The sequence below is a fragment of the Acidimicrobiales bacterium genome, assembly GCA_034521975.1.
Taxonomy (GTDB): domain Bacteria; phylum Actinomycetota; class Acidimicrobiia; order Acidimicrobiales; family SKKL01; genus SKKL01.
This window is the reverse complement of sequence record JAXHLR010000010.1, coordinates 111212-224947: the sequence shown is the minus strand read 5'-3', so window position 1 is coordinate 224947 and position 113736 is coordinate 111212. Positions and strand designations below refer to the sequence as shown.

At 69.9% G+C, this 113736-nt stretch carries 109 protein-coding genes and 1 pseudogene (2 of these 110 only partly in view); 60 read left to right on the top strand and 50 right to left on the bottom strand.

Annotated features, from left to right (window positions below; genetic code table 11):
* Together glgX and U5K29_16165 are read left to right on the top strand one after the other, a co-directional pair.
* Positions 1-106, top strand: partial view of a glycogen debranching protein GlgX gene (gene glgX, locus U5K29_16170; GenBank protein MDZ7680077.1) — the 3' portion only. Its footprint begins 2018 nt before the window's first position; the window shows 106 of its 2124 coding nt (coding positions 2019-2124); its start codon lies off the left edge, out of view; its stop codon occupies positions 104-106.
* Positions 103-1263, top strand: a complete 1161-nt coding sequence (locus U5K29_16165) for a pyridoxal phosphate-dependent aminotransferase (GenBank protein MDZ7680076.1) — start codon at positions 103-105, stop codon at positions 1261-1263. Before glgX ends, U5K29_16165 begins: the two co-directional genes overlap by 4 nt.
* Positions 1264-1465: 202 nt before the next feature.
* Here U5K29_16165 and U5K29_16160 read toward each other — a convergent pair whose 3' ends face one another.
* The 7 genes from U5K29_16160 to U5K29_16130 form a co-directional block, all read right to left on the bottom strand.
* Positions 1466-1678, bottom strand: a complete 213-nt coding sequence (locus tag U5K29_16160) for a hypothetical protein (GenBank protein MDZ7680075.1) — start codon at positions 1676-1678, stop codon at positions 1466-1468.
* Positions 1672-2109, bottom strand: coding sequence for a hypothetical protein (locus U5K29_16155; protein ID MDZ7680074.1), 438 nt, complete (start codon positions 2107-2109; stop codon positions 1672-1674). The genes U5K29_16160 and U5K29_16155 overlap by 7 nt, the downstream gene beginning before the upstream one ends.
* The gene (locus tag U5K29_16150; protein ID MDZ7680073.1) at positions 2109-2699 is read right to left on the bottom strand and encodes a DUF1269 domain-containing protein; all 591 of its coding nucleotides are present in this window, start codon (positions 2697-2699) and stop codon (positions 2109-2111) included. The genes U5K29_16155 and U5K29_16150 overlap by 1 nt, the downstream gene beginning before the upstream one ends.
* A 72-nt stretch (positions 2700-2771) precedes the next feature.
* Entirely contained in the window at positions 2772-4784 is a 2013-nt protein-coding gene (glgB, locus tag U5K29_16145; protein ID MDZ7680072.1) for a 1,4-alpha-glucan branching protein GlgB, read from the bottom strand.
* Positions 4781-6916: a 4-alpha-glucanotransferase gene (gene malQ / locus U5K29_16140; protein ID MDZ7680071.1), complete on the bottom strand. Its 2136-nt coding sequence runs from the start codon at positions 6914-6916 to the stop codon at positions 4781-4783. The genes glgB and malQ overlap by 4 nt, the downstream gene beginning before the upstream one ends.
* Positions 6913-10266, bottom strand: a complete 3354-nt coding sequence (gene treS, locus U5K29_16135) for a maltose alpha-D-glucosyltransferase (GenBank protein ID MDZ7680070.1) — start codon at positions 10264-10266, stop codon at positions 6913-6915. Before treS ends, malQ begins: the two co-directional genes overlap by 4 nt.
* A gap of 43 nt (positions 10267-10309) precedes the next feature.
* Positions 10310-12307 (bottom strand): alpha-1,4-glucan--maltose-1-phosphate maltosyltransferase, encoded by a 1998-nt coding sequence (locus U5K29_16130; protein MDZ7680069.1) that lies wholly within the window; start codon positions 12305-12307, stop codon positions 10310-10312.
* Positions 12308-12401: 94 nt separating this feature from the next.
* Between U5K29_16130 and U5K29_16125 the strand changes: the two genes are divergently transcribed.
* Both U5K29_16125 and U5K29_16120 read left to right on the top strand, forming a co-directional pair.
* The gene (locus U5K29_16125) at positions 12402-13451 is read left to right on the top strand and encodes a fasciclin domain-containing protein (protein ID MDZ7680068.1); all 1050 of its coding nucleotides are present in this window, start codon (positions 12402-12404) and stop codon (positions 13449-13451) included.
* A gap of 7 nt (positions 13452-13458) precedes the next feature.
* Positions 13459-13902, top strand: a complete 444-nt coding sequence (locus tag U5K29_16120; GenBank protein ID MDZ7680067.1) for an SRPBCC family protein — start codon at positions 13459-13461, stop codon at positions 13900-13902.
* Between the two features lie 37 nt (positions 13903-13939).
* Here the strand turns inward: U5K29_16120 and U5K29_16115 are convergent, their stop codons facing one another.
* The 7 genes from U5K29_16115 to U5K29_16085 form a co-directional block, all read right to left on the bottom strand.
* Positions 13940-14767: a cytochrome c oxidase assembly protein gene (locus tag U5K29_16115; protein MDZ7680066.1), complete on the bottom strand. Its 828-nt coding sequence runs from the start codon at positions 14765-14767 to the stop codon at positions 13940-13942.
* Between the two features lie 51 nt (positions 14768-14818).
* Positions 14819-15154, bottom strand: coding sequence for a c-type cytochrome (locus U5K29_16110; GenBank protein MDZ7680065.1), 336 nt, complete (start codon positions 15152-15154; stop codon positions 14819-14821).
* Positions 15155-15188: 34 nt separating this feature from the next.
* Positions 15189-15662 (bottom strand): copper chaperone PCu(A)C, encoded by a 474-nt coding sequence (locus U5K29_16105; protein MDZ7680064.1) that lies wholly within the window; start codon positions 15660-15662, stop codon positions 15189-15191.
* Complete coding sequence (locus U5K29_16100) at positions 15649-16293, bottom strand: SCO family protein (protein MDZ7680063.1); 645 nt, start codon at positions 16291-16293, stop codon at positions 15649-15651. The genes U5K29_16105 and U5K29_16100 overlap by 14 nt, the downstream gene beginning before the upstream one ends.
* A 113-nt stretch (positions 16294-16406) precedes the next feature.
* A complete protein-coding gene (locus U5K29_16095; protein MDZ7680062.1) occupies positions 16407-16934 on the bottom strand; it encodes an NUDIX domain-containing protein in 528 nt (175 codons plus the stop codon).
* A 48-nt stretch (positions 16935-16982) separates the two neighbouring features.
* On the bottom strand, positions 16983-17999 hold the full coding sequence (ltaE, locus tag U5K29_16090) for a low-specificity L-threonine aldolase (GenBank protein ID MDZ7680061.1): 1017 nt from the start codon (positions 17997-17999) through the stop codon (positions 16983-16985).
* Positions 17996-18415 carry a LysM domain-containing protein gene (locus tag U5K29_16085; GenBank protein ID MDZ7680060.1) on the bottom strand — a complete coding sequence of 140 codons (420 nt, stop codon included), beginning with the start codon at positions 18413-18415 and terminating at the stop codon, positions 17996-17998. Before U5K29_16085 ends, ltaE begins: the two co-directional genes overlap by 4 nt.
* A gap of 77 nt (positions 18416-18492) precedes the next feature.
* Here U5K29_16085 and U5K29_16080 point away from each other — a divergent pair, with 77 nt between their 5' ends.
* On the top strand, positions 18493-19419 hold the full coding sequence (locus U5K29_16080; GenBank protein MDZ7680059.1) for an MBL fold metallo-hydrolase: 927 nt from the start codon (positions 18493-18495) through the stop codon (positions 19417-19419).
* Positions 19416-21053, top strand: coding sequence for a Ppx/GppA phosphatase family protein (locus tag U5K29_16075; protein ID MDZ7680058.1), 1638 nt, complete (start codon positions 19416-19418; stop codon positions 21051-21053). Before U5K29_16080 ends, U5K29_16075 begins: the two co-directional genes overlap by 4 nt.
* A 36-nt stretch (positions 21054-21089) precedes the next feature.
* Here U5K29_16075 and U5K29_16070 read toward each other — a convergent pair whose 3' ends face one another.
* From U5K29_16070 to U5K29_16060, 3 genes are read right to left on the bottom strand one after another with little or no spacing between them, the layout of a single operon-like run.
* Positions 21090-21518 (bottom strand): pyridoxamine 5'-phosphate oxidase family protein, encoded by a 429-nt coding sequence (locus U5K29_16070; protein MDZ7680057.1) that lies wholly within the window; start codon positions 21516-21518, stop codon positions 21090-21092.
* A 38-nt stretch (positions 21519-21556) separates the two neighbouring features.
* Positions 21557-22375 (bottom strand): universal stress protein, encoded by an 819-nt coding sequence (locus U5K29_16065; protein MDZ7680056.1) that lies wholly within the window; start codon positions 22373-22375, stop codon positions 21557-21559.
* A 58-nt stretch (positions 22376-22433) separates the two neighbouring features.
* Positions 22434-23873, bottom strand: a complete 1440-nt coding sequence (locus U5K29_16060; protein MDZ7680055.1) for an AMP-binding protein — start codon at positions 23871-23873, stop codon at positions 22434-22436.
* 115 nt (positions 23874-23988) lie between these two features.
* On the opposite strand from U5K29_16060, the gene U5K29_16055 reads away from it, so the two are divergent.
* Positions 23989-24408, top strand: coding sequence for a DUF983 domain-containing protein (locus U5K29_16055; protein MDZ7680054.1), 420 nt, complete (start codon positions 23989-23991; stop codon positions 24406-24408).
* Positions 24409-24433: 25 nt separating this feature from the next.
* On the opposite strand, the gene U5K29_16050 is transcribed toward U5K29_16055, so the two are convergent.
* Together U5K29_16050 and U5K29_16045 are read right to left on the bottom strand one after the other, a co-directional pair.
* A complete protein-coding gene (locus U5K29_16050) occupies positions 24434-26065 on the bottom strand; it encodes an AMP-binding protein (GenBank protein ID MDZ7680053.1) in 1632 nt (543 codons plus the stop codon).
* An 88-nt stretch (positions 26066-26153) separates the two neighbouring features.
* Positions 26154-26765: a nitroreductase gene (locus U5K29_16045; protein MDZ7680052.1), complete on the bottom strand. Its 612-nt coding sequence runs from the start codon at positions 26763-26765 to the stop codon at positions 26154-26156.
* A 41-nt stretch (positions 26766-26806) separates the two neighbouring features.
* On the opposite strand from U5K29_16045, the gene lhgO reads away from it, so the two are divergent.
* Positions 26807-28030 carry an L-2-hydroxyglutarate oxidase gene (gene lhgO / locus U5K29_16040; protein MDZ7680051.1) on the top strand — a complete coding sequence of 408 codons (1224 nt, stop codon included), beginning with the start codon at positions 26807-26809 and terminating at the stop codon, positions 28028-28030.
* Between the two features lie 132 nt (positions 28031-28162).
* Positions 28163-28798, top strand: coding sequence for a peroxiredoxin (locus tag U5K29_16035; protein ID MDZ7680050.1), 636 nt, complete (start codon positions 28163-28165; stop codon positions 28796-28798).
* A gap of 12 nt (positions 28799-28810) precedes the next feature.
* Here the strand turns inward: U5K29_16035 and U5K29_16030 are convergent, their stop codons facing one another.
* Positions 28811-32386 (bottom strand): adenylate/guanylate cyclase domain-containing protein, encoded by a 3576-nt coding sequence (locus tag U5K29_16030; GenBank protein ID MDZ7680049.1) that lies wholly within the window; start codon positions 32384-32386, stop codon positions 28811-28813.
* 151 nt (positions 32387-32537) lie between these two features.
* Between U5K29_16030 and U5K29_16025 the strand changes: the two genes are divergently transcribed.
* The 4 genes from U5K29_16025 to U5K29_16010 all read left to right on the top strand — a co-directional run bounded on the left by U5K29_16025 (position 32538) and on the right by U5K29_16010 (position 38813).
* Entirely contained in the window at positions 32538-33305 is a 768-nt protein-coding gene (locus U5K29_16025) for an ABC transporter ATP-binding protein (GenBank protein MDZ7680048.1), read from the top strand.
* Between the two features lie 3 nt (positions 33306-33308).
* Positions 33309-35873 carry an FtsX-like permease family protein gene (locus tag U5K29_16020; GenBank protein ID MDZ7680047.1) on the top strand — a complete coding sequence of 855 codons (2565 nt, stop codon included), beginning with the start codon at positions 33309-33311 and terminating at the stop codon, positions 35871-35873.
* A 34-nt stretch (positions 35874-35907) separates the two neighbouring features.
* Positions 35908-36495 (top strand): hypothetical protein, encoded by a 588-nt coding sequence (locus U5K29_16015; protein ID MDZ7680046.1) that lies wholly within the window; start codon positions 35908-35910, stop codon positions 36493-36495.
* Between the two features lie 104 nt (positions 36496-36599).
* Positions 36600-38813, top strand: coding sequence for a SpoIIE family protein phosphatase (locus tag U5K29_16010; protein MDZ7680045.1), 2214 nt, complete (start codon positions 36600-36602; stop codon positions 38811-38813).
* On the opposite strand, the gene U5K29_16005 is transcribed toward U5K29_16010, so the two are convergent.
* Complete coding sequence (locus U5K29_16005) at positions 38795-39436, bottom strand: hypothetical protein (protein MDZ7680044.1); 642 nt, start codon at positions 39434-39436, stop codon at positions 38795-38797. The genes U5K29_16010 and U5K29_16005 overlap by 19 nt on opposite strands.
* Positions 39437-40053: 617 nt before the next feature.
* Positions 40054-40686: a peptide deformylase gene (def, locus tag U5K29_16000; GenBank protein MDZ7680043.1), complete on the bottom strand. Its 633-nt coding sequence runs from the start codon at positions 40684-40686 to the stop codon at positions 40054-40056.
* Between def and U5K29_15995 the strand changes: the two genes are divergently transcribed.
* The gene (locus U5K29_15995) at positions 40654-40911 is read left to right on the top strand and encodes a hypothetical protein (protein MDZ7680042.1); all 258 of its coding nucleotides are present in this window, start codon (positions 40654-40656) and stop codon (positions 40909-40911) included. The two genes, def and U5K29_15995, sit on opposite strands and share 33 nt — an antisense overlap.
* Positions 40912-40989: 78 nt before the next feature.
* Here U5K29_15995 and U5K29_15990 read toward each other — a convergent pair whose 3' ends face one another.
* Positions 40990-41631 carry an HNH endonuclease signature motif containing protein gene (locus U5K29_15990; GenBank protein MDZ7680041.1) on the bottom strand — a complete coding sequence of 214 codons (642 nt, stop codon included), beginning with the start codon at positions 41629-41631 and terminating at the stop codon, positions 40990-40992.
* 4 nt (positions 41632-41635) lie between these two features.
* Entirely contained in the window at positions 41636-41923 is a 288-nt protein-coding gene (locus U5K29_15985; protein MDZ7680040.1) for a hypothetical protein, read from the bottom strand.
* A gap of 47 nt (positions 41924-41970) precedes the next feature.
* On the opposite strand from U5K29_15985, the gene U5K29_15980 reads away from it, so the two are divergent.
* Positions 41971-43272 (top strand): NAD(P)/FAD-dependent oxidoreductase, encoded by a 1302-nt coding sequence (locus U5K29_15980; GenBank protein ID MDZ7680039.1) that lies wholly within the window; start codon positions 41971-41973, stop codon positions 43270-43272.
* Here the strand turns inward: U5K29_15980 and U5K29_15975 are convergent.
* Together U5K29_15975 and U5K29_15970 are read right to left on the bottom strand one after the other, a co-directional pair.
* Positions 43223-44209 (bottom strand): Gfo/Idh/MocA family oxidoreductase, encoded by a 987-nt coding sequence (locus U5K29_15975; protein MDZ7680038.1) that lies wholly within the window; start codon positions 44207-44209, stop codon positions 43223-43225. The two genes, U5K29_15980 and U5K29_15975, sit on opposite strands and share 50 nt — an antisense overlap.
* A 9-nt stretch (positions 44210-44218) precedes the next feature.
* Positions 44219-44776: a nitroreductase/quinone reductase family protein gene (locus U5K29_15970; protein MDZ7680037.1), complete on the bottom strand. Its 558-nt coding sequence runs from the start codon at positions 44774-44776 to the stop codon at positions 44219-44221.
* 87 nt (positions 44777-44863) lie between these two features.
* Here U5K29_15970 and U5K29_15965 point away from each other — a divergent pair, with 87 nt between their 5' ends.
* Complete coding sequence (locus U5K29_15965; GenBank protein MDZ7680036.1) at positions 44864-45943, top strand: helix-turn-helix transcriptional regulator; 1080 nt, start codon at positions 44864-44866, stop codon at positions 45941-45943.
* A gap of 644 nt (positions 45944-46587) precedes the next feature.
* Here the strand turns inward: U5K29_15965 and U5K29_15960 are convergent.
* On the bottom strand, positions 46588-46728 hold the full coding sequence (locus U5K29_15960; GenBank protein ID MDZ7680035.1) for a hypothetical protein: 141 nt from the start codon (positions 46726-46728) through the stop codon (positions 46588-46590).
* Positions 46729-46837: 109 nt separating this feature from the next.
* Here U5K29_15960 and U5K29_15955 point away from each other — a divergent pair, with 109 nt between their 5' ends.
* Positions 46838-46984 (top strand): hypothetical protein, encoded by a 147-nt coding sequence (locus tag U5K29_15955; protein ID MDZ7680034.1) that lies wholly within the window; start codon positions 46838-46840, stop codon positions 46982-46984.
* Between the two features lie 73 nt (positions 46985-47057).
* On the opposite strand, the gene U5K29_15950 is transcribed toward U5K29_15955, so the two are convergent.
* Positions 47058-47267, bottom strand: a complete 210-nt coding sequence (locus U5K29_15950; protein ID MDZ7680033.1) for a dodecin family protein — start codon at positions 47265-47267, stop codon at positions 47058-47060.
* A gap of 110 nt (positions 47268-47377) precedes the next feature.
* On the opposite strand from U5K29_15950, the gene U5K29_15945 reads away from it, so the two are divergent.
* Positions 47378-48157 carry an ion transporter gene (locus U5K29_15945; GenBank protein MDZ7680032.1) on the top strand — a complete coding sequence of 260 codons (780 nt, stop codon included), beginning with the start codon at positions 47378-47380 and terminating at the stop codon, positions 48155-48157.
* 18 nt (positions 48158-48175) lie between these two features.
* On the opposite strand, the gene U5K29_15940 is transcribed toward U5K29_15945, so the two are convergent.
* On the bottom strand, positions 48176-49576 hold the full coding sequence (locus U5K29_15940; protein ID MDZ7680031.1) for an alpha/beta fold hydrolase: 1401 nt from the start codon (positions 49574-49576) through the stop codon (positions 48176-48178).
* 72 nt (positions 49577-49648) lie between these two features.
* Between U5K29_15940 and U5K29_15935 the strand changes: the two genes are divergently transcribed.
* On the top strand, positions 49649-50458 hold the full coding sequence (locus tag U5K29_15935) for an enoyl-CoA hydratase (GenBank protein ID MDZ7680030.1): 810 nt from the start codon (positions 49649-49651) through the stop codon (positions 50456-50458).
* Positions 50455-51207 carry a VOC family protein gene (locus U5K29_15930; GenBank protein MDZ7680029.1) on the top strand — a complete coding sequence of 251 codons (753 nt, stop codon included), beginning with the start codon at positions 50455-50457 and terminating at the stop codon, positions 51205-51207. The genes U5K29_15935 and U5K29_15930 overlap by 4 nt, the downstream gene beginning before the upstream one ends.
* A gap of 1065 nt (positions 51208-52272) precedes the next feature.
* On the opposite strand, the gene U5K29_15925 is transcribed toward U5K29_15930, so the two are convergent.
* Positions 52273-55866, bottom strand: coding sequence for a DEAD/DEAH box helicase (locus tag U5K29_15925; protein MDZ7680028.1), 3594 nt, complete (start codon positions 55864-55866; stop codon positions 52273-52275).
* An 80-nt stretch (positions 55867-55946) separates the two neighbouring features.
* On the opposite strand from U5K29_15925, the gene U5K29_15920 reads away from it, so the two are divergent.
* Entirely contained in the window at positions 55947-57479 is a 1533-nt protein-coding gene (locus U5K29_15920) for a DGQHR domain-containing protein (GenBank protein MDZ7680027.1), read from the top strand.
* A gap of 5 nt (positions 57480-57484) precedes the next feature.
* A complete protein-coding gene (locus tag U5K29_15915; GenBank protein MDZ7680026.1) occupies positions 57485-58828 on the top strand; it encodes a hypothetical protein in 1344 nt (447 codons plus the stop codon).
* 1229 nt (positions 58829-60057) lie between these two features.
* Here U5K29_15915 and U5K29_15910 read toward each other — a convergent pair.
* Positions 60058-61845 carry a DEAD/DEAH box helicase gene (locus U5K29_15910; protein MDZ7680025.1) on the bottom strand — a complete coding sequence of 596 codons (1788 nt, stop codon included), beginning with the start codon at positions 61843-61845 and terminating at the stop codon, positions 60058-60060.
* Positions 61846-61888: 43 nt separating this feature from the next.
* Positions 61889-62833 (bottom strand): annotated as a pseudogene (locus U5K29_15905) (DEAD/DEAH box helicase family protein).
* Positions 62834-63246: 413 nt separating this feature from the next.
* Here U5K29_15905 and U5K29_15900 point away from each other — a divergent pair.
* The 8 genes from U5K29_15900 to U5K29_15865 all read left to right on the top strand — a co-directional run bounded on the left by U5K29_15900 (position 63247) and on the right by U5K29_15865 (position 67331).
* Positions 63247-63555 carry a nucleotidyltransferase family protein gene (locus U5K29_15900; GenBank protein ID MDZ7680024.1) on the top strand — a complete coding sequence of 103 codons (309 nt, stop codon included), beginning with the start codon at positions 63247-63249 and terminating at the stop codon, positions 63553-63555.
* Between the two features lie 159 nt (positions 63556-63714).
* On the top strand, positions 63715-63945 hold the full coding sequence (locus U5K29_15895; protein ID MDZ7680023.1) for a DUF433 domain-containing protein: 231 nt from the start codon (positions 63715-63717) through the stop codon (positions 63943-63945).
* The gene (locus U5K29_15890) at positions 63942-64310 is read left to right on the top strand and encodes a DUF5615 family PIN-like protein (protein ID MDZ7680022.1); all 369 of its coding nucleotides are present in this window, start codon (positions 63942-63944) and stop codon (positions 64308-64310) included. The genes U5K29_15895 and U5K29_15890 overlap by 4 nt, the downstream gene beginning before the upstream one ends.
* A gap of 75 nt (positions 64311-64385) precedes the next feature.
* Complete coding sequence (locus U5K29_15885) at positions 64386-64769, top strand: hypothetical protein (GenBank protein ID MDZ7680021.1); 384 nt, start codon at positions 64386-64388, stop codon at positions 64767-64769.
* A 22-nt stretch (positions 64770-64791) separates the two neighbouring features.
* Entirely contained in the window at positions 64792-64986 is a 195-nt protein-coding gene (locus U5K29_15880) for a hypothetical protein (GenBank protein MDZ7680020.1), read from the top strand.
* A complete protein-coding gene (locus U5K29_15875; protein ID MDZ7680019.1) occupies positions 64970-65311 on the top strand; it encodes a type II toxin-antitoxin system PemK/MazF family toxin in 342 nt (113 codons plus the stop codon). Before U5K29_15880 ends, U5K29_15875 begins: the two co-directional genes overlap by 17 nt.
* Positions 65312-65454: 143 nt before the next feature.
* On the top strand, positions 65455-66300 hold the full coding sequence (locus tag U5K29_15870) for an alpha/beta hydrolase (protein MDZ7680018.1): 846 nt from the start codon (positions 65455-65457) through the stop codon (positions 66298-66300).
* Positions 66301-66527: 227 nt separating this feature from the next.
* Positions 66528-67331, top strand: a complete 804-nt coding sequence (locus U5K29_15865; protein ID MDZ7680017.1) for a DUF427 domain-containing protein — start codon at positions 66528-66530, stop codon at positions 67329-67331.
* Between the two features lie 12 nt (positions 67332-67343).
* Here the strand turns inward: U5K29_15865 and U5K29_15860 are convergent, their stop codons facing one another.
* Positions 67344-68411: a hypothetical protein gene (locus U5K29_15860; protein ID MDZ7680016.1), complete on the bottom strand. Its 1068-nt coding sequence runs from the start codon at positions 68409-68411 to the stop codon at positions 67344-67346.
* A 139-nt stretch (positions 68412-68550) separates the two neighbouring features.
* Here U5K29_15860 and U5K29_15855 point away from each other — a divergent pair, with 139 nt between their 5' ends.
* Both U5K29_15855 and U5K29_15850 read left to right on the top strand, forming a co-directional pair.
* A complete protein-coding gene (locus U5K29_15855; GenBank protein ID MDZ7680015.1) occupies positions 68551-69009 on the top strand; it encodes an SRPBCC family protein in 459 nt (152 codons plus the stop codon).
* A 5-nt stretch (positions 69010-69014) separates the two neighbouring features.
* Positions 69015-69878 carry a TauD/TfdA family dioxygenase gene (locus U5K29_15850; GenBank protein MDZ7680014.1) on the top strand — a complete coding sequence of 288 codons (864 nt, stop codon included), beginning with the start codon at positions 69015-69017 and terminating at the stop codon, positions 69876-69878.
* Here U5K29_15850 and U5K29_15845 read toward each other — a convergent pair.
* Complete coding sequence (locus U5K29_15845; protein ID MDZ7680013.1) at positions 69872-72001, bottom strand: MMPL family transporter; 2130 nt, start codon at positions 71999-72001, stop codon at positions 69872-69874. The two genes, U5K29_15850 and U5K29_15845, sit on opposite strands and share 7 nt — an antisense overlap.
* A 118-nt stretch (positions 72002-72119) precedes the next feature.
* Between U5K29_15845 and U5K29_15840 the strand changes: the two genes are divergently transcribed.
* Together U5K29_15840 and U5K29_15835 are read left to right on the top strand one after the other, a co-directional pair.
* The gene (locus tag U5K29_15840) at positions 72120-72725 is read left to right on the top strand and encodes a TetR/AcrR family transcriptional regulator (protein ID MDZ7680012.1); all 606 of its coding nucleotides are present in this window, start codon (positions 72120-72122) and stop codon (positions 72723-72725) included.
* A gap of 41 nt (positions 72726-72766) precedes the next feature.
* On the top strand, positions 72767-73717 hold the full coding sequence (locus U5K29_15835) for a carbon-nitrogen hydrolase family protein (GenBank protein ID MDZ7680011.1): 951 nt from the start codon (positions 72767-72769) through the stop codon (positions 73715-73717).
* 12 nt (positions 73718-73729) lie between these two features.
* On the opposite strand, the gene U5K29_15830 is transcribed toward U5K29_15835, so the two are convergent.
* The 5 genes from U5K29_15830 to U5K29_15810 all read right to left on the bottom strand — a co-directional run bounded on the left by U5K29_15830 (position 73730) and on the right by U5K29_15810 (position 77684).
* A complete protein-coding gene (locus tag U5K29_15830) occupies positions 73730-74800 on the bottom strand; it encodes a haloalkane dehalogenase (GenBank protein MDZ7680010.1) in 1071 nt (356 codons plus the stop codon).
* The gene (locus U5K29_15825) at positions 74797-75708 is read right to left on the bottom strand and encodes a haloalkane dehalogenase (protein ID MDZ7680009.1); all 912 of its coding nucleotides are present in this window, start codon (positions 75706-75708) and stop codon (positions 74797-74799) included. The genes U5K29_15830 and U5K29_15825 overlap by 4 nt, the downstream gene beginning before the upstream one ends.
* A gap of 112 nt (positions 75709-75820) precedes the next feature.
* Complete coding sequence (locus U5K29_15820) at positions 75821-76312, bottom strand: GyrI-like domain-containing protein (protein ID MDZ7680008.1); 492 nt, start codon at positions 76310-76312, stop codon at positions 75821-75823.
* 385 nt (positions 76313-76697) lie between these two features.
* Complete coding sequence (locus U5K29_15815) at positions 76698-77081, bottom strand: hypothetical protein (protein MDZ7680007.1); 384 nt, start codon at positions 77079-77081, stop codon at positions 76698-76700.
* Between the two features lie 45 nt (positions 77082-77126).
* A complete protein-coding gene (locus U5K29_15810; protein ID MDZ7680006.1) occupies positions 77127-77684 on the bottom strand; it encodes a TIGR03086 family metal-binding protein in 558 nt (185 codons plus the stop codon).
* A gap of 128 nt (positions 77685-77812) precedes the next feature.
* On the opposite strand from U5K29_15810, the gene U5K29_15805 reads away from it, so the two are divergent.
* The 4 genes from U5K29_15805 (at position 77813) to U5K29_15790 (ending at position 82777) form a co-directional block, all read left to right on the top strand.
* Positions 77813-79879, top strand: coding sequence for a hypothetical protein (locus U5K29_15805; GenBank protein MDZ7680005.1), 2067 nt, complete (start codon positions 77813-77815; stop codon positions 79877-79879).
* A 49-nt stretch (positions 79880-79928) separates the two neighbouring features.
* A complete protein-coding gene (locus tag U5K29_15800; GenBank protein ID MDZ7680004.1) occupies positions 79929-80612 on the top strand; it encodes an SDR family oxidoreductase in 684 nt (227 codons plus the stop codon).
* A gap of 75 nt (positions 80613-80687) precedes the next feature.
* Positions 80688-82364 (top strand): methylmalonyl-CoA mutase family protein, encoded by a 1677-nt coding sequence (locus U5K29_15795; GenBank protein MDZ7680003.1) that lies wholly within the window; start codon positions 80688-80690, stop codon positions 82362-82364.
* On the top strand, positions 82364-82777 hold the full coding sequence (locus tag U5K29_15790; GenBank protein ID MDZ7680002.1) for a cobalamin B12-binding domain-containing protein: 414 nt from the start codon (positions 82364-82366) through the stop codon (positions 82775-82777). The genes U5K29_15795 and U5K29_15790 overlap by 1 nt, the downstream gene beginning before the upstream one ends.
* Before the next feature lie 52 nt (positions 82778-82829).
* Here the strand turns inward: U5K29_15790 and U5K29_15785 are convergent, their stop codons facing one another.
* Complete coding sequence (locus U5K29_15785; GenBank protein ID MDZ7680001.1) at positions 82830-83432, bottom strand: class I SAM-dependent methyltransferase; 603 nt, start codon at positions 83430-83432, stop codon at positions 82830-82832.
* A gap of 133 nt (positions 83433-83565) precedes the next feature.
* Here U5K29_15785 and U5K29_15780 point away from each other — a divergent pair, with 133 nt between their 5' ends.
* From U5K29_15780 to fetB, 3 genes are read left to right on the top strand one after another with little or no spacing between them, the layout of a single operon-like run.
* Positions 83566-84948 (top strand): aminotransferase class V-fold PLP-dependent enzyme, encoded by a 1383-nt coding sequence (locus tag U5K29_15780; GenBank protein MDZ7680000.1) that lies wholly within the window; start codon positions 83566-83568, stop codon positions 84946-84948.
* A 56-nt stretch (positions 84949-85004) separates the two neighbouring features.
* Positions 85005-85661, top strand: a complete 657-nt coding sequence (locus U5K29_15775) for an ATP-binding cassette domain-containing protein (protein MDZ7679999.1) — start codon at positions 85005-85007, stop codon at positions 85659-85661.
* A complete protein-coding gene (fetB, locus tag U5K29_15770) occupies positions 85658-86437 on the top strand; it encodes an iron export ABC transporter permease subunit FetB (GenBank protein MDZ7679998.1) in 780 nt (259 codons plus the stop codon). The genes U5K29_15775 and fetB overlap by 4 nt, the downstream gene beginning before the upstream one ends.
* 13 nt (positions 86438-86450) lie before the next feature.
* Here the strand turns inward: fetB and U5K29_15765 are convergent, their stop codons facing one another.
* Positions 86451-87254, bottom strand: a complete 804-nt coding sequence (locus U5K29_15765) for an endonuclease V (protein ID MDZ7679997.1) — start codon at positions 87252-87254, stop codon at positions 86451-86453.
* A gap of 88 nt (positions 87255-87342) precedes the next feature.
* On the opposite strand from U5K29_15765, the gene U5K29_15760 reads away from it, so the two are divergent.
* From U5K29_15760 to U5K29_15730, 7 genes are all read left to right on the top strand, one after another.
* On the top strand, positions 87343-88041 hold the full coding sequence (locus U5K29_15760; protein MDZ7679996.1) for a hypothetical protein: 699 nt from the start codon (positions 87343-87345) through the stop codon (positions 88039-88041).
* Between the two features lie 97 nt (positions 88042-88138).
* The gene (locus U5K29_15755; protein ID MDZ7679995.1) at positions 88139-88567 is read left to right on the top strand and encodes a hypothetical protein; all 429 of its coding nucleotides are present in this window, start codon (positions 88139-88141) and stop codon (positions 88565-88567) included.
* Positions 88568-88723: 156 nt separating this feature from the next.
* On the top strand, positions 88724-89413 hold the full coding sequence (locus U5K29_15750) for a response regulator transcription factor (GenBank protein ID MDZ7679994.1): 690 nt from the start codon (positions 88724-88726) through the stop codon (positions 89411-89413).
* Complete coding sequence (locus U5K29_15745) at positions 89413-90816, top strand: HAMP domain-containing sensor histidine kinase (GenBank protein MDZ7679993.1); 1404 nt, start codon at positions 89413-89415, stop codon at positions 90814-90816. Before U5K29_15750 ends, U5K29_15745 begins: the two co-directional genes overlap by 1 nt.
* Positions 90817-90900: 84 nt before the next feature.
* Positions 90901-92079: a trypsin-like peptidase domain-containing protein gene (locus tag U5K29_15740; GenBank protein MDZ7679992.1), complete on the top strand. Its 1179-nt coding sequence runs from the start codon at positions 90901-90903 to the stop codon at positions 92077-92079.
* Between the two features lie 115 nt (positions 92080-92194).
* Positions 92195-93460, top strand: a complete 1266-nt coding sequence (locus tag U5K29_15735; GenBank protein ID MDZ7679991.1) for a cytochrome P450 — start codon at positions 92195-92197, stop codon at positions 93458-93460.
* A gap of 111 nt (positions 93461-93571) precedes the next feature.
* Positions 93572-93934, top strand: coding sequence for a hypothetical protein (locus tag U5K29_15730; GenBank protein MDZ7679990.1), 363 nt, complete (start codon positions 93572-93574; stop codon positions 93932-93934).
* Positions 93935-93959: 25 nt separating this feature from the next.
* Here U5K29_15730 and U5K29_15725 read toward each other — a convergent pair whose 3' ends face one another.
* Together U5K29_15725 and U5K29_15720 are read right to left on the bottom strand one after the other, a co-directional pair.
* Positions 93960-94778, bottom strand: coding sequence for an MOSC domain-containing protein (locus U5K29_15725; protein ID MDZ7679989.1), 819 nt, complete (start codon positions 94776-94778; stop codon positions 93960-93962).
* Between the two features lie 132 nt (positions 94779-94910).
* Positions 94911-95435, bottom strand: coding sequence for a hypothetical protein (locus U5K29_15720; protein ID MDZ7679988.1), 525 nt, complete (start codon positions 95433-95435; stop codon positions 94911-94913).
* 115 nt (positions 95436-95550) lie between these two features.
* Between U5K29_15720 and U5K29_15715 the strand changes: the two genes are divergently transcribed.
* Positions 95551-95934, top strand: coding sequence for a VOC family protein (locus tag U5K29_15715; protein MDZ7679987.1), 384 nt, complete (start codon positions 95551-95553; stop codon positions 95932-95934).
* 13 nt (positions 95935-95947) lie between these two features.
* Here U5K29_15715 and U5K29_15710 read toward each other — a convergent pair whose 3' ends face one another.
* Positions 95948-96772, bottom strand: coding sequence for an isocitrate lyase/phosphoenolpyruvate mutase family protein (locus U5K29_15710; protein ID MDZ7679986.1), 825 nt, complete (start codon positions 96770-96772; stop codon positions 95948-95950).
* The gene (locus U5K29_15705) at positions 96760-97563 is read right to left on the bottom strand and encodes a phytanoyl-CoA dioxygenase family protein (protein MDZ7679985.1); all 804 of its coding nucleotides are present in this window, start codon (positions 97561-97563) and stop codon (positions 96760-96762) included. The genes U5K29_15710 and U5K29_15705 overlap by 13 nt, the downstream gene beginning before the upstream one ends.
* 139 nt (positions 97564-97702) lie before the next feature.
* Here U5K29_15705 and U5K29_15700 point away from each other — a divergent pair, with 139 nt between their 5' ends.
* Genes U5K29_15700 through U5K29_15685 form a run of 4 tightly spaced genes read left to right on the top strand, consistent with a single transcriptional unit; the run spans position 97703 to position 101099 of the window.
* The gene (locus tag U5K29_15700) at positions 97703-98491 is read left to right on the top strand and encodes an enoyl-CoA hydratase/isomerase family protein (protein MDZ7679984.1); all 789 of its coding nucleotides are present in this window, start codon (positions 97703-97705) and stop codon (positions 98489-98491) included.
* A 2-nt stretch (positions 98492-98493) separates the two neighbouring features.
* Complete coding sequence (locus U5K29_15695; GenBank protein MDZ7679983.1) at positions 98494-99003, top strand: GNAT family N-acetyltransferase; 510 nt, start codon at positions 98494-98496, stop codon at positions 99001-99003.
* Positions 99000-99818, top strand: coding sequence for an HAD family hydrolase (locus U5K29_15690; protein MDZ7679982.1), 819 nt, complete (start codon positions 99000-99002; stop codon positions 99816-99818). The genes U5K29_15695 and U5K29_15690 overlap by 4 nt, the downstream gene beginning before the upstream one ends.
* Before the next feature lie 57 nt (positions 99819-99875).
* Positions 99876-101099 (top strand): AI-2E family transporter, encoded by a 1224-nt coding sequence (locus tag U5K29_15685; protein ID MDZ7679981.1) that lies wholly within the window; start codon positions 99876-99878, stop codon positions 101097-101099.
* A 114-nt stretch (positions 101100-101213) separates the two neighbouring features.
* Here the strand turns inward: U5K29_15685 and U5K29_15680 are convergent, their stop codons facing one another.
* Positions 101214-103358, bottom strand: a complete 2145-nt coding sequence (locus U5K29_15680; GenBank protein ID MDZ7679980.1) for an AAA family ATPase — start codon at positions 103356-103358, stop codon at positions 101214-101216.
* Between the two features lie 131 nt (positions 103359-103489).
* On the opposite strand from U5K29_15680, the gene hemE reads away from it, so the two are divergent.
* The 4 genes from hemE (at position 103490) to lnt (ending at position 108183) form a co-directional block, all read left to right on the top strand.
* The gene (gene hemE, locus U5K29_15675; GenBank protein ID MDZ7679979.1) at positions 103490-104572 is read left to right on the top strand and encodes a uroporphyrinogen decarboxylase; all 1083 of its coding nucleotides are present in this window, start codon (positions 103490-103492) and stop codon (positions 104570-104572) included.
* On the top strand, positions 104569-105951 hold the full coding sequence (gene hemG / locus U5K29_15670) for a protoporphyrinogen oxidase (protein ID MDZ7679978.1): 1383 nt from the start codon (positions 104569-104571) through the stop codon (positions 105949-105951). Before hemE ends, hemG begins: the two co-directional genes overlap by 4 nt.
* A gap of 88 nt (positions 105952-106039) precedes the next feature.
* Positions 106040-106735: a class E sortase gene (locus U5K29_15665; protein MDZ7679977.1), complete on the top strand. Its 696-nt coding sequence runs from the start codon at positions 106040-106042 to the stop codon at positions 106733-106735.
* Positions 106732-108183 (top strand): apolipoprotein N-acyltransferase, encoded by a 1452-nt coding sequence (gene lnt / locus U5K29_15660; protein MDZ7679976.1) that lies wholly within the window; start codon positions 106732-106734, stop codon positions 108181-108183. The genes U5K29_15665 and lnt overlap by 4 nt, the downstream gene beginning before the upstream one ends.
* On the opposite strand, the gene dtd is transcribed toward lnt, so the two are convergent.
* The 4 genes from dtd to U5K29_15640 form a co-directional block, all read right to left on the bottom strand.
* Positions 108161-108598, bottom strand: a complete 438-nt coding sequence (gene dtd / locus U5K29_15655; protein MDZ7679975.1) for a D-aminoacyl-tRNA deacylase — start codon at positions 108596-108598, stop codon at positions 108161-108163. The two genes, lnt and dtd, sit on opposite strands and share 23 nt — an antisense overlap.
* Positions 108599-108784: 186 nt before the next feature.
* Positions 108785-109546, bottom strand: coding sequence for a hypothetical protein (locus tag U5K29_15650; GenBank protein ID MDZ7679974.1), 762 nt, complete (start codon positions 109544-109546; stop codon positions 108785-108787).
* Positions 109539-109931, bottom strand: coding sequence for a hypothetical protein (locus U5K29_15645; protein MDZ7679973.1), 393 nt, complete (start codon positions 109929-109931; stop codon positions 109539-109541). Before U5K29_15645 ends, U5K29_15650 begins: the two co-directional genes overlap by 8 nt.
* The gene (locus U5K29_15640; protein MDZ7679972.1) at positions 109928-110494 is read right to left on the bottom strand and encodes an RNA polymerase sigma factor; all 567 of its coding nucleotides are present in this window, start codon (positions 110492-110494) and stop codon (positions 109928-109930) included. The genes U5K29_15645 and U5K29_15640 overlap by 4 nt, the downstream gene beginning before the upstream one ends.
* 152 nt (positions 110495-110646) lie before the next feature.
* Here U5K29_15640 and U5K29_15635 point away from each other — a divergent pair, with 152 nt between their 5' ends.
* The 3 genes in view from U5K29_15635 to U5K29_15625 are tightly spaced (each overlapping or abutting the next) and all read left to right on the top strand, a layout consistent with a single transcriptional unit that may run on beyond the window.
* Positions 110647-111915, top strand: coding sequence for a glycosyltransferase family 4 protein (locus U5K29_15635; protein ID MDZ7679971.1), 1269 nt, complete (start codon positions 110647-110649; stop codon positions 111913-111915).
* Complete coding sequence (locus U5K29_15630; protein ID MDZ7679970.1) at positions 111916-112656, top strand: methyltransferase domain-containing protein; 741 nt, start codon at positions 111916-111918, stop codon at positions 112654-112656. It begins immediately after the preceding gene.
* Positions 112646-113736: the 5' portion of a hypothetical protein gene (locus U5K29_15625; GenBank protein ID MDZ7679969.1), read on the top strand. 4 nt of this gene lie beyond the right edge of the window; the window shows 1091 of its 1095 coding nt (coding positions 1-1091); its start codon is at positions 112646-112648; the stop codon falls past the right edge of the window. Before U5K29_15630 ends, U5K29_15625 begins: the two co-directional genes overlap by 11 nt.

Sequence of the window (113736 nt, the reverse complement as noted above, 5' to 3'; positions counted from 1 at the left end):
CCCGCCCGAGGAGGAGGACTACCGGGGGCTGGTGTTCCACCACGGGTCGGCGATCCACCTCACCGGACGGTCGGTCGTCGTGCTGCGCGAGATCGTCAACCAGTGACACCGAGGTACCTGGTCGAGCGGATGCGGGGGTTCGGCGAGACGATCTTTGCCGAGATGTCGGCCCTGGCCGTCGAGACCGGGGCCATCAACCTGGGTCAGGGGTTCCCCGACACAGACGGCCCCATCCAGGTCTCCGACGCTGCGATCGAGGCCATCCGGTCGGGCCACAACCAGTACCCGCCGGGCATCGGCATCCCCGAGCTTCGCCACGCCGTCGCCGACCACCAGCACCGCTTCTACGGCATCGACCTCGATCCCGACACCGAGGTGCTGGTCACCGCGGGGGCCACCGAGGCCATCGCCGCCGCCATCTTGTCGTTGTGCGAACCCGGCGACGAGGTCGTCACCTTCGAGCCGTACTACGACTCCTATGCCGCCACCGTCGCCCTCGCCGGGGCGACCCTGCGGACGGTCACCCTGCGACCACCCGAGTTCGACTACGACCCGGCCGAGCTCGAGGACGCGATCGGGCCCGACACACGGCTGATCCTGCTCAACTCGCCCCACAACCCCACGGGCAAGGTGTTCGCACCGGACGAGCTGGCCCACGTCGCTCGCCTGGCGGTCGAGCACGACGTGCTGGTGGTGACCGACGAGGTGTACGAGCACATGGTGTTCGACGGGGTCCACACCCCTCTCGAGACCCTGCCCGGGATGGACGAGCGAACCCTCACCATCTCGTCCGCGGGCAAGACGCTGTCGTTCACCGGCTGGAAGATCGGATGGGTGACCGGGCCCGCCGAGCTGGTGGCCACCGTCCGCACCGTCAAGCAGTACCTCACCTACGTCAGCGGTGGGCCGTTCCAGCACGCAGCCGCGGTCGGGCTCCGGCTCGGTGACGATTACTTCGAGGGGCTGACCGCCGACCTGCGGGCCAGGCGCGATCTGCTGTGCGACGGCCTGGCCGACGTCGGCTTCGAGGTGTACCGACCGGCCGGCACCTACTTCGTGGTCGCCGACATCTTGCCGTTCGGCACGAGCGACGGGCGCCGGTTCTGCCTCGAGCTACCCGAGCGATGCGGGGTCGTGGCGGTGCCCTGCGAGGTCTTCTACCAGCACCCCGATCGGGGACGGAACCTGGTGCGGTTCACCTTCACCAAGCGCACCGAGGTGCTCGAGTCGGCCATCGATCGGCTGGGCGCGCTCGCCGGTTGAAGTTACCGTCGACGCCTCGAGTCCGTTCTGTGAAGACTTTCCAACCGCATGGGTTGGAAACCACTCACAGATCGGTTCGGGCTCGACATAGGGGTCAGGCCCCGAGGGCAAGCGAGGTCATCGACAGCGAGCCGTAGGCGTAGGCGTAGCCGTCGACGAGGGTCGCGGTCGGTTCGCCAGTCGCGGCGGCGAGTCCGGCCAGCTAGACGACGGGCAGGAAGTGATCGGGGGTCGGCACCGCCGGCGCGTAGTCGGGGTGCGATTCGAGGTCGACGATCGAGGTGGGGTCGTCGCCCCGCAGCGCATCGAGCGCTGCCTCGTTGAAGCGCTGGGCCCAGTCGAAGGCCGCGTCGGGCTTGCCCCAGTCGATCATGCCGAGGTGGTGGACGATGTTGCCGCTCCCGACGATCAGCACGCCCCGATCGCGAAGCGGGGGGCCAGGCGCGCGCCCAGGTCGACGTGATAGCTGAGGGGCTTGGTGGCGTCGATCGAGAGCTGCACCACGGGCACGTCGGCCTCGGGGAAGGCGTGGGTGAGCACGCTCCAGGTGCCGTGGTCGAGTCCCCAGCTGTCGGCGTCCTGTCCCACCCAAGTTGGCTTGACGACCTCGGCGACCTCCTCGGCCAGCTCGGGCGAACCCGGAGCGCTGTACTCCACGTCGAAGAGCTGCTGGGGGAAGCCGTAGAAGTCATGGATGCTTCCGGGCCGCTCCATGGCGGTGACCGCGGTGGCGCCGATGAACCAGTGGGCCGAGATGGCGAGGATGGCCCGAGGGCGGGGCGCGGTGGCGCCAAAGGTCTGCCACGCCTCGGTGTAGCGGTTCTGCTCGAGAGCGCGACGGACCACTAGGAAGCGGGCGGGGTCCAGGGTTGGGGCTGAGGCGCTTCGGCCAGGTGGTCGCGCAGCGCGTCCTCGACCTCGGAGCGGATGTGGGCCGGCAGGTCGGTGGTGACCAGCGTGCCCTCGTAGCGGTGCAGCTCACGCACCAGCGCAGGCTGATCGTCGATGGCGCACAACAGCAGCAGTGCCGAACCGCCCGGCTCGAGCCACTCGGCCATCTGCTTGATCCAGCCGTCGTCGAGGCCACGGTCGCTGAGCTTGCCGTAGACGGCCCCGGCAGCTGCACCGCCGGCGATGGCGAGGGGTCCGAGGAACAGCCCGGCGAACAGGCCGAGCCAACCACCGATGAGCGCCCCCCGACCGGGCGTGATCTCGACGGTCTGTTGCACCCGGCCGCGACCTTCGGCATCTTTGGAGATGATCACCGCGTCGGAGAGGCGCACCGCGCCCTCCTGGGCCAGGTTCATGACGTTGACCAGCACCTCCGACGCGCGGCCCGGCTTGTCGAACACGATGGCGACGAGGTACTCACCATCTGCACGCACCGCGCTGTCGGACTGGTCCTGGGGCTCCCAGGAGGGGGTGTCGTCACTCATCGTCACCCCTCCGTTCTACCCGCAGATCGGGCCGTAGACACGTCATCGGCCATGCGGCGGCGGTCGGGACGGTCAATCCGGCCGGTCGAGCTGGAGGTAGAGGGCTCCGAGCGGGGGCAGGGTGAGCACCACGGAGTGGTAGCGCCCGTGGCTCGGCACCGGCAGCGACTCGACACCGCCGAGGTTGCCGACCCCGCTGCCGCCGTAGAGCTCGGCGTCGGTGTTGAGGCGCTCGACCCAGAACCCGGCGCTCGGGACGCCCAAGCGGTAGTTGTACTGAACGTTGGGGGCGAGGTTGAACACCGCCAGCACCGGAGGCGTGGCCTCGTCGTAGACGCCGTGGCGGAGGAAGGCCACCACGTTGTTGGTGGTGTCCGACGCCTCGACCCACTCGAACCCCTCGTCGGCGCAGTCCTGTTGGTGCAGGGCGGGCAGTGAGCGGTACAGCTCGTTCAGGTCGGCGATGACCCGCGCGACACCGGCGTGGGAGGGATCGTCGAGACGCTCCCACTCCAAGGTCGCCTCGTGGTTCCACTCGGTCTCCTGGGCGAGCTCGCACCCCATGAACAGCAGCTTCTTGCCCGGCTGGGCCCACTGGTAGGCATAGAGCAGCCGCAGCGAGGCCAGCTGCTGCCACCGGTCACCCGGCATCTTGTTGAGCAGCGAGCCCTTGCCGTGCACGACCTCGTCGTGGGACAGCGGCAGGGTGTAGTTCTCGGTGGAGTAGTAGACGCCGCGGAACGTGAGCTCGTGATAGTGGTGCTGGCGGTGGATGGGATCGCGCTGGAAGTGCTGGAGCGTGTCGTGCATCCAGCCCATGTCCCACTTGAACCCGAACCCGAGGCCGCCCACGTAGACCGGCCGCGACACCATCGGCCAGGCGGTGGACTCCTCGGCGAAGGTGGTCGTTCCCGGAAACTCGGCAAAGGTGGCGCTGTTCATCTCGCGCAGCAGGCTGATGGCCTCGAGGTTCTCGCGACCACCGTACTCGTTGGGGATCCACTCACCGTCGTTGCGTGAGTAGTCGCGGTAGAGCATCGAGGCCACGGCATCGACCCGGATCCCGTCGATGTGGTAGCGGTCGAGCCACGAGACGGCCGAGGAGATGAGGAACGCCCGCACCTCGTGACGCCCGTAGTTGAAGATGAGGCTGTCCCAGTCGGGGTGGTGGCCGAGGCGACGGTCCTGGTGCTCGAACAGGTTGGTGCCGTCGAAGTAGCCGAGCCCGTGGGCGTCGGCGGGGAAGTGCGACGGCACCCAGTCGACGAGCACGCCGATGCCTCGCTGGTGCAGCAGGTCGACCATATGCATGAGGTCCTGGGGCGAGCCGTAGCGGCTGGTGGGAGCGAAGTAGCCGGTGCACTGGTAGCCCCACGACCCGTAGAAGGGGTGCTCCATGACCGGCATCAGCTCGATGTGGGTGAAGCCGTGGGCCTCGACGTGATCGGCGAGCGGCTCGGCGATCTCGCGGTAGGTGGGGAATCGACTGTCCGTTCCCGCCACCTTTCCCCACGACCCGAGGTGCACCTCATAGATCGAGATGGGGGCATCGAGCGCGTTGTGCTCGGCCCTGGTCGACATCCAGTCGTCGTCGCGCCAGGTGTAGTCGAGGTTCCAGATCACCGATGCGGTGTTGGGCGGGACCTCGGCCAGCGTGGCGAAGGGATCGGCCTTTTCGAAGGTACGGCCGGACGGACCGACGATGCTGTACTTGTAGAGCGTCCCGGCGCCGATGCCGGGGATCCAGCCCTCCCAGATCCCCGATGCTCCTCGGGGACGCAGCGGGTCGGCGGCCGGGTCCCACTGGTTGAAGTCGCCGACGACCGACACCTCTCGGCCGCTGGGTGCCCACACGCCGAACCAGGTGCCGGGCCGACCCTCGTGCTCGATCGGGTGGGCGCCGAGATGGCGGTGGAGGTAGCGATGGGTGCCCTCGTTGAACAGGTGCAGGTCGTGATCGCCGAGCATGGTGGGTTCGGCACCGCCGCTCGACGATGCACCTGGGGACGGGCTCGACGAGGAGCTCGGCGCGGAGCTCGAGGGCGGGTCGGAGCCGAAGATCGATCCGGGTTCGGGCGTGGTCACTGCTGGTCCTCCGTGGGGGTGGGGACATCGGTGCGGGCTCGCTGCAGCGCCTCGAGCGTGCCGACGACAGTCGGGTCGTCGAGCGCGTCGGAGAGGCGGAGTGCGAAGCGGCGACGCCAGTTCGGGCGTTCGTCGTGGGTGCCGGGGACGTTCTGGGGCCGTTCCTCGAGCCAGAGGTCTTCGAAGCTGGCGAGCACGACCTGCGCGGGTGTGCCGCCGAGCCATTCCAGGGCGGCCGCCAGCACCTCACGAGGTTCGGCAGCCACCTCGGCGCCCAGCTCGCGTCCGAGCACACCAGCCAAGGCCGCGATCTGGGCCCGGCGCTCATCGAGACGGGCGGGAGCCTCGCCGGGCTCGATGAGCCCGAGGTCGACCGAGTCGATGATGTCGTGACCCTCCCACCAACCGGCGAAGGTGGGCATGTCGTGGGTGTTGAGCCCGGCGACGGTGAACGGCGCCGGCTCGCTGATGCGGCCCTGCTCCTCGGCCCGCCAGGCCTCGAACTGCAGCTCGTACATCCCGAGCATCTGCCACTGCTCCATGGTGGCGTTGATCTCGTCGCTCACGGTACCGAGGTTCTCGCCCAGCACCATGACATCGGCCCTGGCCGCCTCGATGGCGATGACCGCCATGAGCTCGTTGGTGGGGTACCGGACATAGACGCCGTCGCGGGCCGAGGCACCGTCGGGGATCCACCACAGCCGCTCGAGCGACATGAGGTGGTCGATGCGCAGCAGCCCGCTGTGGCCCATGTGGTGTCGGACCGCCTGCACCAGCTCGTCGTGGGCGCGGGCCCGGCTGGTGATGGGGTGCACCGGGGGAAAGCCCCAGTTCTGGCCACCGGCGAAGAGATCGTCGGGTGGCGCACCGGTGGCGACCCCGTCCGCGTAGTCGCCGGGGTTGGCCCACACGTCGAAGCCGTCGGGGTTGGCCCCGAGCGGTAGATCGAGGGCGAGCAGCTGGTCGCGGGAGCGCAGCTGCCGATCGAGCTGGCCGAACTGCTGATCGGCGGCGAACTGGATGTAGCGGTGACGGGCGACGACGGCCGGGTCGACGTCGCCGGCGCCGATGTCCTGGCCGACCCACGACGCTCGCACCGCTCCCCAGTCCTGACCGTGCTGTTCGACCAGCGCCCGGAACCGGGCGTAGCGGTCGAGCTCGGGATTGTCGGCGGCGAAGCGCTCGAGCGCGGCTGCGGTCGGCCCCTCGGCGCCCGCCAGGTCGGCCACCAGGGTGTCGAGCAGGTCGCGCATCAGCCGGGCAGCGCCCCGGTGGTCGACCAAGGGTTGGGCCGCGAGGTCGGCGGCCGCGGCCTCGACGCGACGCGAGGCGACGAAGGCCTGCGCATCGGGGCTATCAGCCAGCCCGGGCAGGCGGGTGGGATCGAGGTGCAGCTCGCCCCACCACCGCCGGCTGATCGGCGAGTAGGGGCTGGGCTCGAACGGCTCGTCGAGAAAGGTGGCCAGCAGCGGCAACGTGGAGACCACCCGCGCCCCGAGCGGGGCGAGCCCGGCAGCCAGCGCGCCCAGGTCGCCGATGTGGCCGATGCCGAGGTGATCGATCCCGGGCCGACCGGAGGGGACGAACCCGTAGGTCGGGGCGAAGATTCCCCAACCGGGCGCACCCCGGAAGGCGGGCAGCCCGGGCGGCGGCGCGAGGACCGTGGCTCGGTGCTCGACGCCGGACACCTCGACGATCGCGCGGTGGTAGCCGACCGGGAGGGCCAGCGCGGTGACGACCCAGCGCACGTCCCAGGAGCGGCCGTCGACCTCGTGACGGGTGTGGGGCTCGACCGCGGCCAGCGACACGAGGTCGCTGTGGGTCGCGCCGTCCTCGGTGACGACGGTGACCGGCACCCGCCCGTCGGTACCGGCCGGTAGGCGCAGCTCGAAGGCCAGCAGGTCGCCCGCCGCCACGGTGAACACCGGCTCGATCGGGTGCTCGAACATCGAGCGTCGGTGGGCGAGGCAGGCGTCGACGGCGGCGTCGGGGGTGGTGATCGGCGCGCCGAGCTGGCCGAGCACGGCGACCAGCGATTCGACCGGCGTGTCGTGCCACGTGCCGGAGACGTCCCAGTAGCCGGTCTGGACACCCCATCGCTGGGCCAGCTCGGCCAGTGCGGCGTCGATCACGCCACGGGCTCCCGGTCGAGGTTCCTGAGGATCGCGCCGAGCGGGATCGGGACCCACTCGGGGCGGTACTGCAACTCGTAGCGCAACTCGTAGAGCGCCTTTTCCAACCCGTACACGTCGAGCAGCAGGCGAAGGTCGTCGGGGTCGTCGGGCACCAGGCCCGATCCCGCGGCGACGTCGAGGTACCGGCGCAGGTACATGGCCTCGACCCATTGGCGCCACCAGTCGCCCCACACCTCGACGGGCCGGGTGGCTGCGGCGTCTTCGGGGATGACGCCCCGCTCGGCCTGCTCGAACAGGGCGACGCTGGTGGCGTAGTGGAATGAGCGGATCATGCCGGCGACGTCGACCAGCGGCGACTTCTTGATGCGCCGCTCGCCGATGGATCGGGCCGGTTCGCCCTCGAAGTCGATGATGACCATGTCGCGACCGGTCCACAGGACCTGCCCCAGGTGGTAGTCGCCGTGGATCCGGCCCCGCCGGGTGTCGACTCGGTGGGCGCGCACCCCGTGGAAGCGCTCGATCAGCGCCGACTCGGCCTCGATGAGGCGGGCGAGGTCCTCGGCCACCTCGGGAGCGAGCGGTCGTTGGCGGGCGCGAAGCTTGCGCCGGGCGGCGGCGAGGGTCGAGCGGGCCTGGCCGCGGAAGCTCTGGTAGAGCGACCGCTGGTAGAGGGTCGAGAACGCCTCGGTGGCAAAGGCCTCGTCGGGGACCGACGCCATGGCGAGGTGCATCTCGGCGGTGCGGAGCGCCAACCGGTCGACCGGCTCGATGAAGGACCCGATGAGGTCGCGAACCACATCCGGCGGTTCGATGGTGTCGACGCCCAAGGGATCGGGAGCATGGGGCAGTGCGTCGAGGCCGTCGTCTTCGGTGACCACCTGTTCGTAGAAGCGGCCGAGCAGATCGACCGCGAGCGTCCAGGCGTCGGACTCGTGGCTGACGAGCTCCTGGGCGACCGCGATGGTGGCGTGCTGTTGGCGTCCCCGGTACTCGAGGGCGCCGAGGACCTTGGCGATGTGGGCGAACCCGGCGGTGGTGAGCGCGTCGCCGATCTCGAGCTCGGGGTTGGTGCCGTCGACGAGTCGGCGGATGAGCTTGACCAGCACCTGATCTCCGTAGATGACCGAGGTGTTGCTCTGCTCGACCCCGATCAGCTTGGGTTCGAGCTCGCCGGCGTCGACGAGGCGACGGAGCTCGGGGCGGCTCTGGCCGATCATCGACGCGGCCCGCCCCTTGTGCTCGCGACGCCGCGAGATGGACTGCAGCAGCGTGGTGCAGAAGTCGGCGCTGGCGACGCCGTCGATGAGCAGCCCTGCATCGGCGCCACCGCGTCGTTCGAGCTGGGCGACGACGGATTCGGGACGGTAGGTGAGCAGGTCGGCCGCTCGCTCGCCTGACGCGTCGGCGAACGCGAGGAGATAGGTCTCGGGGTCGGCGCCGACGTAGCGGACCTCGGCGATCACGATGTAGCCGATCGGGCGGCGCTTGGTGCCACCCATGGGCAGCGTGTCCACCAGGCGGACGTCGCGCACAGTGCGGTCCTTGCCCGCGTACCAGCGCCGCTCGGCCAGGAAGGTGGGGATGACCTCGGCCAGCTTCGTCTGCCGGTCGGCGGTGAACAGCTCGTGCCAGTCGCGCTCGACGGTGACCACCGGCGGCTCCCAGTCGGTGGCGATCGGTCCGTCGACGGTCCGCACCGGCTCGAGGTCGAACCAGAAGAACTGGTAGGGCGCGAGCGTGAGGTAGTAGGGCAGCTCGCCGATGGGAGCGAACCGGGTGTGGCCGAACATCTCGACCGGCTGGAGTCCCTGGAGGTGGCGCAGGTCGAGCTCGACCGGCTGGGGGTGGCGGGACAGGTTGGCCACGATCAACAGGCGCGAGGTGTTGCCGTCCTCCTCGAGGGTGCGGGTGAAGGCGAGGACCTTGGGGTTGTCGGGTTCGACGAACTCGAGGTCGCCGCGGCCGAACACCCGGTGACGCCTGCGGAGCGAGATCAGCCGGCGAGTCCACCACAGCAGCGAGTTGGGGTTGTGGAGCTGGTGCTCGACGTTGATGGTCTCGTAGTGGTACTCGGGGTCGATCACCGGTGGCAGGAACAGCTGTTGGGGGTTGGCACGGGAGAAGCCGGCGTTGCGGTCGGGGCTCCACTGCATGGGCGTCCGCACCGAGTCGCGGTCACCGAGGTAGACGTTGTCGCCCATGCCGATCTCGTCGCCGTAGTAGACGACGGGGGTGCCCGGCAGCGAGAACAGCAGCCCGTTCAGCAGCTCGATGCGACGGCGGTCGTTCTGCAACAACGGCGCGAGCCGCCGGCGGATGCCGAGGTTGATCCGCATCTGGGGATCGTTGGCGTAGGCCCGCACCATGTAGTCGCGCTCCTCGTCGGTCACCATCTCGAGGGTGAGCTCGTCGTGGTTGCGCAGGAACGTGGCCCACTGGCAGCCGGGAGGCAGCGCTGGCGTCTGCTCGAGGATGTCGACGATCGGGAGCCGCTCTTCCTGGCGGATCGCCATGAACAACCGGGGCATGACCGGGAAGTGGAAGTTCATGTGGCACTCGTCGCCGTCGCCGAAGTAGGCCGCAGCGTCTTCGGGCCACTGGTTGGCCTCGGCCAGGAACATGCGGTTGTCCCACTTGGAGTCGACGTGGGTGCGCAGGTCCTTCAGGAATTCGTGGGTCTCGGGGAGGTTCTCGCAGTTGGTGCCGTCTCGCTCGAACAGGTAGGGCACGGCGTCGAGGCGCACCCCGTCGACACCCATCTGGAACCACTTGTCGAGGGTGGCGAACATGGCCTTGCGCACCGCGGGGTTCTCGAAGTTGAGGTCGGGCTGGTGCGAGTAGAAGCGGTGCCAGTAGTACTGGCCCGCCACCGGGTCCCAGGTCCAGTTCGACGTCTCGAAGTCCTGGAAGATGATGCGGGCGTCGGGGTAGCGCTCGGGGGTGTCCTCCCAGACGTAGAAGTCACGCCACTTCGAGCCTTTGGGTGCACGCCGGGCCCGCTGGAACCACTCGTGCTGGTCGGAGGTGTGGTTCATCACCAGCTCGGTGATGACCCGCAGGCCGCGCTCGTGGGCGGCCTTGAGGAACCGGCGGAAGTCGCGCAGCGTGCCATAGGACGGGTTGACGCCGTTGTAGTCTGCGATGTCGTACCCGTCGTCGCGCAGCGGTGACGGGTAGAACGGCAACAGCCAGAGGGCGGTGACGCCGAGGTCGCTCAGGTAGTCGAGCGAGGAGGTGAGCCCGGCGAAGTCGCCGACGCCGTCGTTGTTGCTGTCGGCGAAGCTGCGCACGTGCAGCTCGTAGATGATGGCGTCGCGATACCACTCTGGATCGTCCACGAGGGTCATGTGCGAGTTCCCTGGAGGTAGGCGGGCAGATCGTGCTGCTGGTTCAAGTGACCCGCGAGGGGTCAGGCTCGGCACCCGACAGTGCCACCACCGAGAAGATGTGGGCGGGCAGGCTCTGGGGATCGAGCTCGACGAAGTTGTTGGCGCCGACCCAGCTGTAGCGTGCCCCGCCGAGCAGGTCGTGAACCTCGAACGGCCGGTCGTGGGGGAGGCCGAGCGAGTCGAGGTCGAGGTCGACCCATCCGGCCTGGCGATGCTCGGGGTCGACGTTGACGACCACCAGAATCGGGTCGGATCCGTCGTAGGTGGTCTTGGAGTAGCACAGGAGCGCGTCGTTGTCGGTGGGGTGGAACCGCAGGGTGCGGTCCTGTTGGAGGGCCAGGTGGTCGTGGCGGATTCGGTTCACCATGGCGATGAGGCCGCGGAGGCTGTGGGGCGCCTCGAGGTCCCAGGTGCGCTGCTGATACTTCTCGGAGTCGAGGTACTCCTCGCTTCCCGCCCGTACCGCGACCTGTTCGACCAGCTCGAACGCCGGACCGTAGACCCCGTAGTTCGCCGACAAGGTGGCGGCGAGCACGAGACGTTGGATGAACACCGGGCGGCCACCGTGCTGGAGCTGCTCGGTGAGGATGTCGGGGGTGTTGGGCCAGGCGTTCGGGCGGAAGAAGTCGACGACCGGTCTGGTGGTGAGCTCGGTGAAGTATCCGCGCAGTTCCCACGCGCTCTGGCGCCAGGCGAAATAGGTGTAGGACTGGCTGAAGCCCAGCTTGGCCAGCTGGTACATCACCTTGGGTCGGGTGAAGGCCTCGGACAAGAAGATGGTGCCGGGGTGCTCGTCGTGGATGGTGCGGATCAGCCACTCCCAGAACCGGAACGGCTTGGTGTGGGGGTTGTCGACCCGGAAGATGCGGATGCCGCGGTCGATCCAGAACCGCACGACGTCGGCGAGCGCGTCCCACAGCGCCTCCCAGTCGTCGGACTCGAAGTCGATCGGGTAGATGTCCTGGTACTTCTTGGGCGGGTTCTCGGCGTACTGGATCGTGCCGTCGGGGCGGTGCCGAAACCACTGGGGGTGCTCGGTGACCCAGGGGTGGTCGGGCGAGCACTGGAACGCCAGGTCGAGGGCCACCTCTAGGTGGTGCGACTCGGCCTCCTCGACCAGGAAGGAGAGGTCGTCGAAGGTGCCGAGGTCGGGGTCGATGGCGGTGTGCCCGCCGTCGGGAGACCCGATCGCCCAGGGGCTGCCCGGGTCGCCGGGCGAGGGCTCGACCGAGTTGTTGGGGCCCTTGCGGAAGGTGGTGCCGATGGGGTGGATGGGTGGCAGGTAGAGGACGTCGAAGCCCATGTCGGCGACGTAGGGGACCCGCTTGGCGGCGTCGCGGAGGGAGCCGGAGCGACCGGGCTCCGCTGAGGTCGAGCGAGGGAAGAGCTCGTACCAGGCCCCGTGACGGGCGCGTTGGCGCTCGACGACCACCTCGAGGGTGCGGGCGTGGCGAACGACGGGCTCACGCTCGGCCCACCGGCGCATGGCCGCCGAGACCTCGGTGTCGGCGAGCGGGTCGCTCCGCCCGGCGTCGAAGGCGGTGGCGGCGTCGGCGAGCACGGCTTCGTCGGGCCCGCTGGCCCGTTCGGCGGCGGCGGACACGAGCGCGGCGCCGATCTGGAGCTCGACCTCGACATCTTGTCCGGCCTCGACCTTGCGACCGGTGCCGTCCTTCCAGGTCTCGAAGTGGTCGACCCAGCCGACGACGGTGTAGGCCCATCGTCCGAGTCGGTCTGGCACGACCTGGGCGGTGAAGCGGTCGTTCACCATCGGTTCCATGGGGATCTCGGTGGTCGCCTCCGAGCCCGGGCCCCGCACCCACAGCGCGGCGGCGACCAGGTCGTGGCCGTCGGTGAACACGTCGGCTTCGACGACGAATGGCTCGCCCACGGAGCACTTGGCCGCGAAGCGACCGGCATCAACCTGTGGGGTGACACCCTCGACCACCACCCGCGTCGGGTCGCGCGGCACTCCTGGGGATCCGGTCGAAGGAGGCATGACCCGACGCTACCCAACTCTGGAGACGCCCGAAACGGCCGCCCGGCAGCCCAGGGTTGGGATCGACGGACGCCGAACCGGTAGAAATGGGGCCATGCTGCGCCCCCGTGCCCTTCGAATCGTCGCCCTGACCGCCGCGCTGGTCGTGGTCGGCGCTGCCTGCGCCGAGGACGAGCAGTCGCTGATCGTCACCGGCGAGAACCCCGCCACCGCACCCCGCGACGTGGTGGAGACGATCGTCGAAGGCGGCTACACGACCTTGACCGGCGGCATCGACGCTGCCGGACTCGGCGACGACCTGTCGGGCGAAGGACCCTTCACCATCTTCGCCCCCACCGACGCCGCCTTCGAGGACCTGCCCGACGGCCTGCTCGCCACGCTGCTCGACGACGCCAACACCGCGCTGCTGGCCGACCTCCTCCGTCACCACGTCGTCGAGGGCAACCACACCTCGGCCTCGCTGCTCGAGCTCGGTCAGGTCACCAGCCTGGAAGGGTCCACCATCTCGGTCGAGGCGACCGAGGAGCCCGCCGCTGACGAAGGGGTCGACCCCACCACCATCATCGAGGTGGACGACCAGGCCGAGTTGACCATCGCCGACACCATCGCCACCAACGGCATCGTCCACGAGGTCGACCAGGTGCTGGTCCCGGCATCGCTCGAGGACGACATCGACGAGGTGCTCGACTCGATCCCCGAGCCGGTCGACGCGCTCTCCACCCTCGAGGACATGGGCGACTTCGACACCTTCCTCACCCTCATCGAGGACGATGCCCTCGATCCCGAACTGATCGGCATCCTGACCGGTTCCGGCCCGTTCACGCTGTTCGCGCCGACCGATGCCGCCTTCGAAGCGCTCACCACCGACCAGGCCGCGGCCCTCGACACCGACCCAGACCTGCTCGAGACGGTGCTGATGTTCCATGTCGTCGATCGCCCCGTCCTGACCGAGGAGGTGTCGGTACAGATGTACCTCACCACCCTCGGGGGCGAAGGAGCCCGACTGGCAAACGACGGGGAGGCCACCTTCACCTTCGCCGGCGTCCCGCTGGCCGAGACCGACATCGCGGCCACCAACGGGGTCGTCCACGTGGTCGACAGCCTGCTGGTGCCCGACGTGGCCAAGGGCCCCGCAGGGCTCTGATCCGACCATGGCGTCGTATGAGACCACCGCCGAGACGGCACTGGGCATCGACGAGGTCTTCGCGTACCTGTCGGACTTCGCCAACACCGCCGACTGGGACCCGGGTGTGGTCGAGGCCGAGCACCTCGACGACGCCGACACCGAGCTCGGGCTCGGCAGCCGGTTCCGGGTGGTCACCTCCACCGCGGGCAGCCGTCAGAGCCTCGAGTACGAGATCACCGAGTGGGACCCACCCCACCGCATGGTCCTGGTCGGCACGACCCCCCGGCTGCGCTCGATCGACACCTTGACCTTCGCGGCCACCGAGGGCGGCGGTACCCGTGTCACCTACCACGCCGATCTGGCGCTGCTCGGCCCGTCGCGTGTCGCCGATCCGGTGCTGCACGTGGCGTTCCAGGTCATCGGCCGGCGTGCCGCGCAGGGCCTGCGCGAGGTCCTCGCCGACGGGTGAGGCGTCCGCGGGCGAACCACTGGTGGCGGGTTCGGACTCAGGTGGCGGGTTCGGCCTTGGACTTGGACCTGGGCCTGGTGTCGGCCATGTGGCCCTCGCTGCGAGCCCACTTGATCATGAGGGCGAGCATGGTCCCCCACACGACCGGCATGCCACCGAGCTTCATCAGGACACCAGCCAGTGCTTGGTCGTGGCTGGCCGAGAAGCCACCAATGCGCGGCGCCAGCTCGTAGGTCGAGTACAGCGGGAAGTCCGAGAAGGTGAGAAACCCGCCGGGGATCATGGGGATCACCTGTCCGGCCAGGAACAGATAGACCATGCGGGCGCCGTAGGACACGGGCCGCAGCTCCGGCATCGGCGAGATGACCGGCATCCAGAACAGCAGACCGGCGAGCAACCACATCAGGTCGAGCCCGAACGAGCCGAACTGGCTGGAGCGCAGGGTGTCGACGGTGAGGGGCGCGTGGGTCACCACCAGCACGGCGTTGAAGACGAGTCCGGCGGCGAGCGGGCGCGACATGAGCCGCACCGCCCGGTAGAGACGCAACCGGCCGAGGATGCGCCGGGCCATCCACTCGGGGATCCCGAGCAGGATCAGCGGCGCTGCGCCCAAGCTGTAGAGCAGGTACTGGACCATGTGGACGCTGGCCAGGTAGCTAGACCCGAGCGTGCCGAGGGGCCAGTCGGTGGCGATCCAGTAGATGGCGACGCCAGCGACGAAGAAGCCGATCCGACGGCCTCGATCGGGGTTGGGGCCGGTGCGCCGGATCATGACGATCAGGTACGGCACGAGCAGGAACAGCACCGACAGCCAGATGCCGGGGTAGGCCCGGAACGACCAGCTCCACGGCTCGGTGATGGTCACACACCACCAGGTCACTGCACACCTCCGATGGTCGGCCGGGACACGGTAGGATCAGCCACCGGCGACATCACGAAGATACGCCACGACCTCGTCGAGCTCCGCATCGGACAGAGCGAGCTGGGGCATGATCGGATCGAATCCGGCGACGACCTGTGAACCCGGTTCGAGAATCGAACGGCGCAGGTACTCCTCGTCGACCACTCGCGTGGAACCATCGGCGAAGGTTCGTTCCTCACCCCAGATGCCACCAAGACCAGGACCGAGCCGCTCGTCGGTTCCGGTGGAGTGACAGCCAAGACAGCCGACGTCCTGGGCGACCGCTCGGCCTCGACTGGCGGGTGTGTCGCCATCGCTGCACGCTCCGAGCACCACGAGCGCGACCAGCATCGGCGCCGCCAACGTCGCGAGGCGGCGAATCGCCTCAGCCCTCGGCGACGTCGGCATACGACGTGACCGTCGCATCGACGGTGATGGTACCCATCTCCTCGAACACGAGCTCGACGGGCACGGTGTCGCCCTCCTCGAGCTCGGCGACGTCGAAGACCATGACGTGCAGTCCGCCCGCCTGGAAGGTGACGGTGTCGCCCGCAGGGATGTCGACGCCTTCGATCGGTTGCATGCGCATCAGACCATCGTCGCCAGCGCTTGTCTCGTGGAGCTCGGCGGAGCCGACCTCGGTGCGTGCCTCGACGAGGCGATCGTCGCCACCAGCGTTCTCGATGGTGAAGTAGATGGCGGTGTTGGGACCGGCCGGGAGGGCGATCGAGGCACCGGTGACCTCGACAGTCCCATCGTTCGATTGGTCGCCAGCGTCGTCGTCGCCACAACCGACGAGGAGCGACACGCCGAGCAGCAAGCCGGCGATGGGGAGGAAGGGGCGGCTACGGCGTGTCATCGAGTGTTCGCAAGCTGTCGAGGATCTTGATGTCGTGGTACATCTCGCTCTGGCGGGTCCCAAACGGGAAGGTCACGTAGCCGAGCCCGTTCGGTGCATAGCCCCGCATCTCACCCGAGTGACCGACGAGGTACTCGCCGTCGGCGTCGGGCTCCTCGATGACCGCCGGAGGGATCCCCGTGTCGATCTGAGCTTGGTAGAGCGCTTCAGGATCGCCGGTGAGGCCGATGAAGTCGGTGTCGAACGAGTCGAGAAAGTCGCGGATGACCTGGGGGGTGTCGCGCTCGGGGTCGACCGAGACGAACACGACCTCCACGTTGCTGGGTGCACCCGGCTTGTCGAGGGCCTGGGCGGCCTGGGCGAGGTGGGGTGGGCAGATGTCGGGGCAGCTGGTGTAGCCGAAGAACAGCAACGTCGTGCTACCGGCCGTCTCCTCGAGGAAGTCGAACTCGTTGCCCTCGGTATCGAGGAGGGTGAAGTCGGGCTTGGGGGTTCCCTCGGCCAGGGGGACCGCCTCGAACGGGGTGTCGTCGTCGTTTCCGGAGGCACCGGCGGCGGATCCGGAGTCGTCGCCCGCGCAGGCTCCGAGCAGGACGACGGCCACCATGAGCGGGGCGTACCACCTGCGCATCTGATGTGTCACCGCTACCTCCGACTGGTCGGAGCCATGATGGCCCAGGCCACCCCCGCGTTGACAGTCGCGGTGACCGTCGCCACATCAGGGGTCGACGGTTCAGGAACGCTTCAGAAGTCGATGTCGCCGATGTTGATCGGGGGATCGGGGAGGCGACCCTCGATGAGGTCGGGGAGGTGCTGGCGCAGGTTGGGCGGCAGGGTGGCGACATCGCTCTCGAGCAGCTCGTCGAGGCTCCACCAGTGCGACCCGCTGAACGCCATCGCCTCGAGCGGTTCCAGGTGCGCCGGCTCGATCGTGTCCTCGATACCGCACCAGGCCACGTGCACCCGTTCACGCTGATCGAACTGGTAGGGACCGAACTGGAACTGGCAGTGCTGCTCCCACACGCACGGGCCGATCTCGGCGTCGACGATGCCGGTCTCCTCGTAGAGCTCGCGGGCGGCGGCGATCTCACTCGTCTCACCGGGATCCTGGCCGCCGCCGGGGATCTCCCACCAGGAACCGCCGTCGGGGCGCCCCGGATCCGAGGCCCGCAGCAGCAGCACCCGCTTGGCCGCATCGATCAGGACCACCCGGGCGGCTCGACGGCCTCGCCACCCGTCGTCGGGCATCCCCGGTGGCACGTGTCGATCCATCGGGCCGATGCTATCGGCGAGGGCCAAGGGCACCGCGGGACCGCGGCCTCAGCTGTCGGCCAGCAGCTTCGAGACCGTGTCGATCACCTGCTCGATGCCGTCGGCATCGACGTCGAGGTGGGTGACAAGACGCACCGGTGTCGGAGCCGGACCACCCCGGATCTTGATGCCGTAGGGCTCGAGTCGCTCGGCCAAGGTGGCCTGCTGGTGTGCCGGAAAGCGGACGAACACCATGTTGGTGGCCACGCTGACGATCTCGACGCCGTCGATCGCGCCCAGCCCTTCGGCCAGCCGAGCAGCGTTGGCGTGATCGTCGCCCAGCCGGTCGACGTGATAGGTGAGCGCCACGATGCCCGCAGCGGCGATCATCCCCGCCTGGCGCATCCCTCCGCCGACCACCTTGCGCCACCGGTGGGCCTCGGTGATGAAGTCGGTGGGCCCGGCCAGCACCGAGCCGATCGGCGCACCGAGACCCTTGGACAGACACAGCGACACCGAGTCGACGTGGCGGGTGATCTCGGTGGGCGCCACCCCGTGGTGCACCGCGGCGTTCATGAGCCGGGCACCGTCGAGGTGCAGGCCGAGGCCGAGCCGGCTGGCACAGGCGCTCACCTCCGGCAGGTACCCCATGGGCAGGGCGCGGCCGCCGATGGTGTTCTCGATGGCCACCAGACGGGTGCGGGCGAAGTGGTCGTCGATCGGTTTGGCGTTGGCTTCGATGCGGCCGGTGGCGAGGGTGCCGTCGGGTTCGACCTCGATCGGTTGGGGCTGGATCCCGCCGAGCACCGCCGCGCCGCCACCTTCGAACCGGTAGGTGTGCGCCGGCTGGCCGACGATGTACTCGTCGCCTCGGCCGCAATGGGTCAGGAGAGCGACGAGGTTGCTCTGGGTTCCACTCGGCACATACAGCGCTGCCTCGGTGCCGAGGATCTCAGCGGCCAGGTCCTGGAGGCGGTTGACGGTGGGATCGTCGCCGAAGACGTCGTCGCCCACCTCGGCCTCGGCCATCGCTCGGCGCATCGCCGCCGTGGGCCGGGTGACGGTGTCGGACCGCAGATCGATCACCGGGTGCCCTGCTCCTCCTGTTGCCAGGGTGCCGGAGCGGTGTCGTTCGGACCGGGCACGCGGAGGATGACCCCGGCCTCCAGCGCGTTGGGGTCGGTGATGTTGTTGACGGCCATGAGGACGTCGATGTTGACCCCGAGCTCGGTCGCGATGCTGCTGAGGCTGTCGCCGGGCTCGACGGTGTAGCGGGCGCTGCGCATCTCCGGGGGCTCGTCGCCGACCACGGCCGGGTCCGAAGGATCCTCGGCGGGGTCGATCGTCGTGGTGCTGGCCCGGGTGTACTCGATCGGCTGGAACTCGCCGCATCCGGCCAGGCCTCCCACGAGCAACGTCGGGGCCGCGAGCGCGGCCAGCGCGGCGACGACCCGTAGGGCCGAGCCCCGGACGTGGAGCGCGTTCGAAGGATGGAGCCTCACCACCACCAGGGTACGCGGCACGCACCTCCGCACCCCGTCACCTCGACCCGGGACCTCGAGGCCGTAGGGTGATGGACGTGGCTGTGCCCTTCGACCGGGACTTCTCCGTGGACTACGGGAGGGTCGACCAGGTGTCCCCCCTCATCCGTCGCGTCGTGGCCGAGAACCCCGGGCCCTTCACCTTCACCGGCACGGGCACCTACATCGTCGGTCACCGCAACGTGGCGGTGATCGACCCCGGCCCCGACCAACCCGCCCACATCGAGGCCCTCCAGCGGGCACTCGACGGCGAGTCGGTGACCCACATCCTCATCACCCACACCCACGGCGACCACTCCCCCGCCGCCGCGGCACTCAGGGAGCTCACCCGGGCCCCGACCTACGGGTTCGGCCCCCATCCCGAGGCCGACCGCCGGCGCGACACCGCCGACGGCGACCCCCCGCAGGAGGAGCGATCCGACCTCGATTTCGTGCCCGATGTCGTCACCACCGACGGAGCGATCATCGAGGGCGACGGCTGGACGATCGAAGCCCTGCACACGCCTGGGCACATCTCCAACCACCTGTGCTTCGCGCTCGCCGAGGAGCGGGCACTGTTCACCGGCGACCACGTGATGGGCTGGTCGACGTCGGTGATCCCCTCGCCCGACGGCGACCTCGGCGACTACCTGACCAACCTGGGTCGTCTGCTCGACCGCGACGACGAGATCTACTGGCCCACCCACGGTCCACCGATCACCGAGCCGAAGCCCTTCGTCCGCGCGCTGATCGCCCACCGCGAGGAGCGCACCCGCCAGATCCTCGAGCGCCTGGCCGCCGGCGACGACCACATCGACGACATCGTCGCCGTGCTCTACGCCGACGTCGACGAGAAGCTGCACCCCGCAGCCGCACGATCGGTGCTCGCTCACCTCGTCCACCTCGTCTCCACCGGTCGGGTCGAGGCCGACGGCACTCCCCTCACCGTCGACCGGCGCTGGAGGCTTCGCGAGGACGCCCGGTGACCAGCCCACCCTCGCCCAACCACCCCACAGTCGTCGCCGGTCCGGACGAGGCGACCGGCGACGCCGACCGGGACGATCCCGTCGACGGTCGGGCCCACGCGGCCATCGACATCGGCACCAACTCGGTGCACCTGCTCGTCGCCCGCTCGACTGCCGATCAGCGGTTCGAGGTCCTGGCCCAGGAGAAGGAGGTCGTCCGACTCGGCCACGGCGCGAACGACATGCGCGAGCTGAGCGACGCCGCCATCGACCGCGGCATCGCCGCGCTCCGCCGGTTCGGTCAGCTGGCCGACATCTGGGCCGCCGACATCACCGCGGTTGCCACCAGCGCCGTGCGCGAGGCCGACAACCACGAGGTGTTCATCCGGCGAGCACGGGAGGAGGCCGGGATCGAGGTGGAGATCATCTCGGGTGTGGAAGAGGCGCGTCTCATCCACATCGGGGTGCTCCACGCCCTGCCCGTGTTCGATCAACGCCTGCTGGTGGTCGACATCGGCGGCGGGAGCACCGAGCTGGTGATCGGCGAGCAGGGCCGAACGATCGACGCCCGCAGTCTCAAGCTGGGGGCCATCCGTCTGACCGACCGCTTCTTCGCCGGCGACGAGACCGGGCCCAGCCAGGTGGCCGCCTGCCGCCAGTACGTGCGTGCGTTCCTCGGGCCCGCGGTCCACGACCTGGGAGTCCACGGCTTCGACGTGGCGGCGGGATCGTCGGGGACGATCGAGACGCTGGCGACCATGGCGGTCGCCCGGCGCGGGAGCGATCGCCCACGGTCGGTCAGCAACATCGAGTTCACCACCGACGAGCTGGCCGGGGTGATCGATCTGCTCGTGTCGGTGCCCACGGTGGACGAGCGGGCGAAGCTGCCGGGCATGGACGCCAAGCGGGCCGACATCATCGTCGCCGGCGCCATCGTCCTCGAACAGGTGGCCGCGGCGATGGGCGTCGAGTCGCTCCTCGTCTCGAACTTCGCCTTGCGTGAAGGGGTCCTGCTCGACCGGTTGCACCAGGTCAGGGGGAGCTCGCTGCACCACCTGTCCGATCTCCGACGCACCAGCGTCCTGCACGTGGCCGCGCTCGACCCCGACCGCGAGCACAGCGAGCACCTCACCGAGCTCGCCCTCGGCCTCTTCGACGAGACCCGCGACCTCCACGGTCTCGACGACCACCATCGCGAGCTGTTGGAGGCGGCAGGCCTGTTGCACAACGTCGGCCTGTTCATCAACCACTCGGCCCACCACAAGCACTCCTACTACGTGATCCGCAACAGCGAGCAGCTGCTGGGGTTCACCGACCACGAGATCGAGCTGATCGCGCTGATCGCCCGCTACCACCGCAAGAGCGCTCCCAAGCCCAAGCATCCCGAGTGGGCTGGCCTCGATGACGCCGACCGCCCTGCGGTGTCGGTGCTGGCGGGACTGCTGCGGGTGGCCATCGGGCTCGACCGGTCGCACTCGCTGGTGATCCGCGACGTCTCCGCCGATGTCGATCCCGACACCGGGACGCTGCGCATCGTCGCCATCCCGGTGGACGAGTCGGACCCGTCGCTCGAGATCTACTCCGCGAACGAGCGGGCCGAGCTGCTCGCCGGTTCCCTCGACCTCGACGTCGAGGTCGTCCTCGCCGGTTCCTGACCGTCCCGACCCCCGCGGCCGGCTGCCCGGTGGTCGCTACCGGCGCTCCGCCACGTGCACGACCCGGCGCCCCGACACCTCCTCGGCGGCGATGGCCACGATGTGGTCCTTGGCACCCTGGGCCCAGGAGCGCAGCGGGAGCTGTTCGATCTCGGCCCGTCGCGCCGGATCGGTGATCTCCTCGCAGCGGCCGATCACCAGCACGCTCCACCCGGTGTGATACATCGGGTCGGCGTTGTCGATCTGGAAGGCCACGCGCTGGGTGCGCACCGCGGAATCGAGCTTGGTGCCCGGCGCGGTTCGGAAGAGGACCCGCTCAGCGTCCACCACGTAGTTGACGGGAAGGATCACCGGATGGCCGCCGTCGACCACCGCGATGCGGCCCACCCCGTTGAGCCCCAGCAATCGGAAGCACTCGTCGCGGTCGAGGACCTCGAGCCCGGTGCGGTTGTCGATCAGCATCATGGTTGGCTCCGATGTGGGGTGGCTGGATCTCCCGACGGTCAGCCGTCGTCGAGGCCTGAGGGACGGACGACGAGGCTGAGGCCCTGGTGGTCGCGCACGACGCGGCTGGCCACGCTGCCGAGTGCGACGCGGGCGAGCCCGGAACGGCCGTGGGTGGCCATGACGATCAGCCCGCCGTTGCGTGCCTCGACGAACTCGGTGATCCCCTCGGCCGGGTCGGCGCTGTGGAGGACCTCCCAGTCGCGCTCCTGGCCGGTGGCGGGCAGCGAGGCGGCCAGGCGGTGCACGTACCCGTCCTCCTGGAGGTCGCCGCCGTCGACCTTCACCTTCTCGACCTTGGCGGGATCGACGACGGTCACGACCCACAGCGGCACCTCGAGGCGGGTCGACCAGTCGGCGGCGACGGGCAGGACCGCTTGGGACCGCTGGCTGCCGTCGACGGGGACGATCACGCAGGACCCCAGCCCGGTTCCGGGCACGTACCCCGGGCCCACCAGCAGGAAGGGGACGTCGACCTCGCGCAGCGCTTCCTCGGCCACCGACCCGAGCAGTGCCCGGGTGAGGCCGCTGCGGCCGTGGGTGGTCATGCACACCAGCGAGTCGGGGTGTTCGTCGATCGCGCTGGCGATCGCTCCGACGGGACCGTTCATGGTGTCGATGATCAGCTCGCACCCGGGGGGTTCGTGCTCGTCGCGACGCTCGCTCAGCTCGGTCTTGGCGACCTCGACGTCGTCGGGGTGGATGGCCCGCAACAACGAGACCGAAGCGCCGAGCCGGCGCGCCACCTCGATGGCGGGGCGCAGGGCACGGTCCGCGTGCTCGGAACCGTCCAGCGGCACGATCACCTGGTCGATCATGACAACCTCCTCTTCGTCCACCATGCGGTGGGGCCTGGGTCCCGGCAAGGGTCGAATGTCACAGCCGCTCCTCGCGAAGCGCCGACCGGCGGACCTTCCCGGCATCGTCGCGCACCGGAGCGTCCACCCGCTCGAACGAACGGGGGATCTTGTAGCGGACGAGTCGCTCGGCGAGGAACTCCGCCAGCTCGTCGTCGCTGATCCCCTCGTGGCCGGGATGCAGGTGCACGACCGCGTGCACGACGTTGCCCATCTCGTCGTCGGGAAGCCCGATGACCGCACACGATGACACCGCCGGGTGCTCATCGAGGGCTGCTTCGACCTCCGCGGGGTAGATGTTCGACCCTCCGGAGAGGACCATGTCGCTCAACCGGTCGGCGAGGTAGAGGTAGCCGTCGGCATCGATCGAGCCCATGTCGCCGAGCGACTCCCACCCGTCGCGATGGCGGGCGGAGGCGCCGATGTAGCGGTAGGTGGGCCGGTCCTCGGGCACCTTCATCCAGAGCTCGCCCACCTCGCCCGGCGCCAGCTCGTTGCCGTCGGGATCGCAGATCTTCATGGTGTCCTCGCGGATCCTGCCGACCGATCCCGGATGGTCGAGCCACTCCTGGCCGCTGATGGTGGTGACCCCCTGGGCCTCGGTCCCGGCGTAGAGCTCCCAGATCCGGTCGGGCCCGAGCCAGTCGATCCAGGCCTGCTTGAGCCAGGGCGGACACGGTGCACCCAGGTGGAGGATGCCGTTGATCGACGAGACGTCACGATCGAGCTTCTCGTCGTCGGGGAGCCGCCAGATCCGGTGCATCATCGTCGGCACCAGCAACATCCAGTCGACCCGGTGTCGCTCCACCAGCTCGAGGGTCAGCGCAGGGTCGAAGCGGGTCATCACCACCAGGTGGTTGCCGGTGAAGAGCCCGCTCATGGAGAACACGAACGGGGCGTTGTGATAGAGCGGGCCGGGCACGAGCTGGACCCCGTCGAGCGACGCGCCGAAGGGCCGAGTCGCCTCGGGGTCGACCACCCCCGCCTGGCCCGACACGATGATCTTGGGGCGTCCGGTACTGCCACCCGAGGTGGGCGCCTTGTAGGCCGCGGCGGTGCGTTCGGGAAGCGGACCGTCGTCGAGGTTCTGGGACGGCTCGAAGCCGATGGGCAGGCATCTGCGTTCGCCGTGGGATCCGGGCTCGACCCCGACCACGATCGGCGGGTCGGCCAGCTCGACGATCGCCTCGCGCTCGCGCACCGGCAGCCGGGCCGAGATCGGCTGCGGTGTCGCGCCCAGCTTCCACGCGGCGATGCAGGCCTCGTAGAACTCGATCCCGTTGGGCAGCCCGACGGTGACCAGGTCGTCCTGGCCGACACCCAGCTCGGCGTAGGCGCGGGCCAGGCGGTTGGTGCGGCGGTCGAGCTCGGCGCGGGTGACGGTTCGGCCCTCGTGGGTGACCGCCGGTCGGTCGGGATCGCGTTCGGCGAGCCAGCCCACGGCCGTCCCGATCGCCATCTCTGCCATGGTCCACATCCCCCCTGACCGGTCATCTCTGCCGCGGCGACGGTACCGGACCGAACGCGGCGATACTGGACGGGTGCACGACCACCCTGGACCGCTTTCGGAGCCGATGCCCCCGCTGACCGTGTCGAGGGTGCTGTTGCGCGCCGCGAAGCGTCGGTGCCCGGTCTGTGGCGGCGGCGGCCTGTTTCCCCGGTGGTTCACCATGGTCGAGCACTGCCCCACCTGCGGGTTCCGCTTCGACCGGGTGGAGGGACACTGGATCGGGGCGCTGGGCATCAACACCATCGTAAGCTTCGGTGCGCTGCTGCTGGCGGTCGTGGTCGGCGTCGCGGCGACGATGCCCGACCCGCCGGCGGGTCCGCTCATCGCGATCACCGTCACCGTCGCCGCGGTCACGCCGCTGGTGTTCTTCCCCTGGTCCCGCACGTCGTGGAGCGCCATCGACCTGTTGATGCGCCCGCTCGAGCCCGACGATGAGGTCGATCCCCGATACTGGCCGGCCCCGGCCCCCCGTCGGCGGCGGTGACCGAGGTCGACCGTGATCGGTCGGTTCAGCCCTCCTCATCGATCAGGACCCGGCGCAGCAGCTTGCCGGTGGGGTTGCGGGGCAGCTCGTCGCGGAACCGCACTTCGCGGGGCACCTTGTAGCGGGCCAGGTTCGACCGGACCCAGTCCTTGATGTCGGCCTCGGTGGGATCGGCGCCCGACGCGGCGACCACCACCGCCACCAGGCGCTGCCCGAACTCGTCGTCGGGAACGCCGAACACGACGGCATCGCTGATGGTCTCGTGCTCGAGGATGACCTCCTCGACCTCCTGGGGGTAGACGTTCTCGCCACCCGAGACGATCATGTCGTCCTCGCGACCGTCGACGTAGAGGCGGCCGTCGTCGTCGAAGTGACCGAGGTCGCCGGTGCTCATGTACCCGTCGACGACCGCCTTGGAGCCACCGCTGGTGTAGCCGTCGAAGAGCATGCCGCTGCGCACGAAGATGCGCCCGGTCTCGCCATGGGGGACCTCGTCACCGTCCTCATCGAGCAGCCGGACGTCGATCCCCGGCAACGGTGGGCCGGCGGTGTCGGGGGCAACTCGCAAGTCGCCGGGATCGGCGATGGCCACCGCCGCGACCTCGGTCGACCCGTAGAGGCTGTAGATGTTGTCGCCGAACACGTCCATCCAGCGCGTGGCCAGGCCACCGGGCAGGGCCGAACCGGACAGCGCCACCACCTCGAGGCTCGACGTGTCGTGGCCGCGCAGCCGCTCTTCGGGGAGGTCGAGGATGCGCTGCAGCATGGCGGGCACGGCCACGAAGGTGCGCACCTGCTCGCGAGCCATCGTCTCGACGGCATCGGCCGGGTCGAACCGCTCGCGCAGGACCATGGGGGCCGCCATCATCGAGGCGACCAGCAGGTTGGTGAACCCCCAGGTGTGAAACAGCGGCGCCGAGATCAAGGTGGCGGCGCCGGAGCGCACCGGGATGCGGGTCAGCACCGCCAGGTTGGCCTGCATCGACGCCTTGGCCTTCTCGCGGTCGATGCTGCGCTTGGCCCCCTTGGGGGTGCCGGTGGTGCCCGAGCTGAGGATCACCACCGCGCTGTGGCTGGCCGGGGCGTCGACCGGGGTGTCGACGCCGGTCTCGGCGAGCGCGTCGAACGAGGCGGCGCCGTCGCCCCCGTCCGCGTCGGTGCCGGCACCAGTCCAGGTGCGGTAGCGGCGGATCTCGTCGTCCAGGCCCGATGCCGCGACCTCGTCGGCGAAGCTCTGGTCGTGCACCAGCACGGTGACGCCCTCGCGGCGGGCGACCTCGCCGAGCTGGGGGCCGGAGAACCCGGTGTTGAGCAGCACGGCGTCGGTGCCGAGCTTGCCGGCGACGGTGAGCGCCTCGACGAAGCCGCGGTGGTTCCGGCAGAGAATGCCCATGACCTCGTCGGCGTCGATGCCGTCGTCGCGCAACGCACGGGTGATGCGATCGGTGCGGCGGTCGACCTCGCCCCAGGTGAGGGTGCCCTCGGCGTCGATGATCGCCGTGCGCTTGGGATAGCGCTGGGCCGCCATGGCGATGGGCGTGGCGGGCGACGAGCCGAACTTCTTGGCCGCCCTGCCCATCCTCACGACCTTGTCGGGCCGGATCGGCTTGAGCACGCCCGTCTTGGCCAGCGCTCCTAGGGTCTTCAGCTTGCTCATGACCCGAGACGCTACCGCCCCCGGTTGCAGGGTCGAGGTGAAGTGGCACCGACGCCAACGGGTCCAGCGGGGCAGCAGATGAGATCGGTCAGGAGTCGAGGAAGGTCACGTCGGGGTCGGGACGCTGGGGCGGTTCGACGTCGCCGGTCGGCCAGCCGAGGTAGATGAGCCCGACCATGCGATCCTGTGGATCGAATCCGCACAGCTCCTTGATGGCGTCGGATCGCAGCGGCGCACCCGACGCCCAGAACGAGGCCAGCCCGGCGGCGGTGGCCCCGAGGAGCAGGTTCTGGACCCCCGCGGCGACGGCGTGCAGGTTCTCCACGTCGAGCTCGGGATCGTCGTCGGGGCGGGCGGCGACCAGGAGGATCGTCGGTGCCCGCAGGAACTTCGTGCGGGCCTTGTCGAGCTTGGCTTCGGCGTCGACCCCTTCGTCGATGAGCTGCTGGGCGGTCAGCTCGCCGAGACGGGAGCGGGCCTCGCCGGTGAGGACCGAGAACCGCCACGGCCACGTCTTCTTGTGGTTCGGCGCCCAGGTCGCCAGCCGACACAGTCGCAGCACCAGCTCGGCGGGCACCCCCTGCCCGCGGTCGACCAGCTTGCTGGTGCGACGGCGGGTCACCAGGTCGGCGAAGGTGGCCAGTTCGGAGAGGCCGGCCAGCTCGTTGGGTGCTGAGTGAAGCGGGGCGTTTCGATCCACAGGTGGGTCCTCGTGACGGGGTGACCGCTACGTTACCGACGATGGCTGCACCCCCCTACGACGCCGACCTGGTGGTGGTCGGAGCCGGCATCGTCGGCTTGGCGACCGCCCGTGCCGCCGTGCGCGCCGCGCCCGGTCTTCGGGTGCTGGTGCTCGACAAGGAGTCCCGCCTCGCCGCCCACCAGACCGGACACAACTCGGGTGTCGTGCACTCTGGTGTCTACTACCGGCCGGGGTCGCTGAAGGCCAACCTGGTCGCCACCGGCCGGGCCGAGCTGCAGGCGTACTGTCGTGAGCGCGACCTCCCGCTGGAGGAGTGCGGCAAGGTGATCGTCGCCACCCACGAGGCCGAGATCGACACCCTCACCGACCTGGCCCGCCGGGCGACCGCCAACGGCATCGGGGCACGGCTGATCGACGCCGGCGAGCTGCGCGAGCGCGAACCCCACGCCTCGGGTCTGGCTGCGCTGCACGTGCCCACCGCGGCGATCGTCGACTTCACGCTCGTGGCCTCGTCGTTCGCCCGCGACGTGATCGAGGCCGGTGGCGAGATCCGGCTGGGCACTCCGGTGGCGGCGCTGCACCGCGACAGGACCGGGGGCGATGGCGCCGTGGTGGTCGAGACCGCCGACGCCACGATCCGCGCCCGCCGGGCGGTGAACTGCGCGGGGCTGCACTCCGACGTGCTCGCCCGCGCGTCGGGAGCCGACCCCGACACCAGGATCATCGCCTTCCGCGGCGAGTACCACGAGCTGGTGCCCGAGCGACGCCACCTGGTCCGCGATCTGATCTACCCGGTGCCCGACCCCCGCTTCCCGTTCCTGGGTGTGCACCTCACCCGCATGATCGGCGGGTCGGTGCACGCCGGCCCCAACGCGGTGCTGGCGTTGGCCAGGGAGGGCTACCGGTGGCGGCACGTCGACCCCGACGAGCTGGGGTCGCTCGCTGGGTCACCCGCGCTGTGGAACCTCGCCCGCGCCCACTGGCGCACGGGTCTCGGCGAGGTGAGGCGATCGGTGAGCCGCCGGGCGATGGTGCGGGCGCTGCAACGCCTGGTGCCCGAGCTCGAACCCGCGGACCTGGTTCGCTCCGACGCCGGGGTGCGGGCCCAGGCGGTGGGCCCCGACGGCCGCCTGCTGGACGACTTCGTGATCGAGCGAGACGGGCCGGTGGTGCACGTGCTCAACGCCCCGTCACCGGCCGCGACCGCGTCGACGGCGATCGGTCGCCACATCGTCGGGCTGCTCGACGCGACCGGTGCCTGAGGACGGGCTCGGCAGGTCCGCGGACCCAAAACCCGATCCATCGAGTCGGGTTTTCGGTGGCGGCTGGCTAGCCTTCGCGTTGTCCGGGTGTCCTCCACCACCCGGCACCACTCGACCACGGAGGGAACCACCATGAGCCTGCACCTCGGCGACACCGCACCGGACTTCACCGCCGAATCGACCGACGGCACCATCAACTTCCACGAGTACCTCGGCGACAGCTGGGGGGTGCTGTTCTCCCACCCCGCCGACTTCACCCCGGTGTGCACCACCGAGCTGGGTCGGGTCGCGGCCCTCAAGCCCGAGTTCGACAAGCGCAACGTGAAGGTGCTCGGCCTGTCGGTCGACCCGCTCGACGACCACCGGACGTGGAGCGGCGACATCGAGGAGACCCAGGGACACGCCCTGAACTTCCCGCTCATCGCCGACCCCGACCGCCACGTGGCCGACCTCTACGACATGGTGCCGCCAGCGGCCGAGAACAACCAGACCGTAAGGTCGGTGTTCGTCATCGGTCCCGACAAGAAGATCAAGCTGACGATCACCTATCCGGCCAGCACCGGACGCAACTTCGACGAGATCCTGCGGGTGATCGACTCGCTGCAGCTCACCGCCGACTACAAGGTGGCCACCCCGGTCGACTGGAAGGACGGCGAGGACGTCATCATCGTCCCGGCCGTGTCCGACGAGGAGGCCAAGGAGAAGTTCCCCAAGGGGTTCACCCCGGTCAAGCCGTACCTGCGGGTGACGCCCCAGCCCAACCGCTGAGAACCGAACGTCCTAGCGGCGAACCGGTTCGACGGGGCCCTCGGCCCCCGCGAGCGCCGCGCCCCGGAACACCTGGCGCCAGCCTTCGGCGTCGATGCCCAGATCGGCGAGGCGGGTGTGCACCTCGTCGTCGAGGTCGGGGCGTGCGAGCCCGGTGGCGACGCCCGACTCGCTGTCGGCAAGTCGCACCAGCACCTGGGCCACACGGTCGTCGGTGCGATCGGCCTGATCGATCGCCTGGTCGAACAGCGACTCGGCGTCCTCGCCGTGGCCGAGTCCGCGCTGCAACGAAGCGGCCGCGCACAGTGCGGTGATCCGATCGAAGTAGGTGGCGCGACCGATTGACACGGCCTGGTCGACCAGTTCACCGACGTCGTCGACCCGACCCTGGACGGCGCGGGCACAAGCCAGCGCGCTGAGCGCGTAGGCGCTGGGCTCCTCGTCGCCCTCGGTGCCGACCGCGGCGCCGAGCTGCTCGGCGGCTTCCGCGAGCTGACCCATCTGCAGCAGCGCCAGTCCGAGAGCCACCATGCGATCGCTCTCGCCGATGACCGACGGGTCGAGGTTCTCGGACCCAACCAGGGCCACGGCCCGCAATGCCCGTTCGGGGTCGCCGATCGACACCGCGGCAGCCGCCACCGCGGTCGGCCCGAACGCGGCCGTGCCCGCGTAGCCTCGTCCGCGCTCGGTGGCCAGATCGAGGGTTCTGAGCCCTTCACCGACCAGCCCGAGCGCGAGCAGCGCACGGCCGAGCACCGACGCGGCATGCACCTCGCGCTCGACATCGCCCAGCTCCTGGAAGACCTCGAGCGCCTCCTGGGCGCGGGTGGTGGCCAACGATGCCCTGCCGGTCCAGAGACGCAGCGACGCGGACAGCACCAGCATCATCCCCGCGGCCCACCGGTCGCCCCGGCGGCGAGCCTCGACCAGGATGAACTCCCCCAGCTCCTCGGCCGCCTCCCACTCACCCTGGTGGTACAGGACCCAGGCCTTGAGCCCGAGAGCCCAACCCAGACCACCTCCGTCGCCGATCTCTTCGAACATGTCGGCCGATTCGTTGATGCGACGGTCGGCCTCACCCGGTCGGCCGGCGAGGAACGCCAACCAGGCCAAGTTCTGCAAGGCCCACGCCTGGCCGCGCCGGTCGTCGAGCGCGCCGAACACGTCGAGCGCGTCGGAGATGGAGCGGTGGGCGGCATCGGCGTCGCCGGCGAAGAGCTCGCTCATGCCACGGAGACGCAGCGCCTCGGCCATCCCCTTGCGGTCGCCGGACGCCTCGAACTCCTCCTGGGCCTCAGTGAAGGTGGCGATGGAGGCCACCCGGTCGCCCTCGCGGCTCTCGATCGCGCCGCGGGTGAGGATGGCCCTGGCCCGACCGGATCGGTACTCGATCGCCTCGGCATCGTCGAGCGCGGCCTCGACGTCGGCCCGGGCCGGGTCGAGGTCCCGCATCATGGCCCGCTCCCAGGCCCGACCGAGCAGCATGTCGACACGTTCGGCCGACGGTTCGGGCGGAAGGAGCGAGACCGCATGGGAGAACAGGCGCTCGGCCCGGCCGTGCACGTCGGCGGCCTCGGCCCGGCGGGCGGCATCGGCGAGCCACCGCACCGCGCGCCCGGCCAGGTCGTCGGGGAGCTCGGGCACGCCGCCGAGGTCGTTGGCCAGGCTGGCCGCCTGTCCGTAGTGGTAGGCCAAGCCGTCGAGGATCCCCGAGCTCACGTCGCCGTAGCGGGCGAAGTTGTTCTCGAGGTACTGGGCGATGCCCCAGTGCCGCTGCGCCCTCGCCCCCTTGGTGAGCATGTTGTAGGCGACCTCGCGCACCAGATCCGAGCGGAACGAGTAGTTCGCCCCGGACTCGTCGAGCACGAGCACCTCCTTGTCGACCAGACCCTCGACGGCGGCGCGGACCTCGGCTGCATCGCGCACGCCGAGCCCCGCCCGATCGGCCGCCGCCATGAGCACCAGCGCGTCGACGGGTCCGTCGCGTCCGTAGACCGCGGCATCGTCGAGGACCCGACGCTCACTGCGACTGAGCCCATCGAGACGCGCCGCGACCAGCCCCCGGAGGGTCTCGGGGAGGCTCTCGGTGCCCTGGACTCCGGAGGCGAGCTGGTCGAGCCCGGCCCCGTCGCCCACCAGGGCCACGAGCTCCTCGAGGAAGAACGGGTTGCCGCCGCTGCGATCCAGCAGAGCCTCACGCAGCTCAGGGTCGAGCCGACCATCCAACAGCACGTCGAGCAGGGCGCCGGTCGCCTCGCGGCTGAGGGGGTCGACGTTGACCACCATGGTGTTGTGACGGGCGTCGGTGGGAAGCCAGGCCTCGCGGAAGGGGGGACGGGCGGTGGCGACGAGCAGGAACGGGCGATCGGCCAGGCGTTCGAGCAACGACGCCAACAGCTCGAGCACGGGAGCGTCGGCCCAGTGGAGATCGGAGATGACCAGCATCAGCGGTCGGTGTTCGAGCGCCGCCTCGAAGAACCCACCGACCGACCGCGTGAGCTCCTCGCGGGCCCGATGGGGCTCGATGTCGCGGAGGGGACTGTCGACCCCGATCAGGTGGAACAACCCGTTGGCGAGGCGGGCCACCTCACCGTCGTCGGGATCGAGCTCGACGACCTCGGCCACCGCATGGGTGATCCGCTCGCGGGCCACGTCGGGGGGATCGTCGGTGCCGACGCCGGCGGCATGGCGGATCGCCTCGGCGATGGGCCACCACACGTTGGCTTCGCCGTAGGGGATGCAGCGCCCCGACACGACCATCGCACCCTTCTGCTGCTCGGCGAGCTGGGCGACCTCATGGGCCAGTCGCGTCTTGCCGACACCGGCCTCACCGATGAGGGTGACCACCGCGGCGCGACGCCGGTCGGTGGCGGTGTCGATCACGTGGCCGATCAGGCCCAGCTCGGCCTCGCGACCCACAAGCGGTGCCCGGGTGCCGCGGCGGCGATAGCCGGGCGGTGCCAGTTCCTTCACCGCCCGCCAGGTCTCGACTCCTTGGCCCCGGCCCCGCACCTCGAGCGAACCGACCGGCTCGTAACCGATCGCCGCGTTGGTGGCGGCGTGGGTCGCTGCCCCCACGAGGATCTCGCCTGGCTGGGCCATGGTCTGGAGACGGCTGGCAGTGTTGACCACATCGCCCATGGCCGTGTAGTCGCCGCCGGCGCGCAGCGCTCCGACCAAGACCTCGCCGGTGTTGATCCCGATCCGCATCCGGATGGGAGCGTCGAGCCCCGATGCCCGCTGGGCCAGGGTCTGTTGCATCCGCAGCGCTGCCCGCACCGCCCGCTCGGGGTCGTCCTCGTGGGCCACCGGCGCGCCGAAGAGGGCCACGATGGCATCGCCGACGATCTTGTCGACGCGGCCACCGAAGCTGGTGATGTCGTTCACGAGCAACTCGAAGCAGCGGTCGACCAGGTGCTTGACCTGTTCGGGGTCGCGGCTCTCGGCGAGGGCCGTGAACCCGACCAGGTCGGCGAACAGGACGGTGACGATGCGCCGCTCGTCGCCCAACGACTCGAGCTGGTGGCCACAGGCAGGACAGAAGCGGGCGCCCTCGGGAGTGGGCGACCCGCACGCAGAACACGTCATCCCCGCCAGCATACGGGTCGGCACCACCACGGTGACCCGAGTCACGGGCCCCCGAATCTCAGCACCACCACGCCCGCGGATTCGTTACGCTCCCGTGACGCAGGTGGAACCCACCTGCCCAACGCCACGAATCCGTCGAGAGGGAAACCAGGTGACCGTCGCCGAACCATCGCCAGCTCCGGCGCCAACCGTCGCCGCCGCCCGCGCGGTCCACGCGACCAAGACCTACGGATCAGGAGACACCCTGGTCACCGCGCTCGACCAGATCGAGGTCGAGTTCGCCCGCAGGCGATTCACCGCGATCATGGGACCGTCCGGATCGGGTAAGTCGACCCTCATGCACTGCCTCGCAGGGCTGGACGACCTCACCTCCGGTCAGGTCTACATCGGCGACGTCGACCTCACGTCGTTGAGCGAGAAGAAGCTCACCACGCTGCGCCGCGACAAGGTCGGGTTCGTGTTCCAGGCGTTCAACCTGGTGCCCACCCTCACCGCGCTCGAGAACATCACCTTGCCGATGTCGCTCGCCGGGCGTGGAACCGACAGCGACTGGGTCGACCACGTGATCGCCACCGTCGGTCTCGGAGACCGCTTGACCCACCGCCCGAGCGAGCTGTCCGGCGGCCAGCAGCAGCGGGTGGCCGTCGCCCGGGCGCTGGCCAGCAAGCCCGAGATCATCTTCGCCGACGAGCCCACCGGCAACCTCGACTCGAACAGCGGCGCCGAGATCCTGAACTTCATGCGGCGGGCGGTCGACGAGTTCGACCAGACCATCGTGATGGTCACCCACGATCCGCTGGCGGCCAGCCACGCCGACCGGGTCGTCTACCTGGTCGACGGCCAGATCGTCCACGACATGGCCGATCCCAGCGCCGAGGCCATCATCGACCAGATGAAGCACCTCGAGCTCGGCGCCTGATCCATGCTGCGAACCAGTCTGAAGGCGGCGTGGGCGCACAAGCGCCGACTGATCTCCACCACGGTGTCGGTGCTGCTCGGTGTGGCGTTCATGTCGGGCACGATGGTCCTGAGCGACACCCTCGACCGGTCGTTCAACGACCTGTTCGGTGAGGTCTACTCCGAGACCGACGCCGAGATCAGGGGTCCAGTCCTCATCGACACCGGGTTCGGGACCCTGCGCGAACCCCTCGACGACGACCTGATCGAGGTGGTCTCCGGCGTCGAGGGAGTGGAGGCGGTCGGACCCTACGCCGAGACCCTCCGCTCACGGGTCCTCGGCGACGACGGCGAACCGATCGGCGCCGAGAACGGTCCACCCACGATCGTGCAGTCGTGGATCGACGACGAGGCACTCTCGGGGGTGAACCTGGTCGAGGGACGTCCCCCCGAGGCCGACGACGAGCTGGTGCTCAACCTGAGGGCAGCCGAGGATGCCGGCGTCGCTGTCGGGGACCAGATCGAGGTGTTCAGCCCCGACGGGACCCGCACCTTCACCCTCGTCGGGACCTACCGCTTCGGTGAGCGCGACAGCGCGCTCGGCGCCGTCACCGCCGGCGTCACCCTCCCGGTCGCCCAGGAGCTGGGCGAGATGTCGGGCCAGATCACCTCGATCTCGGTGCGCGGTGTCGAGGGCGTGAGCCAGGAGGAGTTGGTGCAGCGAATCGAGGCAGCGCTACCCGCCGACGCCAAGGGCGTGGTGCTGACCGGCGACGAGATGGCCGACGAGATCGCGGACGAGGTCGCCGCCGGGCTCGGCTTCTTCACCACCCTGCTACTGGTGTTCGCCTTCATCGCGCTCATCGTCGGCGCCTTCATCATCTTCAACACGTTCTCGATCCTGGTGGCCCAGCGGGGTCGCGAGTTGGCGCTGATGCGGACCCTCGGTGCCAGCCGCCGGCAGGTGTTCACCTCGGTGCTGACCGAGGCGGCGCTCATCGGCCTGGTCGCGGCGATCATCGGACTGGGTGCCGGTGTTCTCCTGGCCATCGGGGTCCAGGCACTGCTCGACGCCATCGGCCTCGACCTGCCCACGACTGGCCTGTCGGTCACCCGCGGGGCGATGATCGCCGCCCTGGTCACCGGCCTGGTCGTCACGGTGGGTTCGGCGCTGGTTCCCGCCTGGCGGGCCACCCGCGTCCCTCCGCTCGCCGCGCTGCGCGACGTCGCCACCGACACCTCCGGGCGATCCCGGCTACGGATCGCCATCGGCGTGGTGCTCGTGGTCGTCGCGGTCGTCGCCGCGCTGCCCGCGTTCGGACCCGATCCCGATCTCGACACCGTGCAGTCGGTCGGGCTCGCCGCGCTGGCGCTGCTCGTGGGGCTGGTGGTGCTCGGGCCGGTGATCGCCCGTCCCCTCGCCCGGCTCCTCGGGTCCGCCCTACCCGCCATCAAGGGCACCACCGGTGTGCTGGCCCGCGAGAACGCGGCGCGCAGCCCCAAGCGCACCGCGTCCACTGCCGCCGCGCTGATGATCGGCGTCGCGCTGGTCGTGTTCATCAACGTGTTCGCGGCCTCGGCCCGGGCGTCGATCGACGCCGAGGTCAGCAGGGGGATCGAGGCCGAGTTCATCGCCCAGTCCTCGGGGTTCAACCTCGGCATCCCCCTGTCGTTCGCCGACGAGGTGCGCGCGGTCGACGGTATCGACGCCGTCGCGACGGTGCAGGGATGGTTCGCCCGGGTCGAGCGGCCCAACGGCGAGACTGCCGACACCTTCGTGTCGGCGGTCGACCCCGAGCACTACCAGCGGACGATCAACGTCGCCATGACCGAAGGAGAGCTGAGCGACCTCGAACCCGGCACCATGATCTATGACCGCCGCCTCGCTCGCGACAACGACGTCGCCGTCGGCGACGCGCTCACGGTCCAGTTCACCTCGGGCGAGGAGGCCACCTTCACGGTGGTGGCGATCTCGGACCAACCCCAGCTGCTGGGCACCCGGGTGCTCCACCAGGACGACTGGGAGCGATACGCCACCAACGTCACCGACCAGACCGTGTTCATCCGGGTGGACGAGGGAGTCGATCCAGCGAGCGTTCGTGGCGCCCTCGACGAGCTCGCTGCCGAGTACCCCACGGTCGAGGTCCAGGACCAGGACGAGTTCCTCGGCGGCATCGCCTCACAGCTCAATACCATCCTCAACGTGCTCTACGGCCTGCTCGCCCTGTCGATCATCATCGCCCTCATCGGCATCGCCAACACGCTGTCGCTGTCGATCCACGAGCGCACCCGCGAGCTGGGGCTGCTCCGGGCAGTGGGCATGACCCGGCGCCAGGTGCGCACCGCGGTGCGCTGGGAGGCGGCGATCATCTCGGTGATCGGCACCGGACTCGGCCTGGCGTTCGGTCTCGTGAGCAGCTACGTGCTCGTCGAGGCGCTCAAGGCCGAGGGGCTCACCCAGTTCTCGCTGCCGGTGACCCCGCTGGTGGTCATCGCGGTGCTGTTCGCCGCACTCGGGGTCCTGGCCGCGGTCATGCCGGCTCGCCGGGCGGCCGGCCTCAACGTGCTCGACGCGATCGCCACCGAGTGATCGGTACCGCAGCGCTCAGGTGCAGAATGGTCCGATGACCGCCGCCGAACCGTCGTTCACCGTGATGCTCGTCGGCGACGACGATCTCTTCCAGCGGGCCGAGCCGCAGCTCCAGGCCTCGTCGTCGCTGCTGGGGATCGGCAGCGTCGCCGCCGACGACGCGGTGGCCACCGCGCTGGGGCGCGCCCCGGACGTGGCGGTGATCGCCGACCCTCCCGGCACCGGGGGTCCGTCTGCTGTCGAGGTGACCCACCGCATCGGTACCGCGCTGGCGGCATGTCGGGTGCTGGTGGTCGACCGCGGCGGCTCCACCGGTCCCGACGAGCTGATCGACGCTGGGGTCGGGGGTGTGGTCCCCCTCGACGGGACCGACCTGGCCGCCGCCATCGAGCAGCTGATCTTCGGCGAGGCGGTGCTCGATCAGGCGCTGGCCGCTGCGGTGCTCGAACGACACCGGGCCGGTCGATCCCCCGTCGCCCTCTCACCCACCGAGGACGAGGTCATCACCCGACTTGCGGCGGGTGCCACCGTCGACGCCCTGGCCGAGCAGTACGCCGTCTCGCCCCGGCTCGTGCGGCTCCACGCCGGGGGTGCCCTCGCCCGTCTCCATCCCTGGGGCTGATCACACGCCGCCGCGCCCATCGGTGGTCCGGCGGCACCGAGTATCATGAGGGCGTTCACATCCACCGCGGGCGCGGTCGAACCACACGGGAGCGGTGACGCCAGGTGAACCCGGAAGCGCCAGACAGTGGGCACGGCGTCCAGGCGGGCGACCAGGGGGCCGGCGACACCACCGCCGAACGCCTCCGCCTCGCACTGCTCGCGGGCGGGCTCGGCGTGTGGGAGTGGGACCGCCGGGCCGACACCGTCGAGTGGGATGAAGCACTCGAGGAGATCTTCGGGCTGGGTCCGGGCGAGGGCCCCATCGACTTCGACAGCTACCTCGCGCTGCTGCACCCCGATGACGTCGACTCGGTGAGGGCCACGATCGCCGAGGCGGTCGACACCGGCACCGAGTTCACGGTCGAGCACCGGGTGGTGTGCCCCGGCGGCGACACGAAGTGGGTGCAAGGACGCGGCCATCCCGTCGTCGAGGACGGCGAGGTGGTGGGGCTGGTGGGGGTCACCGGCGATGTCACCGAGCGGCACGAGGCCGAGGCCGAGCGCGCCCGCCTGCTGGCCGAGGAGTCGGCCGTTCGGGCCGAGGCCGAGCAGGAGCGGGCCCGCCTCCGGTTCATCGTCGAGGCCAAGGCCGCGCTCAGCGAGCACCTCGCCCTCGAGGACCAGCTCGACGAGCTGGCCCGGTTGAGCATCCCCCGCTTCGCCGACGGCAGCGCCGTACACCTGCTCGACGAAGCACGCGAGCCCGAACTCGCCGCGCTGCACCACCGCGATCCTCAGCAGGTCGAGGTCATCCGCCAGCTGTTCGACCAGTACCCGGTGCGTCTCGACAACTCCGTCGGCATCGGCGCGGCCATCCGTGAGGGACGCAGCGGCTGGCTTCCCGAAGCCACCGAGGAGCTGCTCGCCAGGGCCGCCGAGTCCGAGCACCACCTCCAACTGCTTCGCAAGCTCGATCTCACCGCCGGGCTGGTCGTGCCCCTCATCGGCCCCGACGGCACCTTCGGGGCGATCACCTTCATCACCACCGGGGGACGTCGACTCGCCGAGTCCGACCTCGGCCTGGTCGAGCAGCTGTGCTCACGGGTGGCGGTGCTGGTCCGCAACGCGCAGCTGCTCGAGACCCAGGAGCTGGAGCGGGCGGCTCACCGGTACCAGGCGGCGCTGCTCCAGTCGATGTTCGAGGCCAGCGTCGACGGGGTCCTGGCGGTCGGCACCCACGGCGAGGTGCTGGCGTACAACCAGCGGTTCCTGCACCTGTGGGACCTCGACGACGACCTCGTCGCCCAGGGCGACGACGCCTTGCTGGCCGAGGCCGAGCAACGGGTCGCTGACCGCGAAGGGTTCGTCGCGTCGGTGAAAGCCGCCTACGAGGACCGTCCGGACCGCATGCACGACGAGGTCGAGCTGGCGAACGGTCGCGTCCTCGACCGCCACGGCACCTGCCTCACGGGCCCCGACGGCGAGTACCTCGGATTCCTGTGGAGCTTCCGCGACGTCACCCTCGAGCGGGCCCAGGCGGCGGCGGTGGCCGAGGCCGGCAAGCGCTCAGCCATGCTGGCCCGCACCCTGCAGCAGAGCCTGTTGCCCCCTCGCCTCCCCCGCATCCCCGGGATCGACCTGGCGGCGCGCTACCACCCGGCGTTCGAGGGCCTCGACATCGGCGGCGACTTCTACGACGTGTTCACCGTGGGCGACGACTGGATCCTGGTCATCGGCGACGTGTGCGGGAAGGGCGCCGAGGCTGCGTCGCTGACCGCGCTGGCCCGCTACACGATCCGGGCGACGTCGAGCCACGACTCGAACCCCGCCAGCATCCTCACCGAGCTCAACTCGGTCATGCTCGCCGATGCCGACTCCACCAGCGGGTTCCCCCGCTTCGCCACCGTCGGCTGCATCCGGCTGCGCGACGACCCGTCACCCGACGCCGAACCGGGCACGATCCTGGCCGACGTCGCCTGTGGCGGTCACCCGCCACCGTTGCTGGTGCGCCACGACCGAACCATCGAGGCCGCCGGACAACCGGGAACCCTGCTCGGGGTGTTTCCCGAGGTGCAGGTCACCGCGGTCACCAGCACCCTGCACTCCGGCGATGCGCTGGTGTGTGTCACCGACGGGGTGCTCGAGGCCCGCGACGCCGAGGGCAACCAGTTCGAGGTCGACGGCATGGAACGGGTGCTTGCACCGCTGGCCGGCCGCGGCGCGGGGCGGATGTGTGCCGAACTGGAGTCCGCGGCGCTGGGTGTGCAGGACGGCGTCGCTCACGACGACATCGCCATCCTGGTGGCCCGGGTCGAGCCTCAGACGCGGCTGGGGTGAGCGAGGGGCAGCGAGTCGGCCAGCCCGAGCATCGACTGGACCCGGGCGATCTCGGTGGCCGAGAAGCGTGGACCGAGGCGGGCGAGACACGCGACGCGGTCGCCGGCGACGCACCAGGGGATGGCCGCCACCCAGACCTTGCCGTCGCGGTCGCCACCGAGCCTCGCCAGCGGTTCGCGGGTGATCACCGGCTCGTGATGGGCGAGCGCGTGCTCCTGGGCGGGGGACGCAGCCAGACCGGGAGCGGGACCCAACCAGGCGAGGTCGCATGTGGCCAGCGAGGGCAGGACGGCCAACAGCTCGGCGTCGCCATCGCGGGCTTGGACGAGGCGGGTGGCCAGATCGATCACCCGGGCCTGGCCGTCGACCAACTCGTGGGGGTCGAGGCGACGACCCGACACCTCGGTGGCGCCGGCGGCGAGCAGGGCCGCCTCGACGGCTCCGGGTTCGGCCCAGTAGGCCAGCTCGATGACGACGTCGTCGGCCACCTGGGTGGGTTCGAGGAGGTGAACGTCGACGTCGAGGATGTTCGCACCGAGGTCGGCGTAGGCCCTGGCCGCGGACGCGAGCCCGCCGGGGCGGTCGGCCAGCTGGGCCCGGAACTTCCAATAGGTGCTCGCCATGTCGTGTCCTTGTCCGTGAGCCGCCCGCCGCGTCAGTGTGCCAGGGCGGTGTCACGTTCCGGTGTCTTCGGCGAAACACCGGTGTGAACAGCACGTTCCCGGTGTGTGACGTGCCGCCGGGTGGCCGTCCACCCGCCCGTTCGGACCGCTCCAGTGCTTCCGTGAAGACTTTCCAACCGTATGGGTACGAAACCCTGCGCGGTTCGGCGGCGAGATCGGGGCCGAGGTGGCGGCCGAGGTCCAGGTGGCCCGCAAGGCGCCGGCCGTGGGCGAACGCGCCCGAGAGCAGTGGCGGCGGGCGCGGCCGCCTTGGCGGCGCTGGTCGTGGTGGGCGCCATGGTGGTGGCTGTCTCACTTCGCGCCGACAACGGCGCCGCGCCAGTGGCCACGGCCGGGTCGCCAGTGGCGTTGTCCTCGACGACGAGATGCTCTCGGGCTTCCAGATCGCCCACGTTCTGGAGCAACGGGATGTGGGCGTTGTCCCGACTGGACGGGACCTCGTCGCCTTCGCTCCGGAGCAGCGCTCGAGGTCGTGTACGTGGATGCCGAGGACGAGGTCGTCGAGCGACGTCCCGTTGACCTCCCCTGACACACAACCCCAACCGGGACGGGTGCCGCTACTCGACGGGGTCGATCGGTTCGGCGTCCTCGTCGTCGAAGCCCTGGGCCCGCCGGTAGAGCTCGGAGGCGGGGTCGAGGGAGTGGTGGCCGAACCACTCGGAGTCCCGCATCTCCTTCTCGAGCTTGCGGCGGGTGCGGGCGGGGTGCAGGTCGATGTAGAGGCGTGCGTCGAGGTGGTCGGTCTCGTGCTGGAAGGCTCGAGCACGTAGGCCCTCACCCTCGTAGGCGATGTCGTCGCCCGTGGCGTCCTGGCCGGTGACCCGGGCGCGCAGCGACCGAACGGTGTCCATGCCGATACCAGGGAGCGACAGGCACCCCTCTCCCCCGTCCTGCAGGTCGGGTCCGATCACCTCGACGACGGGGTTGACGACGTGGCCGACCAGCCCGTCGCGGCAGTCGAACACGAACACCCGCTGGAGGGCACCGATCTGGTTGGCGGCCAGGCCGACTCCGGAGTCGATGGCGTACATCGTCTCGAAGAGCTGGTCGACGAGGCGCTGAACGCTCGCGTCGAACACGGTGACCGGCTCGGCTCGGCGTCGCAGGACGGGGTTACCCCACAAGGTGATGGGGGCGCACGTTGGCGGTGCTGCGGAATCACCGGTCGGGGTCGGTTCGGGCTCACTCACGACGACGATCCTACGGCCCGACGCGAACCCGAGACCGGCCACGCCTGGTTGTTCGCCACCATGGCGCTGGTGGCCAGCCACGCTGCCGTGCAGGGCTGGTGGCCGGCCGCGGCGTGGACCATGGCGTTCAACGTCGCGCTGAACGCCTATCCGATCGTGCTCCAGCGCTACAACCGTCGCTGGCTCCTCGACCGGATCGCGCTCGACCAGGAACCCGGCGTCTGACCGGCCCGTCGTCCCATTGCACTATTCGGTTGTCAAGGAACGGGTGGGAAGTCGGGGGAAGTGCTGGGAGCGCCGAGGTCAGACCGGGGTGGCCGAGCGCTCGGCGGCAAGCACGGTGCCGTCGGGGGCGATCCATTCGTAGTTGCCGGGGGTGCCCTGGAGCTCGTAACCGTGGTTGGTTCTCAGGTCGTGGTGGAACGTGCACAAGGGTCGGAGGTTGTCGTAGGTGGTGGGCCCGCCCTTGTGGTACTCCCATTCGTGGTCGAGCTCGACGAAGCGGCGTGCTTCGCAGTCGGGGACCTCACAGGTGCCGTCGCTGCTGAGCGCCACCGCGAGGCGGAGGTCTTCTTTGATGCTGCGGGTGGCGGTTCCGAGGGCGGTGATGTCGCGGCCCTTGGTGACCACCGTCTTGATGATCGGGTCATCGTCCAGCAGCTTGTGGACCTCCGACACCGGCACCGTCCCCACGCCGGGAACTTCGCAGGTCTCGCCGGCGGTGGTGTGGCCCCGCCAGAACGCGGCGTGTGGGACCGTGACCACGATGGCGTGACGCACCGACGACGACCGTGCCCGCGGCACCCCTCGGCGCGGTCGGGTGGACCGGGGCTCGGCGTCGCCCGCGTCGGAGGAGCACCCGACACGCTCACCGTCGTCGCCGAGAGCGGCTCGAGCCATGCGCACGAGCGCATCCGCTCGATAGGCGGAGAAGGGCTCGCGCATGCCGTCACGTCGGGCGTCGTCGAACGCCGCGGCCTGGAAGAAGTCGAGTGCCCGGTCGACGAGTGCTCCGTCGAGAGTGGGGAGCGAGGCAGACAGCGGCCATCAGTTCGGCCTCGGCGTCGAGATCGGGGCGCTCGCGCAGCACGTGGGCGATCTCGGCGGCCTGGTCCCGCGACATCTCGCCACCGCGCACCGCCCCGTCGAGGCCACCGGCGTTGGGCAGCTGGGAACCGACGAGCAGCGAGCCCACCAGCTCCTCGAGGCGGGCCTCTATGTCGAGCGTATCGAACATGCGTTCGAGGCTAGCGGGATGGTGTGACAGCCTCGTAGCCTCGGGTAATGATCGACGTCGTCGTGGTCGGAGCGGGGCTGGCCGGCCTCACCTGCGCCCAGGACCTGACCCGATCCGGCCTCGAGTGCACGGTGGTCGAGGCCGCCGACGGCGTGGGTGGCCGGGTCCGTACCGACCTGGGCGACGGCTACCGGCTCGACCGTGGCTTTCAGATCCTGCTCACCGCCTATCCCCAGGTCCGCAGCCGCCTCGACCTCGACGCGCTCGACGTCGCCCCCTTCGAACCCGGCGCGCACGTGTGGACCGGGGACCGCTTCCACCGGCTCGCCGACCCACTCCGCCGACCCACCCTCGCTCTCCAGACCCTCGGCGCCCCTATCGGCGGCCTCGCCGACAAGCTCCGCCTCGCCCGCCTCGTCGCCGACGTGGGGCTCCGTTCGGTGCCCGACCTGTTGCGCCGGCCCGACATGTCCACCGACGAGCGTCTCCGGGCAGCCGGCTTCTCCGACACCATGATCGAGCGCTTCTGGCGTCCGCTCTTCTCGGGCATCCAGCTCGACCCCGACCTGGAGGTGTCGCGCCGTCGCTTCGACGCGATCCTGCGCATGCTGGCCGTGGGTGGCACCGGGGTCCCCCGCTCGGGCATGGGCGCGATCCCCGACCAGCTCGCCGCCTCCCTTCCCGACGGGACGATCCGACTCGACTCCCCCGTCCGCGAGCTCGCCACCACCCGCACCCACACCGGCGTCATCCTCGATGGCGGTGAGCGCATCGACGCCCGTGCCGTGGTGGTCGCGACCGACGGGCCGACCGCGCATCGTCTCCTTGGCTCACGGGTCCCCGATCCCGGCTCGCGAGCCGCCGCGGCCTGCTGGTTCGCCACCGCCTCGGCGCCCCGGTCGGGTCCGGTCCTGATGCTCGACGGCGCGGCCAGCGGTCCGGCCCGCAACGTGATGGTGATGACCGAGGCGGCACCGACCTACGCACCGCCCGGCCGCTCCCTCATCGTCGCCGCGGTGCCCGGTGCCGAGGCGCTCGACCCCAACCTCACCGATCGGGTCCGGGCCCAGCTCGCCCGCTGGTTCGGCTCGGTCACCACGGATTGGGACCATCTCCGCACCGACGTGATCCCTCACGGCCAGCCGCTCCAGACACCCCCGTTTGCGCCCAAGCGGCGGGTCGCGCTCGGCGACGGGGTCTTCGTGTGCGGCGACCACCGTGACACCGCCTCGATCCAGGGCGCCATGTTCAGCGGTGAACGCACTGCCGCCGCAGTGCTCCAGAGCCGCCGGGTTCAGATCAGTGGCCCCGAACGGGAAGCCCCGCCTGGGCGTAGCAATCCTCGATGATCCTCATCGTGGCGACGGCGTCGACCCCGCCGGTGGGCAGGACCTCTCCGTCGAGCACCGCGGCGACGAAGGCCCGAAGCTGGTGGACATAGGTCGCCTCGCCCTCGACCGTCTCGGAGGTCTGACCTTCGGAGGTGTCGATCACGAGGCGATGACCGAGATGGGGCGCCAGCGGGTTGTCGACCAACACCGTCCCGTCGACACCCGACACCTCGAGCCGGGCCTCGAAACGGGTGTCGGGAGCCATCGACGTGACGACTCGCGCCTCGGCACCGTCGGCGAAGCGCAAGATGGCCTCCATCGACAGGTCGATGCCCGGTTCGCCTTCGACCACCTCGACCCGTTCCACCTCGGGTTCACCACGGGCCGCGAACCGGGCCCACTGCACGGCGTAGCAGCCGAGATCCATCATCGCCCCACCACCGAGGCGAGGATCGTGACGGAGGTCGGACAGGTCGGTGATCGGAACCGAGAACGCGGCCTCGATGTGGCGGGCCGGGCCGATGAGATCTCCGGTGAGCACCTCCGCGAGTCGGGCCGCAAGGGGGTGGTAGCGCCAGTGGAACGCTTCGCAGAGCACCAGCCCGGTCCGCTCGGCGACCTCGACCATGTGCAGCGCCTGCGCGGTGGTGCACGCGAACGGCTTCTCGCACAGCACGTGCTTGCCGGCTTCGAGCGCAGCGACGGTCCACGGTTCGTGTCCCGACGGCGGGAGGCCGACGTAGACCGCGTCGATCCGGTCGGAGCCCACGAGGACCTCGTACGAGTCGAACACCTCGGCCACACCGTGGTCCGCCGCGAACGCCTCGGCCCGATGCCGGTCCCGGGCCGCCACCGCCACGACCTCAACGCGCTCGACGCGGTGCGCCGCGTCGATCACTGCCGGCGGAGCGATGCGCGAGGCGCCGAGCAGTCCGATCCGCACCACTGCGGCCATGGTCCTCCCTCAGGCTGTCGGACGGTGTACCGCGCCATCTTGACCCGGACGGCTCGGTCGTCGCGCCCCGACTCGTACGAGCACCATCACGGGAAGGTCACGGTCGGTGTCTTCTTCGTAGGTGGCGAACAGGGGATGAATGGCCACGATCTCCTCCCACAGCCAAGCGCGCTCGTCGCCGGTCGTCCTGCGGGATCGCACCTGGCGGAAGCTCCGTCCCGTTTGGATGGTGGCCCGAGGGTCGGCATCCAGGTTGCGGGTCCACTGCGGATCATGGTCGGCCCCACTGTTGGTCCCCACCACGACGACGCGGTCCCCGATCTCGAAGTAGACGACCGGGGTGGTCCGTCGCTTGCCGGTGACGCGGCCAGTGGTGGTCAGCAACAGCACCCGAGGTTGCACGCCGGGAAGGCGGCCCCCGATCAATCCACCGGTCGCTGAGTACATCCACCGGTGGGGGCCGGGCTTGGTGAGGTGTTTGGCGAAGAACCGCTGCACCTTCACCTTGGTCGGGATGGCGGCCGCTGGTCGGTCGTCGGGGTCGTCGCGTTGCTCGGTGAGTGCCATGAGCTGACGGTACGAAGCGGTAGCCGACCGGCCCATCCCCACTTCCGGGGATGGGCCGCCACACCGCTGCGACCTATGGTTCGACACATGGGATCGACGAACCTGGAGCGCCGGGCCGCGGGGCTGGCCCGCGCGGGTCTCGATCTCGACGAGCTCTACCTCGAGTTCGATCAGCTCCTCCGTCCTGCCGTGGGGTTCGAGGTGGGGGCCTGGTCGACGCTCGACCCCGCCACCGGACTGTTCACCTCGTGCACCATGACCGGGATCGACAAGGACCCCGAGCGCGAGGCCCGGCTGTTCGCCGAGGAGTTCACCGACGACGAGCCCGCGAGCGTCCAGACGCTGCTCGCCGATCGAGCGGTGGTCGCCATCCTCAGCGAGGTCACAGATGGCGACCTGCGCAGGGCCCGCCGATATCGGAACCTGCTCGAGGGGTTCGGGGTCACCGACGAGTTGCGGGGGATCATGTGGACGGCCGGGACGGCGTGGAGCTCGGTGTCGCTGTACCGGGCATCCGGGACCTTCACCCGCGCCGAGTCCGAGGTGCTGGCGTCGATCTCGTCGTGGGTCGCCGACGCAGTTCGCCTGGCACTGCTGCGAGCTGCGGCCCACCAGCCGGGGGCACTGGATGATCCACCGGGAATCGTGCTCGCCCATCCCGATGGTCGGGTCGACGCGCTGACCGAGCCCGCCCAGCGGTGGCTCGACCTCGGCGGGGACAAGCTGGTCACTGCGGCAGTGTCCACCGCTGCCGCGCTGCGCAAACGGCCGGAGTGGGAGGGCACGCAGATGATGGTCACCCTCGACGACTCGCTCATGCTGTCGCTGGTTGCGTCATCGCTGACCGCTCGGGACGGGACCGTGGCCGTGATCGTCGACCGGGCACGCAAGCCCGAGGTGGGGGCGATGTTGATGAACGCCTATGGCCTCACTCCCCGCCAGCGCGAGGTCTTGGGCCTGCTGTTGCTCGGCCACTCGATGGTCGAGATCGCCCGCGAGCTGGACATCTCCGAGCACACCGCGAACGACCACCGCAAGGCCGTCTACTCGAGGATGGGCGTCGCCAGCCGAGGGCAGCTGGCGGCACTGCTCCAGAGCGAGCACTACACCCGTCTGCGTGATCAGGATCTGACACCGAGTCCCTACGGCGGGTTCCTGGGGACATGAGGACCAGCGCGCCCGGATGGTGCCGGGTGACCGGCTCGGGAACGAGGCGACCGGGGAATGGGGCGTTCCACCTCTCGCCGACAACTGCTCGGGGAGACCACCGTTGTCGCGCCTACCCGGCGTCGGGCTGGTACTCGATGAGCCCGACGGCGTTGCCGGACGGGTCTTTGAAGAACATGAGATGACCGACCACGAAACCGTCGGTGAGGGTGCGGAGCCGAGCGCAGATCGTCGAGCTGGTCGAGCAGCACGGTGAGCAGCGCCTGATCGCCCGGACGGTCCAGGTCGAGGGGACATCGCGCGGTCTCTGACCGTCCAGACGCGGGGGCGTACCGCGGTGCGGGCGCTGTACCTCGACGCAAGGTTGCCATGACCCTCGCCGCTTGGCATCGGCGGGCGCGGGTGTTGCGATCCCTGGAGCCTGGCCGACGGCACCTCGGTGACGACCACGGCGGCGACGGTCGGCTATGGAACCCCGAGCTCGTTCGTGGCGTCGTTCAAGGCCGAGGCGGGAGGACGTGGTCGATCCGCGAGCGGCTTCTCCGTAGACGGCGATGGGTGTCCCACCTCGCGCCGACACGCTCTGGCCCGAGTCGAGGTTGGCGGCACCGGGCCGCCGACCGGGTCGTGGTCGTGGTCGAGCCTCAGGGGGTGGTATCGAAGGACTGCCAGTAGGAGGCGAGGGCGGTCTTGAACTCGCGGGCCAGCCGTGGCCGTTGGCGGGCCGATCCCGCCATGACGGTGGGCAGGAGCGAGGAGTAGATGCGCACGCTCACATCAGCCACGACCTGGCGGTGGAGGTCTGAGCCCCGGCCAGCAGCGACTTTGCAGGGGGTCGCTGCACTCGCTGGTGTAGAGGTCGACTTCACCCCGGGGGACCGACTGCCCGAGGAGGTGCTGGAGAAGGCTCAGGCCGCGCTGGCCACCCACATCGCCACGCCCGACGACATCGCCGAGGCGGTCGCCTTCGTGGTCGCCCAGCCGCTGCGGCTCAGCATCCCCGAACTGGTGATCCGCCCCGCCCAGACCCTGCAGATCTGAACGGCGGCGTGGCACTCGGTCGCCGTCGGTGGCGGCGATGCGGGTTCAGCAGTTTCTCGGCCCGCCAGGTGCGTCAGCTGTTCGCTTCGTACTTGAACGACAGCTCGAGCTTGACCCGGAACGTCACGTTGCCGTCCTCGGTGATGTCGAGATCCTGATCGACCACCTTGGCGACGCGCAGGTCGCGAACGCTGCCTCCCGCAGTCTTCACTGCCGTCTTGGCCGCGTCCTCCCACGACTCGGTGCTGGTCCCGATGATGTCGATCACTCGGTACACGCTCATGGTTCACTCCCGATTGGGTTCGTAGGCCCCGCCCCTACCCGTCTCGGGCCCGCCTCAAGCACAGCCGCCGGTTCCGTGTGCCGACGCGCCTGTGGGGGTAGGCACCCGAGGTGGTCACCGCACACACACGCGAGGACGGCCGGCCGGACCTCGCGTCCGAGACCCCGGGAACGATCGACTCGCCGCCGGACTCCGAACCCACCCCACGCGAACGCGCGGCCGCGTTGGTCGAGCAGCGTCTCGACATCCCCATGGCGGTCCTGGCGGTGGTGTGGGCAGCACTGGTGGCCTACGAGCTCATCGCACCGTCGCAGCAGCGCGGCGGTCTGACCCTGGCCGGACACGTCATCTGGGGGATCTTCATCGCCGAGTTCGCCCTCAAGATCACCGTCTCGGGCCACCCGCTCCGCTTCCTCCGTCGTCGATGGCCGTCGGTGCTGTTCCTCGCCCTCCCGATACTTCGGGTCTTTCGTGTCGTGCGAGCGGTGCGGGCCTTTCGTGCGCTTCCGGCAGCCAGGATCGTCGGCTCGTCCTACCGGACCATCGGCACCGCTCGCTCGCTGCTCGGCAGCCGCTTGGCCTTCCTCGGTGTGGTGACGGGGGTGGTCATCTTCTCCGGCGGCCAGCTGTTCCACCTCGCCGAGGGCCGGTCGGGCGACGCCGGTTCGCTCGGCGACGGGATCTGGTGGGCCGCCAACGTCGCCATCAGCGGCACCATGGTCGAGCTGCCGGTCACCTTCTGGGGGCGGCTCCTCTCCCTCGTGCTCCAGGGGTATGCCGTCGTGGTGTTCGCCTCGGTGGCGGCGACGCTCGGCGCGTTCTTCATCGAGTCCCGCGCCGAGCGTGCAGCGACCGAGGACGAGGCCGGCGCCCAGACCGATCCCGCCTGAACCGGGCGAGCGGTGCGCTCAGCTCGGCGGATCGACCGGCCAGTCGGTGAAGACCACGCTCACCGAGTGCTCGCTCGACGGCCAGCGGGGCACGTTGAGGGTCTGGGGCCGGTCGGCATCGCCGCGAGGCAGGTTCGTCAACGAGATGGTCCCGCTGCCGTCGGGCGTCGCCGGCAGATACATGTCGATCCCGCTCTGGAACGGTTGCTCGGAGAAGTACGGCAACGGCTCGAGTGTCGTCTCGCCGGGGGTCGCCGCGTCGTCGTGGATGTGGAGCCCGATGGCGCCGTTGCCCACGAAGTCGACCATGGCGTCGATGGGTTCGCCGCCGTCGACGCTGATCTCCAACACATCGGCGTTCTCTCCCTGGGCGTACCACTCGCGCATCCGCATCACCACGAGCGCGGTGTGGTCCGCTCCGACGTTGGTGTTGACCCGGGTGTTCCCGTCGGGTTCCGACGACAGGAGGCGCACCAGGTGGCTGCTGCGGAGGTAGGGCTGGAGGTAGAGGTGGTGGACCACCGGAGATCCCTCGCCGGTGAGCGCATACTCGTAGTGGGCGCCGGTCTCGACCTGGACCGGACCGAACCCGCCGTCGGGACCGAGCTCGATCGTGGTGCGGGGCTCGTCGCCGACGCGCTGGCCAGTGCCAGCATCGATCGCCCAGATGGTGAGCGTCGCGTCGCGGCCGGTGTTGGCGGGGAACTCCACCGCCCGACCCGAGATCTCGACAGGAGCGCGTTGGGGAACGATGTCGACGACCTCGGGCTCGTCGCCCACGAGGAACTCGTACTGCATGACGAAGGACTCGGGAGAGGTGGCCACCTCGACGTGGGACTGGCCGGGGAACTCGTCCTGTGTCGGGGCGACACAGGGGACGACGTCGGGACACGGTCGACCGTCGATGGCCACGTACTTGGCCACCGTCGCCGCCCGGTCCGGGTCCTCGAGGTAGGTCGACGACACCGAGGTTCCTCGGGAGTGGCCCACCAGATACACCTGGTCGACGTCGAAGGTGGCCCGCGTCTCGTCGATCACCTCGGCCAGACCGGCGACATAGGCGGGAATGTCGAGGCCGGCGCCGTGGTGGTCGTAGGCGACGATCCGCTCCTGGGGGTAGCCGTTGGCCACGAAGCGCATGGATTGGGACTCGAACTGCTGGGCCGAGCCGGCGAAGCCATGGACGAACACGATCGGCAGGGCCACGTCGTCGGGAAGCGGAGGCAGTGGGTCGGTGCCGTCGGATACGTCGGGTTCGGTGGTCGCCGTGGTGTCGGTCTCGTCGTCGTCCTCGGACTCGGGCTGGGCGCTGGTCTCGGGGGACGGGTCGGGTGCGGCGTCGTCGTCGGTCGAGTCCGACGAGCATGCGCCGGCGAGCAGCAACAGGGCGAGGATCGCAGGGACGGGTCGAAAACGCATCGGTCGAACATAGCCGCGTAGTGTCGGGCTCGGGTCGCCGCAGCGGTCGGCCCAGGAGGGGGATCTCGAGCAATGGCCGACGTGGAGTACGAGGTCGGCGACGGGGTGGCGACGATCACGCTCAACCGTCCGGAGTCGATGAACACGATGGGCGGCGAGCTCCTGCCGCTCACCAACGCCTATCTCGCTGCGGCCGCGTCCGATGGCGACGTGCGGGCAGTGGTGCTGACCGGGACGGGACGGGCGTTCTGTGCCGGCGGCGATCTGCGCGACATGGCGGCCGGCAACCGGGGCGCTCCGGGCCAATCGATCGGTCCGGGGTCGGTCGAGCGATCGATCAGCGACCTGCGCTACCACATGCGCAGCTCGCAGCTCCTGCGTGAGATGCCGAAGGTCACCATCGCCGCCATCAACGGGGCATGTGCCGGTGCCGGCTTCTCGTGGGCGTGCGCGTGCGACCTCCGCTACGCGGCCGAGTCCGCCGTGTTCAACTCGGCCTTCCTCACCGCGGGGCTGTCGGGCGACTTCGGCGGGACGTGGACGCTGCCCCGCATCGTCGGGCCGGCCAAGGCCCGGGAGCTCTACCTGATGCCCGAGAAGTTCCGGGCGGACGAGGCGCTGCGGATCGGTCTCGTCTCCGCCGTGGTGCCCGACGACGAGTTCGCCGACTTCGTGCGCGACAAGGCCACTCGGGCGGCGTCGTTCGCTCCGCTGACCGCCGCCTCGATCAAGGCGAACCTCAACGACGCCGACCACGTGTCGTTCTCCGAGGCGCTCGATCGCGAGGCTGACCGCCACATCCGCTCGGGGCTCACCGAGGACTCGCGGGAGGCGGCCAAGGCGTTCCTCGAGAAGCGCACACCGACCTTCACCGGCCGATGAGCGTCCCACCTCGCGCCGACAGATCCCCCGCCGACCCCGTCCGCATCCGGCAGGTCGCCCTCTGCACCGACGACATCTGGCGGGACGAGAAGCAGCTCGTCGCCGAGCTCGACATCGCCGGGGTGCATCGCGATCCGCCGAACGTGTTCGAGATGCGCAACACGGTGTTCGCGGTGGGCGACACCTTCCTCGAGATCCTCCAGCCGGTGGCCGACACCGCGCCGTCGGCCCGGTTCCTCGCCAAACACGGCGGACCGGGCGGCTACATGCTCATCCTCCAGGTCGGCGATCGCGACGCCGCTCGCGAACGGGTCGACGAGTTGGGTGTGCGCGTGGTCTATGACGCGCCTCCTGCTCGTGTCCACGGCGTCGAGGCGTCGGGTCTGCACCTGCATCCGGCCGACACCGGCGGCACGCTCATCTCGCTCGACACGATGGACCCGCCCGATGGCTGGGCGTGGGGCGGTCGGGCCTGGCAGGGCCACGCGCACACCGGCGTCGTCGACGGCATCGTCGGCGTCGAGCTCCGTTCCGTCGACCCGGATGCGCTCGCCGAGCGGTTCGGTCGCCTGGTCGGCCGGGCAGTCGGCGACGACCGCACCATCGAGCTCGACGGGGGTGTGGTGCGGGTCGTGTCGGGGCCGGACGGCTCGCCCGATCAGCTCACGGCGGTCGAGATGCAGGCCACCGACCGAGGGCGGGCCGGCGAGACGGTCGTGGTCAGCGGCACCGAGATCCGCCTGCTCTGACCGGGCGCCCGCTCGACCCGTCCACCCCAGACCACATTGCGCGGATCTGTCGCGCTGGACGCGACAGATTCGCGAGATCTCGGCCGGAGGGTGGTCAGCGGCGGTCGTGGCGGCGGATCATGCCTCGGTAGCCGGGGACGAAGCCGGCGGCGGCGAGGCGTTCGGCGTGGTCGGTGTTGGTGACGGGTTCGCCGTCGACCTTGGCGATCTCGAGGGTGCGGAACCGGCCCCGGTCGACCAGGGCAGCGAGGGCGGAGGGCCAGTCGACGCGCTCGTGGTCGGCGAAGGTGAGGACCGACTTGCCGCCCCGTTCGAGGTAGGCGGCGGGTTCGCCTCCGGCCATGACGACGAACGCTCCGGCGGCACGGGCGGGGCGGCCGCCGGGTGAGGTGGTGGCGGGCCAACCGACGGCGGCGCCGTAGGGCTGGGCGGGGTCGGTGGCGGCCAGGACGAGGACCTCGCCCGCGTCATCGCCTCGTTCGCGCACGGCCCGCAGGCGGTCGACGGCTCCGGGGAGGGCGAACTGGGCGGCGCCGAGGCCGGCGACGAAGTAGCCGCGGCGCACCTGGCCCCGGTCCTCCAACGCTTGGAGCAGGGGGTAGACCCCGGCGAAGCCGCCTTCGGCTCCCTCCCCCAGCGCGGCCTCGCGGGTGAGCACGCCGTAGCGGTCGAGGAGTTGTTGGGCTCGGGCGTGGGCGGCCTCGGTGGGCGCGGGGTGGGGTTCGAGCAGGGGTGTGGTGAGCGACCAGCGGCCGGCGGCGGCGGGTGGGCCGGTGCGGGCCAGACGTCCGGGGCGTCCCCGCCGGGATCGTTGCGCGGCACCGGCGGTGCGGCGACCCGACCGGGTGCCGAGGGCGCGCAGCGGGGCGAGCGAGTCGTTGGTGACCAGCCCGGCCCACACCAGATCCCACAGGGCGGCCAGCACCGGTTGGTCCTCGTAGGGCAGGCCGGCGTCGGCGACGGCCTTCTGCAGGTCGGGCCAGAAGCTGGCGCCCCGCTGGGTGAGGTGGTCGAGGATCGCCTGGTGGATGGGCTCGGCGGGCGGCTCGTCAGTGGGGTCGGGCACTAGCAACGCGGCCTGGTCGCGGAACACGAGGCGGACCCGGCCGTCGGTGGCGCCGAGGGCTCCGGCGCCGATCCAGACGATGTCGCCGGCGGTGGCGAGGGCGTCGAGGTCGGCGGGCCGGTAGTCGTCGAGGCGGGCGGGCAGGATGTCGGCTTCGAGGACCGACACGGGCAGGGCGGCGCCCTGGAGCTGGGCGACGACGTCGGCGAGGGCGTCGAGTCCGTGGCGTGCGTTTCCCCGGCGGCTGGTGCCAACCCCTTGCCAGAGGGGGAGGAAGCGGGCGAGGGCCGAGCCGTCGACGGGTTCGATCTCGTTGCGGAGGGCGGCGAGGGACCGGCGGCGGATCTGGCGCAGCACGTCGGGGTCGCACCACTCGCGCTCGTGGCCGTCGGGCCGGAACTCGCCCCGCACCAGGCGCCCGTCGTCTTCGAGGGCGACGAGCTTGGGTTCGACCACGGCCCGGTCGAGGCCCCAGCGGGCGGCCACCTCGGCGGTGAGGAAGGGGCCGTGGGTGCGGGCGTAGCGGGCGACGAGGTCGCCGACGGGGTCGGGCACCGGGTCGGTGAAGGCGGCGGGCAGGCCCTGGGGGACGGCCACGCCGAGGGCGTCGCGCAGGCGGGCGGCGTCGTCGGTGGCGGCGATGCGGGCCTCATCGGCGATGGTGACCGGGTAGGCCCGCCGCTCCCCCACCAGCGTCTCCCGGCGCGCACCCAGGTCTCGACCGCGGCCCGTCCGTCGTCGCCGGTCTCGCTGCGTTCGACCAGTTCGTCGATCGACAGTGGTCCGAGGACCCGCAGCAGGTCGTGCAGCTCGTCGGCGTCGCGGGCTCGGCGTCCGTCGATCCGGCGCTGGAGCTGGTCCTCGACGGCGACGAGCGCGACGGGGTCGAGCAGGTCGCGCAGTTCCTCGGCGCCGAGCAGCTCGCGCAGCAGGTCGCGGTCGAGGGCGAGGGCGGCGGCTCGTCGCTCGGCCAGCGGCGAGTCGTAGTCGTACATGAACTGGCCGATCCAGGCGAACAGCAGCGACTGGGAGAACGGCGAGGAGCGGGGCGTCTCGACGGGCACGGCCCGGATGCGGCGGGCCCGCAGGTCGGTGAGGACCTGGCGCAGGGCGGGCAGGTCGAACACGTCGTTGAGGCACTCGCGGGTGGTCTCGAGCGAGATGGGGAACGTGGGGTACTTGGCGGCGACGGCTTGGAGGTCGGCGGCCCGCTGGCGTTGCTGCCACAGGGCGGTGCGGCGGTCGGGGCGGCGGCGGGGCAGCAGCAGGGCCCGGCCGGCGGCTTCGCGGAACCGGGAGGCGTACATGGCGGTGCCGGGGAGGGCGCCGACGACCAGCTCGTCGATGTCGTCGGGGTCGATGAGCAGCTCGTCGAGGGGGAGCTCGTCGACGGCTTCGGGGAGGCGCAGGGCGATGCCGTCGTCGCTCCACATGAAGTCGGGGTCGATGCCCCATCGTTCGGTGAGGCGTTCGCGCAGGGCCATGGCCCAGGGGGCGTGGACCTGGGCGCCGAAGGGTGAGAGGACACAGACCCGCCAGTCGCCGATCTCGTCGCGGAACTTCTCGACGACGATGGTGCGGTCGTCGGGGACGGCGCCGGTGGCCTCGGCCTGTTCGTCGAGGTAGGCGACGAGGTTGTCGGCGGCGAGCTCGTCGAGGCCGTGGCGCTCGCGCAGGCGGGCGGTGGCCTCGTCGGCGGGCATGGCCCGGATCTCGCGGACGAAGGCGCCGAGGGCCTGGCCGAGCTCGAGGGGGCGGCCGGGGCGGTCGCCGTGCCAGAACGGCATCTTGCCGGGTTGGCCGGGGGCGGGGATGACGACGACCCGGTCGTGGGTGATGTCGTCGATGCGCCAGGTGGTGGCGCCGAGGAGGAAGGTCTCGCCGACGCGGCTCTCGAAGACCATCTCCTCGTCGAGCTCGCCGACGCGGGTGCCGTCGGGGAGGAAGACGCCGAACAGGCCCCGGTCGGGGATGGTGCCGGGGTTGGTGACCGCCAGGCGTTGGGCGCCGGCGCGGCCTCGGATGGTGCCGTCGACGCGGTCCCACACGATGCGGGGGCGCAGCTCGCTGAACTCGTCGGAGGGGTAGCGGCCGGCGAGGAGGTCGAGGGTGGCGTGCAGGACGTCGTCGGTGAGGTCGGCGAAGGGGGCGGCGCGGCGCACGAGGCGGGCGAGGTCGTCGAGGGCCCAGTCGTCGAGGGCGGCCATGGCGACGATCTGTTGGGCGAGGACGTCGAGGGGGTTGCGGGGGTAGCGGGTGTGTTCGATGAGGCCGTCGTGCATGCGGGAGACGACGACGGCGGCTTCGACGAGGTCGCCGCGGTGCTTGGGGAAGATGCGGCCCCGGCTGGGTTCGCCGACCTGGTGGCCGGCCCGGCCGATGCGTTGCAGGCCTCGGGACACCGCGCCGGGGGATTCGACCTGGATGACGAGGTCGACCGCGCCCATGTCGATGCCGAGCTCGAGGCTGCTGGTGGCGACCAGGCCCTTGAGCGTGCCGGACTTGAGCTGGTCTTCGATGATGAGGCGGCGTTCTCGGCTGAGCGAACCGTGGTGGGCCCGCACCAGGTCGGGGGTCTGGTCCTCGCTGGGAGGTGCGCCGAGGGCATCTCCTTCGATGAGTGGGCCGTCGGTGTGCCGGCCGTCGACGGCGAGCTCGTTGAGGCGGGTGGCGAGGCGTTCGGCCAGGCGGCGGGCGTTGACGAACACCAGGGTGGAGCGGTGCTCCTGGATGAGTTCGAGGAGCGTGGGGTGGATGGAGGGCCAGATCGAGCGGCGGATCGCGCCGCCGGGGGCACCGACGTCGGGTGGGAGGCCGCCGGCGCCGGGTTCGATGATCTCGCCGAGGGCGCCCATGTCCTCGACGGGGACCACGACCTCGATGTCGAGGGTCTTGGTGGAGCCGGCGTCGACGATGGTGACCGGGCGGTTGGTTCCGTGGTCGTCGCGGCCGCCGAGGAAGCGGGCGATCTCGTCGAGGGGGCGTTGGGTGGCCGACAGGCCGATGCGCTGGGGTGGGCGGTCGGTGACCTCCTCGAGGCGTTCGAGGGTGAGGGCCAGATGCGTGCCCCGCTTGGTGGGGGCCATGGCGTGGATCTCGTCGACGATGACCGCTTCGACGTTGGCCAGGGTCTCCCGGGCCTTGCTGGTCAGCATCAGATAGAGCGACTCGGGGGTGGTGATCAAGATGTCGGGCGGGGTGCGCACGAGCTGGCGGCGCTCGTCTGCGGGGGTGTCGCCGGTGCGCATGCCGACGGTGGGGTGATGGACGGTCTCGCCGAGGCGTTCGGCGGCGAGGGAGATGCCGGTGAGCGGGGCCCGCAGGTTCTTCTCGACGTCGACCGCCAGGGCCCGCAGCGGGGAGAGGTAGACGATGCGGGTGCGGCGCTCCTTGTCCGGGACCGGTTCGGTCATCAACCGGTCGATCCCCCACAGGAAGGCGGCGAGGGTCTTGCCCGAGCCCGTCGGGGCGAGGATCAGCGTGTGCTCACCAGAGGCGATCGCCTCCCACCCCTGGGCCTGCGCCGCGGTCGGCTCCGGGAACGACGCATCGAACCACCCCCGAACCGCCGACGAGAACCGATCCAGACTCACCCCAGGAGGCTACCGAGGGGGCACGACAGGCGAGCGCCCTCGCTGACGCTGTCGTAGGCGGCGATTAGGCTCGCCAGACGATGCCTACGGACAAGAAGAAGAAGCGGCCCACCAAGATCCCGGCCCTTCGCGTCCAGCAGTGGCTGGACACGTGGGACGACGTACTCTTCGACCCTGCCGAACACCGACGCCGACCGCCAGGACACTTCTACCTGTTCACAATCTCGGCGAGTCAGCTCCGCGCTCTCTCAGGCATTCGCCGACGTTCAACCAAAGGGAAGACTGCACGCAAGGCAGACCTCGGCGTGCAGCGGCGGCACGACGAAGGGCGCTCCATGGAAATAGCACAGTTCGTGCGCCGTGGCTACCCATGGTCATCCCTTTCGAAAACCAAGCAACGTTCCGGAGACTTTGATGACCTCATCAAGCCTGGATGGCTACCGACCGCACTAGTAGTCAACATCCTCACACCGAAGGATGATAGGCAGGGCGAGACCGTCGCGCAAAGCGACCTCATTTCTATCTCAGATGCCGAAACGCTTTCAACTATACATCTCCCGGCTACCACGAGCGACGTCCGGTGGACGCCAACCAAGCTGCCACCAATTGAGATCATTGATGGACAGCACCGTCTCTGGGCTTTCGAGGAGACTTCGGAGCTTGACGGGGAGTTTGAGCTGCCGGTTGTTGCATTCTATGGTCTCGATATTAGCTGGCAGGCTTATCTCTTCTACGTGATCAATATCAAGCCTAAGAAGATCAACACTAGCCTTGCATACGACCTTTACCCATTGCTTCGAACCGAAGACTGGCTGGATAGGGTCGAAGGCCTGCCGGTCTACCGCGAGACGAGGGCCCAAGAACTCACTGAGGCACTCTGGTCCTACGCGGACAGCCCCTGGCACGACCGCATCGACATGCTGGGCGAGGGCGGCCGCCAAGCGGTCTCGCAGGCGGCGTGGATTCGCTCGCTCACTGCCACTTTCATCAAGTCATGGGAGGGACGACGGGTTCAGATTGGCGGCCTGTTTGGGTCGCGCATGGGGGAGGAGAATGCCGTTCTGCCATGGACCCGCGCCCAACAGGCTGCATTCGTGATTCACCTGTGGAGCGAACTTGAGGTGGCAATCGGTGATTGCGATGCGGAGTGGGCCGAGGTATTGCGGGAAGCAGAGCCAGAGGAGGTCCTTGGCGGCGACGCTGCGTTCAGGGGTTCAAAAACCCTACCCAACACTGACCAGGGCGTGAGAGCAATCATGGCGGTTGTCAACGATCTGTGCTGGGTACGGTCCGAAGCACTCAACCTTCGAGCATGGCCCGAGGGAGCTTTTTCTGATGGGACTTCGACTATTGGCATTGGCGATTCCCTAAAGTCGCTTAAGAAGCAGGACGTCGGCGTGTTCGTTGCTGACGTCATGAGATCCCTAGCCAGCTACGATTTCAGAACCTACTCGGCTCCAGGCCTTAACGAGGAGCAGCGGAATTCTAAAGCTCGCTTTCGAGGAGGAACTGGGTATCGCGAGCTTCGCAGAGACCTGCTGCTCTGGCTTGCAGAGTCCACTGATGAGATTAGCGAGGCCGCTAATGATGTGCTCGAGATCCTCGAGCGCTGAGATCGATGCCCGATCAAGGCCTCAAACCGTCTAGTAGGAACCTGATTGCAAAGGCGTCGCCGGAGGCTACGGTCTCAGCTTGCGCAAGCCTTCGGTCATATCTTGATGCAGACCGCTGGCTTGGCACGAGGAATCGCTACAGAACTGACGTTGTAGCGCGCCTTCAAAAGGATCTGAGGAGTGAACGAGCCCTCAACCAGAAGCACCTCGCAGAGTACGTTGCCGCCTCGGTCCCCCTCCACACTATGGACGGATGGTCCTTTCTCGGAAGAGCACTTCAAGCCGATCTCATGGGCGACACCGTTACCGCGCGGCACCTAGCGTACTACGCCGAGCTACGCGCAGCGATGGGACTCCTAGCAAGCCAGGGCATCGGCGTACTGAACAACCGACACATCGCAGTTACGGACCCAAAGGCGGTTTCGGTGTTTGGGCAGCGTCTTGGTACCCACAAGTTCGCCTGGCTGGCGCTCTCAGAGTGGGCACGGTCTCGCGACTCAACCGAGGTGGTGGGCATGGCCGTCACTCCATTCGGCAGTTCCCTCTCGTCCTGGCTCGCAGCCGCGCCCGCGCTCGGAACCTGGGAGCCGCGGGCGCGCAACTGGTTGCTCGAGTTCGGCCTTGATCTCAAGCGGACTTCCAGGGACCAGGAGTCGCGGAATGAGGCTAGCTATCGGCCGGCGAGGGTCCTTGCCAGACCGCCCGTTCCCACCGCGGACAATGCCAGATTTGCTCTAGCCCTCTGGAACGCTCTCGAACCTGCGGGCAGTGGGTTCAGGACGATTAGCCGTCACTTTCTGAGGCTCACTCTCGAGGCAGCACACGAGTCACTCCCTCACCCAGCCGCTGGCGGGGCTGACCCGCTCGGCTGGAGGATTGAGCAGCTACTCGACGGCAACAACATCGAGGGGCCCCGCCGAGAGCTCCTCACGCAGTTTCTCCGTCGGCAAGCCGAGCCTGGAGACCTACTGGTCATCGACAACGCAAGAGGGCGCTCGGGTCCCAGCGATCCGAACCGCCACCTCGAGGTTATGTCGCGGGCAACCCTGCTCTTGGTCATGGCGACTGGTGCAACGCGACAGCTTCTCCACCAGGCGGGTCTGGAGCTCGCTGACGCTTCTTTCTGGTGGGGGCTGCTTGGCATCGACCGCGGCCTCTGGGCCAACGCCCCCGAAGCCGAGGAACTAGTGGACCTGTGGGGCGACATCACTGCTCGTGATGGAGGATCTGCAGGACTGGCTCAATGCAGGAGACCATACGACCCAGCAGCCTCGGTGACCACGTGCCCTACCCCGCTCACTCGGCTCTCCCACCTTGAGCTGATCGGCCTGTGGGGTATCGCAGCGTGAAGTACATGGGTTCAAAGCGCTGGCAACTCGAAAACGGTCTTGGTGAACAACTCCGCCGCGTCGCGCTGCCCGATCGGCCCTTTATCGATCTGTTCGCTGGTTCGGGCGCTGTTGCGATGTTCGCTGCCGAGGAACTCAGTCTGGAGGTCACAGCAGTCGATCTACAGGCTTACGCCGTGGCGCTCAGCGGGGCGGTAATCAGTCGGACCCGACCACTAGATGCGAAGCGCCTGACTCGGTCGTGGATATCAGCTGCCAAATCCGACCTCGAGGGTGACCCGCTAGTTGAGGCGACCACGGCGGCCATGGAGTGCAGTCTGACGCCCAGACGGATTCGGGCACTACGGAGGCTCACGGAGGACGACGAGCGGGAACTCTGCCGTTCGTATGGCGGCTACTGTCTCAGTCCTGCTCGGCCGCCGGTATTCACTACTTGTTCCATAGACTCCCGCAACGAGCTCCGCACCGAACCCTCTGCCTCGCTGCCCTGATCTCAGCGGCTAGCCGTTGCTCCGCTTCACCCGGGCACACGGCACAGCCTTTTAAGCTGACCACCGGTGCCCTGCCCCACATCGCTTCGATCTGGGGGCGTGATGTGTTTGCGGAAGTAGAGCGGACGCTTGCGATTCTTGCACCTCGGCACGCATCCCGACGAGGGAAGAGCATCCAAGAAGACGCCATCAAGCATGCCCGATCACTTGAGGGCGGAGAGCTCGTCTTCGTCGACCCGCCCTACTCCTCGGCTCAGTACAGTCGCTTTTACCATGTCCTGGAGGCAATTGCCGTCGGAGGCTACTCGGAAGTCCACGGTGCCGGTAGAGCGCCCGCACTGGAACTGAGAGAACGCTCGGGCTTCAGTCAGATAACAAAGGCGAGTGTCCTCATGGAGGAGCTGCTGGCCTGCTTGGGTGAACGCGGATGTCGAGTCGTGGCCACGTTTCCCCAATACCGCGCAAGCAATGGCCTCGCGGGTGAGGAGATCGTTGCTCTTGCTCGTCGCTGGTTCCGGGTTGACGTATCGGCTACCTCAAGTCGGTTCAGCACCCTTGGCGGTAACGGCTTACAGCGTGCAGCCCGCCGACAGTCGCAGGAACTGGTCATCACCATGCTCCCTTGATGCGGAGCATCTGATGCCAATCAGACTCATTGGCATGCAGGCGGACGATTCGATGCTCCAGATGAGTCACTGACTCATTTACGCAACGGCGGCGGCGAAGGTGGCGTAAAGGTCACCGGGGAGAGGGTGGTGGAGCTCCCAGGTGATGGCCATGGGGCGTTCGCCGGTGTGGCCTTGGTAGGTGGCGGGGCCGAGGAACCAGAACGCTCGGTCGGTCTGGCGGAGGCGGGCGAACAGCATGATCGACCGGCCCTCGGCCTCGTGGTTGCGATAGCGCAGTCCGGTCGCGCTGTCGGCCCGTGTCGACGCCTGGCTCTCCCAGTGGATCAGCCTGGGGACTGATGGCGTAGTCCCGATACCGGGTGGTCGGTGAGAACGAGCCGCTGCTCTTGTCGAGCGTGAAGGCGAACAGCTCGCTGCGAGACGCCTTCGCCTCCCACACCCCGCTCTGCCACGACACCGCCTTCGCAGCCTCCACCTCGCCGAACGCGGTGAGGATCTCGATCCGGGAGTAGCGGGCGTGCACCTGCAGCGGCACATCGGGATGACCCTCGAGCGAACCGTGGAGATGATCGACCCGCTCGTCCAACACGTCGATCAGCTGCGCCAGCTCGGCCCGCACCTGGGGATGGGCCCACGCCACGTCGAGCCCGTCCTGCACCGACATCGACCGGGCCGCCGGCACCTGGTCGACCAGCGACGCCACCAGCATGTGGCACAACCGTCGCTGCCGCTCCGGCATCGCCGCCACGTCGGGCGGCGCAGCCGAACCGAGCAGCTCCCGCATGAACCCGATCCGCTCGTCATCATCGACGTGCAGCAACCGGCCCACCGCCCGGCGCAGCGGCACCTCGTGCTCCCCCGCCGGCAACGGCGCCACCCCGGCCGCCTCGCACAGATCCGACCAGGTGCGCGACCCGTCGTACACGTCGGCCAGGTCGAGGCCCGACTCGTCCAGGAACTCGGCCAGCGTCGGCTCGGGACGCTCCCGGCGCAGCAGCCGCAGCTCCTCGACCTTGGCCGGCCAGCGGGACGGGATCGCCTCGCGCAGGCTGCGGATCACGATCTCGCTCGCCTTGGCGTCGAGCTGCATGTGGCAGCCCGCCGGCAGGAACGGGAACCCGGCCTCGACCTGGCGCTCGATCTCCCGGCGGGTGCCGCCGAGCAGCGCCCGCAGCCGCCGGTCGAACCGGAACTCGCGGCGATGGGTACCCACGAAGTCGAGCACCGTGCAGAACGCCTTGTCGTCGGCCCGGCGCAGACCACGGCCGAGCTGCTGGAGGAACAGCGTCGGGCTCTCGGTGGGCCGCAGCATCAGCACCGTGTCGATGGCGGGCACGTCGACACCCTCGTTGAACAGGTCGACCGAGAACACCACCCGCACCCGTCCCGCCGCCAGGTCCTCCAGCGCTCGGCGCCGCTCGTCGTCGGGCGTCTCGCCGGTGACTGCCACCGCGTCGATCCCGTGGTGCCGGAACCGCTCGGCCATGTAGCGGGCGTGGGCCACGCTCACACAGAACCCCAGGCACCGCATCGTGTCGGGATCATCGGCGTGGCGCATCAGCTCGTGGATCACCGTGCGGGCCCAGGCGTCGGTGCTGGTGTACAGGGTGCTCAGCGCCTCGGTGTCATAGCCCTGCCCCCGCCGCCACGGGATGTCGGTCAGGTCGAGCCCGTCGTGGATGCCGTAGTAGGCGAACGGCACCAGACGGTGCTGGTCGATGGCGTCCCACAGGCGCAGCTCGGCGGCGATGCGGTCGTCGAACCAGCCGAGGACCGACCGACCGTCGCTGCGTTCGGGGGTGGCGGTCATCCCCAACAGCTCGACGGGCTGCAGGTGGGCGAGGAGCCGGTCGTAGGTGGGGGCGGCCGCGTGGTGGAACTCGTCGACGATCACCACGTCGAAGTGGTCGGGGGTCGAGGTGGTCGAGATCGGCGGCCGACAGGCTCTGGATCGACGCGAACACGTGCTCGAACCGCTCGGGCCGGGAGCCGCCCACCCACTTCTCCCCGAAGCTGGCGTCACGCAGCGCATGGCGGAACGTGGCCAGCGCCTGGTTCAACAGCTCCTCGCGGTGGGCGACGAACAGGAGCCGGGCTCGGGGCAGGTGCCGGCGCAACCGGGCGTAGTCCAGGGCGGCCATCACCGTCTTGCCGGTACCGGTGGCGGCCACCAACAGGTTGCGGTGATGCCCCCGCCGGCGGGCCAGCTCGATCAGCTCCAACAACCGCTCCTGGAACGGCTCGGCCCGGATCTCGGTGGGGCTCAACAGCACCAGCGGACCGTGATCGGCCCGCCCCGCCCGCTCGGTCTCCTCGTCGAAGTGGTCCGGGTCATAGGCCACGAAGTCGCCGGAGCTCCAGTAGGTGTCGAACACGGCGGCGAACTTCTCGAGGATCGACCGGTTGCGGGCCGCGGAGAGCCGCACGTTCCACTCCAGGCCGGTGACCTGGGCCGAACGGGTGAGGTTGGACGACCCGACATAGGCCGTCGAGGTCCCCGAGCGGTGGAACACCCACGCCTTGGCGTGCAGGCGGGTGGTCGACTGGTCATAGGACACCCGGACCTCGGCCCCCAGGTCGGCCAGCTCGTCGAGCGCCGCCCGCTCGGTGGAGTTGGTGTAGGTGGTGGTGAGGACCCGCAGCCCCCGACCGGCCTCGCAGTGGCGGCGCAACGGATCGAAGAACGGACGGATGCCCGAGCGACGGATGAACGCCATCACCACATCGATCGACTGCGCCGAATCGATCTCGGCCTCGATCTGTTTGGCGAGCGCCGGCTCGTCGGGTGAGTTGGTGAGCAGCGTCGAGTCCAACAGCGGAATGAGCGGCTCGACGATCGGCTCGGGGCTCCCGTCGGGTCGACGGCCATAGACCGCACGCAACACCTCGGCCGCGGGATCGGGCCGCTCGTCCGCTGTGTCGACGTCGGTCACCTCGGTGAGCCGGGCGAGCAGCGTGCGGGCCACCTCGATGCCGACCTCGACCCGGCGGCGGTCGCCGAGCGACGCCAACGCCAGCTCGATCTGGCGGGCCAGATGCAGAGCGATCCGGTCGGGAGCCTCGGCCGGGTCGAGCGCCTGGAGTCGGCGCAAGGTGGGATCGAGCTCGTCGAGCACCGGGCGCAACCCGTCGGTGACCAACTCCTCGTACAGCCCACGCTCCAACTCGCCCACGGAGCTCGAGGGTACGAGCTCGCCCCGAGCGGTGTCGGGACTTGGCTGGCCTGATTGCCCCCTTTCCGTGCAGAGGTAGGAATTGCCAACCCCACTCGTGGGGATGCTCGTCGTAAGCTGGGCCTATGTCGGATGTCGCCCTGAGGCCGCTCTGGGACCTGGTCGAAGCCCACCGGGAGGAGATCAAGGCCATCGTGGCGCGCCATCACGGACAGTCCGTCGCCGTATTCGGGTCGGTGGCACGAGGCGACGAGCAGCCGGGAAGCGACATCGACTTCCTCGTAGAACTCGAGCCCGAGCCCCGACCCTTCGAGATCCTCTCCATCGGCGTCGAACTCGAGGAAGCGCTCGGCGTCAAGGTAGACGTGGGCACGCCAGAATCCCTGCGGGAGCGGCTGCGGAACGAGATCCTGGCGGAGGCTGTGCCCCTTTGAGTCGACAGGACGGGGCTCGGATGCACCTGGGCCTCATTGCCTCAGACATGCATCCATCTGGCTTTCGCACCTTTGAGTGTCCTAGCCCCTGCGTAGAGTTCCGCCATGGTGAGAAGACACGGCGGTGACCAAACAGGGGTCCGGGCGTACACTTCGATCGTGGCGTTTGAGCGCATCACGACCGACCCCGAACGTATGGGGGGGCTCCCGGTGATCCGCGACACGCGGGTCACGGTGAGCATGATCCTCGGCCAGCTCGCTTCTGGCCGGACGACCGATGAGATCCTCGAGGACTACCCCTACCTCGACCGGGCCGACATCCTCGCTGCCCTCGAGTACGCCGCGTCGGCGGTCAACGAGCGTGAGGTACGCATCACCCGTCCCGCGTGAAGCTGCTCATCGACGCCAACCTGTCGCCACGCGTCGCCAGCAAGCTTCGAGAGACCGGTTTCGATGCCGCTCATGTCGCCGACCTTGAGCTGCTCGAAGCCTCCGACGACGAGATCTTCGATCAGGCAGTTGCCGAGGAACGAACCGTCGTCACAGCCGACAGTGACTTCGGAGCGCTACTCGCACTCCGCCGATCAGCGAGTCCATCGGTCATCCAACTGCGTCAGGTAGCTGAGCTTGGCCCAGACGCCCACGTCGACCTGCTCTTGGCGAACCTTCCCACCATCGCAGGTGACCTAGAGCGAGGCGTGATCGTCTCTCTCAGCCCCATCAGGCTTGCCGTCAGAGACCTCCCGATCCGCTGAGCAAGCCGATTGGGGCCATTCTCGTGGCGCTCACGAGTAGGCCCCAATGTCAGACCCCATCGGTACCTTTCTGCCATGGCGAACGACGACGGCGGAGACGCCCCCGACTATGGGCTGCGGAGCCGCTACCACACCCTCCTCGACCAACACTCACGGCTCGGGCGTGAGCTGGCCGAGATGCTGCCAGCGGTCATCATCGACCTGCTGCGAGAGGTGCTGCCCGGCAGCTCCGCGGTCGAGGTCCACGGCCAGATCAACGAGGACTGGCTGACCGTGCTCCGCGTGGAGCGCGTGCTCGACGCCGCCGGGGGCGTGCTGTTCGACGTGGCGACCGGCCATCCCGACCGAGCGGTCGAGGACCTGATCGACCGGCTCGACACCGAGTTCCTCGACCACCTCGTCTACCTCGCACCTGACGCCTACCTCGGCCGCCACACCCTCGGCGGCGACCATGCCTGACGATGGCTGTATGCTGATCTGCATGCACAGTACGAGCGTGCGGATCGACTCCACCACCCACGAGGAGCTCAAACGCCTCGCCGACCAGCTGGGCACCACCGTCGGCCACACCGTCACCCTGGCGGTACGGGCCCTTCGTCAAGACCGACTCGGCGACGCCCTGGCAACGCCACTGAGCGACGACGAGCGACGGTGGCTCGATGCTGACCTCCGGTGACATCGTCGACCTCGACCTCGGGACTCCAGCAGGACGCGAAGCGGGCTTCCGGCACCCCGCGGTGGTGATCACCGCTCAGCGGATCCTCGACCGAGCGCCGACAGTGGCCCATGTCGTACCGCTCACCTCCACACGGCGAGACTCACCATCGGAGATCCGCATCGATCCCGACCCGACCAACGGGCTCGACGTCACCTCTGGCGCCCAGTGCCAGCACCTGCGTGCCGTGTCACCGGCTCGAGTGATCAGTCGCCGCGGCAACGTCGGACCGGCGATCCTCACCCAGATGCGCGAGACCATCGGCCTCATCCTCGACGTGCCGTAGCCCATCCACCGATGAGTAGCGACGTCTTCGTCACCACCGCCCCGGCCCTGACCCAGGGAGCTCCACGCGTGCTGGGCATCGCCAGCGGCAATCCGTCCTGAGTCCCCAGATCGCGGTGTACCGAGCCACAGCGGGGCGCGAGCATGGGGCCGGAACCATCCGACGCGCTCGGAAGGAGCAGGCGATGGACCACGTCGAGGTCGACGGGCTACGGGTCGCCTACCAGCGACGAGGCGACGGGCCGCCACTGGTCCTGCTCCACGGCGCCGTCTGCGACAGCCGGGTGTGGCGGGCGGAACTGGAAGCCTTCGCCGCCGACCACACGGTGGTGGCCTGGGACACGCCCGGATGCGGCGAGTCGTCCGACCCACCCGAGGGCTACGGCATGGCCGACTTACGCCCGGTGCCTCGCCGGGCTCATCGAGGCGCTCGACCTCGGACCGACCCACCTCCTCGGCCACTCGTGGGGCACCGCCCTCGCCCTCGAGCTCGCCCACCGCCGACCGGAGCTGGTGAACACCCTCGTGCTCGTCGGCGCCTACGCAGGCTGGGCAGGCTCGCTGCCGCCCGACGAGGTCGAGCGCCGCCTCGACTTCGCCCACCAGCTCGCCGACAGCATCCCGAGCAGCTTCGACCCGAGATCGATGCCCGGCCTGTTCAGCGACGTCATGCCCCCGGACCGAGCCGCAGAACTGGCCGGCATCATGTCCGACATCCGCCCCGCCGGCACCAGGATGATGGCCGAGGCGCTCGCCGCCAGTGACCAGCGCGAGATCCTCGGTTCGATCGACGCGCCGGCGCTGCTGGTCTACGGCGACCAGGACATCCGGTCGCCGGTCGAGATCGGCGAGGAGCTCCACGAGGCCCTCTCGAACTCGACGCTCACCGTGCTCCCCGGCCTCGGACACGAGTGCTACCTCGAGGACGCCGCCCGGTTCGAGGAAGCGGTGCGCACCTTCCTCGATGCCCACCGACGCCGCGAGCGCTAGCCAGGCAAGGGCGGCTCAGGCAGCACCGCCCGGCGTCGCCCTGTCTCCCAGCGCAGCACAGATCTGGTGGTGACGCACCAGGAAGGCCTGCTCGCCTTGCGCGATCGGCCACCTGCCATGACGCCAAGCTATGGCCGAGGCACAGCCGGATCGGGGATCGTTCAGAGCTCGATACGGTGAGCACCGAGGTGGCGCGGACCTCCAGACCCAGATCCGGGAGGCGCACGATGACCCTCACACTCGCCACGGGGCCGCTGGCCTCCAACGCGCCCGATACCACGAACTACGAGGTGAACGGGCCCGCACACAAGCTGTTGCTCACCGAGTTCCCCCGCCGGGTGCGGGCCGTGTTCGGCGGCGAGGTGCTGCTCGACACCCAGGCGGGCCGACTCCTGCACGAGTCCAACCTGTTGCCCGTGCTCTACGTCCCCGAGCGGGACATGGACGACGCCCTGCTCGAGCCGACCGACCACACCACCCACTGCCCGTTCAAGGGCGATGCCTCCTACTGGTCGGTGCGGGTCGGTGACCGGCTCGCCGAGAACGCGGTGTGGGCCTACAACGAGCCGCTCGACGAGTCGTCGTGGCTGCGCGGGCTTCGGGCCGTGTACTTCAAGACGATGGACGCCTGGTTCGACGAGGACGAGCGGATCGAGGGCCACCTGCGCGACCCCTACCACCGCGTCGACGTGCGCCGCAGCAGCCGCCACGTCGTGGTGCGCAGCGGCGACACTGTCCTGGCCGAGTCCACCCGCCCGATGGTCCTCAGCGAGACCGGACTGCCGAACCGCTACTACCTGCCGCCCGAGGACGTGCGCACCGATCTGCTCGTCTCCTCGACGACCAGAACGGTGTGCCCTTACAAGGGTGAGGCGTCGTACTGGTCGTTCCGTCACGGTCACCGCACCGTCGCCGACGTGGCCTTCGCCTACCACCGCCCCCTCGACGACACCGCCCGGGTGGCGGGACACCGCTGCTTCATCAGCAATGACGACATCACCGTCGAGCTCGACGGCGAAGCAGTGCCCTAGCGGCCCGTCCGCCTACTCGACGGGGACGAGCTGGATGCGGGCGTGTTTGACGATGAACCCGTAGCTGCTTGCGTCGCACTCCGAGCTCTCGCCCACCTGGAGGATCGTCGAGCCAGGAACCGCCTGGCAGGTGACGACGAGCTCGGCGGAGACGTCGGTCAGGTCCTCGCCGTCGATGCTGGTGCCGAATCCCAGGACCTCGACACTGGAGAACACCTCCTCCTCGTCGTTGCCGACCGATCGGGTGTCGCTCGCGGAACCGAGCGCCCCGCCATCCGCGTCCGCCGTGAAGTCGACGAACCAGCGGGCCGCCCGCCCGGAGTTGCGGCTCGCCTGCAGGCGCACGGACCACTCCGGCTCGAGCCGGGCCCGCACCTGATACGGCCCCTGGAGGCCGGCCACCTCCGAGTCGGGGATCCTCCAACGCAACGTTGCCGTGCGCACGGCCTCCCCATCGAGACCGCTCGTGAGGGCGTTGAGGAAGATCGTGCGGCCGTTCAATCGAGCCGAGCCGTCGCCACTGCCGCTCTGGCGGAACTCGGCGTCGGACGGGCTCAGCTCGATCTCGAGCGTGGGTCGCTCCGGCGCGGTCGTCGTGGTCGGCGCGGTCGTCGTGGTCGGCGCGGTCGTGGTCGGTGGCGAGGTGGTGGTCGTCGTGGAGTCGGGATCCTCGGTGGTGGTCGTGGAGTCGGGATCCTCGGTGGTCGTCGTGGATCCCTCCGGGTCGCCCGGCTCGCCGAGGGTCAGTGGACGCGACGCTTGCAGGACGGAGCCGTCGGGAGCGGTGAGGCTCACCACGACCAGTCGCTCGCCGGCTTCGGCCGGATAGGTGTAGGAGGCCGACAGCGGGCCCGAACCGCGCAGCTCGAGTGGGGTGGACCCGTCGCCCCAGTCGATGCTGATCTCCGACGGTTCGTCGCTTCCGACCACCGAGAAGTCGATCGTCGCGTCGTACCCGATGGCACGGAGGGACTCGATCGAGACCGCGGGTGCCGCAGCATCGTCATCATCCCCGCCCGACACCAGGACGACCACCAGGACGACGGCGAGGATCGCAGCAACCGCCCCGAGTCCAGCCACGACCGCTCGCTGCTGTTGTGCCCGCATCGGAACACACTTGCACAAGGACCGCAGCGGCGCTCGGGAACGCGCTCCTCGACGCGGCGATGTTTGCCGGAACGGGTGGCCGCAACCAGCTGCCTGTGATGAACTCGGAGCCATGACCGACAAGATCGAAGTGTCCCGCGACATCGCCGCCCCGCCCGAGATGGTCTATGCCGCCATCTCCGACGTGACCCGCATGGGCGAGTGGTCACCCGAGTGCTACGCCTGCGAGTGGCACGACGGCGTCGACGGCCCGGCCGTCGGGGCCACCTTCGACGGCCACAACCGCAACGGCGACAAGGAGTGGACCACCCAGGGCAAGGTCATCGAGGCCGACCCCGGCCGCGCCTTCGCCTTCGAGTGCTCGATGTTCGACTTCCACTACTCGACCTGGGGCTACCGCATCGAGCCCACCGACACCGGCTGCCGGGTGACCGAGTGGAACGAGGACCTCCGACCCGAGTCCGCCATCGAGGCCAGCAAAGCCATCTCCGGTGTCGAGGACCGGACCGGTCGCAACCGCGAGACCATCAGCGCCACCCTCGAACGCCTCGCCGCCGCCGTCGAAAGCTGACCGCGATGACCACCACCGAGCAGCCGGCGACCTACGAGCGGATCACGGTGAGCCCGGTGTCGGGCGCCCTCGGGGCCGAGATCGACGGTGTGGACCTCGCCGCGGATCTCGACGACGCCACCGTCGCCGAGATCCGGGCGGCGCTGCTCGCCCACCACGTCGTCTTCTTCCGCGATCAGGAGCTTCCGCCGGAAGCCCAGATCCGCTTCGGCCGTCACTTCGGCGAGCTCGACACCCACCCCTTCGTCGAGGGCATGGACAGCCACCACGAGGTGATCGAGGTCGTCACCGAGGCCGACGACGTGTTCAACTTCGGCGGCGGGTGGCACACCGACGTCACCTTCCTCGACGAACCCGACCTCGGGTCGATCCTCTACGCCGTGGAGGTGCCGCCGTATGGAGGCGACACGCTCTTCGCCAACCAGCACCTGGCCTACGACACCCTCTCGGACACGATGAAGGGGATCCTCGACGGGCTGGTGGCGAAGCACTCGCCCGGCCCGCAGTACGCGCCCGGCGGCTACTCGACGCTGTCGAAGTCGATGCGCACCCGCAACGCCGAGGGCGCCGACCGTGTGGTGCGCCACCCGCTGGTGCGCACACACCCCGAGACGGGCCGCAAGGGCCTCTACGTGAACCGGGCCTTCACCATCGGCATCGACGGGATGCGCGCCGAGGAGTCCAAACCCCTGCTCGACTTCCTCTTCGCCCACGCCGTGCGCGAACCCTTCACCTGCCGGTTCCAGTGGACCCCTGGAGCGGTGGCCATGTGGGACAACCGCAGCGTGCAGCACTACGCCCTCTACGACTACCGGGGCCACCGCCGGTCGATGCGGCGCATCACCGTCAAGGGCGACCGCCCCTACTGAGCCGGTGGCACGGCCCCGGTCCCCTCGATGTCGAGATGGGGCATGATCCTGTCGAGCCACGAGGGGAGGGCCCAGTTGCGGTGGCCGAGGAGCACCATGGTGGAGGGCACCAGCACCGCACGAACGATGGTCGCGTCGATCAGCACTGCCGCCGCGAGACCGAGACCGATCTGTTGGACGATGAGGTTGTCCCCCATGGCGAAGCCCACGAACACCACGATCATGATCAACGCGGCCGAGGTGATGACCCGGGCGGTGCTGGAGATCCCGGCGACCACGCTGGCGGTGTTGTCGCCGGTTCGCAGGTACTCCTCCCTGGTGCGGGACAACAGGAAGACCTCGTAGTCCATCGAGAGGCCGAACAGCACGGCGAACATGATCATCGGCACCATCGACACGACCGGCATCGCCCCGTCGAGGCCGAGCAGGCTCGCGCCCCACCCCCACTGGAAGACGGCGACGACCGCGCCGTAGCCGGCGCCGATCGACAGCAGGTTCATCGCCGCCGCCTTGACCGGGACCCACACCGAGCGGAACACGATGGCGAGCAGCACCAGGGACAGTCCGATGATGGTGGCCATGAACCACGGCAGGCGCTCGGCCGCCCGGTCGGTGAGGTCGATGTGCTGGGCGGTCGTCCCGCCGATGTAGACGTTGCCGTCGGTCCCGGCGACGACCGAGGGGACCACGTCGTCGCGCAATCGGTGCACGAGGTCCTGGGTGGACTCGTCCTGGGGCGCGTCGCGGGGGGTGACCTGCAACACCGCCGCGTCGCCCGCGGCGTTGAGGATCGCCGGGCTGACCTGGGCGACGGCAGGATCGGATGCGATCGCACCCCGAAGGGTGGTCAGGACCGTGTCGTCACCGTCCGAGGGCAGCTCGACGGCGAGCACGAGGGGACCGGAGAACCCCGCACCGAATCCCTCGACGAGCAGCTCGTGCGCGGCGCGGCGCGTGGAGTCCTCGGCCGCGGTGCTCGCGTCGGGCATCGCCAGGCGCATGTCGAGGATCGGCACGGCCGCCAGCAGCAGGACGATCACGCTGGCGATGAGGTAGCGCCACGGCCGGCCCGCCACCTGGCGGGCCCAACGGGCCCAGAGGTTGTCGGGATCCGACTCGGTGCGGGCCTCCATGCCCGGCACCCGCCACCGGTCGATGCCCTCACCGGCGAAGCCGAGCAGCGCCGGGAGGAGGGTGATGGCCGCCACCACCATGACCGCGACGACCAGCGCGGCGCTGGCCCCCATGATCGTGGCGGCGGGAATCCCTGCGACGGTCAGCCCGCCGATGGCGATGATGACGGTGACACCGGCGAACACGACCGCCTGGCCCGCGGTGGCCATCGCCCGCCCGACCGACTCGGCCACGTCGATGCCGTCGGTCAGGTGCTGGCGGTGACGGGTGACGATGAAGAGCGCGTAGTCGATCCCGACGCCGAGTCCGAGCATCACGCCGAGCAGCAGGCTGCTCGAGGGGACGTCGACGACGAGTGCCAGCAGCTGGATGAGCGCTGCACCCGACGCCAACCCGAGCAAGGCCAGCCCCAGGGGCAGGCCCATCGCCAGCACCGACCCGAACGCGACCAACATGATCAACAAGGCCGCCCCGACCTTGAAGACCAGCTCCTTCCCGCCGAGCTCGGGGGACTGGTAGTACGCGGGCAACTCGCCACTCAGCTCGACCTCGATGCCCAGGTCCCGCCCGACCTCCACGGCCGAGTCGAGCTCGGCCAGGGTGTCGCTGCCGAGATCGCCGATCGAGCGCTCGTAGCGCACGTCGGCGTAGCCGATGGTCCCATCGGCCGACAGCGCTCCCCCCACGCCGGCGACCGGGTCTCCGACGATGGCGACCTCGCGCAGCTCGCGCACGGCGTCGAGGGTGACCTCGACGGCGGCCCGGGAGTCGGGGTCGTCGAGTCGCCCGTCCGGAGCATGTAGGACGACTCGGGCCGAGCCGCCCGACTGCTCGGGGAACCGCTCCTCCAGCACCTGCTGGGTCTCGTAGCTGCCGGTGCCGGGGATGCCGAACTCCTCGCTGAACTCACCCCCAGCCGTTCTGGCCACCACCACCAGCGCGAGCACGGCGAGCAGCCACACCCCCACCACACGGCGGCGGTTCGCCACCGCCCCAGTTCCCATTCGGTAGAGCCATCGACCCATCGTCACGTCCCTTTCTCTGAGACACGATGACTCACAACCTACTCTGAGACAGATCGTTTCACAACTTGCTAGGCTCGACCGCATGGGCAACTCCACCGACGACCTCGACCCACGAGTGGCGCGGACCCGCGAGGCAGTGCTCGACGCGGTGCGCGACCTGGTGCGCAGCGCCGGCCTCGAGGCGGTGACCCACCAACAGGTGGCCGAAGCCGCAGGCGTGGGCCGGGCAACCGTGTACCGGCACTGGCCGGACCGCACCAAGCTCCTGGTCGACGCTCTCACCGGCACCGCCGCCACGCGAACCCACACCGAACACGGCGACCTCGCCGCCGACCTCACCGCCGAACTCACCCGGCTGCAGGCCATCCTCAACAACTCACCCTTCGTCCCCCAGGTGGCAGCCCTCGTGAGCCGCGCCGAGTGGGACCCCGAGCTGGCAGACCTGAAACAGCAACTGATGGCCGAGGGCACTGCTGGGCTCCGCCGTGCCATCGAAGCCGGCGTGGCGCGGGACGAGCTCTCAGGGGTCGCCGACATCGAGGCCGCCGTCGCCATTCTCGCCGGACCGCTTTTCTTCAAGCGCCTGCTCGCGGGCCAGCCCATCACCGACGATCTCGTCGCTGCAATCGTGGCCCGCTTCACCACCACCTCGGGATCGCGGCCGGTCGAAGGCCCGAGGCTGGTCTAGATTGAACCACCCCACTCCCGATGTGCAGCAGAGGAGCCAGCATGGCGAGCACCGGCACACCGGAGCGGGAATCCACACCGGGCATCGACCGCCCGTCCTCGTTCACGGTGGCCGCGGTGCAAGCGACACCGGTCGTCCTCGACCGGCAAGCGACCCTCGCCGTGGTCATCGACCAGCTCGCCACGGCCGCGGCCGGCGGAGCAGATCTGGTCGTGTTCCCCGAGTCGTTCGCCCCCTGCTACCCGGACTGGGCCTGGCGCACGAGCCCCTGGAGCGACCGTGAGTGGTACGACCGGTTCGCCAGCCAAGCAGTTGACCTCGACGGCAACGACCTCGACGACGTGCGGGCCGCGGCGAACGACGCAGGAGTCTGGGTCGCGCTCGGTGTCACCGAGCGGGTGCGATCCGGCACCTTGTACAACACCGTCGCCTACATCGACCGCGACGGCCACCTCGCCGGCCGCCACCGCAAGCTCGTCCCCACCGGCGCCGAACGTCTCGTGTGGGCACAGGGCCAGGGCGATCTGCTCACCGTCGTCGACATGGACGGGGTACGGGTCGGCTCGCTCATCTGCTGGGAGAACTACATGCCGCTCGCCCGCACCGCGATGTACGAGCAGGGCATCGACCTGCTGCTCTCGCCCACCTGGGACAACAGCGACGAGTGGATCCCGACCCTGCGCCACATCGCCAAGGAGGGCGGCGTGTTCGTCGTCGGCGTGAGCGCCTGCATCCGGGGCAGCGACATGCCTCGTGAACTCGCCGGCGCAGACGAGATGTACGGGGGTGACGACGACTGGTTGTCCAAGGGGAACAGCACGATCGTCGCCCCCGGCGGGGAGGTCATAGCCGGACCACTGATCGGCGAGCGCGGCGTCGTCACCGCCTCGCTCGACCTGAGCGACATCGCCTCGGCACGGCGGAGGTTCGATCCGGTGGGCCACTACGCCCGGCCCGACGTCGTCTCGCTCACCGACCACCGGACGAGGTGACGAGGCCCGGCGCTACGTCGGGTGCTGGTCGATGAGCGCCACGATGTCGGCAGCCACCTCCTCGCCTCGGTCCTCCTGGATGAAGTGGCTGGCCTCATAGACGCGGTGGTCGATGCCGGGACGCTGGGCGCCGGGGATGTTGGCCCGCAGGTCCTCGCCCATCGTCAGGTACGTGTGCGGGCAGTGGTCGCCCCAGATGGTGAGCACGGGTCGGTCGAACGCCTCGAGCACCTGCCACACCTCGTCGTTCACGAGGCGCTCGGGGTCGTCCTCGGTGACCGGCACGAGCAGTGGGAAGCGACGGGCGCCCACCACGAAGTCCTGGGTGGGAAACGGGGCGTCGTAGGCAGCGAGGACGTCGTCGGACAGGTCGCTGAGGCACCAGCCCGGCACGACCTTTGACGGCCACAGCTCGGCCACCTCCTGGGCGTAGACCCGCCACGCCAGGAAGTAGAGGACGCCGCCCTGGTCGACGAGGGCGTGCACGGCGTCGGGATCGATGCGGTCCTCGTCGTCGACGGTGTCGCGCCAGGCAATGCCGAGCAGCGCCTCCAGCATCTCGGGCGGTAAGCGCTCCTGGGGCGCGATGCCGGGCAGTCCCGGGCCCGACCGGGGCATGCCCGTGTTGGAGAACACCAGCCGGGCGAACCGGTCGGGGTCCTGGCCCACGACCCGGCCGCCGATCAGGCCACCCCAGTCCTGGCCGAAGAACGTGATGCCGCCGAGATCGAGCGCGTCGAGCAGCGCTCGCACCCAGCGCGTGTGGCTGGTGTAGGTGTAGGCCTCGGGATCGGTGGGCTTGTCGGAGCGACCGAAGCCGATGAGGTCGGGGACGATCACGCGGTGGCCGGCCTCGACCAGCGGCGGGATCATCTTCCGGTAGAGGTAGCCCCACGTGGGCTCGCCGTGGAGCAGCAGCACCGTCTCGGTGGCGTCGGCGGGGCCGGCATCGACGTAGGCCATGCGGAGGCCTGGCTCGACCTCGAGGTAGTGGGGTTCCCACGGGTAGTCGGCGATGTCGGCGAAGCGCGCCTCGGGCGTGCGCAGGACGCCGGGCCGGGGATCGGGCGGCGCCTCGCTCATGACGTCGAGGCGATGTAGTCGACCAGCACCTGCGCCAACTGCTGCCCGCTGTCCTCCTGGAGGAAGTGGCCCGCGCCCTCGATGGTGGTGTGGGGCTGGCCCTCGGCGCCGGGGACCTTGGCGCGGAACGGCGCGTCGCCGCCCTTGGTGATCGGGTCCGAGTCGCTGAAGCAGCACAGGAACGGCTTCTCGAACCGCTCGAGCACTCGCCAGGCCTCCTCCTGGTCGGGCGTGGCCGGATCGTCGGGTGACGAGGGGACGAGGGCCGGCATGATCCGGGCGCCCGCCTTGTAGGTGTCGTCGGGGAACGGTGCGTCGTAGGCCGCGATCACCTCGGCGGACAGGTCGGTGGTGCACCCACCGTTGACGATCCCGCCCACCGGGAAGTGCTCGGTCTCCTGGGAGAAGCGCTGCCAGGCCAGGAAGGCCTCGCTTGCCGGTCCGTGCCCGGTGGGCAGGCCGGTGTTCCCGATGGCGACGCGGGCGAAGCGGTCCGGGTCGGCGGCCACGAGCCGGAGGCCGATCAGACCACCCCAGTCCTGTCCGAAGAAGCTGATATCGCGCAGGTCGAGCCGGTCGAACAGGGCCTGGCGCATCCACTCGACGTGGCGGGCATAGGAGTGGTCGGACTGCTCGGTGGGCTTGTCGCTGCGGCCGAAGCCCACGAGGTCGGGGACGACCACCCGGTGGCCGGCCTCGACCAGGGTGGGGATCATGTGGCGATAGAGGAAGCACCACGATGGCTCGCCGTGCATGAGCAGCACCGGGGCGGCGTCGGCTGGGCCCTCGTCGAGGTGATGGACCCGAAGCGTGCCACCGTCGCCGTCGTCCACCTCGACGTAGTGCGGGGCGAAGGGAAAGTCGGGGAGGCCCTCGAAGGCCTCGTCGGGGGTGCGAAGGGAGTGCATCACCTGCTCCTCGTCGTGTGCTGGCGGAACGTCGCCTGCAGGATCTCACTGACACACAGGTTTCGTCCTATCGCAGGCATCACCTTCCGCGTGTGCGAGCCCGACCAGTGAGTCAGCCCGCGTCCGCCGGCGCCGCCACGGCTCGCACCGGGAACTCGACCCGGGTCATCAGCTCATCGGGGACCACAGTCCGGGGATCGTTGAGGTAGATCTCCCGCGGTGGGCCGGCAGCTCCACGGCCGTGCTCGGCGATCCAGGCGTTCAGCGCGTGGTGGGCGGATCCGACCTCCTCGTAGGAGCCCTGGTGCACCGTCGCCGCCACCGTCCCGCCACCGATCTCGCGGCTGGAGACCTCTTCGTCGCCGTCGACCTTCCGAGTGATCGGGATGCACAGCTCGATGTCGCCGTCAGCGTCGCCGCCGATGACGTCGTGGTAGACGATGAACGGCGACCCGGCAGGCTCGACGCCCTCGCTGGCGAGCGTCTGCATCAACCGGCCGAACCCTGCGCCGATGTCGTCACCGATGCGACCGATGCCGGTGCGGACCCTGACAGCGGCAACCAGCTGCGGAGCCACCTCGTCGACCTGAACTGTGTAGGACATGATCTCTCCCTGCGCTCGATCAGCGCCTCGAGTTGCGTGCGGAGATCGTCGAGACTGCGGCCCCGTCGGAGCCGATGCTCCCACTCGTCCATCCTCTGTCGGGAGTCCAGAACCGTGGCTACCACACAACCCGCCCGCCATCAGCTCTTCCAAGTCCTCTCCGAAGCCACCGGACCAGACGGAGCAACGACGCTCATGGACCTCCTGCCCCAGCCTGGAGAACCGAACTGCGCACGGGCCTCGCCGACCATCCCACCGAAGGTTGACAAGAACGCCGAGCCCTGCCATCACCTGGGTCCACGCCCTGCGACGGAGGTCGGCACCCCGCGTCGCAGGGTTCGCGCTGCATCGACCACGAGTCGATGCAGCGCGAACCACCGCACGCTCAGGCGTTTGCCACCTGGGCGCCGATGTGGTCGATCACCGGGCGGTGCAGGTCCTGGGGGCTGAAGAGGATGATCTCGGCGTCCTCCTCGACACGAACCGTGTGACCAGCGGGCCAGTGGAACACCTCGCCGCCCACGGCGTGCTCCTCGGTGCCATCGGTGTAGGTGATCACCACGTCGCCGGTGATGACATAGCCCCAGTGGGGTGACTGGCACAGATCGCCGTCGAGCCCCTGCAAGAGGGGTGCCAGGTCGGTGCCGGTCGCCATGGTGAAGTACTCGGCGCCGATGGCACCCGACGCAGTCCCGAAGTCGGGGAGCTGACGGGCGATGGCCCCGGGGGCGTCGACCCGGACCGGGATGTCGTTCTTGGACAGGTGCATGGAAGTGTTCCTCCTGTTGTCGTTGATCTACGTGGTGGGCTCGAGTCAGAGCGTGCGACCGCTGAAGGCCACGAGACGCTCGAGCGGTGTGGCCCCAGATGGCGCCGTGGTCGGATTGGCGAACATGCCGTTCTCCCGCAGTTCGGGGGTGATGGCGCCCCCGGCAAACGAAGCAACCGCATCGACCACCTCGGTCGGCGGGTCGTAGTCCTGGCCCGTGGCCCTGGCCAGATCCCAGCCGTGCACGAGGCCGTCGAAGGCCACGAGGCGGGCAAAGGTCTCCCCGGGCATCTCGCCGACCGGTGCGCTGATCGTGCGGTCCATGGCGCCAGGACTCTTCACGGCATCGAACAGGTCGTCCATCGCCTTGCGGAACTCGGCGACCGGCACCTCGGTCGTGGCTGCTGGAGCGTCGATCGCCGGAGGCTCCTCACCCCGGAACATGTAGGCGAACTGGCTACCGAGCACGACCATGTGGTCGATCACCCCGCTCACCGTGAACTCGGTGCAGGGTGTGGGGTCACCGAGCTGGTCGGGACGAATCCCTTCGACGGTCCTGATGACCCTTGGCAGGATCTCCTCCAGTTGAGCGGTCGGCTCCATGAGCCCCCTCCTTCTCCTCGTCTGCTGTCAGGAGGAAGGCGCGACAACGCGTGTCACAATGCGACAATGGCCCCACGTCGAGTCCGGAACCGTCTGCGGAGCGGCGCCCAGTCGCTCCGGCCCGCCAGGTGAACGGGACGGGCCCGGTCGCCGACGCCCGAGCCGCCGTCGACCGAGGCGAGTGGCTCGACGCGTTGCGCCTGCTCGACGCCGGCGGTGACGCAGCCGCATCACCGGAGGCCATCGAGCTGCGAGCCACGGCCGCATACGGAGCAGGCGACTTCGACGCCTGCATCCGGGCATGGGAGGAGTTGCACGGCCTCCACGAGGCGGCCGGCGACCGCGCCGAGGCGGCTCGCGCTGCGGCAATGCTCGCCATGTACCTGATGATGGACACCGGCCTCATGGCGCCGGTGCGCGGCTGGCTCCGTCGCGCCGAGCGTCTCGTCGAAGGCCACGACGAGGTGACGGCGCACGCGTTCATCGCCATGACGAGGACCTACGAGCGGTTCATGTGCGGCGACATGGCAGCAGCCGAGGAACAGGCGGCCCTCGCGATCGAGCTCGGCGAGCGCTTGGGTGTCGTGCCCGCGGTGGTGATCGGTCGGGTCGCGATGGCCCGCGTCCGGATCTTCAACCACCAGGTCGACGAGGGCCTCGAGCTGCTCGACGAGGTCTGCGCCCACCTGATGTCGGGTGAGGTCGATGCGCTCACGACCGGGATGATGTACTGCGAGCTGATCTGTGCCGCTCAGGGGCTCGCCCTGCTCGACCGGGCCACCGAGTGGACCGACGTGATGGAGCGCTGGCGCCACGGTGTCGCCTTCGGCGGGATCAACGGCCGGTGCCGGGTGCATCGAGCCGAGCTGCTCCGCATGTCGGGACCGTGCGACGCCGCCGAGGCCGAGGCGCTCGGCGCCTGCGAGGAGCTGCGCCCGTGGATGCGGCGGGAGTACGGCTGGCCACTCGTCGAGCTCGGCAACATCCGGCTGCGCAAGGGCGACCTCGACGGCGCCGAGGAGGCGTTCCTGGCCGCCCACGACCGGGCATGGTCACCACAGCCCGGCCTGGCCCTGCTCCGCCTCGAACAGGGTGAGGTCACGACCGCATCGGCGCTCATCGCCGAAGCGATCGCCCATCCGGTCGACATCCCGTGGAAGGAGCGACCCCCCTTCGGCGATCTGCAGTTGGCACCGCTCCTCGACGCCCAGGTCGAGATCGCGGCCGCGGCCGGCGACGTCGACACCGCGCGCCAGGCGGCCGCCGCCCTCCAGCGGACCGCCGACTCGTACTCCAGCCGCGGCTTGGCGGCGTCGGCCTCGCTGGCCGGGGCCCGGGCCGCGCTCGCCGACAACGACCTCGACGACGCGGTCCACCGGGCATCGGAGGCGGTCGCGATGTGGACCGAGCTCGGAGCGCCGTTCGACGCCGCCGTGGCGCGCACCGTGTTGGCCGACGCGTGCCAGCGGTCGGGAAACCTCGAGTCGGCCACCATGCACCGACGCACCGCCAGGGCGGCGTTCGAGGCGTTCGGTGCAGCCAGGCGCGTCGACCGACTCGACGACCTGCTCACCGCCGAACGGTCCCCAGCCCAGACGGGCGACGCCGATGCAGCCGTGGCGACGTTCCGGCTCGACGGCGACATGCGAACCGTCGCCTTCGCCGGTCGGACCACCCTCGTTCGCGATCTCAAGGGGTTCCGGTATCTGGCGCGGATGCTCGCCGAGCCCGACCGCGAGTTCCACGTCCTCGACCTGGTCGCGGCCGAGCAGGGCAACTCGACCGCCCACCAGCCGTCCGATGACGACGACCTGCGACCGAGCACCGGCGCGGGGCTCCCCGTGATCGACGACGAGGCGAGGGAGGCCTACCGCCGACGGCTCGCCGAGGTCGACGAGGACATCGACGAGGCGCGGCGCCTCAACGACACCGGCCGGATCGCGCTCGCCGAACGCGACCGGGAGTTCCTCGTCGCCGAGCTGGCCGCCGCCGTCGGGCTCGGCGGTCGGGCCCGGACTGTCGGGGGCGACGCCGAGCGCGCTCGCACCAGCGTGGCGCGCACGATCCGGTACTCGCTGAGACAGCTGGCCGAGCACCACCCCGATGCCGCCGCCCACCTCGAACAGCGGGTCCGCACCGGCACGTACTGCTCCTACCGGTCCGACCCGGTGGCGAGGCTCACCTGGGAGCTGTGACCTCGCCGCTCCCCCGGCGAGCCCACAGGACAGGTGGCAGCATGGCGCGATGACCGATCGCCTCGCCGGGACACGCGCGCTCGTCACCTCCGCCGACACCTACATGGGTCCGGCCATCGTCGAGCTGTTCGAACAGGAGGGAGCCCACGTCACCGCCGACGCCAGCGACCTCACCCCTCCTGCCGCTGCCGCCGAGACGGTGCGCTCGGCAGGAGACATCGATGTCCTGGTCGCCAACCTCGCGACCCCACCGCGACCGTCACCAGCCTCCGACATCGCCGACGACGACTGGAGCGCCCTGTTCGACCAGCTCGTCCATCCCCTCATGCGCCTTGTCCGAGCCGCGCTCCCGCCCATGATCGAGCGCGGGTCGGGCAAGATCGTCGCCATCACCAGCGCCGCACCATTGCGCGGGATCCCGGGGGCGAGTGCCTACACCGCGGCCCGTGGCGCCCAGAACGCCTTCGTGCGCAGCGTCGGCCTCGAGGTGGCCCGCCACGGCGTGCAGGTCAACGCCGTGGCGCAGAACTACGTGAAGAACAACGTGTACTACTCCGAGGAGATGCTCGCCGACGCCGACCTGGTCGCACGCATGGAGGGGGCCGTGCCCGCCGGCCGATTGGCCGAGAGCTGGGAGTCCGCCGAGCTGGCCCTGTTCCTCGCCTCGGACCGCAGCGACTTCATCGTCGGCCAGGTGATCCCCTTCTCCGGCGGGTGGACCACCACGATGTAGGAGAATGGGCCACAGTGGTTGGAGGCTCACGCAGTGCCTCCCAGCCCGCCCGCCACGCAGCATGCAGGGACGACCATGACGACCGATTCCGGACCGGACCCCACCGCTACCGACCGAAGCGACGATCCCGACCGCGCGCTCTGGGAGGAGCAGTACCGGGCGGCGCGACTGCGCGATGGCGTCTCGTTCACCACGCGGTCGGGGGTCCCGGTCGAGCCGGTCTATGGCGACGGTCCCTATCCGGGGCAGTTCCCCTACACCCGCGGCATCCACGCCTCGATGTACCGGTCCCGGCTCTGGACCATGCGGATGTTCGCCGGATTCGGCACCGCCGAGGACACCAACGAGCGGTTCAAACAGCTTCTCGAGGCCGGCGGCACGGGGCTATCGACCGCGTTCGACATGCCGACGCTGATGGGGCGTGATTCCGACAGCGAGTGGGCTCTCGGTGAGGTCGGTCGTGCCGGGGTCGCGGTGGACACCATGGCCGACATGGAAGATCTCTTCTCGGGGATCGACCTGTCGGGGGTCTCGACGTCGATGACGATCAACGGTCCGGCACCCATCGTCATGGCCGCCTACATCGCCGTGGCCGAGAAGAACGGTGTCGACCGGGCGGCGCTGTCGGGCACCCTCCAAAACGACATCTTCAAGGAGTACCAAGCCCAGAAGGAGTACATCTTCCCGCCGCGCCCCTCGGTGCGGCTGGTCACCGACCTGATGAGGTTCACCGCGGCGGAGATGCCGCGCTGGCACCCGGTGTCGGTGTCGGGCTACCACATCCGCGAAGCGGGATCGACCGCCGCCCAGGAACTGGCGTTCACCCTGGCCAACGGGTTCGCCTACGTCGAAGCGGCGATCGCTGCCGGTCTCGACGTCGACGACTTCGCTCCGCGGCTGAGCTTCTTCTTCAACGCCCACTCTGACTTCTTCGAAGAGATCGGCAAGTTCCGTGCCGCCCGCCGGATCTGGGCCCGGTGGTTGCGCGACCGCTACGGCGCCACCGATCCCAGGTCCCACATGTTGCGGTTCCACACCCAGACCGCCGGGGTGTCGCTCACTGCCCAACAACCCCGCAACAACATCGCCCGGGTGGCGACCCAGGCGCTGTCCGCCGCCCTCGGGGGCACCCAGTCGCTGCACACCGACAGCTACGACGAAGCGTTGTCGCTACCCACCGAGGACGCGGCCCGCATCGCGCTGCGAACCCAACAGATCGTGGCCCACGAGACCGGGGTCACCAACGTCGCCGACCCGCTCGGCGGCGCCCCGTTCGTCGAGTGGATGACCGACGAGATGGAACGACAGGCCGAAGCGGTCTTCGCCCACCTCGACCAGCTCGGTCACGGCTCGATCCTCGAAGGCGTCTACGAGGGCATCGACAACGGGTACTTCACCGGCGAGATCGCCGACGCGTCGTACCGCTTCGAACGCGAGGTCAACTCCGGCGAGCGGATCATCGTCGGGATCAACGACTTCACCGACGGCAACGACGACCGCGACCAGCAGATCCTGCGCATCGACCCCTCGGTGGAGACGATCCAGCTCAAACGCCTCGCCGCGGTCAAAGCCGACCGCGACGACGACGCGGTGCGCGCCTGTCTCGAACAGGTCCGCACCGACGCCGCCGACCCCACCGTCAACCTCATGCCCAGCTTCATCGACGCCGTCGCGGTCTACGCCACCGAAGAAGAGATCGTCACCGCACTCGAGTCGGTGTTCGGCACCTACACCGAGACCACCACCATCTGATGGGCACCGACCACGAACCCCAGATCCGCATCGTCTTGGCCAAGCTCGGCCTCGACGGTCACGACCGGGGACTGCGGGTCGTGGCACGAATCCTCCGCGACGCCGGGTTCGAGGTCATCTACCTCGGACTGCGCCAGACCACCGACATGGTCGCCTCCGCCGCCCTCCAAGAAGACGCCGACGCGGTCGGGCTCTCCCTGCACAACGCCAGCCACCTCACCCTCGCCCCCCGAATGGTCGACACCCTCCGCGCAGCAGGCCACGACATCCCCGTCATCGTCGGCGGCATCGTCCCCGACCAAGACATCCCAACCCTGCACCACGCCGGCGTGGCCGCGGTGCTCGGCCCCGGCGCACCCGCCTCCACGGTCGCCGAGACCGTCCGCGAGGCAGTGAAGTCGGTCCGCTCCTGACCCGGGCCGCTCTAACCCCGGGCTCCTCCACACCCCCGCACGACCGAAACGGTCAGATACCGGCCGTGGCCAGGATCAAAGGATAGGTCCCGTCGCCCCGTTCGATCTCGTGGCACCGGGTCACGCTCACCCTCGAGAAGCCCGCCTGCTCGAGCCATGCGGCCAGCTCGGCCGGATCGAAGCCGTGGTGGCCGTGGAACCCCTCGCCGTGGAACGAACCGTCCTCCTCCTCGAGGTCGACCACGCACAGGTGGCCACCGTCGGCGAGCAGGGTGGCGAAGGCCTCGAGCACCGGCTCGAGGGGGGTGATGTGGTGCAGCACCATCACCGTGACGATGAGGTCGAAGCGCTCGCCGGCCGGCGCACCCCCCGACAGGTCGAGCTCGACCACCCGGGCGTCGGGAAGCAGACCGGCCTCGACCTTCCTCTCCATCTGCTCGCGCATCCCCGCCGAGGTGTCGGCGAGGGTCACCGGCCCCACCGAGTCCTGCAGGGCCTCGGTCACCAGACCGGTGCCGGCCCCGTACTCGAGCAGCCGCATCGAAGGATCAAGAGGCACCGCCGCCCGGATGGCGTCGGCCACGACCCGCGCCCGCTCGACCTTGGCCGGATCGTCGTCCCAGGTGGCGGCCCGCTCGTCGAAGTCGCTGCTCATCGGACCACACCCGCACGATCGCTGGGGCGGTGGACATCGTCGATCGACTGAGGCATCCCCGCACCGTAGCTGTTGCTCCGCATCGTTCGGATTGCACTTCTCATCGAGTGCCGATCCTGGGAGGCTGCCCCGCATGAGCCCCACCGATGTCACCGACCTGTTGCACACCGTCGCCGACTCCTCGGCCGCCTACCTCGCCGGCCTCGACCAGCGTCGAGTCCCCGCCGAGCTCACCGTGGCCCAGGTGCGCGACCGCCTCGATGGACCCCTGGCCGAGGTGGGCGACGCCGCCCACGACGTGGTCCGCGAGCTGGGGGCGCTGGGCGAGGTGGCGACCACGGCGTCGGCTGGGCCTCGCAACTTCGGGTTCGTGATCGGGGGCACGCTCCCCGCGGCGCTCGGCGCCGAGCTGTTGACCGTCGCCTGGGACCAGAACGCGGCGATGGCGGTGATGAGCCCGCTGGCGTCGGTGGCCGAAGAGGTGGCGGGGCGATGGATCATCGAACTGCTCGGGCTGCCGGCGACCTCGGCGATCGGGTTCGTCACCGGCGGGCAGTCGGCCAACACCACCTGCCTGGCGGTCGCCCGCCACCACGTCCTGGCCGCGCGCGGGTGGGACGTCGAACAACAGGGGTTGCGCAACGCCCCCGAGGTCACCGTCGTCGTCGGCCGTCAGCGCCATGCGACCATCGACCAGGCCCTGCGGGTCAACGGGTTCGGTGCACCCACCATCGTGGTCGAGGCCGACGACCAGGGGCGGATGCACCCCGATGAGCTGGCCCGCTCAGCCGGGGCGATCGACGGGCCGGCGATCATCTGCGTTCAGGCCGGCAACGTGGTGACCGGGGCGTTCGACCCCATCGAGGAGATCGTGCCCATCGCCCGCGAGCTGGGGGCCTGGGTGCACGTGGACGGAGCCTTCGGCGGGTGGGCGGCCGCCTCGCCCCCGTACCAGCACCTCACGGCGGGGATGGACGGCGCCGACTCGTGGGCCGTCGACGGCCACAAGATGCTCAACGTCCCCTACGACTGCGGGTACGCGATCACCGCGCATCCCGAGTCACACCGGGCAACCTGTTCGAGCACGGCCTCGTACTACGTGCTCGACGGCGAGGACCAGCCACGCGACGGGATGAGCTGGGTGCTCGACGCGTCGCGGCGAGCCCGGGGGATCTCGACCTACGCCGCGCTGAGGTCGCTGGGCCGCAGGGGTGTCGGCGAGCTCATCGACCGCTGCTGCACCAACGCCCGTCTCTTCGCCGACCTGGTGTCACAGGAGGAGGGGATCGAGGTGCTCAACGACGTCGTGTTCAACCAGGTCGTGCTCCGCTTCGACGACGACGAGCGCACCAAGGCGGTCATCGCCTCGACCCAGCGCGAAGGCACCTGCTGGGCCGGAGGAGCGACCTGGAACGGCCAGGAGGTCATGCGGGTGTCGGTTGCCAACTGGGCGACGACGGCCTCCGACATCGAACGGTCGGCCGGGGCGATCCTGCACGCGCACCGGACCGCGTGATCGAGCCTCGAGGCACCGTCGATCCCGGGCCACGACCGCCTCGCTAGCGTGGCCGCGTGACCGCCCAGCCCACCTTCGCCTTCGAGGGCGTCGAGGTGGTGATCGGTGACCGCACCGTCCTCACCGGCATCGACACCGAGATCCCCGGGACGGGCATCACCGTCGTCACCGGACCGTCGGGTTCGGGCAAGTCCACCCTCGCCCGCCTCTGCAACCGTCTCATCGACCCCACCGCCGGACAGGTCCGGTTCCGGGGTGTGCCCATGCCCGACCTCGACGTCCTCGACCTTCGGCGCCGGGTCGGGTTCGTCTTCCAGCGCGCCACCACCTTCCCCGGGACCGTCGCCGACAACCTCGCCGCCACCGACGTCGACGACCGCGACCGCTGGCGGGAGCTGCTCGACCGGGTCGACCTCGACCCCGGCACCGTCCTCGACCAGGACGCCGCCAGCCTCTCGGGCGGTGAGGCCCAACGGGTCTGTGTCGTGCGGGCCCTGCTGCTCGACCCCGAGGTGCTGGTCGCCGACGAACCCACCTCCGCGGTCGATCACACCACCACCCGCCGGATCGAGCACCTCGCCCGCGAGCTCGCCGACGGCGGTGTGCCGATCCTCTGGATCACCCACGACGACGCCCAGCTCCGCCGGCTCGCCGACCACCGGCTGTCGCTGCGCAACGGCACACTCGACACGAACCCGGGCGACACCTCGTGAACGGCGACATCTCCAACCTCGGCGTCGCCCTCGCCGCCGTGCTCGTCGCCGTCGCGGTCGCGGTGTCGATCTGGCGGCGGCTCGGCCTCACCGTCCCGCTCATCGTCGCCTCGGCCCGGGCCCTCGGCCAGCTCGCCATCATGGGGCTGGTGCTGGCGGTGCTCATCGCACCCGACCAGCCCCTCGTGCTGTCGTGGGCCTGGGTGGTCGTCATGATCGCCTTCGCCGGCTGGACCGTGCACCGACGGGCACCAGAGGTCCCTGGCGCCGGCTGGCTCGCCGTCGTCGCCTTCGCCCTCGCCTCAGGTGTCACCCTCGGGGTCCTGTTCGGATTCGGTGTCTTCCCCGTCGAGGGTCGCACCATCGTCCCCCTCGCCGGGCTGATGATCGGCAACTCGATGAACGCCACCGTGCTCGCCGCCCGCCGGATCGTCGAGGAGCTGCGCGACAAGCGCCTCGAGATCGAAGCCCGACTCGCCCTCGGCCATCCCGCCGACCGGGCGGTGGCGCCGCACCTGCGTCTGGCGATCCGCACCGCGCTCATCCCCCAGATCGAGACGACCCGCGCCGTCGGCATCATCTTCCTACCCGGCGCCATGGTCGGACTGCTGCTGGCCGGGGTCGAACCGCTCGACGCCATCCGGGTGCAGATCGCGGTGATGTACCTGGTGCTCGGCTCGACCACCGTCAGCGCCTCGACCATCGCCATCGGGATCGCCCGGCGGCTCTTCACCCCCGCCCACCAGCTCCGACCGCTACCACCGGCCCGATCCTGAGGCCGCCTCGCGCTCATCGACCATCGGCGGTGGCCAGGTGGCGCGCCTCGCGGGCGACCCGTCGGGCCTCCTGCAGCGGCACCGGCGTCCGGGCATCCTCGACCGAGGCCCGCAGCACCACTTCGACCGCGTCCTCGACCCCGGTCCGCCATGCCGCGTGGACCAGCACCGGCCGTACCCCCGACCGCACGCACAGCCACGCCCCGACGGCCACACCGTCCTGCTCCACCGGCATCCACGCACCCCGCTCGGCGAGATCGGGCGGGTCGGACCGGTCGACCAACCCCCGGTGGGTGACTCCGACCGTGGGCACCTCCAGCACCGAACCGAGGTGCAGCGCCAAGCCGGCACGACGAGGGTGGTCGAGCCCGGTGGCGTCGACCAGCAGCACCTCGGGGAGCCGGGGCAGATGCCGCACCGCGGCCTCGAGGATCGGCCCCTCACGGCGGGCCAGCAGCCCTGGTGCGTAGGACGCGGGGACCGTGCCCGCCACCGCGTGCTGGGCCTCGACATCGCGGGCCTGCCGGGGCGCGCCACCGACGGGGATCCCCCGCAGCTGCCGGTCGGGGTCGCGGCGCGGCCCGGGTCCGGGTTCGGCGGGAACCTCCAACACCACCGCCGCCGCCCACGCCCGGTCACCGGGATGTCCGGGACCTGCCTCGCCCCGGGCAAAGGCCACGAAGCACCCGCCGACCCGCATGGCACGACCGGTCGGCGGCCGCCATCGATCCACCCGCCGTGACCGTTCGACCAAACGCCCCTGGAGGGCGACCAGCTCGGCGTCGGAGCCGGGCCACGGTTCCTCGAGTGCTGCCACGCGACCAGTCTGGCGGTCGATCAGCGCGACGAGCGGTGACGTCGCCGGCGGCTCGGCGGTGGCTCGGCGGCGCGGTCATGCTGTGTCGATGGCCGAACACGACGAGCACCGACCCGACACCGAGACACGTGCCTGGATGAGCTGGAGCTCGGGCAAGGACTCCGCCTTCGCGCTCCACACCGCCAGGGCTGCGGGGGTCCCGGTGGTCGGGCTGCTGACCACCCTCAACGGCGACGCCGAGCGGGTCGCGATGCACGGAGTGCGCCGCACCCTGCTCGAGGCCCAGGCCGACCGGCTCGGCCTGCCGCTGCACCAGGTGGATCTGCCATCGCCCTGCCCCAACGGCGTCTACGAGGAGAAGATGGCCGAAGCGATGGCCGTTGCGGCCGCCGACGGCGTCGGGACGATGGTGTTCGGCGACCTCTTCCTCGAAGACGTCCGCCGGTACCGCGAAGCCAACCTGGCACCGACGCCGATCGAGCCCCACTTCCCCATCTGGGGACGCCCCACCGACCAGCTCGCCCACGAGATGATCGAGTCCGGCCTGCGCGCCGTGCTCACCTGCGTCGATCGCTCGCAGATGCCCATCGAGCTGCTGGGCCGCCCCTTCGACCACGAGCTCCTCGCCGACCTGCCCGATGGCACCGACCCCTGCGGCGAGCACGGTGAGTTCCACACCTTCGTGTGGGACGGCCCCGGCTTCTCCCGGCCGATCCCCGTCGAGACCGGCGAGGTCGTCGAGCGCGACGGCTTCGCGTTCCGCGACGTCGTCGCGGTCACCACCTGAGACCGCCAACCTCTGCGCCGGCTCACAGGATGTTCCAAGGCCGAAGCCTCACGATGCGGTGGTGAACTTCCGAGAGCCGGGAGCGGAAAGGAGCACCATGAGACGAGCCATCACTGCTGCTGCGTTGGCGGTCGGGGTCCTTGCCGGAGCGATTGGGGCATCGGTCCTCAGCCCAGTCGGACTGGTCGACGCAGCCGAAGGCGAGGAACCCGCCGCCGACAGCACCGAGCGGCCGGTCGGAGCGTGGATCGGCGAGACGCTCGCACCGCTGGTCGCCGATGGCACCATCGACCAGCAACAGGCCGACGCCGTGCAGGAGGCCCTCGTCGACGCCGTGCCGCGCCGTGGCCACCGACCAGGACCCGGCTTCGCCCACCGGCCGGTGCTCGAGCGGGTGGCAGACCACCTCGGACTCTCGGTCGAGGAGATCCGCAGTGCCCTCCGCGAGGGCATGACCATTCGCGAGCTGGCCGAACAGCAGGGAGTCGAGCTCGACCCACCGCCGCGGCGGCTCTGGTCACGATGATGTGCCACATGCACCATCGACGGTGACCAGACTGCACGTGGGCTGAGCGCGGGCGGCCCTGGGTCGAGCGGCGAGGCCTGCTCGGGCATACTCACAGGAGACACACAGGAAGCTCCCAGCAACCGGGTCGATCCTGTGCCCGAGGAGGTCTTCGCCATGGGTGATACGCCCAGAAGCCGCATCCTGGTCGTCGACGACGAGGAGAACATCACCTTCCTCCTCGACGCCACCCTCAGCCACTTCGGCTACGAGGTGCGGGTCGCCCACACCGGCCGGGGGGCCCTCGACGCCGTCGCCGAGCTCGATCCGCACCTGATCGTGCTCGACGTCATGCTCCCCGACCTCGACGGGTTCGAGGTCGTGCGCCGGCTGCGATTCGAGGGCGACCGAGTCCCGGTGCTGTTCCTGACCGCCCGCGACGACACGTCGGACAAGGTGCGGGGGCTCACTCTCGGCGGCGACGACTACGTCACCAAGCCCTTCAGCGTCGAGGAGGTGGCAGCCCGGGTCGAGGCCATCCTCCGTCGCAAGGGCGAGGACACCGGCTCGTCGATCCTGGCCCTGGCCGACCTCGAGATGAACGACGATGCCCATGTCGTCCGCCGGGCCGGACAGGTCGTCGAGCTCTCTCCGACCGAGTACAACCTGTTGCGCTTCCTGCTCGTCAATGCCGGACGGGTCCTCACCAAGGCGCAGATCCTCGACCACGTGTGGCAGTACGACTTCGACGGCAACGCCAGCGTCGTCGAGACCTACATCAGCTACCTGCGCAAGAAGATCGACTCCCTCGGACCGCCACTGATCAAGACGGTGCGAGGGGTCGGCTACTCCCTGCGGGTCGACTGATGTCGCTACGCCGTCGGGTCCTGCTCGGCGTGTTGGCGGTGGTCGTGGTGCTGGTCGCCTCGAACCTCGTCCTCGCCTCCACCTTCGAGGGCTATCTCATGGGCCGCGTCGACGACCGGCTCGCCGAGACCGTCGAACGTCCCGTCCTCGCCGGCCGGGCACAGGCGCTGGACAACCAGTCCGACCGCACCGAGCCGATCACCGACCTGTTCCTCGCCGTCGCCGACCTCGACGCGGGCGCCCTCGTGCCGGTGGGCACCCGACTTCGCGACGTCGATCCCCCGGCCGTCGACGCCTCCTCGCTCACCGACCGGGCCACCCGGGTGGGTTCGCCCATCGCCCCGTTCACGGTGAGCAGCGCCGACGGTGACACCCGGTGGCGGCTCGCGGCGGTCAGCATCAGGCCCCAGGCGCCGAGGGTGCTGGTCGTCGGCATCAACCTCGCCGACCTCGACGCCGCCCTCGGCCGGGGCCGGCTGATCCAGGTCGCAGGGTCGGCCACGGTGCTCGTCGCCCTCGCGGCCATGGGCTGGTGGGTGCTGCGCCTCGGTGTGGGCCCCCTGGTCGCGGCAGCCTCCACCGCCGACCAGATCGCGGCCGGCGACCTCACCCGGCGGGTGGAACGCACCGACGACCGTACCGAAGCCGGACGGCTGGGCCAGGCGTTCAACACCATGGTCGACGAGATCGAGGACGCCTTCGAACGCCAGCGTCGGTCCGAGGAGCGGGTCCGTCGCTTCGCCGCCGACGCCTCCCACGAGCTGAGGACCCCGCTCACGTCGATCCGTGGCTACGCGGAGCTGTGGGAGGCCGGGGGGCTGCGCGACCCCGAGCAGCTGGCCGAGGCCATGCGCCGGCTCGGCCAGGAAGCCAACCGCATGGCTGCCCTGGTCGAAGACCTGATGCTGCTGGCCCGCCTCGACGAGCATCGCCCGCTCGACCGGCAACCGGTGCGGCTCGACGAGCTGGTGGGCGACGCGGTGAACGACGCCCGGGCGGTCGACCCGGACCGGCCGATCGAGGTGACGGTGGAGCCGGCGGTGGTCCCCGGCGACGAGGACGCCCTGCGCCAGGTGATCGCCAACCTGTTGACCAACGCCCGGGTGCACACCCCCGAGGGGACGCCGGTGGGCGTCGAGGTGAGCATCGATGATCGGTGGGCACGACTCACCGTCAGCGACGCGGGGCCGGGGATGGACGACCTCGCCGCCGCGCAGGTCTTCGAGCGCTTCTTCCGCGCCGACCGGTCACGAGCCCGGGAGCAGGGGTCGGGCGGCAGCGGTCTCGGGCTGTCGATCGTGCAGTCGGTGGCCGAGGCCCACGGCGGCCAGGCGTCGGTGCGAACCGCCCCGGGCGCAGGCTTCGCGGTCACCGTCGCACTGCCCACCGACCCCGAGGCCTGACCGCCGCACGCGGGGACGAGGTCGGCGGCGATCCTCAGCGCGCTCCCAGGATCCTCCAAGGATCGGTCCCGACACTGGCGCGACATGGACGAGAACCCGACACTCACCGCTCCGCCACCACCGCCCCCACCACCACCGCCGCCCGTGCTCACCGCTCCGCAGCAGGCGGTCGCTGCCCCCACAGCGTCGGAGCGCTCGCGGTGGCGGCTGGCGCTGGCCGTGCTGGTGACCGCGCTGCTTGCCGGCGGCGTCGGTGGTGTCGCCGGCGCCTCCCTCGCCGCCGACGAAGGTCCGGGCGACGTTGCAGCCTCGGATCCGGTCGCCGCCGGAGGCCTGCCGGTCTCGGGCGAGCCCCTCGACGTGGCCGGAATCGTCGACCAGGTCGGCCCGTCGGTCGCCACCATCCAGAGCGAGGTCCGAACACCGTTGGGCGGTACGGGTACCGGCGCCGGGACCGGAATCGTGATCTCGCCCGACGGTGAGGTTCTCACCAACGCCCACGTGGTCGACGGCGCCACCACCGTTCGCGTCACCCTCGAGGGCGATCCCCAGTCGCGAGAGGCCCGGGTCGTGGGTACCGACCCCGAACGCGATCTCGCCCTCCTCCAGATCGACGGAGCCAGCGGTCTTCCCGCCGCCGAGCTCGGCGACTCTTCATCGGTCGCAGTGGGCGACGGCGTGGTCGCCATCGGCAACGCACTGGCCCTGCGCGGCGGCCCGACCGTCACCCAGGGCATCGTCTCGGCGGTCGACCGCACCTTGTCGACCCCGAACGGGACGATGACCGGTCTGATCCAGACCGACGCATCCATCTCGTCGGGCAACTCCGGTGGCCCGCTGGTGAACGCAGTCGGTGAGGTCATCGGCATCAACACGGCGGTGGCCACCAGCAGCGGCGGGCGTGCCGCCGAGAACATCGGATTCGCCATCGCCGCCGATCAAGCAGCGTCAGTCATCGACCAGCTCCGCACCGGCACGGTGACCCAGCCCAAGGGTCACCTCGGCGTGCAGGTCGCCGACCCCACCGACGGCAGCCGCGGCGCACTCCTGGCCGACATCGTCGACGGGTCTCCGGCCGACGAGGCCGGTCTGCGCACCGGCGACCTGGTGATCGCCATCGGCGACGACACGGTCCACGGCGCTGCCGACCTCGCCGCCGTCATCGGTTCGCACGAGCCCGGTGACGAGATCACGGTCACCTTCATCCGGGCCGACACCGAGCAGACGACCACCGTCGTGCTGGCGCGATCCCCGTCGAGCTGAGTCCCACGAGCACGACCGCCGGCCACCGCCCACCGACCGCGCCGGGTGGGTGGTGTACAGCGTATAGGGCGGCTAGGTTCAGCCCCGCACCACGCGCTCCAGGGGGACGACCCGCATGACCGAACCAGCCTCGAAGCTCGCCGACCCGACCTTCTGGCAGCAGCCGCTCGCGGACCGCATGGTCCACTTCGCCGAGCTGCGCGAGCGGGGCCCGTTCACACCGGTCACCTACTTCAACCCGATGACCGAGTCCACCGAGTCGTTCTGGGCAGTCACCCGCTACGACGAGGTGGTCGAGATCAGCCGCCGGGCCCAGGACTTCTGCTCGGGCAAGGGAGCGGTCTCCATCCCCGACATGAACGAGCAGATGCTCGAGTTCTTCGGCTCGTTCATCAACATGGACGACCCCCGCCACGCCCGACAGCGCGGCATCGTGTCGCGCTCGTTCACGCCCCGCCAACTCCAGGGCGTGCTCGACTCGGTCGAGACGATCTGCACCGAGGTCATCGACGACATGTGTGAGACGGGCGAGGTCGACTTCGTCCAGGCCTTCTCCCAGCCGTTCCCGCTGCTCATCATCTGCGACATGATGGGCATCCCCCGCAGCGAGTTCGACACCGTGCTGCGCGCCACCAACGTGATCCTCGGATCGGGCGACCCCGACTTCCTCGACGGCAAACCGGTCGTCGAGGCGCTCTTCGAGGCCGGCCTCGAGCTGACCGGACTCATGAACGAGCTGGCCGAGGAGCGGCGGGCCAACCCGACCGACGACCTCACCTCCAAGCTGGTGCACGCCGAACCGGGCGAGGACATGCTCGCCCCCGAGGAGATCGCCCCGTTCTTCATACTCCTCGCCGTCGCGGGCAACGACACCACCCGCAACGCCCTCAGCCACGGGCTGCACCTGCTGGCCCAGAACCCCGACCAGCGCCGCATCTGGCAGGACGACCTCGACGGCGTCACCGCCACCGCGGTCGACGAGATCGTGCGGGTCGCGTCCCCCGTCACCTTCATGCGTCGCACGGCCACCCACGACGGCGTCACCGTCGCCGACCACACCTTCTCCGAAGGCGACAAGGTCGTGATGTTCTACGGGGCCGCCAACCGCGACCCCCGCGAGTTCGACGAGCCGGAACGCTTCGACGTGTTGCGCGACCCCAACCCCCACGTCGGCTTCGGTGGGCCGGGGCCGCACTTCTGTCTGGGGGCCCACCTGGCCCGCCGCGAGGTGTCGGTCGCGTTCCGGCACCTCCTCACCCGACTGCCCGACATCGAGGTCATGGCCGAACCGGTCCCCCTCGAGGCTGCCGGCATCCCCCTCGTGGGCGGCCTCAAGGAGATGAAGGTTCGCTTCACCCCCACCGCCCCCAGCAGCCGCTGACCACACGTCGCACTGGCTCGGCCACGATCGCTCGCCTGGCCACCACGGTGTGCCATGGTCGAAGGGCACCGTCGAGGAACACATGAGCAGTCGAGCGCGGGGAGCACCACCATGACCTACCAGTACGACAGCCCGCAGGGACTCCGGCCCGAGTTCGACAAGCCCGGCCGCCCGCTCTCGGACTGGCAGGTGCTCGACGAGGTGTGGACCGCGAACGAAGCGCTCCGCGAAGCCTGCGACGACTCGTTCGCCACGATGGTCTCCCACGCCTACGCCGAGCTCTCCACCGAAGCCACCCCCGAAGGCCAAGAGCTCACCAAGCAGGTGTGGGCAGCGATCGAGGAGGCCGGCTACCAGGTCAAGCAACCCAAGCCGATCCACTTCGTGAAGCCCAAGAAGAAGGGGTTCTTCGCGAAGGTGTTCGGGCTCGGCTCCCGCGCCGGGCGCGCCTACGGACCCCGAACGCGGATCTAGATCCAGGCGCCCAGACCGCTCCGGTTCACCGCAGAGTGACCGCGTCGCCGACCCGCACCGTTCCCGGCGTCGTGACCGTGGCGTAGGACCCCAGACAGGCGAAGGTGCCGAGCGGGTTGGCGACCCGGTGTTCGCCGGCCAGGGTTCGCAGCACTCCGGGCTCGGCCGGCAGATCGCCTTGTTCGACGGTGGTCATGATGCAGCGGGGCGTGGGGTCGCCGACGGTGACCTCCACGTCACCGATGCTCAGGACCCGGCCCTGCCAGGCGTCCTCGGCGAAGCCATCGAGGCCAGGGGTCTCGATGAGGATGCTGGGACGGAACCGGCGTGGGTCGTCGCTGGTGTGCGGGCCGGACGCGGCCAGCGTGGCCAGGCTGGCGGTGGTGAGCAGATGCAGCACGCCGACGTCGACGAACGACGTGCCCTCACCGGTGATGTTGGTGGGCAGGTCGATCTCGCCGGTGAGGGTGAGGCCCTCGATCTCGGGCCAATCCGACTCGTAGATGCCCTGCTGCGGGGTGACCGCCTTCTCGACGGTGACCGCGCGACCGAGCAGTGCCTCGAGCGCGACCCGAAGCTTGGGATCACCGATACCGAACACCTCGCCCGTGGGCAGCTCGACTTGGACCTCGTCACCGAGGCCCGTCGCCCGGCAGTCGAGCATCGCCCGCCACAGCCGGGGTCGCTTGGCACTCACCAACTTGTCGGTCTCCACATCGCGCAACGCCCAGGTGCGGTCACCGACGATCCCGTCGTGGTCGATCTCGACCTCGTCGAGCGACTCGCCCTGCATCGACTTCACCGCAAAGCGATGGAGGCTGGCCACGGTTCCGATCACACCCATCATCACAGTCTGACATCCGGCTCCCCGACTACGCTCGGTTGGCACGAGACCCCGAGCGGAGGGGGTGTGAACCGGTGGAGCCAGACCAGATCACCGAGCGGGTGCGGACCATCTGCCTGGCGTCGCGCTGACTCAGTGGGTCATGGTGCCGGGATAGAGGTCGGGGGGACAGCCGAAGCTGTACATCGTGGGAAGGGGCTGGTCGGGACCGTCGGTCGAGTGGACGACAGCCCCGTCCAGGTCGACGACGAGCTGGTCGCCCATTCCGTCCTCGATCAGCCAGGTGTCGCCCGATCCCGGGCCCGCACCCAGCACCGTCGCGTCGGCGAACCGCTGCGGTTCGGGCGGGGTGTTGCCCACGTCGTTGGAGTGGGAGATGCACTCCGACTCGGTGCGCTGGAAGAACGCGAGCGCGTCCGATGCGTCGCTCGCGGTGGTCGTCGTTGTCGAGCTGGTCGTGGTCGTGGACGAGCTGGTGGTGGAGGAGCTGGTGGCGCCCGTGCTGGTGGTCGTGTCCAGATCGTCGGCCTCGGTGGTGGTCGTGGTCGCGGCCGCCTCATCGGTCTCGTCGTCGTTGCCACAGGCCACGCCCACCAGGAGCAGCCCAACGATCAGGCCGGCCGCCGTCAGCCGCCTCGTGTGCATCGTGTCGAACATGCGCGGGAGGCTAGCGGTGGGAGCCCGCATGTCGGCGATCACCACGACGAAACCGGCGCAAGTCGTCGCACGACCCGACAGACTGGCTCCACATACGGGAAACGGAGGGATCACCGTGGCCGTCGCGCTCAACCACACGATCGTCGCCGCACGCGACGCCGAAGGATCGGCACGGTGGGCTGCCGAGCTGCTCGGGCTCTCAGCGCCGGTGCCGTTCGGCCACTTCTGGGTGCTCGAGACCGCCAACGGCGTGAGCCTCGACTTCAGCGACCACGACGGCGAGATCACCTCCCAGCACTACGCCTTCCTGGTGAGCGAGGACGACTTCGACCAGATCTTCGGCCGCATCGCCGAGCGGCGCATCGCCCACTGGGCCGACCCCGGGCGCACCCAGGCCGACTCGATCAACCACAACGACGGCGGACGGGGCGTCTACTTCGCGAGTCCGGATGGCCACCTGCTCGAGATCATCACCCGGCCCTACGGAAGCAGCGACTGAGGAGCCGCCGGGATCAGGACCGCGGGTCGAGCGCCCTGCGGATCGTGGGCAGCGAAGCGCCGACCTGGGTCCAGTAGTGGAAGGTCCCCGCCTCGCGCAGCTCGGTGGCGGCAGCCACGAGCCCACCGAGTGCGACGTGGGCGAACGCGCCGCCCACCGAGACCCGGGCCACGCCGAGCTCGCCGAGGGTCTCGACCGGGGGACAGCCGGGTAGGGCGAGCACGTTGACCGGGCGATCGACCGACCCGACGAGCACGCGGAGATCGTCGGGATCGACCACGCCCGGGGCGAAGAGCACGTCGGCTCCGGCCTCCTGGAACGCCTGCAGGCGAGCGATCGTGTCGGCCAGGTCGTCGCGACCGTGCAGGTGGTTCTCGGCCCGCGCGGTGAGGACGAGCTGATCGGGACCCGCGTGGGCGGCATCGGCGGCCGCCGCGACGCGCTCGGCGGCCAGCGCGGCGTCATAGATCGGGTCGTCGTCGCGGCCCGTGTAGTCCTCGATCGAGCATCCGGCCACGCCGGTCCCCGCCGCCCGCCGCACGGTCTCGGCCACGCCGTCGGGATCGTCGGCGAACCCGTTCTCGGTGTCGGCCGCCACGGGGACGTCCACCGCGGCCGCAACGGCCCGTGCGTGCTCGAGCGCTTCGTCCCGGCTCACCCGGTAGTCGACCCGCCCGAGCGTCGCGGCGAACCCGCTGCTGGTCGTCGCGATCGCCTCGAAGCCCATCGCCTCGAGCACCCTCGCCGAGCCCGCGTCCCACGCGTTCGGCTGTAGCAAGGGTCGGTGGTCGTGGTGCAGGGCGAGGAACCGCCCCGCCATCCCGGTCATCTCGTGCATCGAGCGACCGTAGCGTCCAGCACCCGCCGGGGGTGGCGACCGTCGACGTAGCCGACGAAGGGCGGATGGATGTTGTAGCCCAACAGCTCCTGGAGGCGCTCGGGCAGGGTCGCCGCCACCTCCTGGGGGACCGCCAGCAGGTGGGTCTCCTGGGCCCGCAGCCACGATGCGCAGTACTCGAGGATCACGCCCAGTCGGGCTTCATCGGTCTGGTTGGCTCCCCCGCCGTGCCACAGACTGCCGGGATAGAACATGACCGAGCCGGCAGGCATCGCCGCCGAGACCATCGAGACGTCGTCGGCGGGACGGGGCTGGCCGCCGTGGCTCCCGGGAACCAGACGGGTGGCGCCGTTGGCCTCGGTGAAGTCGCACAACGCCCACATGGTGTTCATCACCAGCTCGGGATGCGGATCGGGAACGGGGTAGATCCCGTCGTCGCGGTGCAGCGGCTGCTCGGGCTCGCCCGGGCCGATCTCGATGCCCGTCGGGGCGCTCAACTGGTGGTGGCCGAGCACCCGGTCGAGCACGCCGAGCACCAGCGGGTCGATGGCCAGGTCGTCGAACGCTCTGGTCTTGGCGAACAGCGCGTAGATGCGCTTGGTGCCGAAGCCCTCGAAGTCGTTGCGTCCCGTCGGCGTGTCGGCCAGCACGGGGGTGAGGTCGTCGACGATGGCCGCGACCCGATCCGGGTCGAGGTAGCGCTCCACGACGGCATAGCCGTGGGTGGTCATCGTGTCGACGACCTCGTCGACGCTCGTGTTCGGCCCCAACCGTGGTGCTGTGTGCTGCACGTGACCCTCCCGACAAGTCTGGTCACATTCGATGGCGGATGCGACCCATCGTCGTGACCAGACTGTTGAGACCCCATCCAACCCGATCGCCGAAGGGGTGTCGAGGGCACCCCACCGCGGGCGATGCAAGACTCGGGCCATGACCGATGACGCCACCGGCCTGGTGGTCGCCGAAGAGGGACGGGTCGTGCGGGTGACCCTGAACCGCCCCGACCGGCTCAACGTGCTCGACGACACCCTGCGCAGGGCCCTCGCCGACCTGCTCCATCAGCTCGAGGACCGCCCCGACATCTCGGTGCTGGTGCTCGCCGGGGAAGGGCGAGCGTTCTCTGCCGGCGCGGACTTCCGCAACACCGCCTACCCACCAATCGAGGGCGACTGGGCACAGCGACGCCACGCGACCGGGAGCTGGCAGCGTGTGCTCGAACAGCTCGACCGGATCCCCCAGGTCACCGTCGCCCGACTCCACAGCCACGTGGTGGGCGGGGCCGCGCTGCTGGCCGCCGCCTGCGACATCCGGGTGGCAGCCGACGACACCGTGCTACGGATCCCCGAGCTGGCGATCGGCATCCCCCTCACCTGGGCGGGCATCCCCCTGCTGGTGCGCGAGGTCGGCCTGCCCACCGCCCGCGACTGGATCATGACCTGCCGATCGGTCGACGCCGACGAGCTGCATCGCACCGGGTTCGCCCAACGGGTGGCACCCCGAGATCAGCTCGACGCCGCGGTAGAGGACTGCATCGAGCAGCTGCTCGCCATCCCGCCCGGTCCCCTCGCCATGACCAGGGCCATGACCTCGGCGATCGGTCGCACCAACCCGACGATGGTCGCCGCATGGGGCGACGCCGACCACCAGCACTGGTCGTTCACCGAAGACGAGTACCGCGAGGCCGCCCGGGCCTACGCCGAGCGCCTGCGCAAGGGCTGAACATGACCGTCACCTTCCGAGGTGCCTCAACCGCCGATGGCGATGCCATCGGCGAGCTGCTGGTCGAGGCAGGCCGCGCCGGGTGGTCCGGCTTCCTCACCCCCGACCAGCTCGAACAGATCGAGGGCCAGCCCGACAAGTGGGCCCAACGGATCGGTGGACCCGGGCCGAACCCCAACCTGGTGGTGGCCGAGGACGACGAGGGCCTGGCCGGGTTCATCTGGGTCCACCAGTGCGGCAACCTCGACCTCGCCCGACCCACCGGCGAGGTCGGCACCTTCTACACCCACCCCCGCGTGTGGGGCGCCGGCGTGGGTCGCCGGCTCATGGACCACGGACTCGACCGCCTACGAGGATTGGGCTACACCGAGTGCGTGCTGTGGACCGAGGAACGCAACCAACGCCCCCGACGCATCTACGAGCAGATGGGCTGGACCCTCGACGGCGCCACCCGAACCCGCGACTACCAGGAAGTCCCCATCACCGAGATCCGCCACCGGTACGAGCTGTGACCGACATCGAACTCGTCGTCACCGACCTCGACGGCACCCTCTGGGACACCTCCGACATCGCCGCGCTCCACCCCCGCACCTCCGCCGCCGTCGCCGAGCTCGAGCGCCGGGGGTACCCGCTGCTCGTCGCCACGGGCCGCCGGCTCGCATCGACCAGGGCGCCACTCGCCCGCTTCGGCCTCCACCCGCCCGCCGTGTTGCTCAACGGGGCCATGGTCGTCGACCTCGCCACCGACGAGCGCCTCCACCGTCACGCCTTCGCCCCCGACGACGCCGCCGCAGTGCTCCAGCAGTTCCTCGCCGCAGGGGTGGAACCATGCGTCTACGTCGAGCACGACGAGGTCGACGTGTTCGTGGGCGAGAATCCCTCCACCCATCCCGAGCACCTGCGCTCGTTCGGCGAGTGGGCCCGCACCGGCGACCTGGACCACATCGTCGCCACCGAAGCGGTCCTCGCCTTCGGAGTGCTGAGCATCCCCGCCGATCGGGCAGCCGAGGTCGCCGCCAAGCTTCACTCGATCGCCAACGCCCACCTCAGCGACGAGCGCCAGTACTCCGGGGGCATGACCATCACCGTCGCGCCGCCCGACCTGTCGAAGTGGTTGGGCGTCGAGGCCTTCTGCGTGGCCCGCGGCTACGACCCCCACAAGGTGCTGGCCATCGGCGACGGGCCGAACGACCTCGAGCTGCTCGACGGTGCCGCCGTCGCCGTCGCCCCCGAGGATGCCCACCCCGAGGCCATCGCCCGCGCCGACCACATCGTGCCCAAGGCCCTCCACGGCGGATGGGCCGACCTGCTCGACCTGTTGCCCTGATCACCGGCAGCGGAGCATCCGCGCTCCGAGCAATGTCGCGCAGCAACATTGCTGGCGATGCCGAACGACGGCGACACGAGCGAACGAGCAGCGCCCCGACGAGTGGCGCCATGGGTCGACACCATGGCCCAGTACTCCTGGCGGGGCCTGGTCATCATCGTCGCCGCGGCGGCGATGATCTGGACCGCCGCGTTCCTCTACCTCGTCACCATCCCCATCATCCTGGCCGTCGTCCTGGCCACCTTCTGCGTCCCCTTCGCCCGTCGGTTGGAGAACAGGGGATTCCCACCCGCAGCCGCAGCAGGGGTCGTCGTCATCGGCGGGCTGCTCCTGCTCACCGGGGTCCTCGCCGCCATGGCTCCCTCGTTCGTGAGCCAGGCCCAGGAGCTGCGTCCCACGATCGAGGACGGGGTGGACGAGTTCTTCGAGTGGCTCGAGACCGGACCGGTCGGGCTCTCCCAGGACGAGGTCGAGGACATGCTGTCCAACGTCGGCGAGCAGACCGACGGCATCGGCGAGATGGCCACCAACGTCGTCATCGCCGTGGGCTCGGTCATGGCCGCCCTGGTGCTCACCGTCGTGTTGCTGTTCTTCATCGTGAAGGACGGACCCGAGATCGTCGACTGGATCTCGAGGCGCTGCCCACCCGAACATCACGACGCGCTCTCGGCGGTGGCCGCACGAACCTGGCGGTCGCTCGGTGGGTTCATGCAGGCCACTGCGCTGGTCGCGCTCATCGACGCGATCGGGATCGCCATCGGTCTGGCGATCCTCGACGTGCCCCTGGTGTTCCCCTTGGCGTTCCTCGTGTTCCTCGGCGGGTTCATCCCCGTGGTCGGTGCGTTGGTCACCGGCATGCTGGCCGTCTTCGTCGCCTGGGCATCGGGTGGGTTCGGCACCGCCATCGCCGCGCTGGCGGTCGTCCTCATCGTCCAGCAGGTCGAGTCGAACGTCTTGCAGCCGGTGATCATGAAGAAGGCGGTGTCGCTGCACCCGGTCGTGATCCTGGCCGGCATCACCGCCGGCGCGATCATCGCCGGGATCATCGGTGCCTTCCTCGCGGTGCCGGTCACCGCCATGGCCGCGGCCGCGGGCAACGAGCTGCGCTTGCGCAAGGAGGCGCGACTGGCCGGCATCCCGCTCGGGCCGACACCCCTCGGCGGTGCCTGGGCCACCGCCGAGGTCGGCGGCGCCAAAGCAGCCGTGGAAGGCCCACCACCGGAGTTCGAGGGCGAGTCCGACAGCGACCACCCCGACCGCGACCGCCCCGACCCTGAGTAGCCGCCGCCGAAACTGCGCGGATCCGTCGCGCTGAGCGCGACGGATCCGCGCAAGTTCGTGGCAGGCGAGACGCAGGTCGGGCACGGGGCCCGGGCGGGGTGGGGGCGAGGCCAGCTACTCGGCGAGGAACTCGGGCAAGGGCCGCTCGTGGACCACGGCCAGTCGCTTGGTGGAGCGGGTGAGCGCCACATAGAGCGACCGCAGGCCCTGGGCCTCGTCCTCGATGATGGCGGCCGGCTCGACCACGACCGATGCGTCGAGCTCGAGCCCCTTCACGATGCCCACCGCCACCACCGTGATCTGCGAATCGAGTCCGTGGCGGGTCGCTCGGCCGTACTCGACCCGCCGCTCCTCGAACGCCGTGCACAACCGGTCGACCAGGGTGTGCGGACAGATCACCGCCACGCTTCCCGCGCCCACGGCATCGACCTCGTCGAGCGCGGCATCGACCACCGCATCGGCCAGCGACCGACCGCCCCCAGCCGTCGCGATGATCCGCGGGGGATCGCCGTCCTGGCGCACCGACCGCGGGGGTGTGAGCTCGGGAGCGGCGACGCGCAGCACCCGGGTCGCCATCGCCATGTTCGGAGCGGGAATCCGGTAGCCGACGGTGAGCTCGGCCCGGCGTGACGGCCGCTTCTGGGGGAGCTGTTCGAGCACCTCGTCCCAGTCGTCGTGGGCCCACGCCCCGGTGGATTGGGCGATGTCGCCGACGATGGTCATCGACCCGTTGAGCGAGCGGCGTCCCAACGTCCGCAAGGCCATGGGAGAGAGGTCCTGGGCCTCGTCGACCACGATGTGGCCGTACGTGCGGGGCTCGAGCTCGTGGGACCGCTTGCGAGGACCGAGCAACGCTCGGGCCTCGTCGAGCAACGCGACGTCGTCGGTGGTCCAGATGACCGACAAGGCGTGATCGGACCGGGGGCGGTGCAGCGACTGCCACTCGTCGTCGGTGAGCCCTCCGGCGTCGCCCGCATTCCCGCCCGTGCGAGCCGCGCGGCGACGACGGACCTCCGAGGGCAGCCGACCTTGCGCGGCGTTGCGCAACAGCGCCTTCGAGCCGAACAGGTCGTGCAACAGCTCCGCCGGCGACAGCAACGGCCACATCCAGTCGAGCGCCTCGCGCAGCTCGATCGTGGCCTTCAACCGCTGGCGCACCGTGTCGGGGTCGAGCTGTTCGGGGCCACTGCCCGCCAGCACCTCATAGACCCGGGCCTCGACGTACTTGCGGGCCGGGTTGTGCCACCGGTAGCGGCGGCGGGCCTCGTTCACGATCTGGGCGCTCTCCTCGACCGTCATCGACAGACGGGTGAGCCCGTACCCGACCCGCAACGGTGCCCGGAGGGGTCGCTCGCGGTCGCGCACCGCCCGGGCGACGAACCCGGTCATGCGCAGATCGCCCTTCACCCTCGCGGCGAGACCGCGGTCGGAGCCGGCCACCCGCACCTCGTCGATGAGATCGGCCAGCACTGCCAGCTCGACGCCCGCCTCGCCCAACGAGGGGAGCACCTGCTCGATGTAGTTGAGGAACAGCCGATTGGGCCCGACGACCAGCACGCCCTGGCCCTCGAGCGGGAACCGGTGGGTGTAGAGCAGGTAGGCGGCCCGGTGCAGCGCCACGACCGTCTTGCCGGTGCCCGGCCCCCCTTGTACGACCAGGATGCCGGGCAGCTCGGCGCGGATGATCTCGTCCTGTTCGCCCTGGATGGTGGCGACGATGTCGCCCAGACGACCGGTGCGGGCCGTCTCCAGCGCGGCGATCAGCGCACCATGCCCCGAGATCGTGGGCCCGTCGCCGTTGATGGCGGCCACCGCAGCATCGCCGAAGAGCTCGTCCTCGATGCCGAGGAGGGTGCGCCCCCGGGTGGCGAAGTGCCGGCGCCGGATCAGTCCCAGCGACTGGAGTGGCGTCGCCCGGTAGAACGCCTCGGCCACCGGCGCCCGCCAGTCGACCACCAACGGTTCGCGGTCGGGGCCCGACACCGACACCCGACCGATGTAGAACGAGTCGTCGCCGTGGTCGGGGTCGTGGTCGATCCGGCCGAACACCAGCGAGGCGTCCCCCACGTGCAGCTGCTGGAGGCGGTGGATGATGTTGTCGTTGATGACCTCGCGCTCCCACCGGGCCTGCTCGGTGCCGCCCTTGCCCACCTCGACCATCTCCTTGAGGCGCACCGCCGACAGACGATTCGCTTCCAGCGACTCGTAGGCATGGTCGATGTAGGCCTGCTCGGCCTGCAGCTCAGGATGGGACGGCATGGACCTCTTCCGGTGATCCCTTCCAAAAGGGGGTGCGCCATCCTACCCCCTCCCGGCCGTGCTCCGGTCGTCACTTCGCCCTCGCCCGGAGGCATTGGGGAGCCCGGACGCCAGCCGGTTACCGTGATCCGGTGACCGATGCCGACCCACCCGCCCATCTGGCCGACTCCGCCTATCTCCGGGCCTGCCGGGGCGAGCCCGGCGACCGGGTGCCGGTGTGGTTCCAGCGCCAGGCGGGCCGATCCCTGCCCGAGTACCACGAGATCCGGGGCACCGGGAGCATCCTCACCGCCATCGCCCAACCCGACCTGGCCACCGAGATCACCCTGCAACCGGTTCGCCGCTACGGGGTCGATGCCGCCATCCTCTACAGCGACATCGTGGTGCCGGTGCACGCCGTCGGGTTCGGCATCGACATCAAGCCTGGGACGGGGCCCGTCGCAGACCAGCCGTTCCGCACCCGCGCCGACCTCGAACGGCTCCGTCCCCTCGAACCAGCGGTCGACACCCCCTATGTGATCGAGACCGTGAAGCAACTGGTTGCCGAGCTCGACGTTCCCCTCATCGGCTTCGCCGGTGCCCCCTTCACCGTGGCCAGCTACCTGGTCGAGGGCGGGCCGTCACGCAACTACGCCAACACCAAGGCGCTCATGCGCTCGGACCCCGAGCTGTGGAACGACCTCATGGCGCGCCTCACCGACATGGCGATCGCCTCGTTGCGCTCACAGGTCGACGCCGGCGCCGCCGCGGTGCAGATCTTCGACAGCTGGGCCGGCGCGCTGCACCCCGCCGACTACCGGCGCTTCGTGATGCCCCACACCGCGAGGGTGTTCGCCGAGGTGGCCGACCTCGGGGTGCCCAGGGCCCACTTCGGCGTCACCACCGGCGAGCTGCTCGACCTCATCGCCGAGACCGGACCCGAGGTCGTCGGTGTCGACTGGCGCACCCCGCTCGACGTCGCCCGGCAACGGATCGGCCGCACCGTCACCCTCCAGGGCAACCTCGACCCCGCCATCTGCCTGGCGCCGATCCCCGCGGTGGAAGAGGAGGTGCGGGCCATCCTCGCCCTCAACGGCGGGCACCCGGCGCACATCTTCAACCTGGGCCACGGCGTGCTCCCCGAGACCGATCCCGGGGTCCTCGCCCACGTGGTCGACCTCGTCCACGCCGAGGGTCGCGCCCAGGTCCCGGCCGGTTTCCAGACAGGCCCATGACGCGTTCGATCGCTGTCGTCGGTGGCGGCATCGCCGGGCTGACCGCCGCCTTCGACCTCCACCGCCAGGGCCACGAGGTCCACCTGCTCGAGGCCGCCGACCGCTTCGGCGGCAAGCTGCACACCGCTCCCTTCGCGGGCGTCGATCTCGACTCGGGACCCGACTCGGTGCTGGCCCGGGTGCCGTGGGCGCTCGAACTCTTCGACGAGCTGGGACTCGACGACGAGGTCGTCCCCCAACCACCCGGTTCGGCCTATCTCTACAGCCGCGGCGAGCTGCGGCGCATCCCCCAGGGGACCGTGCTCGGGATCCCGACCGATCTCGACCTGCTCGCCGAGTCAGGCGTGGTGTCGCTCGACGCGACCGCCCGCGCCGCCGACGATCTCACCATGGCCGACGACCGGCCCGACGGCGACGAGTCGGTGGGATCGCTCATCCGTCGACGCCTGGGCGACGAGATCCTCGAGCGTCTGGTGGATCCGCTGCTCGGCGGCATCAACGCCGGTGACACCGACCGGCTGAGCCTGGCCGCCGGCGCTCCTCAGATCGCCGCTGCCGCCACCAGTCCACATGCCAGCCTCATCGAGGCGCTGCGCGCCCAACGGGCAAACGCCCCCGCACCCAGCGACGCGCCGGTCTTCTACACCTTGCGTGGTGGGCTCGGCCGCCTGGTCGACGCCCTCGTCGACGCCCTCGACGGGGCCGATCTCCGGACCGACACGCCGATCGGCTCGATCGAGCGGGATGGTGACCGGTGGCGGGTGTCGGCGCAAGGTGGGACGCTCGGGTCCGAGACGCTCGAGGTCGACGGGATCGTCGTCGCCACCCCCGCGTTCGTCGCCGCCGATCTGCTGGCCGAACTGGCCCCCGCCGCCGCCGACGGGCTGGCCCGGATCGACTACTCGTCGGTGGCGCTGGTGGCCATGGCCTTCGCGGACGACGCCACCGGGCGGCCACTCGACGGCACCGGCTTCCTCGTTCCCCGCTCCGAGGGGTTGCTGCTCACCGCCTGCTCGTGGGCCTCGACCAAGTGGCCACATCTCCACCGACCCGGCCAGTTCCTGGTACGGGCGTCAGCGGGACGCTTCGGTGACGAGCGCGCCATCCAGATGGACGACAAGATGCTCGTCGAGGCGATCCTCGCCGACCTGGCCACCACGATGGACCTCCACGGCGACCCCACCGAGGTCCGGGTCACCCGCTGGCCCCGCTCCTTCCCCCAGTACACGCCGGGGCACCTCGACCGCGTCGCCGAGATCGAGGCCGCACTCGCCGAAGCGGCTCCCGGCATCGTCCTGGCCGGTGCCGCCTACCGAGGGGTCGGCATCCCCGCCTGCATCAACTCGGGTCATCAAGCCACCCGCGCGCTCGCCAGATAGGTCCCATCCCTCAGCAGGAGGGCCGTCCTGCCGATGAAAGCCCAGGCCCCGCCTTCCCTTCCGGCGCTCGACAGGCCACGATAGTGAGGTGCAAAACGTGTCCTCCCACCGTCCCGACCGGCGCCTGTTCGCCGCCATCGTCGCTGTGCTGCTCCTGCTGGCGGGGTGCAGCAGCGCCGGCGGCAGCGAGATGACCGGCCAAGAACTCGGATCGGCCACCCTCGCCGCCTACACCGCCGACTGGCCGGCGCTCAGTGCCGCCACCACGACCACGACGACCACGACCGATCCGCCACCTGCTCCACTGCCCGAGCTGCCGGTTGCCGATCCGCTTCCCGCCAACCCGTTCCAGGCCGAGCCCGAAGACGTGGTCATCGGCCACATCACCGTGGACCGGCTCGGGATCGACGAGGCGCTGCACCAGGGCATGAGCCTCACCATGATCAACCGGGGCCCCAGCCACTGGCCGGGCACCGCGATGCCCGGCCAGGTCGGCAACATGGTGCTCGCCGGTCACCGCACCACCTACAGCCGTCCCTTCCACGACCTCGACCTGATCGAACCGGGGGACGAGATGATCATCGAGGCCGAGGGCGAGACCCACACCTACCAGGCCGTGAACACCGAGATCGTCGACCCCGACGACATGTGGATCGCCGACCAGAGCTACGAGTTCACCGCCACCACCTTCGCCTGCCACCCCAAGGGTTCGGCCCGGCACCGCATCGTGGTGTTCTGGCAGCTCGTCGACGACGACGGCGAGCCCGTGCCCGGCCTGGCGTGATCCCGGCGTGGCTGCGCTGCGTCGTCGCCGGGCTCGCCATCGTGGCCTCGGTCCCACCGTGGGGGTGGTGGCCGCTCGCCATCGTCGGCATCGCCCTGCTCGACGAGCTCATCGCCGACCAACCCGCAGCGGTCAGGTTCCGACGCACCTGGCTGGTCTCTGCGGTCTGGCTCGCCATCGGCATGTTCTGGATGTGGGACATGACCCCGCCGGGCTACGTGGTGGCCTTCATCACCTACGCCGCCTACTTCGGGGTCGCAGCCGTGGCGACGCCTCCCGGGCGCGGTCGCCGCATCGCCCTCCCCGGCGCCATCGCCCTCGCCGAGGCGATCCGCTGGGCGTTCCCCTTCGGGGGGGTGCCCCTCGCCACCATCCCCCAGGGCCAGGTGGCCGGCCCCCTCGCCGAGGTGGTTCGCGTCGCCGGTCCCGTGCTGCTGGTGATGGTCACCGTGGTCGCCGGCCAGGCCCTCGCCTCAGCCGTACGACGCCGACCCCGGTTGGCGGGCATCGGCACCGCGGTCGTGGTGGCCGCGGTGCTGGTCGCGACGATCGCTCCCACCTCGACGGTGACCGACACCCTCGACGTCGCCCTGGTCCAAGGAGGCGGCGAGCAGCGCACCCGCGACTCCGCCGCCGCCCGACCCATCGTGTTCCAGGCCCACCTCACCGCCTCCGAGCTGATCGCAGGACCGGTCGACCTGGTGCTGTGGCCCGAGAACGTGGTCCACGTCGGCGACGACTACTCCACCTCTGAACGACCTCCGCAGCTGGCCGACCTGGCCCGCGAGCTCGACGCCACCCTGATCGCCGGGATCGTCGAGACTGCGGGCGAGAGCTCGTTCCACAACGCGGCGGTCGTGTTCGCTCCCGACGGCTCCCTCATCGACCGGTACGACAAGGTGCGTCGAGTCCCCTTCGGCGAGATGACACCGTTCCGGGAGGTGCTCGAACGCATCGCGGGCGACACCATCGTCGCCAACGATGCCATCCCCGGCGACGAACCGGCGTTGGTCGACACCCCTGCGGGGCCCATGTCGGTCGCCATCTCGTGGGAGGTGTTCTTCGCCGGCCGGGTGCGAGAAGGCGTACAGCGAGACGGCGAGGTGGTGCTCAACCCCACCAACGGGGCGTCGTACTGGCTGACCATCGTCCAGAGCCAGCAGATCGCCTCGTCACGCCTCCGGGCGTTGGAGACCGACAGGTGGGTCCTGCAAGCCGCCCCCACCGGGTTCTCGGCGGTGATCGAACCCGACGGCACGATCCTCGAGCGCACCGCCGTCGGCGAGCAGCGGGTCATCGAGGCCACCATCGAACAGCGCACCGGCTCGACCCTGGCGGTCCGCCTCGGCGACCGGCCACCCATCGCCGTCGCCGGCCTGCTGGTGCTCGGCGCCTGGCTCCTGGCCACCGGCCACCTCGATCGGTTCAGACCTCGATCAACAGCGTGACCGGCCCGGCGTTGGTGAGCGACACCGCCATCTCGGCCTGGAACCGGCCGGTGGCCACTCGGGCACCCGACGCCTCCAGCTCAGCCACCACCTGATCGACGAGCGGTTCGGCCTGGTCGGGTGGGGCCGCGTCGAGCCAGCTCGGCCGGCGTCCCTTGCGGGTGTCGCCATAGAGCGTGAACTGGCTCACCACCAGCACCTCGCCCCCGGCCTCGGCGACCGAGCGGTTCATCACCCCCTCGTCGTCGTCGAAGATCCGCAGGCCCAACACCTTGGCCGCCAGCTTGGCCGCCTCCGAGCCCCCGTCGGTGTGGGTCACCCCGACGAAGACGCACAGGCCCGGACCGATCGCCCCGACCACCTCGCCGTCGACCTCCACCCGGGCCTCGGCCACCCGTTGCACCAGCGCACGCACCCCGCCGAACCTAGTTGGTCGACCCAACCCAAAAACGGCGAATGACCACCCCTGGGGGAGGGTGGTCATCTGCCTGACAGGAAGTAACCGGGAGTCCAATTCCGGTGCCTTCGAACTGAGGTGGGCGCTGTGTGCGCCCCGACACCAGGTACAACGCACGGGAGCCGCAGAAGTCGCGCGATTTCCTCAGATCTCTCCACCGGGCTCGCCGCCGGATCCGTCGGCCCTCGTGCGCAGCCCCGCGGAGAGCACCTGAGAGTTGCCGAGATGATGGGTCACGCCGTCGGAGTCGCGCAGCTCGAGAGTGGCGGGGTGCATGCCAACCACCCGACCTGAGATCACCTCGCCGTCCCAGGTGATCTCGACGACATCACCCACGGCGACGATCCGCGACAGGTAGCGCCCCGCCGCGATCTCACCGGCCAACTCCCGGCCCCCCAGGCCGACCAGCAGTGCAGCGGCAGCAGCGAGGCCGAACAGCAGCGCACCGCCGGTGATCTGCAACAGCGTGGTGTCGACCCCGACCTGGGCCAGCGCCAGCACCACCGCGGCCGCGGTGATCACGGTCCGCACCAGCAACGCCGCCTGGCTCCGCACCCGGGCGCTCGCGGCGACGACGGCCTTGGCGGCGAAGCTCCCCGCCGCAAGCGCGACCGCACGTCCCACGACCAGGATCAAGCCCGCCACCAGCAGGTCGGGCAACGCCGCGACCAGGTCCGACGGCACGTCCTCGAACGAGTCGCGGTTGACGATCGAGACGGCGATGATGACCCCGGCGGCGGTGAAGAACACGAAGCACGAGATCGCCATCGAGCGGGCCGAGTCGCGATAGACCGGATCGTCCTCGCGACCCTTGGTGAGCGCCATCATCAACAACCCGGCCCCGGCGAGACCGGCCATGATGCCCACGGCGACCGCTCCGATCGCCCACTGCCACAGTTCATCCATCGGTTCGCTCCCCGTCGTCGTCGGAATCATCGCTTGCCGGAACGCCCCCGTCGACCGCAACGGCCGAGGGGGGCCGACGAGCCGGCGCAGCCGGATCGACCAGCACCGACATCGTCCGCCACGGCAGGGCGAACAGCTCGACGAAGGCCGCCGCCGCCTCCTCTGCCGCCAGCCGCTCGTGCACCCCCCCGGTGGTCCGGTCCCCCAGATCGGTCGGCGGAGCGCTCATCGAATCGAGTCCCGACCGCACGCCCCCATCGAGGCCGGACAACTCGTCGAGCCGGTCGAGACACTGATCGCACTCGCGGAGGTGACGGCCGACCCGGGCCGGCTTCTCCGACTCCAGCCAGCGGGCCAGGTTCCGCTCGTCGGGATGACCTCTCATGCTCGCCACTCCTTCATCGCGTGCTGCAACGCCCTGCGGGCGCGGAACAGTCGGGTCTTGACGGTGGCCAGCGGCAGGTCCAGCACCTCGGCGATCTCCTCGTAGGACAGTCCGGACAACTCACGCATCACCACCATCGACCGGGAGGTCTCGTCGAGTTGAGCCAGTGCCACCCACATCTGGTCGACCGCCGCCCGGTCGACCGCGGTCGTGTCCGGCCCCCCGCCCGTCGCGGCCATGTCGCCGAACTCGCCGGCCTCCCGCACCTGTTCCCTCCGGGTGCGCAGTAGCGAGATCGCGGTGTTGCGAGCCACCTTCAACAACCACGGTCGTGGCACCTCACCGTCGAAGTCGGGCAGAGCGCGCCACGCCTTCACCATGGTCTCCTGCACGACGTCGTCGGCGAGCGACGGGTCGTGCACGATCGACCGGGCCAGGCGATAGACGGCATCTCCATGGGCGGCGACCAGATCGGCGAGGGCGCGGTCGACCTCGGCACCGCGCCGACGACGCGGTGGGCTGCCGCCGGCGGCGGTGCCATCGATGCGGTCACCCGTGCTCACGCGGGCCCTTCCTCCCAACTCGACCACACGAACCCTACGTCGGGGACACGACCCGGGACGCGACCCGGCCGAGCACCCACCCGCCGGCCCACACCTGTCGAGCGAGCCGCCACTTGACCGGGCGGTCATGTCCCGGGAAGGCTGTGCCGTCCATGACCGGATCGGACGCGCCCCTACGCATCGCCCTGCTCGCCTATCGGGGCAAACCCCACGTCGGCGGTCAAGGGGTGTACGTGCGCCACCTCAGCAAGGCGCTCGCCGATCTCGGGCACCGGGTCGAGGTCCTGGGTGGGCAGCCCTATCCCGAGCTCGACCCCCGCGTGGCGCTCGTCGAGCTTCCCAGCCTCGACATCTACAACGACCACTTCCCCATGCGTCTCCCCGGCGTCTGGGAGCTCAAGACACTCGGCGACTGGGTCGAGATGGTGGCGTTCTGCACCGGCACGTTCCCCGAACCCCTCGCCTTCACGGTCCGGGCCGCCCAGCACCTTCGGCACCGCACCCACCACTTCGACGTGGTGCACGACAACCAGGCCCTCGGCTACGGGCTGCTCGCCATCGAGAAGATGGGCCTCCCGGTCATCTCCACCATCCACCACCCCATCACCGTCGACCGGCGCCTGGAGATGGAGCACGCTCCGACCCCCTACCAGCGGTTCGCCAAGTCCCGCTGGTATGCCTTCACCAAGATGCAGACGCGGGTGGCGAACCAGCTCGACCGCATCGTCACCGTGTCGGAGAACTCGCTCGCCGACATCGAACGGGACCACCTCGTTCCCCGCGAACACATCCACGTCGTCCCCGTCGGCGTCGATCCCGACCTGTTCAGGCCCCTCGACCACGTCCAACGGCGACCGGGGCGCCTCATCACCACGGCGAGCGCGGACGTCACCATGAAGGGCCTCCGCTACCTGCTCGAGGCGCTGGCCAAGCTCCGCACCGAGCGCGACGTCGACCTGATGGTCATCGGCAAGGCCAAACCCGGTGGCCCCGCGGCCCGCACCATCGACCAGCTCGGGCTCACCGACCACATCCACTTCGTCTCGGGGGTGTCCGACCAGCGCCTGGTCGAGCTCTACGCCGAAGCCGAGCTGGCCGTGGTCCCCTCGCTCTACGAGGGCTTCTCGCTGCCGGCCATCGAAGCCATGAGCGCCGGCGTTCCGCTGGTGGCCACCACCGGCGGCGCCCTCCCCGAGGTCACCGGCGCCGACGGCGAGACCTGCTTCGCGGTCGAACCCGGCGACTCGGCCGCCCTCGCTACCCGGATCGCCGACGCCCTCGACGCACCCGAGGCCCGAGCCCGCATCGGCGCCGCGGGACGTGAGCGGGTCGTCCACCGCTGGAGCTGGCGGCACACCGCCCAGGGCACGGTCGAGCAGTATCGGGCCCTGCTCGACGAGCGTGCCGGCCGGGGTCGCTAGATGTTGACCGCCGACTACGAGCGGCTCGGTCTGCGACCGGGCGAGCGGCTGCTGGACCTGGGATGTGGGTTCGGTCGCCACGCCTACGAGGGCCTGCGCCGCGGCGCCGATGTCGTCGCCTTCGACTACTCCTTCGACGAGCTGGTCCACACCAACGGCACCTTCGGCGCCATGTCCGACAACGGCGAGGTACCGGTCGGCGTCGCGGCCGGCGGTGTCCGCGGCGATGCCCACCACCTTCCCTTCGCTGACGCCTCCTTCGACCGGATCATCGCCTCCGAGGTGCTCGAGCACCTACCCGACGACGCCGCCGCGGTGCGCGAGCTGGCCCGGGTCCTGCGCCCCGGAGGCACCATCGCGGTGACCATCCCCGCGTGGCTCTCCGAGACGGTGTGCTGGAAGCTGTCCGAGGAGTACCACGCCCCCATCACCGAAGGCGGACACCTGCGGGTCTACACCGAAGCCCACATGCGCGACCTCATGCGCGCCGCCGGGTTGTCTCCTCGCGGGTCGCATCTGGCCCACGGCCTCCACACCCCGTACTGGTGGCTCAAGTGCCTGGTCGGACCCACCAACGACACCAACCCGCTCGTTGCCGCCTACCATCGCCTCCTCGTGTGGGACATCACCGATCAGCCCACCGTCACCCGCATGCTCGACCGGGCGCTCAGTCCGATCGTCGGCAAGAGCATCGCGATCTACGCCACGAAGCCTGCAGGGATGGTGTCCCATGTCGCGTGAACCAACGGCACCCGCCGTCGAGGGCATCGTCTCGGCCGACGCCATGCGCGCCACCGCCGAGGCCATCGCCGAGTGGCAGCTGCCCGACGGGATGATCCCCTGGGTACCTGGCGGCCACGCCGACCCCTGGAACCACGTCGAGGCGGCCATGGCCATGGCCACCGCGGGTCTGGTGACCGAGGCCGAACGCGGCTACGACTGGCTTCGGTCCATCCAGCGCGACGACGGTGCCTGGCACCAGTACTACCTGGACGACGAGATCGAGCAGGACAAGCTCGACGCCAACACCATTGCCTACATCGCCACCGGCGTGTACCACCACTGGTTGCTCACCGGCGACCGCGGGTTCCTCGAGGAGATGTGGGCGGTCGTCGAATCGGCGATCGAGTTCGTCCTCGACCTGCAGACACCCCGGGGCGAGATCATCTGGGCCCGCCACTCCGACGGCACGCCGTGGTCGTTCGCGCTGCTCACCGGCTCGTCGAGCATCTGCCACAGCCTTCGGTGTGCGATCGCCATCGCCATCGAGCTCGGCCACGACCGGCCCGACTGGGAGCTCAGCGTCGCCCAGCTCGCCCACGTCATCGAGCACGAACCCGATGCCTTCGCCCCCAAGCACCGGTGGGCGATGGACTGGTACTACCCGATCCTGGCCGGGGCCCTCGTCGGCGACCGGGCGCGGTCCCACCTCGCCGAGCGCTACGACACCTTCGTCATGGATGGGCGGGGGGTCCGGTGCGTGTCGGATCGCCCGTGGGTCACCGTCGCCGAGACCTGCGAGTGCACGCTCGCCCACCTCGCTGCCGGCGAACGGGATCGCGCCGTCGAGCTGTTCACCTGGATCCAGTCCCAGCGCGACGAGCACGGCCGGTACTGGACCGGCATGGTGTACCCCGACGAGATCCACTTCCCCGCCGACGAGCAGAGCACCTACACCGCCGCGGCGGTCATCCTCGCCGCCGACGCGCTGAACGGCACCTCGGCCACCGCCGGTCTCTTCACCCACCACGACCGGTTGCCGCCACTCCTCGAGCTCGACGAGGTCCACGACCCCGTCGACGAGGTCACCGACCGCCAGGT

Excerpts from the sequence above, each read along its gene's own strand:
- U5K29_16150 (MDZ7680073.1), bottom strand. The coding sequence starts at position 2,699 with ATGAGTGACGACACCCCCTCCTGGGAGCCCCAGGACCAGTCCGACAGC.
- treS (MDZ7680070.1), bottom strand. The coding sequence starts at position 10,266 with ATGACCCTCGTGGACGATCCAGAGTGGTATCGCGACGCCATCATCTAC.
- U5K29_16130 (MDZ7680069.1), bottom strand. The coding sequence starts at position 12,307 with ATGCCTCCTTCGACCGGATCCCCAGGAGTGCCGCGCGACCCGACGCGG.
- U5K29_16125 (MDZ7680068.1), top strand. The coding sequence starts at position 12,402 with ATGCTGCGCCCCCGTGCCCTTCGAATCGTCGCCCTGACCGCCGCGCTG.
- U5K29_16120 (MDZ7680067.1), top strand. The coding sequence starts at position 13,459 with ATGGCGTCGTATGAGACCACCGCCGAGACGGCACTGGGCATCGACGAG.
- U5K29_16110 (MDZ7680065.1), bottom strand. The coding sequence starts at position 15,154 with ATGCTGGTCGCGCTCGTGGTGCTCGGAGCGTGCAGCGATGGCGACACA.
- U5K29_16105 (MDZ7680064.1), bottom strand. The coding sequence starts at position 15,662 with ATGACACGCCGTAGCCGCCCCTTCCTCCCCATCGCCGGCTTGCTGCTC.
- U5K29_16100 (MDZ7680063.1), bottom strand. The coding sequence starts at position 16,293 with ATGCGCAGGTGGTACGCCCCGCTCATGGTGGCCGTCGTCCTGCTCGGA.
- U5K29_16095 (MDZ7680062.1), bottom strand. The coding sequence starts at position 16,934 with ATGGATCGACACGTGCCACCGGGGATGCCCGACGACGGGTGGCGAGGC.
- U5K29_16070 (MDZ7680057.1), bottom strand. The coding sequence starts at position 21,518 with ATGATGCTGATCGACAACCGCACCGGGCTCGAGGTCCTCGACCGCGAC.
- U5K29_16065 (MDZ7680056.1), bottom strand. The coding sequence starts at position 22,375 with ATGATCGACCAGGTGATCGTGCCGCTGGACGGTTCCGAGCACGCGGAC.
- U5K29_16060 (MDZ7680055.1), bottom strand. The coding sequence starts at position 23,873 with ATGGCGATCGGGACGGCCGTGGGCTGGCTCGCCGAACGCGATCCCGAC.
- U5K29_16055 (MDZ7680054.1), top strand. The coding sequence starts at position 23,989 with ATGCCCCCGCTGACCGTGTCGAGGGTGCTGTTGCGCGCCGCGAAGCGT.
- U5K29_16050 (MDZ7680053.1), bottom strand. The coding sequence starts at position 26,065 with ATGAGCAAGCTGAAGACCCTAGGAGCGCTGGCCAAGACGGGCGTGCTC.
- lhgO (MDZ7680051.1), top strand. The coding sequence starts at position 26,807 with ATGGCTGCACCCCCCTACGACGCCGACCTGGTGGTGGTCGGAGCCGGC.
- U5K29_16035 (MDZ7680050.1), top strand. The coding sequence starts at position 28,163 with ATGAGCCTGCACCTCGGCGACACCGCACCGGACTTCACCGCCGAATCG.
- U5K29_16030 (MDZ7680049.1), bottom strand. The coding sequence starts at position 32,386 with ATGACGTGTTCTGCGTGCGGGTCGCCCACTCCCGAGGGCGCCCGCTTC.
- U5K29_16020 (MDZ7680047.1), top strand. The coding sequence starts at position 33,309 with ATGCTGCGAACCAGTCTGAAGGCGGCGTGGGCGCACAAGCGCCGACTG.
- U5K29_16015 (MDZ7680046.1), top strand. The coding sequence starts at position 35,908 with ATGACCGCCGCCGAACCGTCGTTCACCGTGATGCTCGTCGGCGACGAC.
- U5K29_16005 (MDZ7680044.1), bottom strand. The coding sequence starts at position 39,436 with ATGGCGAGCACCTATTGGAAGTTCCGGGCCCAGCTGGCCGACCGCCCC.
- U5K29_15990 (MDZ7680041.1), bottom strand. The coding sequence starts at position 41,631 with ATGCGCGAGCCCTTCTCCGCCTATCGAGCGGATGCGCTCGTGCGCATG.
- U5K29_15985 (MDZ7680040.1), bottom strand. The coding sequence starts at position 41,923 with ATGTTCGATACGCTCGACATAGAGGCCCGCCTCGAGGAGCTGGTGGGC.
- U5K29_15980 (MDZ7680039.1), top strand. The coding sequence starts at position 41,971 with ATGATCGACGTCGTCGTGGTCGGAGCGGGGCTGGCCGGCCTCACCTGC.
- U5K29_15975 (MDZ7680038.1), bottom strand. The coding sequence starts at position 44,209 with ATGGCCGCAGTGGTGCGGATCGGACTGCTCGGCGCCTCGCGCATCGCT.
- U5K29_15970 (MDZ7680037.1), bottom strand. The coding sequence starts at position 44,776 with ATGGCACTCACCGAGCAACGCGACGACCCCGACGACCGACCAGCGGCC.
- U5K29_15965 (MDZ7680036.1), top strand. The coding sequence starts at position 44,864 with ATGGGATCGACGAACCTGGAGCGCCGGGCCGCGGGGCTGGCCCGCGCG.
- U5K29_15950 (MDZ7680033.1), bottom strand. The coding sequence starts at position 47,267 with ATGAGCGTGTACCGAGTGATCGACATCATCGGGACCAGCACCGAGTCG.
- U5K29_15940 (MDZ7680031.1), bottom strand. The coding sequence starts at position 49,576 with ATGCGTTTTCGACCCGTCCCTGCGATCCTCGCCCTGTTGCTGCTCGCC.
- U5K29_15935 (MDZ7680030.1), top strand. The coding sequence starts at position 49,649 with ATGGCCGACGTGGAGTACGAGGTCGGCGACGGGGTGGCGACGATCACG.
- U5K29_15930 (MDZ7680029.1), top strand. The coding sequence starts at position 50,455 with ATGAGCGTCCCACCTCGCGCCGACAGATCCCCCGCCGACCCCGTCCGC.
- U5K29_15920 (MDZ7680027.1), top strand. The coding sequence starts at position 55,947 with ATGCCTACGGACAAGAAGAAGAAGCGGCCCACCAAGATCCCGGCCCTT.
- U5K29_15915 (MDZ7680026.1), top strand. The coding sequence starts at position 57,485 with ATGCCCGATCAAGGCCTCAAACCGTCTAGTAGGAACCTGATTGCAAAG.
- U5K29_15900 (MDZ7680024.1), top strand. The coding sequence starts at position 63,247 with ATGTCGGATGTCGCCCTGAGGCCGCTCTGGGACCTGGTCGAAGCCCAC.
- U5K29_15885 (MDZ7680021.1), top strand. The coding sequence starts at position 64,386 with ATGGCGAACGACGACGGCGGAGACGCCCCCGACTATGGGCTGCGGAGC.
- U5K29_15880 (MDZ7680020.1), top strand. The coding sequence starts at position 64,792 with ATGCACAGTACGAGCGTGCGGATCGACTCCACCACCCACGAGGAGCTC.
- U5K29_15875 (MDZ7680019.1), top strand. The coding sequence starts at position 64,970 with ATGCTGACCTCCGGTGACATCGTCGACCTCGACCTCGGGACTCCAGCA.
- U5K29_15870 (MDZ7680018.1), top strand. The coding sequence starts at position 65,455 with ATGGGGCCGGAACCATCCGACGCGCTCGGAAGGAGCAGGCGATGGACC.
- U5K29_15865 (MDZ7680017.1), top strand. The coding sequence starts at position 66,528 with ATGACCCTCACACTCGCCACGGGGCCGCTGGCCTCCAACGCGCCCGAT.
- U5K29_15855 (MDZ7680015.1), top strand. The coding sequence starts at position 68,551 with ATGACCGACAAGATCGAAGTGTCCCGCGACATCGCCGCCCCGCCCGAG.
- U5K29_15850 (MDZ7680014.1), top strand. The coding sequence starts at position 69,015 with ATGACCACCACCGAGCAGCCGGCGACCTACGAGCGGATCACGGTGAGC.
- U5K29_15840 (MDZ7680012.1), top strand. The coding sequence starts at position 72,120 with ATGGGCAACTCCACCGACGACCTCGACCCACGAGTGGCGCGGACCCGC.
- U5K29_15835 (MDZ7680011.1), top strand. The coding sequence starts at position 72,767 with ATGGCGAGCACCGGCACACCGGAGCGGGAATCCACACCGGGCATCGAC.
- U5K29_15830 (MDZ7680010.1), bottom strand. The coding sequence starts at position 74,800 with ATGAGCGAGGCGCCGCCCGATCCCCGGCCCGGCGTCCTGCGCACGCCC.
- U5K29_15825 (MDZ7680009.1), bottom strand. The coding sequence starts at position 75,708 with ATGCACTCCCTTCGCACCCCCGACGAGGCCTTCGAGGGCCTCCCCGAC.
- U5K29_15820 (MDZ7680008.1), bottom strand. The coding sequence starts at position 76,312 with ATGTCCTACACAGTTCAGGTCGACGAGGTGGCTCCGCAGCTGGTTGCC.
- U5K29_15815 (MDZ7680007.1), bottom strand. The coding sequence starts at position 77,081 with ATGCACCTGTCCAAGAACGACATCCCGGTCCGGGTCGACGCCCCCGGG.
- U5K29_15810 (MDZ7680006.1), bottom strand. The coding sequence starts at position 77,684 with ATGGAGCCGACCGCTCAACTGGAGGAGATCCTGCCAAGGGTCATCAGG.
- U5K29_15800 (MDZ7680004.1), top strand. The coding sequence starts at position 79,929 with ATGACCGATCGCCTCGCCGGGACACGCGCGCTCGTCACCTCCGCCGAC.
- U5K29_15795 (MDZ7680003.1), top strand. The coding sequence starts at position 80,688 with ATGACGACCGATTCCGGACCGGACCCCACCGCTACCGACCGAAGCGAC.
- U5K29_15790 (MDZ7680002.1), top strand. The coding sequence starts at position 82,364 with ATGGGCACCGACCACGAACCCCAGATCCGCATCGTCTTGGCCAAGCTC.
- U5K29_15785 (MDZ7680001.1), bottom strand. The coding sequence starts at position 83,432 with ATGAGCAGCGACTTCGACGAGCGGGCCGCCACCTGGGACGACGATCCG.
- U5K29_15780 (MDZ7680000.1), top strand. The coding sequence starts at position 83,566 with ATGAGCCCCACCGATGTCACCGACCTGTTGCACACCGTCGCCGACTCC.
- U5K29_15760 (MDZ7679996.1), top strand. The coding sequence starts at position 87,343 with ATGGCCGAACACGACGAGCACCGACCCGACACCGAGACACGTGCCTGG.
- U5K29_15755 (MDZ7679995.1), top strand. The coding sequence starts at position 88,139 with ATGAGACGAGCCATCACTGCTGCTGCGTTGGCGGTCGGGGTCCTTGCC.
- U5K29_15750 (MDZ7679994.1), top strand. The coding sequence starts at position 88,724 with ATGGGTGATACGCCCAGAAGCCGCATCCTGGTCGTCGACGACGAGGAG.
- U5K29_15745 (MDZ7679993.1), top strand. The coding sequence starts at position 89,413 with ATGTCGCTACGCCGTCGGGTCCTGCTCGGCGTGTTGGCGGTGGTCGTG.
- U5K29_15740 (MDZ7679992.1), top strand. The coding sequence starts at position 90,901 with ATGGACGAGAACCCGACACTCACCGCTCCGCCACCACCGCCCCCACCA.
- U5K29_15735 (MDZ7679991.1), top strand. The coding sequence starts at position 92,195 with ATGACCGAACCAGCCTCGAAGCTCGCCGACCCGACCTTCTGGCAGCAG.
- U5K29_15730 (MDZ7679990.1), top strand. The coding sequence starts at position 93,572 with ATGACCTACCAGTACGACAGCCCGCAGGGACTCCGGCCCGAGTTCGAC.
- U5K29_15725 (MDZ7679989.1), bottom strand. The coding sequence starts at position 94,778 with ATGGGTGTGATCGGAACCGTGGCCAGCCTCCATCGCTTTGCGGTGAAG.
- U5K29_15720 (MDZ7679988.1), bottom strand. The coding sequence starts at position 95,435 with ATGTTCGACACGATGCACACGAGGCGGCTGACGGCGGCCGGCCTGATC.
- U5K29_15710 (MDZ7679986.1), bottom strand. The coding sequence starts at position 96,772 with ATGCACGAGATGACCGGGATGGCGGGGCGGTTCCTCGCCCTGCACCAC.
- U5K29_15700 (MDZ7679984.1), top strand. The coding sequence starts at position 97,703 with ATGACCGATGACGCCACCGGCCTGGTGGTCGCCGAAGAGGGACGGGTC.
- U5K29_15695 (MDZ7679983.1), top strand. The coding sequence starts at position 98,494 with ATGACCGTCACCTTCCGAGGTGCCTCAACCGCCGATGGCGATGCCATC.
- U5K29_15685 (MDZ7679981.1), top strand. The coding sequence starts at position 99,876 with ATGCCGAACGACGGCGACACGAGCGAACGAGCAGCGCCCCGACGAGTG.
- U5K29_15680 (MDZ7679980.1), bottom strand. The coding sequence starts at position 103,358 with ATGCCGTCCCATCCTGAGCTGCAGGCCGAGCAGGCCTACATCGACCAT.
- hemG (MDZ7679978.1), top strand. The coding sequence starts at position 104,569 with ATGACGCGTTCGATCGCTGTCGTCGGTGGCGGCATCGCCGGGCTGACC.
- U5K29_15650 (MDZ7679974.1), bottom strand. The coding sequence starts at position 109,546 with ATGGATGAACTGTGGCAGTGGGCGATCGGAGCGGTCGCCGTGGGCATC.
- U5K29_15645 (MDZ7679973.1), bottom strand. The coding sequence starts at position 109,931 with ATGAGAGGTCATCCCGACGAGCGGAACCTGGCCCGCTGGCTGGAGTCG.
- U5K29_15635 (MDZ7679971.1), top strand. The coding sequence starts at position 110,647 with ATGACCGGATCGGACGCGCCCCTACGCATCGCCCTGCTCGCCTATCGG.
- U5K29_15630 (MDZ7679970.1), top strand. The coding sequence starts at position 111,916 with ATGTTGACCGCCGACTACGAGCGGCTCGGTCTGCGACCGGGCGAGCGG.